General features: G+C 71.7%; 92 protein-coding genes and 5 pseudogenes (2 of these 97 running past the window's edge). 38 read left to right on the top strand and 59 right to left on the bottom strand.

All coding sequences use genetic code 11. The features are described from left to right. Window positions 1-400, top strand: the final stretch of a protein-coding gene (locus WBK31_RS24585; protein WP_406673219.1) for a glycoside hydrolase family 127 protein. 1,487 nt of this gene lie to the left of the window's left edge; 400 of the gene's 1,887 nt are visible here — the last part of the coding sequence; the start codon falls outside the window, past its left edge; its stop codon occupies window positions 398-400. A gap of 106 nt (window positions 401-506) precedes the next feature. On the opposite strand, the gene WBK31_RS24580 is transcribed toward WBK31_RS24585, so the two are convergent. The 11 genes from WBK31_RS24580 to WBK31_RS24530 all read right to left on the bottom strand — a co-directional run bounded on the left by WBK31_RS24580 (window position 507) and on the right by WBK31_RS24530 (window position 13,719). Beyond that, window positions 507-1,382, bottom strand: coding sequence for a glycoside hydrolase family 28 protein (locus WBK31_RS24580; protein WP_406673218.1), 876 nt, complete (start codon window positions 1,380-1,382; stop codon window positions 507-509). A 447-nt stretch (window positions 1,383-1,829) separates the two neighbouring features. Next, window positions 1,830-4,004 carry a hypothetical protein gene (locus WBK31_RS24575; protein ID WP_406673217.1) on the bottom strand — a complete coding sequence of 725 codons (2,175 nt, stop codon included), beginning with the start codon at window positions 4,002-4,004 and terminating at the stop codon, window positions 1,830-1,832. Next, on the bottom strand, window positions 4,001-5,002 hold the full coding sequence (locus WBK31_RS24570; protein WP_406673216.1) for a DUF5605 domain-containing protein: 1,002 nt from the start codon (window positions 5,000-5,002) through the stop codon (window positions 4,001-4,003). The genes WBK31_RS24575 and WBK31_RS24570 overlap by 4 nt, the downstream gene beginning before the upstream one ends. Further along, window positions 4,999-6,378 carry a DUF5060 domain-containing protein gene (locus WBK31_RS24565; protein WP_406673215.1) on the bottom strand — a complete coding sequence of 460 codons (1,380 nt, stop codon included), beginning with the start codon at window positions 6,376-6,378 and terminating at the stop codon, window positions 4,999-5,001. The genes WBK31_RS24570 and WBK31_RS24565 overlap by 4 nt, the downstream gene beginning before the upstream one ends. A gap of 14 nt (window positions 6,379-6,392) precedes the next feature. Continuing rightward, window positions 6,393-7,832, bottom strand: a complete 1,440-nt coding sequence (locus tag WBK31_RS24560) for an ABC transporter substrate-binding protein (protein ID WP_406673214.1) — start codon at window positions 7,830-7,832, stop codon at window positions 6,393-6,395. Between the two features lie 8 nt (window positions 7,833-7,840). Beyond that, a complete protein-coding gene (locus tag WBK31_RS24555; RefSeq protein WP_406673213.1) occupies window positions 7,841-9,037 on the bottom strand; it encodes an exo-alpha-sialidase in 1,197 nt (398 codons plus the stop codon). Next, on the bottom strand, window positions 9,037-10,077 hold the full coding sequence (locus WBK31_RS24550) for an exo-alpha-sialidase (protein ID WP_406673212.1): 1,041 nt from the start codon (window positions 10,075-10,077) through the stop codon (window positions 9,037-9,039). Before WBK31_RS24550 ends, WBK31_RS24555 begins: the two co-directional genes overlap by 1 nt. Further along, window positions 10,074-11,114, bottom strand: a complete 1,041-nt coding sequence (locus WBK31_RS24545; protein ID WP_364056223.1) for an oligopeptide/dipeptide ABC transporter ATP-binding protein — start codon at window positions 11,112-11,114, stop codon at window positions 10,074-10,076. Before WBK31_RS24545 ends, WBK31_RS24550 begins: the two co-directional genes overlap by 4 nt. Continuing rightward, the gene (locus tag WBK31_RS24540) at window positions 11,111-12,160 is read right to left on the bottom strand and encodes an ABC transporter ATP-binding protein (protein WP_364056220.1); all 1,050 of its coding nucleotides are present in this window, start codon (window positions 12,158-12,160) and stop codon (window positions 11,111-11,113) included. Before WBK31_RS24540 ends, WBK31_RS24545 begins: the two co-directional genes overlap by 4 nt. Window positions 12,161-12,198: 38 nt before the next feature. Continuing rightward, complete coding sequence (locus tag WBK31_RS24535; protein WP_364056217.1) at window positions 12,199-13,350, bottom strand: ABC transporter permease; 1,152 nt, start codon at window positions 13,348-13,350, stop codon at window positions 12,199-12,201. Window positions 13,351-13,356: 6 nt separating this feature from the next. Further along, window positions 13,357-13,719: an ABC transporter permease subunit gene (locus tag WBK31_RS24530; protein WP_406673211.1), complete on the bottom strand. Its 363-nt coding sequence runs from the start codon at window positions 13,717-13,719 to the stop codon at window positions 13,357-13,359. A 17-nt stretch (window positions 13,720-13,736) separates the two neighbouring features. Here WBK31_RS24530 and WBK31_RS24525 point away from each other — a divergent pair, with 17 nt between their 5' ends. Then, window positions 13,737-13,865: a hypothetical protein gene (locus WBK31_RS24525; RefSeq protein WP_406673210.1), complete on the top strand. Its 129-nt coding sequence runs from the start codon at window positions 13,737-13,739 to the stop codon at window positions 13,863-13,865. 245 nt (window positions 13,866-14,110) lie between these two features. On the opposite strand, the pseudogene WBK31_RS24520 reads toward WBK31_RS24525, so the two are convergent. From WBK31_RS24520 to WBK31_RS24440, 17 genes and pseudogenes are all read right to left on the bottom strand, one after another. Continuing rightward, window positions 14,111-14,317: pseudogene (locus tag WBK31_RS24520) on the bottom strand (ABC transporter permease); the annotation flags it as partial. Window positions 14,318-14,366: 49 nt separating this feature from the next. After that, entirely contained in the window at window positions 14,367-14,573 is a 207-nt protein-coding gene (locus WBK31_RS24515; RefSeq protein ID WP_378787347.1) for a hypothetical protein, read from the bottom strand. Beyond that, window positions 14,519-16,357, bottom strand: coding sequence for an ABC transporter substrate-binding protein (locus WBK31_RS24510; protein WP_406673209.1), 1,839 nt, complete (start codon window positions 16,355-16,357; stop codon window positions 14,519-14,521). The genes WBK31_RS24515 and WBK31_RS24510 overlap by 55 nt, the downstream gene beginning before the upstream one ends. Window positions 16,358-16,378: 21 nt before the next feature. Beyond that, complete coding sequence (locus tag WBK31_RS24505) at window positions 16,379-17,284, bottom strand: Ig-like domain-containing protein (RefSeq protein ID WP_406673208.1); 906 nt, start codon at window positions 17,282-17,284, stop codon at window positions 16,379-16,381. 2,135 nt (window positions 17,285-19,419) lie between these two features. Then, entirely contained in the window at window positions 19,420-20,436 is a 1,017-nt protein-coding gene (locus WBK31_RS24500) for a sugar-binding transcriptional regulator (RefSeq protein ID WP_364056205.1), read from the bottom strand. Continuing rightward, window positions 20,426-20,929, bottom strand: a complete 504-nt coding sequence (locus WBK31_RS24495) for an FGGY-family carbohydrate kinase (RefSeq protein ID WP_406675526.1) — start codon at window positions 20,927-20,929, stop codon at window positions 20,426-20,428. The genes WBK31_RS24500 and WBK31_RS24495 overlap by 11 nt, the downstream gene beginning before the upstream one ends. Window positions 20,930-21,016: 87 nt before the next feature. Further along, window positions 21,017-21,961, bottom strand: a complete 945-nt coding sequence (locus WBK31_RS24490; protein WP_364057536.1) for a transketolase C-terminal domain-containing protein — start codon at window positions 21,959-21,961, stop codon at window positions 21,017-21,019. Between the two features lie 2 nt (window positions 21,962-21,963). Beyond that, window positions 21,964-22,878: a transketolase gene (locus WBK31_RS24485; protein ID WP_364056199.1), complete on the bottom strand. Its 915-nt coding sequence runs from the start codon at window positions 22,876-22,878 to the stop codon at window positions 21,964-21,966. A 25-nt stretch (window positions 22,879-22,903) separates the two neighbouring features. Further along, window positions 22,904-23,890 carry a sugar phosphate isomerase/epimerase family protein gene (locus WBK31_RS24480; protein ID WP_406673207.1) on the bottom strand — a complete coding sequence of 329 codons (987 nt, stop codon included), beginning with the start codon at window positions 23,888-23,890 and terminating at the stop codon, window positions 22,904-22,906. Between the two features lie 31 nt (window positions 23,891-23,921). Beyond that, window positions 23,922-24,827: a nucleoside hydrolase gene (locus tag WBK31_RS24475; RefSeq protein ID WP_406673206.1), complete on the bottom strand. Its 906-nt coding sequence runs from the start codon at window positions 24,825-24,827 to the stop codon at window positions 23,922-23,924. Between the two features lie 58 nt (window positions 24,828-24,885). Further along, window positions 24,886-26,256 carry a hypothetical protein gene (locus WBK31_RS24470; protein ID WP_406673205.1) on the bottom strand — a complete coding sequence of 457 codons (1,371 nt, stop codon included), beginning with the start codon at window positions 26,254-26,256 and terminating at the stop codon, window positions 24,886-24,888. 17 nt (window positions 26,257-26,273) lie between these two features. Then, entirely contained in the window at window positions 26,274-27,716 is a 1,443-nt protein-coding gene (locus tag WBK31_RS24465; protein WP_406673204.1) for a pectinesterase family protein, read from the bottom strand. A 610-nt stretch (window positions 27,717-28,326) separates the two neighbouring features. Further along, the gene (locus tag WBK31_RS24460; protein ID WP_406673203.1) at window positions 28,327-31,293 is read right to left on the bottom strand and encodes a glycosyl hydrolase; all 2,967 of its coding nucleotides are present in this window, start codon (window positions 31,291-31,293) and stop codon (window positions 28,327-28,329) included. Window positions 31,294-31,469: 176 nt separating this feature from the next. Beyond that, window positions 31,470-33,290, bottom strand: coding sequence for a right-handed parallel beta-helix repeat-containing protein (locus WBK31_RS24455; protein WP_364056173.1), 1,821 nt, complete (start codon window positions 33,288-33,290; stop codon window positions 31,470-31,472). Continuing rightward, window positions 33,287-34,054: a hypothetical protein gene (locus tag WBK31_RS24450; protein ID WP_364056170.1), complete on the bottom strand. Its 768-nt coding sequence runs from the start codon at window positions 34,052-34,054 to the stop codon at window positions 33,287-33,289. Before WBK31_RS24450 ends, WBK31_RS24455 begins: the two co-directional genes overlap by 4 nt. A gap of 8 nt (window positions 34,055-34,062) precedes the next feature. Beyond that, window positions 34,063-35,976, bottom strand: coding sequence for a hypothetical protein (locus WBK31_RS24445; RefSeq protein WP_364056167.1), 1,914 nt, complete (start codon window positions 35,974-35,976; stop codon window positions 34,063-34,065). 2 nt (window positions 35,977-35,978) lie between these two features. Continuing rightward, window positions 35,979-36,221 carry a hypothetical protein gene (locus WBK31_RS24440; RefSeq protein ID WP_406675525.1) on the bottom strand — a complete coding sequence of 81 codons (243 nt, stop codon included), beginning with the start codon at window positions 36,219-36,221 and terminating at the stop codon, window positions 35,979-35,981. 107 nt (window positions 36,222-36,328) lie between these two features. On the opposite strand from WBK31_RS24440, the gene WBK31_RS24435 reads away from it, so the two are divergent. Next, entirely contained in the window at window positions 36,329-36,604 is a 276-nt protein-coding gene (locus WBK31_RS24435; RefSeq protein WP_406673202.1) for a hypothetical protein, read from the top strand. Window positions 36,605-36,779: 175 nt separating this feature from the next. Here WBK31_RS24435 and WBK31_RS24430 read toward each other — a convergent pair whose 3' ends face one another. Next, on the bottom strand, window positions 36,780-37,685 hold the full coding sequence (locus WBK31_RS24430; protein WP_378787372.1) for a carbohydrate ABC transporter permease: 906 nt from the start codon (window positions 37,683-37,685) through the stop codon (window positions 36,780-36,782). 26 nt (window positions 37,686-37,711) lie between these two features. Next, window positions 37,712-38,851: an ABC transporter substrate-binding protein gene (locus WBK31_RS24425; RefSeq protein WP_406673201.1), complete on the bottom strand. Its 1,140-nt coding sequence runs from the start codon at window positions 38,849-38,851 to the stop codon at window positions 37,712-37,714. A 290-nt stretch (window positions 38,852-39,141) separates the two neighbouring features. On the opposite strand from WBK31_RS24425, the gene WBK31_RS24420 reads away from it, so the two are divergent. Further along, window positions 39,142-40,449, top strand: a complete 1,308-nt coding sequence (locus tag WBK31_RS24420; protein ID WP_406673200.1) for an FCD domain-containing protein — start codon at window positions 39,142-39,144, stop codon at window positions 40,447-40,449. Here the strand turns inward: WBK31_RS24420 and WBK31_RS24415 are convergent. Beyond that, window positions 40,425-42,839, bottom strand: coding sequence for a glycosyl hydrolase family 95 catalytic domain-containing protein (locus WBK31_RS24415; protein WP_406673199.1), 2,415 nt, complete (start codon window positions 42,837-42,839; stop codon window positions 40,425-40,427). The two genes, WBK31_RS24420 and WBK31_RS24415, sit on opposite strands and share 25 nt — an antisense overlap. 202 nt (window positions 42,840-43,041) lie before the next feature. Here WBK31_RS24415 and WBK31_RS24410 point away from each other — a divergent pair, with 202 nt between their 5' ends. Then, window positions 43,042-43,878: an amidohydrolase family protein gene (locus tag WBK31_RS24410; protein ID WP_364056149.1), complete on the top strand. Its 837-nt coding sequence runs from the start codon at window positions 43,042-43,044 to the stop codon at window positions 43,876-43,878. Here WBK31_RS24410 and WBK31_RS24405 read toward each other — a convergent pair. Genes WBK31_RS24405 through WBK31_RS24380 form a run of 6 tightly spaced genes read right to left on the bottom strand, consistent with a single transcriptional unit; the run spans window position 43,875 to window position 49,339 of the window. Beyond that, window positions 43,875-44,933, bottom strand: coding sequence for an aldose 1-epimerase family protein (locus WBK31_RS24405; protein ID WP_364056146.1), 1,059 nt, complete (start codon window positions 44,931-44,933; stop codon window positions 43,875-43,877). The two genes, WBK31_RS24410 and WBK31_RS24405, sit on opposite strands and share 4 nt — an antisense overlap. Continuing rightward, on the bottom strand, window positions 44,930-45,634 hold the full coding sequence (locus WBK31_RS24400; RefSeq protein WP_378787378.1) for an SDR family NAD(P)-dependent oxidoreductase: 705 nt from the start codon (window positions 45,632-45,634) through the stop codon (window positions 44,930-44,932). The genes WBK31_RS24405 and WBK31_RS24400 overlap by 4 nt, the downstream gene beginning before the upstream one ends. After that, window positions 45,631-46,665, bottom strand: a complete 1,035-nt coding sequence (locus WBK31_RS24395; RefSeq protein ID WP_378787379.1) for a hypothetical protein — start codon at window positions 46,663-46,665, stop codon at window positions 45,631-45,633. The genes WBK31_RS24400 and WBK31_RS24395 overlap by 4 nt, the downstream gene beginning before the upstream one ends. Then, window positions 46,653-47,843, bottom strand: a complete 1,191-nt coding sequence (locus WBK31_RS24390; protein ID WP_364056137.1) for a CoA transferase — start codon at window positions 47,841-47,843, stop codon at window positions 46,653-46,655. Before WBK31_RS24390 ends, WBK31_RS24395 begins: the two co-directional genes overlap by 13 nt. Window position 47,844: 1 nt before the next feature. Next, window positions 47,845-48,609 carry an enoyl-CoA hydratase/isomerase family protein gene (locus tag WBK31_RS24385; protein WP_364056134.1) on the bottom strand — a complete coding sequence of 255 codons (765 nt, stop codon included), beginning with the start codon at window positions 48,607-48,609 and terminating at the stop codon, window positions 47,845-47,847. A gap of 13 nt (window positions 48,610-48,622) precedes the next feature. Next, the gene (locus tag WBK31_RS24380; RefSeq protein WP_364056131.1) at window positions 48,623-49,339 is read right to left on the bottom strand and encodes a FadR/GntR family transcriptional regulator; all 717 of its coding nucleotides are present in this window, start codon (window positions 49,337-49,339) and stop codon (window positions 48,623-48,625) included. A gap of 206 nt (window positions 49,340-49,545) precedes the next feature. Between WBK31_RS24380 and WBK31_RS24375 the strand changes: the two genes are divergently transcribed. The 8 genes and pseudogenes from WBK31_RS24375 to WBK31_RS24340 all read left to right on the top strand — a co-directional run bounded on the left by WBK31_RS24375 (window position 49,546) and on the right by WBK31_RS24340 (window position 60,337). Further along, complete coding sequence (locus WBK31_RS24375; RefSeq protein ID WP_364056128.1) at window positions 49,546-50,196, top strand: aspartate/glutamate racemase family protein; 651 nt, start codon at window positions 49,546-49,548, stop codon at window positions 50,194-50,196. Beyond that, entirely contained in the window at window positions 50,189-51,436 is a 1,248-nt protein-coding gene (locus tag WBK31_RS24370; RefSeq protein ID WP_364056125.1) for a RuBisCO large subunit C-terminal-like domain-containing protein, read from the top strand. The genes WBK31_RS24375 and WBK31_RS24370 overlap by 8 nt, the downstream gene beginning before the upstream one ends. A 132-nt stretch (window positions 51,437-51,568) precedes the next feature. After that, window positions 51,569-53,221 carry a four-carbon acid sugar kinase family protein gene (locus tag WBK31_RS24365; protein WP_406673198.1) on the top strand — a complete coding sequence of 551 codons (1,653 nt, stop codon included), beginning with the start codon at window positions 51,569-51,571 and terminating at the stop codon, window positions 53,219-53,221. A gap of 191 nt (window positions 53,222-53,412) precedes the next feature. Beyond that, window positions 53,413-54,393: a phosphotransferase family protein gene (locus WBK31_RS24360; protein ID WP_406673197.1), complete on the top strand. Its 981-nt coding sequence runs from the start codon at window positions 53,413-53,415 to the stop codon at window positions 54,391-54,393. Window positions 54,394-54,747: 354 nt separating this feature from the next. Beyond that, a complete protein-coding gene (locus WBK31_RS24355; protein ID WP_364056116.1) occupies window positions 54,748-55,725 on the top strand; it encodes an ABC transporter permease in 978 nt (325 codons plus the stop codon). A gap of 1 nt (window position 55,726) precedes the next feature. Continuing rightward, window positions 55,727-56,568, top strand: a pseudogene (locus WBK31_RS24350) (ABC transporter permease). Continuing rightward, on the top strand, window positions 56,565-58,634 hold the full coding sequence (locus WBK31_RS24345; RefSeq protein ID WP_364056110.1) for an ABC transporter ATP-binding protein: 2,070 nt from the start codon (window positions 56,565-56,567) through the stop codon (window positions 58,632-58,634). The pseudogene WBK31_RS24350 and the gene WBK31_RS24345 overlap by 4 nt, the downstream one beginning before the upstream one ends. Next, a complete protein-coding gene (locus WBK31_RS24340; protein WP_364056107.1) occupies window positions 58,631-60,337 on the top strand; it encodes an ABC transporter family substrate-binding protein in 1,707 nt (568 codons plus the stop codon). The genes WBK31_RS24345 and WBK31_RS24340 overlap by 4 nt, the downstream gene beginning before the upstream one ends. Window positions 60,338-60,410: 73 nt before the next feature. Here the strand turns inward: WBK31_RS24340 and WBK31_RS24335 are convergent, their stop codons facing one another. The 3 genes from WBK31_RS24335 to WBK31_RS24325 form a co-directional block, all read right to left on the bottom strand. Continuing rightward, window positions 60,411-60,809 carry a peptidase inhibitor family I36 protein gene (locus tag WBK31_RS24335; protein ID WP_364056104.1) on the bottom strand — a complete coding sequence of 133 codons (399 nt, stop codon included), beginning with the start codon at window positions 60,807-60,809 and terminating at the stop codon, window positions 60,411-60,413. An 85-nt stretch (window positions 60,810-60,894) separates the two neighbouring features. Beyond that, window positions 60,895-62,256, bottom strand: coding sequence for a glycosyltransferase family 2 protein (locus tag WBK31_RS24330; protein ID WP_364056101.1), 1,362 nt, complete (start codon window positions 62,254-62,256; stop codon window positions 60,895-60,897). Next, a complete protein-coding gene (locus WBK31_RS24325; protein ID WP_406673196.1) occupies window positions 62,253-62,414 on the bottom strand; it encodes a hypothetical protein in 162 nt (53 codons plus the stop codon). The genes WBK31_RS24330 and WBK31_RS24325 overlap by 4 nt, the downstream gene beginning before the upstream one ends. 251 nt (window positions 62,415-62,665) lie before the next feature. On the opposite strand from WBK31_RS24325, the pseudogene WBK31_RS24320 reads away from it, so the two are divergent. After that, a pseudogene (locus WBK31_RS24320) lies at window positions 62,666-65,152 on the top strand (glycoside hydrolase family 3 N-terminal domain-containing protein); the annotation flags it as partial. Between the two features lie 287 nt (window positions 65,153-65,439). On the opposite strand, the gene WBK31_RS24315 reads toward WBK31_RS24320, so the two are convergent. Next, the gene (locus tag WBK31_RS24315; RefSeq protein WP_406673195.1) at window positions 65,440-65,667 is read right to left on the bottom strand and encodes a snapalysin family zinc-dependent metalloprotease; all 228 of its coding nucleotides are present in this window, start codon (window positions 65,665-65,667) and stop codon (window positions 65,440-65,442) included. A gap of 23 nt (window positions 65,668-65,690) precedes the next feature. Here WBK31_RS24315 and WBK31_RS24310 point away from each other — a divergent pair, with 23 nt between their 5' ends. Continuing rightward, window positions 65,691-65,819, top strand: a complete 129-nt coding sequence (locus WBK31_RS24310) for a hypothetical protein (RefSeq protein WP_406673194.1) — start codon at window positions 65,691-65,693, stop codon at window positions 65,817-65,819. 243 nt (window positions 65,820-66,062) lie between these two features. Here the strand turns inward: WBK31_RS24310 and WBK31_RS24305 are convergent, their stop codons facing one another. Beyond that, window positions 66,063-67,223: a hypothetical protein gene (locus WBK31_RS24305; protein ID WP_364056089.1), complete on the bottom strand. Its 1,161-nt coding sequence runs from the start codon at window positions 67,221-67,223 to the stop codon at window positions 66,063-66,065. Window positions 67,224-67,456: 233 nt separating this feature from the next. On the opposite strand from WBK31_RS24305, the gene WBK31_RS24300 reads away from it, so the two are divergent. Beyond that, entirely contained in the window at window positions 67,457-69,319 is a 1,863-nt protein-coding gene (locus WBK31_RS24300; RefSeq protein ID WP_378787388.1) for an ABC transporter ATP-binding protein, read from the top strand. A 9-nt stretch (window positions 69,320-69,328) separates the two neighbouring features. On the opposite strand, the gene WBK31_RS24295 is transcribed toward WBK31_RS24300, so the two are convergent. From WBK31_RS24295 to WBK31_RS24280, 4 genes are all read right to left on the bottom strand, one after another. After that, on the bottom strand, window positions 69,329-69,976 hold the full coding sequence (locus WBK31_RS24295; protein WP_406673193.1) for an NBR1-Ig-like domain-containing protein: 648 nt from the start codon (window positions 69,974-69,976) through the stop codon (window positions 69,329-69,331). 1,935 nt (window positions 69,977-71,911) lie between these two features. Beyond that, window positions 71,912-73,408, bottom strand: a complete 1,497-nt coding sequence (locus WBK31_RS24290; protein ID WP_406673192.1) for an SLC13 family permease — start codon at window positions 73,406-73,408, stop codon at window positions 71,912-71,914. A 25-nt stretch (window positions 73,409-73,433) separates the two neighbouring features. After that, window positions 73,434-76,211, bottom strand: coding sequence for an FAD-binding and (Fe-S)-binding domain-containing protein (locus WBK31_RS24285; RefSeq protein ID WP_406673191.1), 2,778 nt, complete (start codon window positions 76,209-76,211; stop codon window positions 73,434-73,436). A 101-nt stretch (window positions 76,212-76,312) separates the two neighbouring features. After that, window positions 76,313-77,479: an aminotransferase class V-fold PLP-dependent enzyme gene (locus WBK31_RS24280; RefSeq protein ID WP_364056071.1), complete on the bottom strand. Its 1,167-nt coding sequence runs from the start codon at window positions 77,477-77,479 to the stop codon at window positions 76,313-76,315. A 99-nt stretch (window positions 77,480-77,578) separates the two neighbouring features. Here WBK31_RS24280 and WBK31_RS24275 point away from each other — a divergent pair, with 99 nt between their 5' ends. Beyond that, window positions 77,579-78,271, top strand: a complete 693-nt coding sequence (locus WBK31_RS24275) for an IclR family transcriptional regulator (RefSeq protein WP_364056068.1) — start codon at window positions 77,579-77,581, stop codon at window positions 78,269-78,271. A 63-nt stretch (window positions 78,272-78,334) separates the two neighbouring features. Here the strand turns inward: WBK31_RS24275 and WBK31_RS24270 are convergent, their stop codons facing one another. Then, window positions 78,335-78,892, bottom strand: coding sequence for a hypothetical protein (locus tag WBK31_RS24270; RefSeq protein WP_364056065.1), 558 nt, complete (start codon window positions 78,890-78,892; stop codon window positions 78,335-78,337). Window positions 78,893-79,077: 185 nt separating this feature from the next. Between WBK31_RS24270 and WBK31_RS24265 the strand changes: the two genes are divergently transcribed. After that, window positions 79,078-80,406 carry an MFS transporter gene (locus WBK31_RS24265; RefSeq protein WP_364056062.1) on the top strand — a complete coding sequence of 443 codons (1,329 nt, stop codon included), beginning with the start codon at window positions 79,078-79,080 and terminating at the stop codon, window positions 80,404-80,406. A 6-nt stretch (window positions 80,407-80,412) separates the two neighbouring features. Here the strand turns inward: WBK31_RS24265 and WBK31_RS24260 are convergent, their stop codons facing one another. Continuing rightward, entirely contained in the window at window positions 80,413-81,303 is an 891-nt protein-coding gene (locus tag WBK31_RS24260) for an alpha/beta hydrolase (RefSeq protein ID WP_364056059.1), read from the bottom strand. Window positions 81,304-81,631: 328 nt separating this feature from the next. Between WBK31_RS24260 and WBK31_RS24255 the strand changes: the two genes are divergently transcribed. The 7 genes from WBK31_RS24255 to WBK31_RS24225 all read left to right on the top strand — a co-directional run bounded on the left by WBK31_RS24255 (window position 81,632) and on the right by WBK31_RS24225 (window position 92,177). Beyond that, window positions 81,632-84,532, top strand: coding sequence for a BTAD domain-containing putative transcriptional regulator (locus WBK31_RS24255; protein ID WP_406673190.1), 2,901 nt, complete (start codon window positions 81,632-81,634; stop codon window positions 84,530-84,532). 53 nt (window positions 84,533-84,585) lie between these two features. Then, window positions 84,586-85,002 (top strand): hypothetical protein, encoded by a 417-nt coding sequence (locus WBK31_RS24250; protein WP_378787399.1) that lies wholly within the window; start codon window positions 84,586-84,588, stop codon window positions 85,000-85,002. Window positions 85,003-85,406: 404 nt separating this feature from the next. Continuing rightward, window positions 85,407-87,782 carry a glycoside hydrolase family 3 N-terminal domain-containing protein gene (locus tag WBK31_RS24245; RefSeq protein WP_406673189.1) on the top strand — a complete coding sequence of 792 codons (2,376 nt, stop codon included), beginning with the start codon at window positions 85,407-85,409 and terminating at the stop codon, window positions 87,780-87,782. Beyond that, complete coding sequence (locus WBK31_RS24240; protein ID WP_364056050.1) at window positions 87,769-88,755, top strand: ABC transporter permease subunit; 987 nt, start codon at window positions 87,769-87,771, stop codon at window positions 88,753-88,755. The genes WBK31_RS24245 and WBK31_RS24240 overlap by 14 nt, the downstream gene beginning before the upstream one ends. Further along, entirely contained in the window at window positions 88,752-89,630 is an 879-nt protein-coding gene (locus WBK31_RS24235; protein WP_364056047.1) for a carbohydrate ABC transporter permease, read from the top strand. Before WBK31_RS24240 ends, WBK31_RS24235 begins: the two co-directional genes overlap by 4 nt. Before the next feature lie 47 nt (window positions 89,631-89,677). Then, the gene (locus WBK31_RS24230) at window positions 89,678-91,327 is read left to right on the top strand and encodes an extracellular solute-binding protein (RefSeq protein WP_378787404.1); all 1,650 of its coding nucleotides are present in this window, start codon (window positions 89,678-89,680) and stop codon (window positions 91,325-91,327) included. A 151-nt stretch (window positions 91,328-91,478) separates the two neighbouring features. Further along, window positions 91,479-92,177, top strand: coding sequence for a DUF624 domain-containing protein (locus WBK31_RS24225; RefSeq protein ID WP_378787406.1), 699 nt, complete (start codon window positions 91,479-91,481; stop codon window positions 92,175-92,177). On the opposite strand, the gene WBK31_RS24220 is transcribed toward WBK31_RS24225, so the two are convergent. Together WBK31_RS24220 and WBK31_RS24215 are read right to left on the bottom strand one after the other, a co-directional pair. Beyond that, window positions 92,171-95,443, bottom strand: coding sequence for a beta-1,3-glucanase family protein (locus tag WBK31_RS24220; RefSeq protein WP_406673188.1), 3,273 nt, complete (start codon window positions 95,441-95,443; stop codon window positions 92,171-92,173). The genes WBK31_RS24225 and WBK31_RS24220 overlap by 7 nt on opposite strands. Before the next feature lie 96 nt (window positions 95,444-95,539). Beyond that, complete coding sequence (locus WBK31_RS24215; RefSeq protein ID WP_364056032.1) at window positions 95,540-96,142, bottom strand: hypothetical protein; 603 nt, start codon at window positions 96,140-96,142, stop codon at window positions 95,540-95,542. A 226-nt stretch (window positions 96,143-96,368) separates the two neighbouring features. On the opposite strand from WBK31_RS24215, the gene WBK31_RS24210 reads away from it, so the two are divergent. Next, on the top strand, window positions 96,369-97,385 hold the full coding sequence (locus tag WBK31_RS24210; protein ID WP_406673187.1) for a LacI family DNA-binding transcriptional regulator: 1,017 nt from the start codon (window positions 96,369-96,371) through the stop codon (window positions 97,383-97,385). Window positions 97,386-97,464: 79 nt separating this feature from the next. Here WBK31_RS24210 and WBK31_RS24205 read toward each other — a convergent pair whose 3' ends face one another. The 3 genes and pseudogenes from WBK31_RS24205 to WBK31_RS24195 form a co-directional block, all read right to left on the bottom strand. Next, the gene (locus WBK31_RS24205; RefSeq protein ID WP_406673186.1) at window positions 97,465-98,742 is read right to left on the bottom strand and encodes a cytochrome P450; all 1,278 of its coding nucleotides are present in this window, start codon (window positions 98,740-98,742) and stop codon (window positions 97,465-97,467) included. Window position 98,743: 1 nt separating this feature from the next. Next, the gene (locus tag WBK31_RS24200) at window positions 98,744-99,382 is read right to left on the bottom strand and encodes a ferredoxin (RefSeq protein ID WP_406675524.1); all 639 of its coding nucleotides are present in this window, start codon (window positions 99,380-99,382) and stop codon (window positions 98,744-98,746) included. Window positions 99,383-99,407: 25 nt separating this feature from the next. Continuing rightward, a pseudogene (locus WBK31_RS24195) lies at window positions 99,408-99,578 on the bottom strand (TetR family transcriptional regulator); the annotation flags it as partial. A gap of 218 nt (window positions 99,579-99,796) precedes the next feature. On the opposite strand from WBK31_RS24195, the gene WBK31_RS24190 reads away from it, so the two are divergent. After that, window positions 99,797-100,840 carry a TerC/Alx family metal homeostasis membrane protein gene (locus WBK31_RS24190; protein ID WP_364056017.1) on the top strand — a complete coding sequence of 348 codons (1,044 nt, stop codon included), beginning with the start codon at window positions 99,797-99,799 and terminating at the stop codon, window positions 100,838-100,840. A gap of 110 nt (window positions 100,841-100,950) precedes the next feature. Here WBK31_RS24190 and WBK31_RS24185 read toward each other — a convergent pair whose 3' ends face one another. Then, the gene (locus WBK31_RS24185) at window positions 100,951-101,517 is read right to left on the bottom strand and encodes an NUDIX domain-containing protein (RefSeq protein ID WP_406673185.1); all 567 of its coding nucleotides are present in this window, start codon (window positions 101,515-101,517) and stop codon (window positions 100,951-100,953) included. 188 nt (window positions 101,518-101,705) lie between these two features. Between WBK31_RS24185 and WBK31_RS24180 the strand changes: the two genes are divergently transcribed. Continuing rightward, complete coding sequence (locus WBK31_RS24180) at window positions 101,706-102,347, top strand: RNA polymerase sigma factor (RefSeq protein WP_406673184.1); 642 nt, start codon at window positions 101,706-101,708, stop codon at window positions 102,345-102,347. Window positions 102,348-102,428: 81 nt separating this feature from the next. Further along, complete coding sequence (locus tag WBK31_RS24175; RefSeq protein WP_364056008.1) at window positions 102,429-102,668, top strand: zf-HC2 domain-containing protein; 240 nt, start codon at window positions 102,429-102,431, stop codon at window positions 102,666-102,668. A gap of 130 nt (window positions 102,669-102,798) precedes the next feature. Here WBK31_RS24175 and WBK31_RS24170 read toward each other — a convergent pair whose 3' ends face one another. Continuing rightward, entirely contained in the window at window positions 102,799-103,191 is a 393-nt protein-coding gene (locus WBK31_RS24170) for an anti-sigma factor family protein (protein WP_406673183.1), read from the bottom strand. A 144-nt stretch (window positions 103,192-103,335) separates the two neighbouring features. Here WBK31_RS24170 and egtA point away from each other — a divergent pair, with 144 nt between their 5' ends. From egtA to egtE, 5 genes and pseudogenes are all read left to right on the top strand, one after another. Beyond that, window positions 103,336-104,523 carry an ergothioneine biosynthesis glutamate--cysteine ligase EgtA gene (egtA, locus tag WBK31_RS24165; protein WP_406673182.1) on the top strand — a complete coding sequence of 396 codons (1,188 nt, stop codon included), beginning with the start codon at window positions 103,336-103,338 and terminating at the stop codon, window positions 104,521-104,523. Further along, complete coding sequence (egtB, locus tag WBK31_RS24160; RefSeq protein WP_378787419.1) at window positions 104,520-105,809, top strand: ergothioneine biosynthesis protein EgtB; 1,290 nt, start codon at window positions 104,520-104,522, stop codon at window positions 105,807-105,809. Before egtA ends, egtB begins: the two co-directional genes overlap by 4 nt. Window position 105,810: 1 nt before the next feature. Continuing rightward, window positions 105,811-106,518: an ergothioneine biosynthesis protein EgtC gene (gene egtC / locus WBK31_RS24155; protein ID WP_378787421.1), complete on the top strand. Its 708-nt coding sequence runs from the start codon at window positions 105,811-105,813 to the stop codon at window positions 106,516-106,518. 46 nt (window positions 106,519-106,564) lie between these two features. Then, a pseudogene (egtD, locus tag WBK31_RS24150) lies at window positions 106,565-107,517 on the top strand (L-histidine N(alpha)-methyltransferase). A 52-nt stretch (window positions 107,518-107,569) separates the two neighbouring features. Beyond that, entirely contained in the window at window positions 107,570-108,769 is a 1,200-nt protein-coding gene (gene egtE, locus WBK31_RS24145; RefSeq protein WP_406673181.1) for an ergothioneine biosynthesis PLP-dependent enzyme EgtE, read from the top strand. A gap of 171 nt (window positions 108,770-108,940) precedes the next feature. Here the strand turns inward: egtE and WBK31_RS24140 are convergent, their stop codons facing one another. Then, complete coding sequence (locus WBK31_RS24140; RefSeq protein WP_378787425.1) at window positions 108,941-110,401, bottom strand: carboxylesterase/lipase family protein; 1,461 nt, start codon at window positions 110,399-110,401, stop codon at window positions 108,941-108,943. Window positions 110,402-110,604: 203 nt separating this feature from the next. On the opposite strand from WBK31_RS24140, the gene WBK31_RS24135 reads away from it, so the two are divergent. The 3 genes from WBK31_RS24135 to WBK31_RS24125 all read left to right on the top strand — a co-directional run bounded on the left by WBK31_RS24135 (window position 110,605) and on the right by WBK31_RS24125 (window position 113,251). Further along, window positions 110,605-111,909 (top strand): OFA family MFS transporter, encoded by a 1,305-nt coding sequence (locus WBK31_RS24135; protein WP_406673180.1) that lies wholly within the window; start codon window positions 110,605-110,607, stop codon window positions 111,907-111,909. Beyond that, complete coding sequence (locus WBK31_RS24130) at window positions 111,906-112,070, top strand: hypothetical protein (protein WP_406675568.1); 165 nt, start codon at window positions 111,906-111,908, stop codon at window positions 112,068-112,070. The genes WBK31_RS24135 and WBK31_RS24130 overlap by 4 nt, the downstream gene beginning before the upstream one ends. 311 nt (window positions 112,071-112,381) lie before the next feature. Beyond that, window positions 112,382-113,251 (top strand): FRG domain-containing protein, encoded by an 870-nt coding sequence (locus tag WBK31_RS24125; protein ID WP_406673179.1) that lies wholly within the window; start codon window positions 112,382-112,384, stop codon window positions 113,249-113,251. A 7-nt stretch (window positions 113,252-113,258) separates the two neighbouring features. Here the strand turns inward: WBK31_RS24125 and WBK31_RS24120 are convergent, their stop codons facing one another. Then, on the bottom strand, window positions 113,259-113,606 hold the full coding sequence (locus WBK31_RS24120) for an STAS domain-containing protein (protein ID WP_364055977.1): 348 nt from the start codon (window positions 113,604-113,606) through the stop codon (window positions 113,259-113,261). A 226-nt stretch (window positions 113,607-113,832) separates the two neighbouring features. Here WBK31_RS24120 and WBK31_RS24115 point away from each other — a divergent pair, with 226 nt between their 5' ends. After that, window positions 113,833-114,597, top strand: coding sequence for a phosphotransferase (locus WBK31_RS24115; RefSeq protein ID WP_364055974.1), 765 nt, complete (start codon window positions 113,833-113,835; stop codon window positions 114,595-114,597). Between the two features lie 7 nt (window positions 114,598-114,604). On the opposite strand, the gene WBK31_RS24110 is transcribed toward WBK31_RS24115, so the two are convergent. Together WBK31_RS24110 and WBK31_RS24105 are read right to left on the bottom strand one after the other, a co-directional pair. Beyond that, window positions 114,605-115,231 carry a hypothetical protein gene (locus WBK31_RS24110; RefSeq protein WP_364055971.1) on the bottom strand — a complete coding sequence of 209 codons (627 nt, stop codon included), beginning with the start codon at window positions 115,229-115,231 and terminating at the stop codon, window positions 114,605-114,607. A gap of 76 nt (window positions 115,232-115,307) precedes the next feature. Beyond that, on the bottom strand, window positions 115,308-115,343 hold the 3' end of the coding sequence (locus tag WBK31_RS24105; RefSeq protein ID WP_364055968.1) for a molybdopterin cofactor-binding domain-containing protein. Its footprint extends 657 nt past the window's final position; only the last 36 of its 693 coding nucleotides appear in the window; the start codon falls outside the window, past its right edge; it ends in the stop codon at window positions 115,308-115,310.

Below are 115,343 nucleotides of genomic sequence, written 5' to 3'. Positions count from 1 at the left end.
CGACCGCGTCGTGCTCGACCTCGCCGTACGCCCCCGGCTCACCGCCGCCGTGCCCCGGCTCGACGTGGCCCGCGGCCAGGTCGCCGTCGAGCGCGGCCCGCTCGTCTACTGCCTGGAACAGGCCGACCACCCGGACGCCGGCGTGGACGACCTGTGCCTCGCCGGTGCCGAGCTGACCGACGGCAGGCCCCTGACCGGCCTGCCCGCCGAGGTGGTGCCGGTCCACGCGCGCGGCCGGGTCCACGTGCACCGCGAGGAGGACGGCGGATACCCCTACCGCACCGCAGCCGCCCCGCTGGAGCCGGAGCACGAGGGCCCGGTCGATCTGACCTTCATCCCGTACTACGCCTGGGCCAACCGCGACCTGGGGCCCATGACGATCTGGACCCCGATGCACTGAGCACCGCGACACGGGCCGCACCCCCTCGGCTGCGGCCCCTCAGGTGGGCTGTGCGGCGGGCCGCACCCCCTCGGGCCCCCTTTCAGCGGCCATCTCTTTCAGAGCCTCAGCCGCCGCCGATCCGCACTCCGGTCACCGACAGCCCCTCGACGTCGCTCACCACGTCGGAGCGCAGCACGTGCGCGAACGTGCTGTCCCTGATCGCGATGTCCCGCAGCGGCTGCTCGGGGTAGCCGCGCAGCAGGTACGCGCTGCGCGTCCGGTCGCTGCGCAGTCCCGACACGTGCACGTTGCGGATCGGGGGAGGGTCGTCGCCGTTGTGGCCGTCGCCGTGGTAGAGGTCGATGGAGACGGCCTCCTTGGTCAGCTCGCTGATCGTCACGTCCTTGACGAAGACGTTCTCCACGAAGCCGCCGCGCACCGAGTTCGTCTTGACGTACAGGCCGAAGTACAGCCCGGGGCCGCCCCAGCGGCAGCGGCGCACGAACACGTTGCGGATGCCGCCCGTCGTGTCGGTGCCGATCGCGACGGACCCGTACCGGTAGCGCATGTCGCAGTCCTCGATCAGCACGTTCTCGCACGGCACGCCGACGCGGCGGCCGTCGGGGCCACGGCCCGCCTTGATCGCGATGCAGTCGTCGCCGACGTCGAACACGCAGCCCGAGATGACGACGTCGCGGCACGACTCGGGGTCGCAGCCGTCGTTGTTCGGGCCGCGCGAGTAGATCGACACGTTCCTGACCAGGACGTTCTCGCAGCGCACCGGGTGGATCTCCCACATCGGCGAGCGCACGATCCGCACGCCCTCGACCAGCACGTTGCGGCACAGGTACGGCTGGATCATGTTCGGCCGCAGGTAGTGCCCGGCACCGAACACGCGCTCCGCCACCGGCACGCCGTCGGCGGCCATGCGCTGCAGTGCCTCCCAGTCGGCGGCCTCGTGCGGCGTGCCCGGCCGCCAGCCGAACTCCGGCGTGCCCACCCACGGCCACCAGTGCTCGGGCCCCGCGGAGCCGTCGAGCGTGCCGCCGCCGGTGATCGCGATGTTCTCCTGCTCGTAGGCGTAGATGAAGGGCGAGTAGTTGTAGCACTCGATGGCCGAGAACCGGGTGTAGACGGCCTGGCAGATAGTCGGCGGGGTCGGTGGAGAACCGGATCACGGCCCCCTCCTCGACGTGCAGGTCCACGTTGCTCAGCAGGTGGATGGCGCCCGTGTCGTACGTCCCCGGCGGCACCCGCACGTGCCCGCCGCCCGCCTTGTGGCAGGCGGCGATCGCCGCGCGGAACGCCTCCGTCCACAGACCGTCGCCGCCGTACTCGGTCACGTCGAACCAGCGGTCGGGGAACTCCGGCGGGCGCACCCGCTCCCGCAGCTCGTCGGCGTACCGCCACGCCGCGGCCTCCGTCATGGGCTCGGTCGTGGGCTCGGTCAGCCTGTCCATCTCACCTTCCTCATGCGCAGCGCGTGATAGAGCGGCAGCGCGATCACCCAGGACGGGTTCCACGTGTTCGCCTCGCCCGTGCGCTGCCAGTTGGTCTGGAAGAACCCCTCGCCCTGCTCGCCCGGCGTCCGGAACCCCCAGTCGCCGGGCTCGCGGCAGATGCCCTGGCCCATGGCGTGCAGGATCCGCACGGCCCGCTCGGCGTAGCGCGGCCGGCCCGTGGACAGGCCGAACTCCAGCAGCTCCGACGTCGGGAAGAACACGTCGAGGTGGTGGTTCTGCACGCTGACCGCCGGCCAGCCGGCCGCCTTGAAGCCGCGCCGGGCGAACGTGCTGCCCGCGGCGAACTCGGGCGACCACACGTACACGAAGGTCAGCAGCCAGTCGGCGGCCGCCTCCGCCCAGCCGGCGTAGCGCTCGTCGCCGGTCAGCCGGTGCAGCTCGTACGCGGCCAGGAAGAAGTACATCCCGGCCTCCTTGTCCTCGCCCGAGGCGTCGAGCGTGGCGTGCGCGAACGGCCGCTCGTACGTGGCCGCGTGCTCCCGGTGGTAGGCGGCCAGCACCTCCTCGGCGCGCAGCAGCCACACCCGCTCCCCGCTCAGCCGGTACGCGCCCAGCATCGCGAGGACGCACGCCACCCCGGCCGCGCTGACCATGCCGGAGACCGGCGTGCCCCACGGGCTCCAGCCGACGGGCACGACGCCCTCGGGCAGCCTGGTGTGCCAGAAGACGGAGGCGGCGTCCGTCACCGCCTCCTCCCAGGCGTGCGGCACCTTCAGCCCGGCCTGTCTGAACAGCAGCGCGAGCGCGGCCAGGTCGGTGATGGTCTCGCCGTGTGCCCGGCTGGAGACGAAGTCGCCCCAGCCGTCCTTGCGGAACGACTCCCAGCGGTCCTCGTCCACCAGGTAGCGGGCGGCGTGCAGGCCGCGCACGGGCGTCCTGCCGCCGTGGACGTAGAAGTCGGCGGCGCGGCGGGCCCGCTCGATCCGCTCGTCCTGGCCGTCCTCGACGCCCAGGATGGCCTCGCACAGGGCCAGCTTCATGGCCTGGCCGGTCCAGCCGTACAGGTAGGAGCGCGGGCGGCCGTGGCGCACGCCCTCGTAGGCGAGGTGGCCGTCGCCGTTCCAGCGGGAGTCCATCGCGTCGGTCTTGAGCCGGACGATCTCGTCCACGCTCAGCGGGGCGGCCCCCTCGTCCCGGTAGAGGCGGGTGTGCACCAGCGTCCTGAAGCCGAAGCCGCGCGGCTCGACCTCGCCCCAGTCGAGGCTGTGCCGGGTGGTGATCTCCGCGCCCGGCGCGAGGTCGCGGTAGCCGAGCGGGCGGCCGGCCGTCTCCGCCTTGCTGACGTAGCAGACGTCAGGCCGGCCGTTGAACGCGATCACGCCGGTCATCGCCGTCACCGCCAGGCCGGGCGCGCGGACCGCGCCGAGCGAGCCGTAGGCGACCGAGCCGTCCTCCTCGTCGCGCACCGGGCCGGGATGCGCGAAGAGGCTGAGGTAGCGGCCGTCCCACGCGGCGTTGACGGCCGGGATGGGCAGGCGGTGCTCCTCGCAGACGAAGCCGATGTGCGGCACCTCGCGGGCCGGGTCGGATGACGGGTTGTCGTTGTAGAGCACGCCCGGCATGGTCAGGCAGGCGTCCTGGACCGGCAGCGGGAGCAGCAGCCCGGCCGCCACGTCTACGAGCCGCTCGCCGGTGTCGTTGCGCCAGGTGGTGCGCAGCTCCAGCATGCCCTCCCGGCCGAAGCCCAGCTCCAGCCGCACGCTCAGCTCCCCGGCCCGCGCCGTCGCCACGATCCCGTCGCCGCCGGAGCCGGGCGGCAGGACGCGCACGCTCGCCGGGTCGGCGGGCCGGAACCGCCAGGGACGGCCGGTCGAGGCGGTGAACAGGACGTGCAGCGGCACGCGGAGGTGCGGCTCGGCGGCGCCGTCACGCCCGAGCCGCACCTCCGCGCCGCCCACTGGAGCGCCGCCCACTGGAGCGCCGCCCACTGGAGCGCCGCCCACTAGAGCGCCGCCCACCGGGGGATCGCCCGCCACTCCGGCGCCGCTCACGATCTCGACCAGCTTCCCGCCCGGGCCGGCCAGCCGGGCGAGCGGCGGAACCGGCCGCTCGCCCGGAGCATCGGAGCGCCGGGGGCCGGTGCCGTGGCGGGCCGTCATGGGACGCGGCGCAGGCGGATGGCCTGGCCGACCGTGCCGGGCAGCGGCACCGTGACCGCCGGGCCCTTCATGATGCCGAGCGGCGTCACGGTCATCTCCCACGTGTCGATCACCTCGGCCTCGTACCGCCCGTCCGGCACCTCGAACGACCGCTCGGGGAACCGGTGCTCGCCGCAGAACTCCAGGTAGAACTCCCCGGTCAGCTCCAGCATCGGCGCGTCCCTGTCGCGGTATGCGGCCTCGTCGGGGATGGCCGCGAGCACCTGGCGCAGCAGCGCGAGCCTGGGCACGGCGGCCCCCTTCAGCGTCCCGCCGTCCTGCGACCAGGTCAGCCCGTCGTCGCCCGCGTACGACTCGCCGTGCGTCACGCAGCGCCGCCGCACGACGCCGTCCCACGCCTGGACCACCACCTCCTCGGGGGTCAGGCTGTGCCACGGGTCGTCGGCGTCGCCCTCGTACCCGCAGAAGTCCATCCGCACCGGCTTGTGGTGGTGGCGCGTCCGCACCCAGGCGTCGCGCGGGCTGCGCGCCCGTACGCTGCCGTGCGTCCACACCCGCCGCCACAGCAGCGGCGAGCCGGCATCGACGGTGATGGACAGCGGATGGTGCAGCGGGTCCTCCTCGGCGACCAGGTTCGCGAGGCTCACCCAGTCGTGCTCGGTGAAGGCGGGAAAGGCGCCGGGGTCGTCGGTGAGCGACCACCACACGTTCTGATGCGGCGCCAGCCTGGGCACGACCTCGCTCAGGTAGCGGGCGGCGCCGTCCACGTCCTCGATGCCCTCGCCCGGCCGCAGCAGCACCAGCTCGGCCGTCACGCCGATCCCGGCCAGCTCCTCCACCCGCTCCTCCAGCGCGTCGAGCGAGCAGCGGGAGGCCAGCGCCGCCATCCGCACCCGGTCGAACGGCGACGACTTCAGCGTGGCCAGCGTCCGCGCCCGCCGCCGCTCGTCGTGCAGGTGCCAGCCGAGCGCGGTCGTCGCCAACCCCTTGTCGATCATGAAGTCACCTTCGTCATCCGCAGCGCCAGATACGGCCGGCCCGGCAGCGCGATCCGCACCCGCCCCTTGTGCTCGCCGTCCACCGGGCTGATGGTCATGTTCCAGGTGTCGATCAGCTCCACCCGGTACGCGCCGTCGTCCGGCAGCTCCACCGTCACGTGGGCCTGCTGCCGCCGGCCCAGGTAGCGCAGGAACGACCCGGCGGGGCTCTCCTCCACCACGCGCCGCAGGAACGCGATCCTGGCGGGGCTCTCGCCGAACAGCTCGCCGCCGTTGCTGACCCAGGCGCGCGGCTGGTGGCCCATCAGCGACTCGCCGTGCCCGACGTAGCCGCCCCGCGTCACCCCCTCCCAGAAGCGGTCCACCAGCTCCTGGCCGGTCACGTTGCCCCAACGCTTGCCCAGGTCGCCCTCGTAGGAGATCTCGTCGATCACCACCGGCTTGGGGCAGGCGCGCAGCCAGGCGTCGGTGGGGGTGGCGTCCCAGTGCTGGATGCTCTGGTGCGTCACCCACGGCTTGGTGAAGTCGTAGAGCGAGGCGACCTCGTACATGCGGGTCCCGTTGTGGATCGAGCGCAGATGCTCGTACGGGTCCAGCCTGGCGATCGTGCGCAGGATGTCGTCCCAGTCCTCGACGGTCTTCGCCTTGTTGAAGTCGTACTCGTTGGCCGCCGACCACCACACGTTGCGGAAGGCCGCCAGGCGGGCGATGACGTAGCGCAGGTAGGCGTGGTCGGCCTCGCGGCCCATGTCCTCGATGCCGCGCAGGCCCCCGTCGTACGGGTGGAACAGGATGATGTCGGCCTCGACGCCGATGTCGCGCAGGTCGCGTACCCGCGACTCCAGGTGGCGGAAGAAGGCCGGGTCGTAGCGCGTGAAGTCGAGCCCGTCCGGGTCGGTGCCGGCGAACGGCACCAGCGGCGGCCGCATGGCCCCGGTGGGCAGCACGCACATGCGCAGCTTGTTGAACGGCGAGGCGGCCAGCGTGCGCAGCGTGCGCCGCTCCCGTTCCTCGTCCAGGTCGTGCGTCCAGTGGTAGGCGGTGGTGCCCCACGGCAGGTACGGCGTGCCGTCGGCGTACACGAAGCCGGTGCCCTCGGCGCGCACCGGGCCGTGGTTGCCCGGCGTGGCGGGGGTCACGGTGAACTCCCCGGTCACGCCGTCCAGCTCGGGCACGTTGCTCACGGTGGTGTAGGTCCACGAGCCGACCGCGTCCGGCATGAACCGGACGCGGTAGACGCCGTCACCGTCGTAGAAGCCGCCGGCCTCGACGATGCGGTGACGGAAGCGGAACCGGGCCGCCAGGCGAACCTCCGCGAAGGGGTTGCCGCCGGCTGGCCCGGCCAGCTCGATCTCGTGGACGCCCCAGCGTTCCACGGTGGAAGTCAGGGTTACCAGTCCTTCCCTGCGTCCGCCTGCGCCTTGATGTAGGCGGGGATGTCCTCCTGCTGGGACACGGTCAGCGACTGCTCGGGGGTCATGCCGTCACGCAGCACGTGCTGGCGGAAGACCGTCCACAGCGGCAGGTCCCAGAACTCGGTGTTCTCGTAGTCGCCGATGGTGGCGTTCTCGCCCCAGTAGACCGCGGAGGTGTCGATGCCGGCCAGCTCGGGGATGGCCTTGCCGAAGCTCTCCACGACCTCGTCGGTCTGCAGCACGGCCTTGATGCCGTGGCGGGAGATCTCGGTCTGCGCCTCCTCCGACACCAGCCACTTCACCACCTGCAGCGCCTGCTCGCGGTGCGGGGCGGCGGGCGGGACGAACGCGGCCCTGGTGTTCGGCTGGTAGATGGTCTTCGAGCCGCGCTCGAACACCGGGAGCGCGCTGACGCCGATGTCGACGCTCTCGCGGTACTGCGCGAACGAGTCCTCGTCGCCGTCCTCGATGAACAGCTCGCTGCCGGCGTACATGGTGAGCCGCGACAGCGTCTCCACCGCCATGGCCAGGTGGCCGGGCCGGCTCATGTCGCCCTTGAGGAAGTCGGTGACGGTGGTGAACCCGTTGCGCGGGATCATCAGGAAGCGGTACAGGTTCTCGGTGTACTCCCTCCACCCCTCACCCGTGATATCGACCTTGACCTCCTCGGGTTCCGGCTCCTCGCTCGTCGTCGGCTGGAACGGGTAGAGCCCGAGCTGGTTGAACTCCAGGTACTGGTCGGGATGCTGCATGTACCCCTTGTAGTGGTCCAGCCCGTCGTCCCTGGTGAGCTTCTTGGCCAGCTTGTACGCGTCGTCGTACGTCATGCCGGGCTTGGGGTACTTCACCCGGAACTTGTCGAAGATCTTCTTGTTGTAGAGCAGCACGTGCTCGTCGATGAAGATCGGCACCCCGTAGATCCCGCCGTCGGAGCGCGACTTCGTCAGCTCGACGGCGGCCTTGTTGAGCGTGCTCAGGTCGATGCCGGCCCGCTCGATGTCGGCGGTCATGTCGCCGACCCAGCCCAGCGGTTCGAGGTCGCGGTCGATGCGGGACTTCGGGTCCTCGATGACGATGTCCGGCGTGACGCCCGCGTTCTTCAGGTCCTCGTAGCGGATGGGCAGGTCCCATGTCGCGTACTTGATCTTCACGCCGGGGAACGCCGCCCGCAGCCTGTTACCGATGATCTCGTCGAAGACGCGGGTGCCCTGCCGCTGCTCGTCGACGGTCGACTCGAACGGCTTGTAGTTGGCGGCGAAGATGAACAGCTCGTCGTCGCAGATCTGGAACGGCTGGTTGTACTTGTTCGGCACGTCCTTGCAAGCAGCGGTCTCCGCCGCGACGGACGCCTGGGCCGGGACGGTGGTCAGGGACAGCGCGAGCGCGAGCAGCGCGATACCGCGCACCTTGTGCATCTCTCTCCTCAGCGGGGCTGTTTCGCGGGGGTGTAGTGGCACTGACGCACGACGTTGCGCCGGACGCCGTTCTTGAACTCGGTGATCGTGTGCTCGGGGTAGTTCGACAGCAGGCCCACGGCGTCACGCAGGTACTGCTCGTTGAAGACGACGTGCCGGATGTTGTTGCGGTTGTAGCTGTAGACCATGTGGATGAAGCCGTCGGCGCTCTGCGTCAGCATCGGGTACGTGAACTGCGGGCCCGACTGCGCCTCGACGTCCACCGAGTGCTCCCAGGTGCGGCCCTTGTCGGGCGAGAGCGACAGCCGCATGGGGGAGCGGTGCTCCACCCACGGGTTGTAGGCCAGCACGAGCTTGCCGGTGTCGAGCTTGAGCGCGGCGACCCGCGAGTTCGGGTTGCCGATCGGCTCGGCCACCGGCTCGCTCCAGGTGCGGCCGAAGTCGGTGGACTGGCTGGTGTAGATCGCGGCGTCACCGGTGCGCATGTACGCGACCAGCCGCCCCGGCTCCACCTCGACCACGCTCGCCTGGATCGAGCCGCGCGGCGTCCTGATCCAGTCCTCGGTGTTCTCCGGGTACGCCTGCCACGAGCTCATGTCCTCGCTGAAGACGTAGAACCCGGAGCGGGAGCCGCCCTCGTCGTAGATGGGCAGCAGCACCTCGCCGTTCGACATGCGGATCGGGTTGGTGCCGACCATCCACCCCCATTCCTTGCGGATGGTGACGGGCTCGCTCCAGGTGTGGCCGCCGTCGTCGGAGGTGATCAGCCGGATCGGCGCCTGCTCCCAGCCGTGCCCCTCGATCGTGACGAAGAACAGGTAGAGGCGCTTGCCGTCCGACCACAGCACCGGGTTGCCGTCGGCCTTGCCCGGCTCGTCGAACACCACCTCGGGCTCCGACCAGGTGTGCTCGCCGGCCGCCAGCCGCGACATGTAGAGCGCCTGGTCCGGCGCCCCCTCGGTGGCGCCGCCGTAGTAGACGGTGAGCAGGTCGCCCTGCGGGGCCTGCGCGATCGTCGCCGCGTGCACCTTGGGCACGTCGGGGTCGGGCGGTGCCACGTCCTGGCGGCAGGCGTACGCGCCGGTGGGCTGCACCCGTACCGTGCCGCTGTCGCCGCCGGCGGCGTCGCGGTCGCCCGCGACGTACGACGGCACCGCGACCGCCACCGCCAGAGCGCCGTATAACAGGCTCTGCCGTACTTTCATCACACGCCAATCTCTAGATACTTGATGGTCTTGCGCAGGTAGGAGTAGGCGACGTGGACCCGGCCTCCGCCGCCGTCGATCACGCTCGGATACGAGTAGCCGAGCTGGTTCTGCCAATACTCGGAGTCGGCTTCCTGCAGGACGCGCCGGTGCGGCCAGGTCGCACCGCCGTCCTCGGACAGGGCGAGTGACAGCGGGGTGCGCAGCGCCTTCTTACGCGGCTTCCCGTTCTTGGTCACCCACCGGAACCGGTCGCGCTCCAGGCTCGCGTCGTTGTAGACGAGCGCGAGCCGTCCGTCGCCGAGCCTCGTGAGCTGGACGGAGGAGTCGTTGCTGGGCAGCTCGGTCCGCTCCGGCGCGGACCAGCTACGGCCGTCGGCCGAGAACGAGGCGTGGATGCGCCCCGCCCGCCGGTCGCGGAAGAAGGCCAGCAGCCCGCCGCCGGGCCGTGGCACGACCGTCATCTGCACCAGGCCCGCGCTGTCCGGCACGTCGTGCGCGGTCCAGGTGTCGCCGCCGTCCGCGCTGAGGTGGACCACGCTGTGGTCGCCCGTCGGCGCGCAGTGGTAGGCGGGCAGCAGCCAGGTGCCGTCGTCCAGGACCAGCGGCGGGTGCCGGACGAAGCTGCCCGGCTTGGCGAGCATCACGCGCGGCGCGCTCCACGTACGGCCGCCGTCTCCGGAGGTGCGGGCCACCACGTGCGCGCTGGTCTGGTCGTGCGGCTCGCCGGAGGTGTGCAGCAGCCACACCCGCCCGTCCACCTCGAACAGCACCGGGTTCTGCTCGGTGCGCTCGGGGTCGGCGGCCACCAGCGCGGGCTTCTCCCAGCGCCCGCCCGCGAGCCGCGACACCACCACGTTCGTGCCGGGGTCGCCCTCCTGCGGGCCGCTGAACCAGGTGCACAGCAGCTCACCCGACGAGGTGCGCAGCAGGTTGGCGGCGTGGTTGTCGACGCCGTGCGGGGCCGGCAGCAGCGCCTCCTCGGCGTCCTCCAGCGTGGCGGACGGGCGTACGACGCCGTCGAAACGCGGGTCGCTCACGCGGTCACCTCCCGGATCTCGGGGCCGGGCACGCCGCGCAGGTCGAGATCCTCGGCGAAGTGGCAGGCCACCCGCCGCCCGCCGACCTCGCGCAGCGGCGGCCGGTCGGCGCGGCACTCGTCCTTGGCGTACACGCAGCGGGGGTGGAACGGGCAGCCCGGCGGCACGTTCGCCGGGTCGGCGATGTCGCCGAGCAGCTTGATCCGCTCCCGGTGCCGCTTGGCCGCCGGGTCGGGGTCGGGCACCGCCGACAGCAGCGCCTCGGTGTAGGGGTGCAGCGGCCGCCGGTACAGCTCCTCCGTGGGGGCCTGCTCGACCACCCGGCCGAGGTACATCACCGCCACCACGTCCGCGACGTGCTCGATGATGCCGAGGTCGTGGCTGACGAACAGGAAGCCAAGCCCCGACTCCTCCTGCAGGTCCATGAGCAGGTTGAGGATCTGCGCGCGGACCGACACGTCCAGCGCGCTGACCGCCTCGTCGGCCACCACCAGCCGGGGCGACAGCGCCAGCGCCCGCGCGATGCCGACCCGCTGCCGCTGGCCGCCGCTGAAGGCGTGCGGGTAGCGGCTCGCGTACTCGCGGCGCAGGCCCACCCGTTCGAGCAGGTCGCCCACGCGCTCGGCGATCTCGTCCGGCGTGCCGTAGCCGTGCACCCGCATCGGCTCGCCGATGATCTCGCGCAGCGTCTTGCGCGGGTTGAGCGACGAGTGCGGGTCCTGGAAGATCATCCGCACCTCGGCCCGGTACGGCTTGAGCTCCTTCTCCTTCAGCGTCGCCACGTCGATCACCGAACCGTCGGGCCGCCGGTAGAGCATGCGGCCGCTGGTCGGGTCGTGCGCGCGCACGATGCACCGGCCGAGCGTCGTCTTGCCGCAGCCCGACTCGCCGACCAGCCCGAGCGTGCTGCCCGGGGCGATGTCCAGATCGACCTCGTCCACCGCGCGCACCGCGCCCACCTGCCGGCCCAGCAGGCCGCTGCGGACGGGGAAGTGCTTGGTCAGCCCTTCGATCCGGAGCAGAGGCTCCGTGCTCACGATTCCTCCCTGTCATCCGGGGTGTCGTCCGGGGCGCCGCCCCGCTGCGGTTCCGGCTCGTCCTGGTAGAGCAGGCACGCCACCTCGCGGCCGCCCACTTCGGTCAGGCGCGGCGTCACCACGTCGCACCGCCCCTCGACGGCGTGGTCGCAGCGCGGGTGGAAGGAGCAGCCTTCGGGCCGCGCGTACGGGGGCGGCACCGAGCCCCTGATCGCCGCCAGCCGCCGCTGCCTGGCCTGGCCGAGCCGGGGCATCGAGCGCAGCAGCGCCTGCGCGTACGGGTGGCGCGGCTGCGACAGCACCTGCTCGGCGGAGCCGTACTCGACGACCCGGCCCAGGTACATCACCGCCATCGTGTCGGCCACCTGCGCGGCCACGCCGAGGTCGTGGGTGATCAGCATGATCGCCATGCCCAGCTCGTCCTGCAGATCGCGCAGCAGCTCCAGGATCTGCGCCTGCGTGGTCACGTCGAGCGCGGTGGTCGGCTCGTCGGCGATGAGCAGGCTCGGCCGGCACGACAGCGCCATCGCGATCATCGCCCGCTGCCGCATGCCGCCGCTCAGCTCGAACGGGTAGGCGTCCACCCGCCGCTGCGGCATCGGGATGCCGACCCGGTCCAGCATCTCGATGGCGCGCTTGCGGGCCTCGGCCTTGCCGACGTTCTCGTGCAGCCGCACCGCCTCGATGATCTGGCTGCCGATCGTGTGCACCAGGCTCAGCGAGGCCATCGGCTCCTGGAAGACCATCGCGATGTCCTTCCACCTGACCTGGCGCAGCAGCCGCTTGTGCGCGCCGACCAGCTCCACCGGGCCGTCGGGGCGGTGCAGGGTGACCTTGCCGCCCTCGATCCGGCCCGGCGGGTCCACCAGGTGCAGGATCGAGCGGGCCATGACGCTCTTGCCGCAGCCGGACTCGCCGACGATGGCCAGCGTCTCGCCCTTGCGCATCCGCAGGTCCACGCCGTCCACGGCGTGCACGACGCCGTCGTCCATGTGGAAGTGCGTGTGCAGGTCCTCGATCTCAAGCAGCACGTCGCCTGCGGCCACGCCTGCCCACCCCCTTATTGCGGTGTTGATGGTCGCGCTCACTGTCGGCCTACGCGGTTACGCCTGAACGGCTTCCTTCTCCGGCCTCCGCTCGCCGCTCCGTACGGGTCGGCGGCGTCGCGCAGCCCGTCCCCGAAGAAGTTCATGGCGACCACCACGACCACCACCGCGACGCCGGGCGCGAGCAGCCACGGGGCGTTGGCGACGACGCGCACGTTCTGGGCGCCCTCCAGCAGCACGCCCCAGCTCACGGCGGGTGCCTGCAGGCCGAGCCCGAGGAAGCTCAGGCTGGTCTCGCCGAGGATCATCCCGGGGATGGCCAGCGACAACGAGGCGATGATGTGGCTGGCGAACGAGGGGATCATGTGCCGGAAGATGATCGACAGCCGGCCCACGCCGTCCAGCCTGGCCGCGGTGACGAAGTCCTCCTCGCGCAGCGCCAGGAACCGGCCGCGGACGTCCCTGGCCAGACCCGTCCACCCGATCAGCGACAGCAGCACCGTGATGGCGAAATATCGGGTGAGCGGCCCCCAGTCGGTGGGCAGCGCCGCCGACAGCGCCATCCACAGCGGCAGCGTCGGTATCGCCATCAGGAACTCGATGACGCGCTGCACCACGTTGTCGACACCGCCGCCGAAATAGCCGGAGACGCCGCCGATCAGCATGCCGAGCAGGAAGCTCGCCGCCACGCCCACCAGCCCGATGGACAGCGACACGCGTGCGCCGTGGATGAGCCGCGACAGCAGGTCACGGCCGTTCTGGTCGGTGCCCAGCAGGTAGAAGGGATCGCCGTGCCGCACCGGGCCGATGAGGTGGATGTCGGACGGGATCAGCCCCAGCAGCTTGTACGGATCGCCGTGCACGAACAGCCCGACCTCGATCACCTGCGACGGATCCTCGGTGTAGGTCTGCGCGTACGTGCGCGGGTCGCGCTCGCTGGTGTACCCGTACACGTGCAGGCCGTGCTCGGCGGAGATGCGCAGCACCTGCGGCGGCGCGTACGTCATCTGCGTGTTCGCCGTCGAGCTGGACATCGGCGCGAAGAACTCCGCGAAGATCGCCACGAAGTAGACCGGGATCAGGATCGCCGCGCCGACCATCGCGAGCCGGTGCCGGCGGAACTGCCGCCACATCAGCCGCCACTGCGGCAGCGTCCCTGCTTCCCTCGCCGTCGGTCGCCTGAGGAACATCTGGCGCTACTCTCTCTTGTACCGTTTGCGAATTCGCGGGTCCCACCAGGCCAGCGCCAGGTCGCTGATCACGGTGCCGATCACGGTCAGCGTGCTGAGGATCAGCACGAAGCTGCCGACGAGATACATGTCCTGGTTCAGCACGCCGCTGAGCAGCAGCGGGCCGCCGGTGGGCAGGCTCATGACGACCGAGACGATCGTCTCGCCGCCGATCAGGCCGGGCAGCAGCCAGCCGACGGTGCTGAAGAACGGGCTGAGCGACATCCGCACCGGGTACTTCAGCAGCAGCTTCCACTCCGGCAGGCCCTTGGCCCTGGCGGTCACCACGTACGGGCGGTAGAGCTCGTCCAGCAGGTTGGCCCTGGTCACCCGGATCATGCCAGGCCGTGCCGGAGACCCCGATGACCACGATCGGCACCCACAGGTGGCTCAGCAGGTCGAGCACCTTGCCGAGGTTCCAGGCCGCGTCCTGGAACTCCGGCGAGAACAGCCCGCCCACGCTCTGCCCGAAGTAGCGGAACCCGATGTACATGAGGACCAGCGCCAGCATGAACTCCGGGACCGCCATCCCGATGAAGCCGAGGAACGAAAAGCCGTAGTCGCCCCAGGAGTACTGCTTGACCGCGCTGTAGATGCCGATGGGGAACGCGATCGCCCAGACCATCAGCAGCGAGCTGAGCGACAGCACCGCCGACAGCGCGATGCGCTCGCCGATCAGCGTGGAGACCGCCTGGTTCCAGGCAAACGATTGACCGAAGTCGCCGTGGAACAGGATGGCGGAGAACCAGCGCCAGTACTGCACGAGCAGCGGATCGTCGAGCCCATAGCGCTGCCGCAGGTTCGCGATCTCGGCGGGGGTGATGCCCTCGCCGCCCGCCTGCGCGTTCGCGACCAGTGTCGAGACGTAGTCGCCCGGCGGCAGGTTGATGATGACGAACGCGACGATCGAGATCGCCCACAGCGTCACCACCACGTAGATCAGGCGGCGCCCGAAGTAAGCCAGCACGCCGTGCCCCTCAGAGCGAGTACTGCTCGGGCTGGGTCGGCCCGGGGTTCACCGGCGCGGACGCCATCGAGTCCGGCACGTTCTTGAACGCGGTGGAGACGATGCCGTACTCGTCCGGGTACGAGCTGATGCCGATCGCGTAGAACTGCTCCTTGGCCGCCTTCACCACCTCCTTGGCGTGCTCCAGCGCCTTGGTGAAGTCCGGCTCCGTGCGCATCTTGGTGAACGCCTCGAGCTGCGCGCGCACCGGGCCGGCGGCTCGTCGCCGCTCTTGCCCTTGCTGCCGTACCACTGCGCCCAGCGGATGGCGTAGCGGGCGCTGCCGGAGTTGCTCGGCACGTAGTAGTGGTCGCCGCCGGTGCCGGTGATCACGTCGAAGTCGCTGCACGTGTACGTCGAGCACTGCGGCTGGTTGCCCATCGTGCGCTCGGTGAACAGCGTGCCCGCGACCGGGTCCACGCGCAGCCCGACGCCGACCGCCTCCCAGCCCTTCTTGACGAACTCCAGCGCCTCGACGTGGTGCGGGAACTCCGTGCTCGCCATGACCGTGATGATCAGCGGCTTGCCGTCGGGGCCGAGCCGCCGCCCGTCGGAGTCCTTCTCCGTCAGGCCCGCCTTGTCGAGGAACTCGTTGGCCTTGGCGACGTCGTACTCGGTGTACTGCTTGGCGAACTCCGGGTCGTAGAGCGCGTTGTTCTTCGACGGCGCGGCCTGCCACGGCTCGCCCTGGCCGGCGTACACGCCGTCGATGATCTCCTGCCGGTTGATCGCGTACGACAGGCCGATCCTGAAGTCCTTCTTCTGGAACAGCTCCCGCAGTCCGTCGTCCTTGATCGTCTGGTTGAACTGCAGGATCATCGTGTTGCTCAGCCGGCTCGGCACGTCGAACAGCCGGTACTTGCCCTTCTCGGCGTTCTGCGCGATCAGCGGCTTGTTCTCCGGCGTGTTGAAGTTGCGCAGCTGCAGGCCGATCTCGCCGTTCATGATCTTCAGCAGCTCGACCTCGACGTCGCCGAGCACCTCGGCCCTGAACCGGTCGATGTACGGAAGCTGCCGCCCCTTGTCATCGACCTTCCAGTAGTACGGGTTGCGCTCGGCCACCACCGCCGTGCCCTTGCCGACCGGGTTCGTGATCTTCCACGGGTGCAGCGTCGGCATGTCGGCGTTGTGCGCGACGTCGTTCTTGTTCATGAACAGCTGGGTCCAGTCCTCCAGCTGCCGCTCCTTGGCCAGCTTGTCGGCGTCCGGGTTGTACTTCTTGTGGAACTGCTTGAGGTAGTGCTTGGGCAGCAGGAACCCGGCCGCGCCGCCGCGCTCGAACGTCGAGACCGCGATCTGGAACAGCAGGCCCGCCTTCGGCTGCTTGTAGACGTAGCGGACCGTCCGCTCGTCCACCTTCTCCACCTTGACCAGCTCGTCCGTGGTGCCGTTCTCCAGGTAGAGGTCGTAGACGCCGGTCGTGTGCAGGTCGTGGTAGGTGGCCACGTCCTCGAAGGCGAACAGCATGTCGTCGGCCGTGCACGGCTGGCCGTCGGACCACTTCAGGCCCTCGCGCAGCCGGAACACGTACACCCGGCCGTCGTCCTGGACCTCGAACTCGGCCACGTTCGGGACGATGTCGTCGGGGCCCTTCTGCCCGTTGGTGCCGGGCTTGAGCCGGACCAGCGGCTCGTAGCCGAGCGAGTAGTACAGCCAGTCGAAGTCGTCCTCGCCCACGATCGCCGAGGCCCACGTGCCGCCGTAGCGGCCGGGCTCCTTCAGCGGCGTGACGACCATGGGGTTCTTCGGCAGACGCTGCTCGAGCGGCGGCAGTTTGCCGGCCTTGACCAGCTCGGCCAGCTGGGGCGCCTCCTTGGCCGACAGGTCGGCGGCCGCCGCCGGGCCGCCCGCGTCCTTGGCGGGGCTGGTGTCGAAGAAGCCGCAGCCACCGGCCGTGGCCAGCAGCAGAAGCCCTCCGCCGCCGCGGAGCAGGCTCCTCCTCGTGAAGGCGTGCTCTGTCATCGGTGCTCCGTTTCCGGGGGTCTAACGATTGACCTTGACCTGGCTGAAGGTCGCGGTGATGTAGTTGTGGACGCCGTTGGCCTCCTGGTTGCCGTCCACGACGAGACCGACGTAGAAGCGGCTGGTGCGCATCGCGATGCGCTCGTAGCCGATGCGGTCCCAGTTGAGGGAGTTGTCCGACAGGAACGCCTCGAACTCGGTGTCGTTGCCGGTCGGCAGGCTCCTCGCGACCAGGCGCAGCCAGTACGGCTTCTCGCCCAGGCCGTCGGGCCACTCGCCGACGCTCGGCCGGGTGCCGTGCGAGGCGACCCTGATCGCCATCGCCCGCCGGCCGGAGCCGTCCTCACTGCTGGCTGAGTAGCCGATGCCGGCCAGCATGAACGGCGAGTCCGGCTCCAGGTCCTGCCGCACCATGACGCCGGCCACCGCGCCGATGTGGTTCCTGCTGATGCCGTCGAGCCGGGCGGTGATCTCCAGGACCTCGCCGCGCCTGCTGAAGCCGACCGCCTTGTACGCGAAGTGGAAGGAGTCGTTCCAGCCGGCGATCTTGCCGGAGCCCTTCATCGTGAAGACGCCGTCCTTGAGCGCCGTGTTGCCGGGGATCGGCACCTCGCCGATGTCCCTGACCTGCCAGCCGCTGTGCGTCCTGGTGCGGTTGACGTGGATCGGCACCAGCGAGGACGTGGTCGCCGAGCCGGTGCTGTCGGTGGCCCTGGCCGTCAGGCAGTAGCTGCCGTCCTTGACCCCCTCCCACGTCACCGTGTACGGCGCCGCCGTCGCCTCGCCGATCTTCGTGTCGCCGTGGAAGAACTCGACCTTCGCGATCGTCGCGCCGTCGAGCGCCTTGGCGTCGGCCGTGATCGTGATGGACTGCTTGTTCTTGGCCGCCGCGAACACCTGGTCGATCGCGGGGGAGGTGATCGCCACCTCCGGGTTGCGGCGCCGGCCCGCTGGATGGAGTTGAGGTAGCGCTCCAGGTTCGTGTACCCGTCGGGGCCGGCCGTCTGCGCGTCCTCGGGGTCGGCGGGGTCGAGGCCGTTCGCGGTCTCCCACTCGTCGGGGATGCCGTCGTGGTCGCCGTCTGCCGGGGGCTCCACCTCGGTGGGCAGGGGCACGAAGCCGCCCACGTCCTTCTGCGAGTTGATGTGCCGTCCCGTGCCGGTGCGGGCCTCGTTCACCAGCCGCGCGTCGATGGCGTCCCGGCGCGGCAGCGTGGCCCCCGCCTGCTCCAGGACGGTCGCGAACGCCTCGCGCGCCGTCTGCTCGGTGATGCCGTTGTCGAACTCCACCGGCCTGGGCAGCAGCGTGATGCCGCCGACCGGGAACGTGATGCCCTTGCTGTTGTCGGCCGTGACGTCGGCGTGCCCCTCGATCTCGTTGCCGCTGACGTGCCACTGGCCGAAGCGTCCGGGGGCGACGATCTCCCTGGCGATGCCGGGCAGCGTGTTGGGGCCCGGCTTGTAGTAGTTGCCCACCAGGTTGATGCCGTTGGACCACTCGCCGCCGTAGCAGGACGTGATGCCCGGGTTGTAGATCACGTTGTTGCGGTGGTCCACCACCAGCGCCATGCCCTCTTCGAAGCTGAAGCGCGGGTTACGGCCGTTCTGGTGGATGAGCAGGTTGTGGTGGTACGTGACCGTGTCGCCGCCCCACAGGCCGCCCATGCCGTGCCGGCCCTTGTCGTGCACCGAGTTGACCAGGCCCTCGGAGATGATGCACCACTGAACGGTCACGTTGGTGTTGCCGTAGACGGAGAAGCACTCGTCCACGCCCCAGCTGAACGAGCAGTGGTCGATGATGACGTCGCGCACGCCCCTGGCGGCGAAGGTGTCGATGGGGGTGCCGAGCTCGTCACCGCCGCGGAAGCGCAGGTGGCGCAGGATGATGTTGTTGCCCTTGATCGCCGTCTCGTTGCCGATGACGGTGATGCCGTGGCCGGGCGCGGTCTGGCCGGCGATCGTCAGGTTGGAGCCGGTGATGTCGAGCCCGCTCTTGAGCCTGATGGTGCCGGCCACCCGGAAGACGATCGTGCCGTTCGACTTGGCGGCCGCCGCGCGCAGCGAGCCGGGGCCGTCGTCGTCGAGGGTCGTCACCTCGTACACCTTGCCGCCGCGGCCGCCGGTGACGTACATGCCCGCGCCCTCGGCGCCGGGGAAGGCGGGCACCTTCTTCGCGGCGGCCTGCGCCGTCTGAGCCGGTGCCGGCGACGGCGTGGGCACCGCCGCAGCGGCGGCATGACCCGCAGCCGGCCTCAGGCCACGGCGGGTGTGACCAATGCCGCCGAGCGCAGTAAAGCGCGGCGGCCGAATCCTGATCTTTGGGGATCGAAGCCAAGGGCCTCGGTCATCGAAACGCTCTCTTTCCGCCCCGGAAATAGGCAGGGCCGTGCCGTCTGATCGGCACACTCCGGACCACGCTGCTGTCGGTGAGAATTTTTATTCAGGCATGAATGGAGTGGATTCATCACATCGTGAACGACACGGATGTGACTGTCAAGAGCGGTTTCTCCGGCGGTCATCTTTCGAGTTCCGGCGAACGCACGAAGACCGCCACGGGACGGCACGAAGACCGCCGCGCGAAGGCACGACGGCCGCCCGCGCGAAGGCACGACGGCCGCCCGCGCGAAGGCACGACGGCCGCCACGCCGAACGCGCGGCGGCGGTGGGAGAGCACATGGAAGCCGGCGGCGGGCGGGGAGCGTGGGGGAGCTGGGTGGGGTGCGGGGGCCTGGAGGAGCGGGCGGGGCCCGCGAGGTTCGCGTGTGCCGGCGCAGAACCTCGCCGGCCGGGTGGGTGCGGCATCCGCCGCACGTCGGCGCGGCATCCGGGCGCCGGGGCACGGGCGTGGTGGCGGGGAGGCTCGGGGCAACCCTGAGCGGCTCCTTGACGAGGAGAACCGAGGGTGGCCCTGGAAAGAAGCTCCTCGGCCGGTCGGTCCTCCGGGAGAGTTCCCCGGCTCTCGGCGAGGAGAGGTCCCCGGCTCCTCGGCGAGGAAAGTTCCTCAGCTCCTCGGCGAGGAGGCCGGTCGTCCTGCGGGAGGCTTTCTCTGCCAGGAGGGCCGGGTCAGTCCTTCAGGAGCTCCTCGGCGACGCCGACGTCCGTGATGAGGGTGTTGACCCAGCCGCCCTTGAGCGCGGCCCTGATGGCGGCGGTCTTACGGCGTCCGCCGGCGATGGCGATGCGGCGCGGCACCCGCCGCAGGTCGGCGGCGGGGATGCCGAGGATGCGCTCCTCCAGCGGCGAGTCGATCAGCCGGCCTTCGGCATCGAAGAAGCGCAGGCACACATCGCCCACCGCGCCGAGCCCGCGCAGCGTCTCCAGCTCGTCCTCGGAGATCGCGTTGCCGCTCTCCTGCAGCAGCGGCGACGGGTTGAGGCTGCCGATGCCGACCAGCACGGTGGTCAGCCGCGACCAGGCATCGATCACCTGCCGCACCACGTGGTCCTCTTCCAGCGCCTGCCGCGCCACCGCCGAGCCCACGAGCCCGGGAGCGGGCAGGAAGACCGGCTCGGCGCCGGTCAGGTCGGCCAGATGAGCGGCCAGCCGGGTCGCCTGCACCTGCGCGGAGCCCTTGCCGACCCCGCCGATGAGCTGCACGACCTCCTCGGCCACCCGCACCGGACGGCGCTGCATCGCCTCGACCGTGGCCAGCAGGCTCGCGCTCCACGAGGAGATGCCGAGGTGCTCGCCGCCGATCAGCGTGGCGTCGAGGTACGTCGCCCCGGCCGAGCCCAGCGCGGCCACCACGTCGTGGTTCTCGCCCGCGGCGTCCACGACGATGATCTGCTCCGCGCCGTACTTGCGCTCGAGGTCCTCCTCCAGCAGCGCGTGCACGCCGGACGGCACCACGACCACCGTGCGCACGATGCCGATCTCCGCGGCCTCCTTGAGCAGCCGCGACACCCTGGGCTGCGAGATGCGCAGCTGGGCGGCGATCTGCGGCTGGCGCACGCCGTGCTCGTGGTAGAGCCGGGCGACGCGGACGAGCAGCCGCATGCGCTCGGACTCCTGGCCGAGCCGGCGACCGCCGAGCCTCACCTCGCCCGCGCGGCCCTTGTCGAACCCACTGTCAGCTCCCACGATCGCTGGCCTCCGCTTCGGCTTCGCCGCTCCTGCTGGTCCGGTGGCGAGCCCGGGCCACTGCCGAGTGCCATTGTGCTAGCGCGCGGCGCCGCTCGCACACCGGCAGCACGGGCGGGTGTCGCCGGCCGTGGCGCGGCAGCCCCGACAGCTCCCCGCGGGACCATACACCGGTTTCGAGCCCGGCCAGGTGCGCGGCACCCAGCGCGGACAGCTCGGGACGCGCCGCCACCCGCACCGGCAGCCCGGTGATGTCGGCCTGCCACCGCATGAGGTCGGTGTTGGCCGCCGGCCCGCCGTCGGCCAGCAGCTCGGTGACGGGCCCCGCGGCCCGCCGCATGGCCGCCACGACGTCGGCGACCTGCAGGCCGATCGAGTCGACCGCGGCCCGCGCGAGGTCCTCCCTGCGCGTGCCCAGGCCGAAACCCGTCATGATCGCTTCTGCTCCGTCGTCCCACCACGGCGCGCCCAGACCACCGAACGCCGGCACGATGTGCAGCCTACCCCGCTAGCGTCCCGCCGTACGGGCGCGCCGCGAGCGTCCCCGGCGTTCAGACCGGGCGGCGGTCCCGCCCGCACGTCACGCGCCGGCACGGCCCAGCACCTCCAGCGTCGCGCGGGCGATGCCGTCCGCGGTGAGCCCGAAGTGTTCGAGGAGGAACTCCGGCTCGCCGGTGGGCGCGAACGTACGCGGGCCGAGCAGCCGCATCGGCACCGGGCGCGTCTCCAGCACCACCTCCGCCACCGCCGCCCCGAGCCCGCCGGTGGGCACCGCCTCCTCCGCCGTGACGACCGCCCCTGTCTGCGTGGCCGCCGCCGCGATCTCCTCGCGGTCCAGCGGGGAGACGGTCGAGACGTTCACCACCCTGGCCTGCACGCCGCGCCCGGCCAGCAGCTCCGCGGCCTCGAGCGCGCGGCTGACCAGCGTGCCGGTCGCCACGATCGTCGCGTCCGAGCCCTCGCGCAGCCGGGCCGCCCGCCCGTAGGTGAACGCGGGCCCGTCCGGCGGCGAGACGTCCGGCACCGGGAACCTGCCGATGCGCAGGAACGCCGGGCCGGCCGTCCGCGCCGCCCACCGCACCGCCGCGCGCGTCTGCGCCGGGTCGGCGGGCACCACGACGGGCAGGTCGGCGATGGCGCGCAGCCACGACAGGTCCTCGGTCGAGTGGTGGGTGGGCCCCAGCGCGCCGTACGACAGCCCGGGGCTCATCCCGCACAGCTTGACGTTCGCCGCGCTGTAGGCCACGTCCGCCTTGATCTGCTCCAACGCCCGGGCCGTGAGGAACGTCGCCGCCCCGCACACGAACGGCACCAGTCCCGCGTTGGCGAGGCCCGCCCCGATGCCCACCATGTCCTGCTCCGCGATGCCCACGTTCACCAGCCGGTCGGGGAACTCGGCGGCGAAGGCGGCCAGCTTGCTCGACCCGACCGAGTCGTTGCACACGGCCACGATCCGGTCGTCGGCGCGGGCCAGGCCGACCAGCTCGTCGGCGAAGGCGTCGCGGCAGTCGTGCGCCGCTTTCACGATCAACGCGCGTCCCCTGACTCGGCCAGCTCGGCGAGCGCGGCGCGGGTCTGCTCGGCGTCCGGCACCCGGTGATGCCACTCCACCCGGTCCTCCATGAACGAAACGCCCCGTCCCTTCACTGTCCTGGCGATCACGCAGCGCGGCCGGCCCTCGTCGCGCGGTGCCGTGACGGCGTCGAGCAGCGCCAGGTGGTCGTGCCCGTCCACCTCGACCGCCTCCCACCCGAAGGCCCGCCACTTGTCGGCCAGCGGCTCCAGGTCGTTGGTGTCGCTGGTGCGCGCGCCCTGCTGCAGCCCGTTGCGGTCCACGATCGCCGTCAGCGACGACAGCCGCCGGTGGCCCGCCGTCATCGCGGCCTCCCAGTTGCTGCCCTCCTGCAGCTCGCCGTCGCCCAGCACCACCACCGTCCGCGCCGCCGACCCGCGCAGCCGCAGCCCGATCGCGACGCCGACGCCGACCGGCAGGCCGTGGCCGAGCGGACCCGTGCTGGTCTCCACGCCCGGCACCGAGCGGCGGCTGGGATGGCCGTTGAGCGGCGACAGCGGGGCGGCGAACGTGCTCAGGTGCTCGGCGGGGAAGAAGCCGCAGGTCGTGAGCGTGGTGTAGAGGGCGACCGAGCAGTGGCCCTTGCTCAGGATGAGCCGGTCGCGCTCCGGCCAGGAGGGGTCGGCGGGGTCGAGGCGCAGCACGGCGGCGTACAGGGTGGTGAGGATGTCGGTCACCGACAGGTCGCCGCCGGTGTGGCCGAGACCGGCGTCCGCGATGGTGCCGATGACCGTGCGCCTGATGCCGCCGGCCAGCGCGGCGAGCGCGGCGGCGCGGCCCGCGCGGTCGGCGCGGGCCAGCCGCTCGCGCAGCCGCCGCCACTCGGCGATGGCCTGATGGTCGGGGCGCAGCTCGGCGCCGGTGCTCACCGGCGGGTGGGGGAGTGTGGTGTCGCTAGGTCGCACGTGCCGTCCCGATCGCCGACCAGAGCACCGCCTGCGCGGCCAGCGCGTCCTGCCGTTCCTGCGCGTCCCTGAGCGCGTCCAGATCGACCCGGTCGCACACCTCCTCCAGCATCCTGATCGTCCGGATGCTCTGCGACAGCGCGCGCACCGGATCCTCCCGGTACGGGAACTGGTCGAGCAGGATCGGCTTGTCCCAGCCGATGCGCCGCACGGCCAGCACATACTCGATGGTCTCGAACAGGTGCACCGAGGCCACCGGCAGGTCGTCGTCCCAGCCGCGCCAGTTGTCGTTCAGCTCGACCGAGACCAGCCGCCCGCGCCGGTGCACGAGCTGCACGGCCTCGGCGGGCGTCTCGCCGGCCAGCAGCGAGTGGCCGAAGTCCATGACGATGCCGACGTTCGGCTGCCCGGCCTCCTCGATGGCCAGCAGGGTGCGGGCCGCGTCGGCGAGCGTGATGCGCACCCGCGGCTCCTTGGCCTTGTACTCGATCGCGAACTGCACGTCGGGGTGGGCGGACGCGAGCTCCCTGATCGCGGTCACGGTCAGGTCCCACAGCCGCGCGTAGTCGGCCTGCCCCGGCAGGTCGAAGCCGTCCTGGCCGGGCCAGAACTTCACGTAGTCGGCGCCCAGCTCGCGCGCGACCGCGACGGCCTCGTGCACGCGCTCGGCGGCCTTCCGGCGTACGGCGGGGTCGGGGTTGGTGAAGGCGCCCCTGGCGAACTCCCTGGTGTAGATGTGCGGGGTGATCGCCCTGGCCCGCAGCCCGCGCTCGGCCAGCAGCCCGGCCACCTCCGACGCCTTGGTGACGCCCTCGGCGAACGGCACGTTGACGTCCAGGCACTCCAGCCCGTCAACGGCGGCCGCGAGATCGAGCATCTCGGTCATCGTCCTCGCCGGACCGTAGCCGTCCGTGGCGTACCGGTCCACGATCTGCCCGAACGCCCATATCCCGGCGCCGAACGTCAGCGCACTCATGGCGCATCGCCTCCTGCTCTGATGGGTGTGCTCAGCGGCCCGCGCCGTCTGCGAAGGCGCGCAGCTTGGCGAAGAAGTCCTCGTGGATGAAGCGCGCGTCGATGGAGTCGTACGTGCGGATGGGCCGGTTGGCGTTGGAGAAGTCGAGGGTGCCGTCGTAGCGGAAGTTCGGCGCCGGCCGCTCGACCCAGGTGCCGCAGTCGGGGTGCAGCATCAGGCCGATCGCGGGCGAGTCGCCGAGCACGCGGAACTCGATGGAGCCGCGGTGCCGCCGCTCGTTCCACTCGACGAGCTGGCGTACGAGGTATTCGCCGATCTCGCCGCACGGCGCGACCTTGGCGTCAAGCTCGGCGTAGCCGACGGCCATCATCCGGTACGTCGGCGCGGGCACCTGCCACACCTTCAGCGCCGACGAGAAGACGAGATTGGCCGCCACGATGTCGTTGGACAGGTTGAACTCGGGACGGCCGTCCTGGGGGCCGCGCCCGTCGTAACCGCCGCCGCCGATCCAGATGACGGTGACGTCCCGCTCGGCGATGCGCGGCTCCAGCAGCAGGGCCGAGGCCATGTCGGTGAGCGGGCCGAGGAAGGCGACGTAGAGGGGCTCGGCGCCCTCGCGCATGGCCTCCTCGATGATGAGCTCGGCGCCCGGCGAGGGGACCGGGGTGCAGGCGTCGGGCAGCGCGTACGGCGCGCCGTCCGCCACCGGCACCTGGCCCTCCAGCTTCATCAGCCGCAGCAGCAGCTCGATCTCCGCGCGGCTCTCCTCAAGGCTGTGCCGGGTACGGCGGTTGCCGAAATGCGCGGGAATCAGGCCCCTGATGTCGAGGCTCGGAGAGAGCAGGGCGTGCACGATCGCGAATTGGTCGTCCGCTTCGTTCTTCGCATCGCTGTTGATGATGACGCGGCGCCGGTGAGAGAAAATCCTGCCCGCCATGCGGCCCTCCACAAATGGCCGGTGAATATTTATTCGCTAATGTATCTATATTCTGATATTAGGTTGTGACATTTGTGCTGTCAAGATCCCAGAGGATGACGGAAAGCGCGTACGGCGAGATCGTGTGATCGCCGTGGGTGGCGTCCTCCAGCAGGTCCCAGCGGCCGTGCTCCGGCCGCCCGCCCGCGAGCAGCCGCACCCGGTCGCGCAGCGGCGCCGCGTACACCCGATGGCTCACGCCGTTGAAGCAGCAGTCGTCGAACCTGTTGAGGATCTGGAGCTGGCCACGGTTCTCGCCGATCGAGGCCATCACGTACATCTGCAGGTAGTCGTCCGCCGTGCCGGCGGTGATCGAGGAGTAGAAGCCGGGGAACGACTCCTTGGTCTGCTCCCAGTCGCCCACCGTGGGGCTCGGCTTCGGCGATGCGGGGCGCAGGAAGAACGGCAGCGACCCGGCCACCGGATAGCTGTGGTTGATGCGCGGGTCGAGCGCCGCGTACACGGTGGTCGTCCAGCCGCCGCCCGACAGGCCCAGCATCTCGACCGAGGCCGGGCGGTAGGTCGCCTCTGCGTAGTTGAGGGTGACGACCAGCGGCTCCAGGAAGAACGCCAGCGTCGAGAACGACTCGCTCTCCCACGGCACCAGCTCCCGGTGCGACGGGCTCGGCAGCATCGTGCCCGGGTTCGCGGGGTCCTCGATCTGCTGGCCGCCGTTCCAGTGGTGGAACGGCATCGCGTACGCCATCACCCGGTAGCCCCGATCCAGCAGCGCCTGCACGGTGCGGAGCATCGTCTCCGGTGGCTCGCCGTGGCCGTTGTGGTAGAGGGCCAGGCGGCGGTTCCACGGCTTGCGGGGCAGCAGGTCGTACACCTTGGCGGAGATCCGGTAGCGCAGCGGCACCGTCAGCAGGTCGATCCTGCGCACGCCGGTGAGCGAGGCGAACTCGGCGGCGTCCACGCCCTTTTCGACGGTCGGCAGGCCCTGCGGCAGGCCGGCGCCCTTCCAGATGAAGTCGATCATCCGCTGCCGCCGGGCCGCGATGTCCTCGGTGCTGGTGATGCCGATGAGCGGCTCGATGTCCACGCCTGCCACGGCGGCGGGCAGCGTCTTGTACTCGGGGCCGAACCTCGCCGCGACCTCCGCGTTCACCGGCGACACCGGCCTGGCCTTCGCCCGCGCCCCCGCTACGCCGCCTGAAGAACCAGCCGGGGTGCCGCCTGCGGAGCCGGCCGGATCGCCGCCCGGGGTGGGCGCCGCCGCGGCCGGGCCCGTCGCCGCGAGGGCGACGCCGATGCCGCCCAGCACGCCGCCGAGCACCGCACGCCTGCTCTGCCCCGCTCTTCCTGCGCTGGTGCCGGAGTCGTGCCTGGCGTCTGCTCGGGCGCCGGGGTCGTGTGAAGGCTCCATGCCCGCGTCCCGTACCGTCATCTCGCCTCTCCGTTCCTTCATGACGTCCCGGCCGGGCGGTCGCGCAGCGGGTTCCAGCCGCCCAGCACGAACGCCGGGTCGCGCCACCGCTCCGCCTCCTCGGGGGTGAGCTGACGGGAGCAGGCCAGCCGCTGCGAGGTGTCGATGGGGTTGCCCGCCAGGTCCGTGCTGCCGTACTCCCAGAACTCGGCCGTCTGGGCCTGCGCGCAGTCGTCCGGGTCGATCTGCCAGCCGACCGGTGCCACATGGGCGTCCATCTTCGTGTCGATGAACACGGTCTGGCTGTGCGTGAAGCGCCACACGGCGGTGCGGCCGAGCACCACCGACGCGTCCGGCACGCCGGGGGCCCTGGTCAGCTTCGTCCGCACGAACACGTAGCCGGGCCGCGTCTCGTCGCTGCGGCTCTGCGAGATGTAGCCGCGGTCGGTGGACTGCAGCTCCGAGTCCTGGATGAACACCGTGCCCGTGCCCCACACGAAGTCGGTGTCGCCGCTGATCTTGCTGTGGGTGACGAAGCCCTTGCCCTGCAGCCGCAGCGTGTCCTGGAAGCTGACGAGGTGCACCCGGTCCAGCACGATCCGGTCGTTGTTGCCGCGGAACGCCTCGGCCTGCGAGCCGCCGTCCGGGGTGGTGTTGTGCACGGTGAGGTTGGTCAGCCGGAAGTCGGCCGCGTCCACGCCGAACGTCTGCCGCCAGCAGTTGTGCAGGTCTGAGGTCTCCAGCACGCGGCGCGGGCACACGTCCTCGGGGCCGCCGTCGCTCAGCGCCTTGTCGCCGTTGCGCACGTCGTTGTTCGGGTACTGGATCACCGTGCGGCCGGGGCCCGCGCCCTTGACGGTGATGTGCGGGCGGTCCTCGCGGACGTAGACGATCTCGGTGTAGACGCCTGGCTTGACGTCGATGGTCACCGGCCGGTCGTTGCCGAGCGGCACGGCGTCGATGGCTCCTTGCACCGTGCAGAAGTCGCCGGTCCCCTTGGCGGAGACGGCCAGCCTGCGCTGGTCGTGCGGGCGGCGCTTGGTGGTGGTGAAGCGCCAGCTCGCGGGGCCGTGACCGGGGAAGACCCCGGCCTCCACGGTCACCGTGTACGTGCGGCCGTAGTCGAGGCGGTGGTGCGGGTAGACGGTGGCGGTGTTCCCCTCCACCATGATCGACTCGTACGAGAAGTCGTGCGGCAGGCCCGTGTCCGAGACCGCCTGTCCGATGTTCTTCCTGTCGTCCTTGGCGGTGGCCGCCTCGATGCGGTCGGCGAGCGTGCCGTCGGCCGTGCGGATCTCGATCGCCCCGGACGTGCCCAGTGACACCGGCTCGGGGAACGTGATCGTCAGCGGCGCGTCCACGCAGGTCGCGCCGGTACGGCCGGGGACGGAGAACCGGGGGCCCGCCTCCGTTGCGGCGGCTGGGACGGTGCCTAAGACGAGTGCGGTGACGGCGGCGAGAACCGGGATCGATGCCTTCACATTCGGCCCTTCTCTGCGCGAATGGATAGTTGGCTGTGAATATATATGTAGACCTCGGGTAACCCTCGGTCAAGTGTGATGACCGTCGTCCCCCACCGCTCCGTCCGCGGCGGGTGACGCCCAGGGCAAGGGCGTAGGGGGCGGGCAGGCGCGCCCGGTCGGCAGCGGCGGCGGTGGTCGCCGTCGGGCAGGGCGGGCTGACACGCCCGCCCGAGCACGAGTTCACAAGCGACCCCGAGGCCGCCGCGCTCGTCCTCGGCTCCGGCGCGCCGATCACCGTCACCGGCTTGGAGATCACCAGCGCGAGCTGTTCGCGTTCAGCCCGTCGGGGCGTCACGATCGGCGAGGACGGCGCCGCCGCGTTCACGCCGGGCGCCGGCCGCACGAGAATCACCACGTCGGCCGCACACGGCCGCGTGGCCGGCGAGATCGTCCGCCGCATCCGGCCGCCGCACGGCCCTCGGGTGAGACGGGCCGGGACGTCCGGGGGCGCGGGCCCCGCTCCAGAGCCGGCCTGCCGCAGCGGCGGAGCGTCGCCTGCCGGCGGCCCGGCCGTGAACGCGCGTGCCGAACCGCGCAGGATGAGCGGGATCGGCGCGCGTGTGCGAGGTCAGAGCTGGGTTTCGCCGTACGGGACCAGGCGGACCGGGCCCAGGAGGCCGTACGGCTGGCGGGGGAGCGAGCCGTAGACGGACGGGTCGGACTGGCGGAGGCGGTTGCCGAGCGGGGTGGCGACCTCCACCTCGATGGTGTTCCTGCCGCGCTTGACGTGCGGGCCGAGGTCCACGACGGGATGCAGCAGGTCGACGGGGTCGAGCGCGCGGCCGTTGACGCGGACCCTGCAGGTGTCGGTGACCTCGCCGAGCTCCAGGTACGCGGGCCCGTCCAGCTCCACCGTGGCCGCGTACGTCCCCACACCGGAGACGTCCTCAAGCCCGGGAAGGTCGTGCCACGGCGCGAGCCCGTCGAGGTCGAGCGTGTGAGTCCGCTCGCCGTCCGGGCGGCGGTCGCGCACGGTGAGCCGCCAGGCCCGCAGCTCGGCGGGCTCGGGGAGCGGGCCGATGCGGCTGGTGACGGTGCGGCCGGTGGACAGGGTGGTGGTGTACGTGCCGGGCGCGGTGGCGCGGACGACGAGCCGGCCGTCCTCGTAGCGCACCAGGTCGGCGGTGGTGGCGGTGGCGTGCGGGCGCTTTCCCGTACGGTCGCCGAACAGCCCGGGACGCCCGACGGCGACGATGCGGGCCTGCCCGGGCCGCAGCGTGACGCGCAGCCGGATGGCGTCGCCGTCCTCGATGTAGCGGGCGATGCGCTCGGCCCGCCCGGTCCACGGGTCGAGCAGGTACGGCACTCCGCCCCGGTCGGTGCGCGCCAGCGTCACCTCGTGGTCGATGGCGGTGACCGGCGGCTTGACGTTCTCCTGGTGCTTGCCGTTGCACAGGTAGTAGTAGTCCACCCGGCCGGCCACGCGGCGCATGGTGAGCAGGGTGGACGGGGCCGCGTACCGGACGTCGGGGCGGACGCCGAGCGCTTCGAGCGCGCCGGGCACCTCGTCGGCGCTGTCGATCCTGCGTACGGTGGGCTCGGCCAGCAGGTCGGCGACGAGCGCGCGCAGGCGGTCGTTCTCGCCGTCGCGCGGCACGCCCGGCACCGAGGCCGACTCCCAGGCGCCGAGCAGCACGATCGGCAGCCCCGCGCGGGCGAACCCGAGCAGCCGTTCGGCGACGTGGAGCGTCATCGTGCACTCGTTGCCGCCGAAGCGGTCGCCTTCGACGAACAGCGCCTTGTACGCCGGCCGCCCCAGCCGCCCGTCCGTGACCCGGGCGCCGGGCAGGCCGAGCAGCGGCCCGCTGACGAACTGGTGGGTCCAGCCGGAGGGCACGCCGGTCCCGGTGAACCACGTGGCGCCGATGCCGGTCTTGGTGTAGCCGGTCTGCCGGAACACCGCCACGTCCACCCGCGGCACCCCTTGCCGCATGATCAGATGAATTCGCGCGAAATATCGGGAGATGTCGGTGACATGCTCCCAGGTGGGCTGGCGCGGCCCCCACGACTCCGAGTACCCCACCGACCCGCCGTACGGCGTGAACGCCGCGAACCCCGGCCACGCCGCGCCCGGCGCGCTCGCGTACGAGAAGCCGTGCAGCACCGTCTGGTTGAGCCCCGCCGCGTACGCGCCGCCCATCGTCAGCAGCAGCCTGCGCCACGTGGTCGTGTAGGCGCCGCCCGCGTACGCGCCCGCCTCGCAGGACAGCACCTCGCGCCCCGCCATGTCCCGCCCCCCGGCCAGGCAGCGGTAGTCGTCGAGGTTCTTGAAGCCGAGCGACTCGCCTTCCGGTACGTCGAGGATGGCCGCCGCCTCGATGGCGTCGGTCTGCAGCCCGTACGGCTGCGCCCGCAGCCGCAGTCCCAGCGAGTGGGCCCAGTCGCGCAGCGCCGTGAAGTGGTGCTCGTTGAACAGCTCGGACACCGTGTCCCAGTAGTCCTTGCGGGCGTGCCTGGTCAGCACGGGGTCGAAGGCGAACACCGGGTCCTCGTCGGCCAGCACGACCACCGGCAGCACGTCGGTGAGGGGATATCCGCGCCGTCGCTCGAACTCGGCGGGCAGCTCGGGCGTCCACGGCAGCGCGTCGCTCTCGATCTCGATCGAGTCCTCGAACAGCGCGCCGCCCGCCCGCTTGAGCAGTCCGCGGATGGCGGGGGTGAGCAGCCGTGACTCCCAGAAGCCGATGACCGCCTGGGTGCCGGCGCGGCTGAAGTGGTCAACGACGTACGACTCGGGAGCGGTGTGCGGGCCGGACTCGGGCCGCTGGCCGGAGCCGCGCTGCCAGTAGGAGATCAGCAGCCATTCGCCGTCGCCGGGCGCCGTCCAGGTGACGGTCTCGCCGTCCACGGGGACGGTCCGCAGGGAGGCGGGGTCGAGGCCGGTCTCGTCGCGGGTCGAGTGCGCGGGCTCGACCCTGGCCGCCTGGACGAGCAGCAGCGTGCGCGCCGCACGTCCGGGCACGGCGGGCGGCGGCACAGGCCCCCGGTACGTCGTGCCGCCCGCCACCGCCACCGAGCCGTAGGCCAGCTCCTTGCAGGCGGCCTCGCTCTCGGGCGTGATCGTCGGTACGGCGGCCGGCCAGGCGGGGCCGATGGTCAGGTCGATGGTGAGGCCGCGCCTCGCCGCCTGGTCGAGCGCCGCTGCGACGGCCGCGTTCCATGCGGGCGTGCCCCAGCCGTGCCCTTCGGGGTCGAGCACGGACTTGTCGGCGATGCTGTGGTGCACGGCCGCGATCTCCGCGCCGCCGAACCCGGCGTCGGCGAGCTGGTCCACCTCGCGCCGGATCTCGACCGGGTCCACCAGCGCGTCCGGCCACCACCAGCGCACCATCGGCCGCGCGGCCGCGCCGGGCTCGGCGAACCAGCCGGCCGACGGTACGGGGGCGGCGACGGCGGGGGAGATGAGCGGGCGTCCGGCGAGCGCGGCCGAGGCGGTGGCGGCCCCGGAGAGCACGAGAAACCCGCGCCGCGTCACGGAGGCGGCCGGGCGGGAGCGGGGGAGAGGAGGGTTGCCGTGGGGGGTGGATGCGGGCACGGGCGCTCCAGGAGACGAGGTCCTGCGGGGGTGGTGCGGAGGGGGACGGCGAGCCGCCCGTCCAGGGCGAGGTCCTGCGGACAGGCGCGGGACTGGAAGGGGCGCCGGGCCGGCGGGACCGGCGCCCCGGTCTGCGGGGCCGGCCCACGCGGGGACCGGCCGGGATCCCTGATCGGTCAGGCGGGGACGGGGTACGGGAACGCGCTGGTCACGCCGATCTTGTCGTACTCCATCTTCGAGCGGTCGAACCCGTCCTGCCAGTTGGCGTTGGTCACCTCGTTGCACTGGTACGCCTGGTACTTGTCGTCGCTGACCTCGCCCACCTCCACATTGGAGATGGCGAACCCGCAGCCGCCGGCGTCCATGTGCACGCCGCGCGTCCCCGAGTCGGGCATCTGGCCCGCGGGGTCGTTGAGCACGTCGCCGATGACCATCTGGTCCACGTAGTTGTCGATGGCGTGGGGCTCGGTGTTGTGCACGCCGTAGGTGTAGAACGCGCCCATGTCGCCGCTGTCGAGGCCGGTCTCCTCCAGGCGGATGTAGGAGAAGCGGTTGTTCCTCGCGTAGTTGTCGGCGTTGGCGATCTCGGGGCGGACCTCCAGGCTGATGCCGTAGCGGGCGCTGTGCTTGACCACGACGTTGCTGACCTGGTTGTTGCCGGTGCTCATCAGCTCGATGCCGGAGGCGTCGCCGGGCACGATCTCGCCGACGTGGTCGATGTAGACGTTGGAGATCGTGTGGTGGCCGGAGATGTCGCCCTCGCCGGGGTAGCCGCCCTCGACCTTGATGCCGTCGCCGCCGAGGTTGGCGAGCAGGCTGTCGGCCACCTTGACGCGCTCGTTGGCGAACAGCATGAAGATGCCGGTGAAGCCGGTGTCGGAGATGTGCAGCCTGGTCAGGTCGATGTCGCGGGTGTTCTCCAGGGTGATCATGCCGAACCGGTTGCGCGGCATCTCGATCTGCCGGTCGTAGATGGGGTACTTGTGCTCGTACCCGGAGTCGCCGGAGGAGTTCCAGCCGTAGCGGTACCACTCGACGAAATCGGAGTACTGCAGCGCGAGCCCGTCGAAGGCGAGGCGCTCGACCCGCTTGTCAGGCGACGACCCGTGCAGCGAGATGATCGTCTTGACCGTGGGGGCCATGACCTTGTCGATGGAGGTCTTCGGCCAGTAGTAGACCTCGCTGTTTTCGAAGTCGAAGTAGTACTCACCGGGCTGGTCGAGGAAGCGCAGCGTGTTCTGCAGGAAGTAGCGCGAGCCGCTGCGGCTGTTCACCAGGGCGAAGCGGGCGTCGTGGTTGAGCGTGAAGAAGTGCTTGCGGAAGTCGGCGCCGCCGAGCGGCACGTGGTCGGTGAACCAGCTCCACGACCCGCCCGACCAGACGACCATCTGGGCGTTCTTGTCGAAGTCGGGGTCCCACTCCTGCGGGATGTCCTCGGGGTCGAAGAACAGCCAGTTGTGCACGGCCTGGTATTCGGCCTCTGGGGTCACCGAGAACAGGTACGGCGACCACAGGTCGTCGGCGGTCCTGTTGGGGTAGCGGGCGGTGGTGGCGCGTACGCCGTCCTCGAAGAGCGTGTAGAAGGTGCGGTCGACCTTTGTCTTGTAGATGTCGTCCTTGTACTTCTCCCAGCCGGTGAGCGGCCGGGCGCCGACCAGGCGGGCCTTGCCTGGGCCGTCGGCGCTGCGATAGGTGATGGTGTGGCCGTCCGGGCCGGAGTCGGCGTCGGTGAACTCGATCGTCTTGTCCACCACGTAGTCGCCGGCCTTGATGTTGACCACGATGTCGCAGTTCTTGCGGTAGTTCGGCTTCCTGAGCTGGTCGCGGGCCTGCTCGATGGACTTCCACGGGTTCCTGGCGCTGCCGTCGCCGCGGTCGCTGCCGTCGGTGGCCACGTAGTAGTCGCACGTCTTGGCGCCGGCGGTGGCGGACGTGGTCGCGGGGGCGGTCAAGCCGCCCAGGAGTAACGCGACGGCGCCGATGGACCTGAGGATCACTGGCTCTCCTTAACCTCCCGCCACCGTTCGTACTCGGCGCGGGTCTCGGGGGTGAGGGGGTAGTAGTCGGACAGCGCGCCGCCCTCCTCGATGCGGGCCCTGCTGTAGCGCTCCCACTGCTCGTGGTCGGCCGCCGCCTCCAGCACCTTCGCGGCCCGGCGCAGCGGCACGATGACCGCGCCGTCGTCGTCGGCCACGCACAGGTCGCCGGGCAGCGCGAGCGCTCCGCCCACGGCCACCGGCACGTCGTACGCCCAGGGGAACAGCTCGGCCTGCGAGGCGTAGTGCGGGGTGGCACCGGTGCACCAGATCGGCAGGCCGATGCCGCTCACGCGCGGCAGGTCCCTGATCCGGCCATCCACGACGATGCCCGCGCCGCCCCTGCGCTTGAAATAGCGGACCAGCATGTCGCCGAAGCAGCCGGTGTAGGCGCTGCCGTACGCCTGCACCACGAGCACGTCGCCGGGCCGGATGTCCTCGAGCACGTGCCACAGGGCCGTGTGCCGCTCGACGTACTCCTGCCCGAGTCCGGAGGCGATGTCCTCGCGCTGCGGCATGAACTGCAGCGTGCGGACCCGTCCGGCGATCTTCTGCCCGGCGGCGATGGGGCGCGGCCCCTCGATGAAGGTCCGCCGGATTCCCTGGGCGTGCAGCTTGGCGCAGGCGGTGGCCGAGCTGATCCGGGACAGCCCCGCCACGAGCGCGGGATCGGGGTCGGCGGGCAGCGACCCGCGAACGGGGAGATCCCAGATGGCCTCGTCCATGTGACTCCTCAGTAGTGCTGGTGGGACGGCGTGCGAACGCGCGCGGTCGTGTGCAGGTCGAGCCGGATGCGGCGGCCGGGCGGCAGCTCCACGAGCAGCCGCGGGCCGTGCACAGCCACCTCCTGCTCGCTTTCGTGGATGGGAGGTGCGGTGTAGTCGCGGGGATCGCCCGGGTATCCGTCGCCGGATGCCGGGGCGGCGGTGACGGTGGCGTGGTCGAAGTCGTGCTCGGCGAACTGGCCCGCCTGCACCACGACCCGCCTGGTCCTGCTCAGGCTGAGGTTGACCAGCTCGAGCTCGGTGCCGTCGGCGCGGACCGCGCCGACCAGGGCGGCCACGTCGGGCGGCAGGCCGGGGCGGTGCTTGTCGGCGTCGAAGTAGGCCAGGCGGGTGGGCAGCAGGCCGCCGTTGTAGAGCACCTGCGGGGTGCCGGTGACGAGCTGCAGCAGCGCCTCGGTGAGCACCGGGTTGAGCCGCTGCCAGTGGTGCACGTGGATGGTGGCGAGGTCGGCGTCGTCGGCCTCGATCAGCGCCATGCGCCGCTGCACCTGCCCGAGCGCGGTGGTGAGCATCCGCTCGGGGTAGGCGGGGTTGGCGCCGCGCAGGTACTCGAGCCAGGGCGCCTCGTGCCCGGCCTCCTCCTTGTTGCGGAACGGCCGCACGACCGTCCAGTCGTAGCCGGACGCGCGGCGCAGCCGCTCCAGCCGGTCGGCGTCGGGCCGGCCGAGCGACCGGTGCCAGAGCCAGACGGGGAAGCCGAGCTGCGGCGGCTGGAAGTCGAACCAGCCGGAGTCGTCGTGCCGGTTGGGCACCAGCATGGTGGGCTTGCCCGCCTCGTCGCCCAGCTCGGCGAGCCAGCGGTCGCTGATGCTCATCTCCGTCTCGGTGACGGCGGCCTGCCTGGCGTGCTCGTACACGGCCTCGAGCGGGTCGCGGCCGATGGCGAGCGCGGCGTCGTCGCCGGTCAGCAGGTGGGCGTTGACGGCGGCGATCGCGGCGGCGGCGCCCACGCTGTAGAGGCCGTGCGGCCACTGCCAGCCGTAGTTGCCGCCGTACCAGCGGCCGCCGTGCAGCTCGCCGACGATGCCGGACGGGCCGACGTTGTCGGGGATGACGCCGTTGTTGGCCTCGGCCCTGCGCTGCCAGGCGCCGATGTAGCGCAGCGCCCAGTCGCGGTAGCGGTCCTCGCCGTCGTACAGCCAGGCGTTGACCGCGAGGCTGGTCGCGGCCAGGTTGACGGCCACGTCGCCCCGTCCGATGCGCTCGCGCATGGCGGCGCCCATGCGGGCGGCGTTGCACGGGTCGGCGAGGTCCTCCCAGCGGGTGATGCCGGGCAGGTCGCGCAGCGGCAGGCCGAACGGCCGCATGCTGACCAGGTCGGTGTGGTACGACGCCCACTCCCACTGCAGGCCGTAGCGGGGGCCGACGGCGCCGTTGTGCGGGGCGCGGATGATGTCGTGCTCGGAGTCGTAGTTGGCCGAGCCCGGCAGGTACAGCTCGGCGAAGCGGCGGGCGCGCGCGGCGAACCGCTCGTCGCGCGGGTCGGCGGCGCAGATGCCGTAGAACAGCAGCATCGACTCGCCCTGGTGGAACCAGTCGTAGCCGCGCTCGTACTCGTCCACCAGGTAGCCCAGCTCGGTGAGCTGGGCGGTGACGCCCTCCCAGTGGTGCTTGGCGGCCTCCAGCAGGTCGTCGGCGCCGCCGAGCTGGTAGAGGGTCGGCCAGTTGAAGAACGCCTCGTAGAAGTCGTCGGCTCCGTCGCGGTCCGCGGCCGGGCCGTGGTAGATCAGCCGCCCGTCCGGGGCGCAGTAGCGGGCGGCGAAGGCCCGCCAGGCCTCGTCGAGGGCGTCGAACAGCCGGCGTTCCAGCACCGCCCAGGCCGGGGGCGCGCCGAGCGGTACGGTCGCTCTGATCTCGCGCATGGTCACCCTTTCGTAGCTCCTGCCGTGAGGCCGCTGATGATGTGCCGTTGCATGAAGACGAAGAAGACGAGCAGGGGAGCGATGGCCAGCAGCAGCGTCGGGAAGACCACGGAGTAGTCGGTGGAGTACTGGCTGACCGCCGCGTAGACGCCGGTGGTGACGGTGTAGAGGCCGCTGCCCGGGCCGAGGATGATCTGCGGGTTCACGAAGTCGTTCCACACCGAGAAGGTGTTGAGAATGACCATCGTGGCGACCGCCGGCCGCATGAGCGGGAAGACGATGCGCCAGAACGTCCGCAGGCCAGGCTCCGTCCACCGCCGCCGCCTGGTCGAGCACGGCGGGGATGGTGGCGATGTCGCCGGCGTACAGGAAGATCGAGAACGGCAGCGTGAGCGTGGTCTCGAACAGCACGAACCCGCGGATGGTGCCCATCAGGCCGAGGGTCTTGAGCACGTACACGACGGGGATGACCAGCACCTGGCCGGGGATGAAGGTGCCGGCGAGGAAGAACAGCATGAGGACGCGGAAGCGGCGCTTGGGGCTGCGCGCGATCACGTACGCGGCGGGCGCGGCCAGCCCCACCGACAGCACGTTGACCGCCACCACGAACAGCAGCGTGATCGCATAGCCCTTGGCCACGTTGAAGTTCGGGTTGGTGAGCGCCCTGCCGAGCGGTTCGAGGGTCAGCCCGCTCAGGCCGAACGGGCTGGACAGGATGTCCTGCTGGCCCTTGAACGCGTTGACGGTCAGCACGTACAGGGGGATGAGCATGAAGGCGGTGGCCGCCCACAGGAACGTCTTTCTCACTGGTGCACCGCCAGCTCTCCGCGCCTGCGCAGCTTCGTCACCACGAACGCCAGCGCGCCTGTGACCAGCATGAGGATCACCGACTGCGCCGAGCCGAAGCCGAGCCTGGCGTCGTGGAAGGAGTTCCAGAGGATGAGGTAGGCGACGGTCTGCGTCTGACCGGCCGGGCCGCCCGCCGTCAGCGAGACGACCAGGTCGTACGTCTTCAGCAGCGTCACCAGCGACAGCACGATGTTCACCGTCACCGACGGCCCGAGCGCGGGCAGCGTGACGTTCCTGAACACCTGCCACCGGGTGGCCCCGTCGATGCGGGCCGCCTCGATCAGCGAGTGCGGCACCGCCTGCAGCCCGGCCAGGTAGAGCACGACGTTGACGCCGAAGCCCGCCCACACCAGCACCGCGATCATGGTGACGGTGGCCCAGGCCGGGTCGGACAGGAACGGCAGCACCTCACCGCCCCACGTGGTGACGAGGTTGTTGACCGCGCCGGTGGTGCCCAGGATGGCCGACCAGAGGAAGCCGACCACGAGGGCGCTCAGCACGTGCGGGTAGAACAGCACGATCCGGAAAAACGTGTTGAGCCGGGAGGAGCCGTTCACCAGGAGGGCGAAGCCGAGCCCGCAGAGGTTGAGCCCGGCGGTGCCGGCCGCGGCGATGAGCAGGGTCACCAGCGCGGCGCGGCGCAGCTCGGGATCGTCGAGCAGGTCGAGGTAGTTGGCGGCGCCGACGAAGGCGGGGTCGGCGCTGAAGCCGTCCCAGTCGGTCAGGCTCAGCCAGAAGGCCAGGCAGACCGGGACGATCAGCATCACGACGTACAGGACGGTGGCCGGGGCCACCATCAGCGTGGTGGCCAGGCCCTCGTGGCGGCGCCTCACGCGCTCGCGTACGAGGGGGCGTCGCACCGCGGGGGGTGCCTCCCGGGTGAGCGTCATGACTTGCCGGCCAGCCAGCGGTCGACGCCCTCGGCGACCTCCTTGGGCGACTTGCCCACGTACAGGCCCTGGACCTCGGTGTTCCACGCGGCGTTGAAGCCCTTGGGCAGGGTGGCGTCGCCGTAGCCCTCACCCTGCGGGACGCCCTGCGGCGCCTCGTCGAGGATCTTCTGCACCTCCTTCTCCAGCGGGGTGAAGTCGCGCTCGACGCCGGAGCGGAAGTTGCCGTCCTGGGCGAGCTGGCTCTTGACCGCCTCGGGGTCGGTGACCAGCCACTGGACGAGCTTGAGCGCCGCGTCCTTGTGGGGGGTGGACTTGAGGATCATGTACGGGGCCGCCAGCGTCTCGCCCTGCGGCCCGGGGTAGGTCTGGCCCTTGTTGACGGGGGCGGGGAAGACGCCGACCTCGAAGTCCTTCTTCGCCTTGGCCTCGGAGGCGGTGAACCAGCTTCCCGTGATGTACATGCCGGACTTGCCGGACAGGAAGGCGGTCTCGGCGTCGGCGTACTTCATGCCGAGCGCGTTCTTGTCGACGTAGCCCTTGTCGATCCAGGTGCGGTAGCGCTCCAGGTAGGGCAGCAGCGACTCGCCCGCCTTGAGCTTGCCCGCCTTCACGTCCTGCTGCCAGTTCGGGTAGAGCTGCGCCCTGCTCGGATTGGACAGCTGGAGCACCTGCAGCCCGGTGAGGAAGTCGCCGCCGGTCTGCAGCGGCAGGTAGCCCGCGTCCTTGAGCCTGGCCATGGCGGCGTCGAAGTCGTCGAACGTCTTCGGCGGCTCCTTGATCCCGGCCTTGTCGAAGGCGGTCTTGTTGTAGAAGACCAGCGACTGGGCCTGCACCCCCACGCCGACCGTGTAGATCTTCCCGCCCAGCTTCGCCTGCTCGGCCAGCGGCGTGTCCTTCGCCCACGGCTGGTCGGTCAGGTCGAGAAGCTGCTCGGCCAGTGTCTCGTCGGCCATCAGCGTCTCGACCACGTCGGGCGCGTTGCCGGCGGCGAGCTGCTGCGGGAGCGTGTCGGCCACGCCCTTGCCGGTGGGCGCCTCGATCTTGACGTCGATGCCGGGGTTGGCCTGCTCGAACGGCTTGACCAGGCCCTCCCAGTACGTCTGGGTGAGGTTCGGGCTGATGTTGACCAGCATGCGGACGGTGACCTTGCCGCCCTCGGATTGGCGTGCCTGGGAGTCGCCGGCGAAGCCGCCCGCCGCAGCCGGTCAGGACGAGCAGGCAGCCGAGGGCCGATAGGGCGAGGGACGGTCGGGGGAACGCATCGCACCTCCAAGGGGGCGAGATTTGCGACGCCTTTTAATGGGTCGGTACTCGATTAGCGATTATTTAATACGTTGGTCACATGGGGTCGTCAAGGGGATATGTGGTGCTACAAATACGTTTCCAGCGGCTTACTGAGTCATAAGTACGTTAAAGTAAGCCCGTGAACGCACCCGATGACGACAAGCGGCTGGTCGTGGGCGACGAGGAGCTCGCCACGCTGCGCGAGTGGGCCGCGCGCGAGCCGGCGAAGGGGCCGGGCAGAGGTATGGCGCTGCGCAGCCGCATCATCCTGGCCTGTGCCGAGGGGCTGCCGCGCAAGGAGGTCGCGGCCCGGCTCGGCGTCAGCCCCGCCACGGTGGCCAAGTGGCGGGCCCGCTTCGTCGAGCGCGGGCTCGACGGGCTCGCCGACGCGCCCAGGCCGGGCCGCCCCCGCAGTCCCGAGCGCATCGAGGCCGAGCGGGTGATCGCCGCCGCGGCCGGCGGCGCCGCCGTGCCGTCCACCAGGACGATGGCCGCCCAGCTCGGGCTGTCGCAGTCCACGGTCGCGCGCATCTGGCAGGAGCACCAGATCGCGCCGCCCGCCGCCCGCGTGCTGCCCAGGGAGCTGCTCTCCGACCGCGTCTACGCGCTGCTGCGCGGCTGGATCGTCTCCGGCGAGCTGAAGGCCGGGCAGCGCCTGGTGGAGGCCGAGATCGCCCGCCGGGTCGGCACCAGTCAGGCGCCGGCACGCGAGGCGATCAAACGATTGGCGCACGAGGGCCTGGTCATCTCCTATCCGAACCGGGGCAGCTATGTCGCCGAGATCTCGGACGAGCAGGCCCGGGAGGTTCGCGACATCAGGGTATTGCTGGAGGAGTATGCCGCACGCCGGGCGGCCGTCCGCATCCAGCCTGAGACGTTGCGCCAGCTCTCGGCCGATGTCCTGGCCATGCGCAAGGCGGCGAAGGACGGCGACATCGGCGCCTTCCGCGACGCCGACCTCGCCTTCCACCGCCGGGTCTGCGCGGCCTGCGGAAACTCCTTCCTGCTGCGGTTGTGGCGGACGATCGAGTCGAACCTGTGGAGCCTGCACGTCGTGGGCAACCCCCTCTACGACGGCGACTGGAGCGCGATGGCCGGCCACCACGACGACCTGGTGGCGGCGCTGGCCGCGGGCGACCCCGACGAGGCGGCCCGGCTCTTCGCCGCGCACGCCCGCGGCGAGGCCTCCCGTACCCGCCCGAAGAACGCGGCGAGCACGGGAGGCGCGGCGGCGGCCGGAGCCCCGGAAGGCGCGGAATGCGCCACGGCGGACGCCAGAGGCGCCCTGACGGACACCGAAGGCGCCCTGACGGACACCGAAGGCGCCCTGACGGACACCGGAGACGCCCTGACGGACGCCGGAGACGCCGTGCCGGTTCATCCGGACGGCGTGACGGTCCGGGCGGCGGACGGTGTGACGGCTCAGGCCGACGGCGCGATCTCGTAGGTGGCGCCGCGCCGGGTCTCCAGCACCACCACGCCGGCCTCCGGCCGTTCGACCTCGACGGGACGGCCGCGCTCGGTGACCGTCACCGGGCCCGCCGTCCGCAGCGTCAGCGGGCGTCCGAGGTCGGAGCGGATCCGGCCGCGCCGCAGCGCGCCGCCCGCCCACTCCACGTCCACCTCGAACCCGCCCCTGGCCCGCAGCCCGCGGACCGACCCGGCGGGCCAGGCCGCGGGCAGGGCGGGCAGCAGGTGCACCTGATCGGCGTGGCTCTGCAGCAGCATCTCGACGATGCCCGAGGTGCCGCCGAAGTTGCCGTCGATTTGGAACGGCGGGTGCAGGTCGAACATGTTGGGCGCGGTGCGCGCCGGGACCAGCAGGTTCGACAGCCGCTTGTACGCCTCGGCGGCGTCGAGCAGCCGCGCCGAGAAGTTGATCTTCCAGGCCAGCGACCACCCGGCACCGGCCTCGCCGCGCAGCTCCAGCGAGCGGCGCGCGGCGGCGGCCAGCTCGGGCGAGAGCCGCGGGTCGATCTGGTGCCCGGGGAACAGCCCCCACAGGTGGGAGGTGTGCCGGCTGCGCGACAGCGCCGCGTCGCCCCGGTAGTCCTCCTGCCACTCCTGGATCTGCCCGAGGTGCCCGATCTGGTTGGGCACCAGCCGCCCGCGCGCCTCGGTGGCCTTGGCCGCCAGCTCCTCGTCCTGCCCCAGCACCTTCGACGCCTCGGCGAACGCGCCGAACAGGTCGCGCAGGATCTGCATGTCCATGGTCGGGCCGGCGCAGATGCTGACGTTCTCGTCGTCGTCCTCGTGGTGGCCGACCTCGGGCGAGTGCGACGGGTTCGTCACCAGGTAGCCGGTCCTGGGGTCGGTCTGCAGCGTGTCGAGGAAGAACTCCACCGAGCCCTTGATCAGCGGGAAGTGCTCGCGCAGCCGCCGTTCGTCGCCGGTGTAGAGGTAGTGCTCCCACAGGATGAGGCAGAGCCAGGCGCCGCCGGTCGGCCAGACGCCGTAGAAGGCGAAGTCCACCGGCGCGGTGCCGCGCCAGCCGTCGGTGTTGTGGTGCGCCACCCAGCCCTTCGCGCCGTACTGGGTCTTCGCGGTCTTCGCACCGGTCTCCGACAGGTCCTTGATGAGGCCGAAGAGCGGGTCCATGCACTCGATGAGGTTGCCTGGCGCGGCCGGCCAGTAGTTCATCTCCAGGTTGATGTTGATCGTGTACTTCGACTCCCACGCGGGGGTCATCGAGTCGTTCCAGATGCCCTGGAGGTTCGCCGCGTGGCCGGGTGCGCGGGAGCAGGAGATGAGCAGGTAGCGGCCGTACTGGAAGTAGAGCGCGGCGAGCGCCGGGTCGGTGTCGAGCTGCTGGCGGGCGATGCGCTCGTCGGTGGGCAGCGCGGCCGCCTCGGAGGTGCCGAGGTCGATCTCCACCCGGCCGAACAGCTTGCGGTAGTCGGTGACGTGCTTGCGGCGCAGCACCTCGTACGGCTGCCCGCTCGCCCGCTTCAGGTACTTCCCCGCCACCTCATCGGGGTCGCCGCTGACGTCGCGATAGTTGCGGTAGCTGGAGCCCATGGAGATGAGCAGCGTGACCTCGTCGGCGGCCTCGACCGACAGCGTGCCGCCGTCGGTGCGCACGGCGCCGCCCTTGGCCTGCGCCTTGACCAGGGCGCGGAAGCGCACCTCGCCCGGCATGCCCTGGGTCTCGCCGCTGACGCCGTCGAGCGCGATCGTGTCGCGCCCGGCCGCCGACGCGGTGGTCTGCTGCGGGCTGGAGAAGGCGGCCTGGAACGTCACCGAGCCCGGCTTGTCGGCGGTGAGCCGGACCACGATGACCTGGTCGGGGTTGCTGGCGAAGACCTCGCGGGTGTGCCGCACGCCGTCGCGGACGAAGCTCACCGAGGTGACGGCCGTGTTCAGGTCCAGCTCGCGGCGGTAGCCGGTGAACTCATCCGAGCCGGGGAAGGTCAGCGTCAGGTCGCCGAGCACCTGGTACGGCGCCTGCTCGCTGGGCCGGCCGAGGAACTTCTCGTCGGCGAGGTTCTGGGCGAGCTTCCACTTGTCCTCCCACACCCACTGCCGGATCTGGGGGAGCGCCTCCAGCGCCTCGGGGCTGTCGTAGGTGTGCGGGCCGCCGGCCCAGATGCTGTCCTCGTTGAGCTGGAGGCGTTCGGAGGTCACGCCGCCGAAGACCATCGCGCCCAGCCGGCCGCAGCCGACGGGCAGCGCCTCCAGCCACTCGGCGGCCGGGCGGGTGTACCAGAGGGTCAGGGCGTCGTCGCGGGCCTCGGCCCGCGCGGGGCCGGCCGAGACGCCGTTCACGAGCAGGGTTCCGGCCGCGGCGGTCAGACCGGTCGCGAGCACGCCTCGGCGCGTGTAGCCGTCGTTGGTCACGGTTGCTCCTGTTCGAAGGGGGGTGGGGGATGGCGCTCGCCCGGGGGCGACGAGCGGGCTGCCCCGGGCCGATGCCGGGTGCGCACTGCCGTGAGCACGAACCAAGGGCCGAAACGCCCTATACATGGGATGTATCTTTACGTCACACTGCCGATATCTGTCCAGACCTCACGTAATTTCGCTGAAACATCGGAGGTAAGTCGTGCGTCGTATCGATGCTCACCATCACGTCTGGGATCTGGCGGCCCGCCCGCACGCCTGGCTCGACCCCGAGCCGATGGCGCCGGTGCGGCGCACGTACACGCTGGACGACCTCGCGGGCGAGGCCGCGGCGGCCGGCGTCGAGCGCACGGTGCTCGTGCAGGTACTCGCCGACCTGGACGAGACGCGCGAGTTCCTCGCCATCGCCGCCGCGTCCGAGCTGGTCGCGGGCGTGGTCGGGTGGGTGGACCTCACCGCGCCCGGCGTCGCGGACACGCTGGCCGAGCTGCCGCCCGGGCTCGTGGGCGTGCGCCACGGCGTGCAGTCGGAGCCCGACCCCGACTGGCTCGACCGCCCCGACGTGCGGCGCGGCCTGGCCGACGTGGCCGCGGCCGGGCTCGCCTACGACCTGCTCACGCTGCCGCACCAGCTTCCGTCCGCGATCAGGACGGTGGCCGCGCTGCCCGAGCTGACGTTCGTGCTCGACCACCTGTCCAAGCCGCCGATCGCGAGCGGCGAGCTGGAGCCGTGGCGCGGCCGGATCAAGGAGCTGGCCGCGCACCCGAACGTCTTCTGCAAGCTGTCCGGCATGGTCACCGAGGCCGACTGGGCGGCCTGGCAGGTCGCCGACCTGCGGCCGTACGCCGAGGTCGTGCTGGAGGAGTTCGGGCCCGAGCGGGTGATGTTCGGCTCCGACTGGCCGGTCTGCCTGCTCGCCGCCCGCTATGACCAGGTCGTGGCGGCGGCCGACGAGCTGTGCGCCGGCCTGTCGGAGAGCGAGCGCGCCGCCGTCTTCGGCGGCACCGCCCGCCGCGCCTACAAGCTCGGGGAGCTCTAGGGACTCTGGGGCACGGCCTCCACCCGGAACGTCGTGTGGTAGCTGCGCGACTCCTGCGGGCCCAGCCAGATCATGCTGCCGTCCGCCCTGGCCGCCGCGTCGCCCGACACGTGGTGGGTGGACGGCTCCAGCCCGACCGCGTAGTTGCCCGAGCGCAGGTTCAGCCACTCGAAGAAGTACGGGAACTCCGCCGCCCGCCACTCGACGGTCACCCGCATGCCGAGCCGGTCGTTGACCACGGCCACCCGATGCAGCCCGTCGGACACCGGGGCCAGCACGTGCTCGTACACCTGCTCCACGAACCCCGGCGCCGGGCCGGGGAACACGATGTGATCGGCCTTCTGCTCGGCGACGCTGTCGCTCTGCCACACCGTCTCGCGGATGTCGGCCTCCAGCCGCGCGCCCTCGTCGAGCAGCGGCCAGCCCAGGTTGATGTGGTACAGGTACATGTGCGGCGTCGGCTCGAACCCGGCGTTCGTCACCGTGTCGACGAGCCGGATCTCGTCGCCGCCCAGGTCGGCCTCGATACGGCGGACCAGGCGCAGGTTCTCGGCGAAGACCGCCGCCTGCCGCATCTCGCCCTCCGCCCACAGCACGCAGCGCTCGCCGTCCCACCGCTCGCCGTAGCCGGTCAGCCGGGCGGGCAGGTTGCCCGCCCTGCCGTGCAGCCCGTGCCGTACGGACGTGCGCGGCGGATACCGGTAGGTGCCGGCCGGCACGTCGCCGCCGAACAGCGTGTGGTCCAGCCCGGCCGTCACGATCAGCCCGGAGAACGAGCGCAGCCACGACAGCCCGTCCTCGTCGTTGTTCTCGTGCAGGCCCGGGTGGCGAAAGCCGGTGGGGGAGCGCCAGCCGAACGCGCGCCCCGCGTGCTCGGCGTGTCCGATGTCCATGCACCGGTCGACCAGCACGTCGAACGCGAGCCCCGAGCCGGTGCGGAACTCCAGCGTCCTGATGCCGCGCTCGACGCCGTCGCCCAGGGTCACCAGCCGGACCCCGCCGGCCGCGCTCAGATCGCCCGTCAGCTCGGCCAGCCGGCCGCGGTTCGGCATCATGCCATCACCCACCCTCCGTTGACTTCGATGGTCTGGCCCGTGACGAAGGAGGCGTCGGGGCCGGTCAGGAACGACACCACGGCGGCCAGCTCGTCCGGCGTGCCGCGCCTCTTCAGCGCCTGCCGCTCCAGCACCATGCGGTTGTAGGACTCCAGGTCCTCGTGGATCTCCTCGGCCTTCGTGGCGAACGCGCCCGGCGAGACGCAGTTGACCCTGATCTCGTGCGGGCCCAGCTCGCGGGCCAGCGCCCGGGTGAGCGCCGCCGCGGCACCCTTGGTGGAGACGTACGCGGCCAGGTCGGACCAGCCGCCGTGCATGGTGATCGAGGCGATGTTGACGATCGCGCCGCCGCCGAGCCCGAGCATCTGCCTGGCCGCGTGCTGCGCGCACAGCCAGTAGCCGCGCTGGTTGACCGCCACCACCTCGTCGTACTCGGCCTGCGGCACCTCGAGGAACGGCCGTGCCGGGTAGACGGCGGCGTTGTTGACGAGGATGCCGACCGGGCCGAGCCGCTCGGCCGTCTCGGCGAACGCGGCCTCGATCGCGGCCGGGTCGCGCAGGTCGGTCTTCAGGTTGAGCGCGCCTTCCAGGCCGTCGGTCGCGACGTCGAGCGCGGCGACCTGGTGGCCGTCGGCGGTCAGCCGGCCGACGATCGCGCGGCCGAGCGCCCCGGCGGCTCCCGTGACGAGCGCCGTGGTCATGTCGTCCTCCATTCCTCGTGCAGGTCGTTCAGCAGGCGCCGGGGCGGCGTGCCGGCCAGCAGCCCGTCGCGGACGAGCGCGGACGAGCGCCGCTGCAGCGCGATGTAGCCGGGGAAGCGCGGCCTGATCCAGGCGGCCTCCAGAGTGGTGCGGGTGTCGCGGTAGAAGCCGTCGCCGGCCTCCCAGACCGAGCGGGCGGCGGGCTGACCGCCGGTGGCCGGGAACAGCCGGGTCTGCACCGGCTCGGACGTCAGCCGCAGCAGGTGGGCGCGCACCGCTTCGCGCTTGTCCATGGCGCGTCTGGACACCGCGAGCCCGGTCCCGCCGAGCACGCTGCCCGGCGGGCGGCCCGGCCATGCGGGCGCGTCGGAGAAGGCCAGCGGGTAGGTGACGTAGCCGTACAGCAGGGGGCACCAGTCCACCCGGCCCGCCGCGATGGCGTCCAGCACGCCGATGGGGTTGAGCAGCGACACTTCGCGATCGGCGTGCGCGAGCAGCTCGGCCATCAGCTCGAGCGCCCGCTCACCGGCCGTCTCGTCGAGGAAGTCGCCGCAGGTCAGCGCGCAGAACATGAGGAACGCGTGCGGCCCGCCCAGGCACAGCGCCATCCGCGAGTCCCGCGCCCGCTCGGCGACCTCCGGCCAGGTTCCCGGTGCCCGCAGGCCGGGGCGGGCGGCGGCGACCTGCGTGGCGGCGTCGAGCGGCAGCGCCCACTGGCGGCCGTCCAGCCGGTAGCTCTCCCAGGAGCGGCCCGCGAACCGCAGCCCGGCCGGCTCGTCCGGCGCGAACAGCTCCTCCATCGGCACCAGCGCGTCCACCGCCGCGCCCAGCCCCGGATGGTCGATCACCAGCACGTCGTAGGTCTCGGCCAGCTTCGCGATCGGCTCAGACTCGAACCCCTCCAGGGGCTGCCGGTCCCACTCGATCGGCTCGGGCACCGGCCCGTACGGATGCTCGCCCGCCTTGTCGAGCCGGGTCAGCTCGTCCAGCGGCGCGTACCCGCGGGGGTGGTCCCAGGTCAGTCCTCGCATGCCAGCACGCCCTCCGCCAGCAGCTCGGCGGTGCGCTCCTCCGGATAGCCCAGCTCCGCCAGCAGCTCCCTGGTGTGCTCGCCCACCAGCGGCGCGCCCCTGCGCACCCGCGGCGGCGAGGCGCTCAGCCCGTACGGGAAGCCGGGCGTGGTCACCGTGCCCTCCGTGCGGTGCTCGTAGGTGACGAACGAGCCGTTGTGCCGCACCTGCGGATCGGCCACCAGGTCGGCGTAGCCGTACACCGGGCCCGCCCACAGGTCGTGACGGGCGAAGATCTCCAGCCACTCGGCCGTCGTGCGCTCGGGCAGCCTGGCCGCCACCATCGCGGTGATCTCGTCGCGCCTGGTGTGGCCGTCGGCGTCGCCGTCCATCTCGGCCAGGGCGGGCAGGTCCATCGCCGCCGCCAGGCCGTCCAGCCGGGGCATGCCGAGCGCGATGTAGCCGTCCTTGGTGGTGAAGACGCCGTACGGGGCCCTGATATAGGTGTGGCCGTGCGGCTCGCGGCCGCGCCGCTGCGGCACCCCGCCGACCGTGAAGATCGACAGCTCCTGCATCTGCACGGCGACCGCCGCATCGAGCATGTTCACGCTCACCCGCTGGCCCTCACCGGTCCGCTCACGGTGCAGCAGCGCGGCGAGCGCGCCTTCGAAGGCGCTGTAGGCGGTGATGGCGTCGATCGCGTACGAGCCGGCGGGCACCGGCGGGTCGCCCTCCCTGCCCGTGCTCAGCATGGCCCCGCTCATCGCCTGCAGCAGCAGGTCCTGGCCGGGGCGCGAGGCGTAGGGGCCGGTCTCGCCGTAGCCGGACATGGAGACGTACACGATGGACGGGTTGAGCCCGCGGATCGTCTCGTAGTCCATGCCCAGCCGCTCGGCCACGCCCGGCCGGTAGTTCTGCAGGAACACATCCGCCGTCGCGGCCAGCCGGTGCACGATCTCCCGGCCCGCGTCCGACTTCAGGTTCACCGCGAGGCTGCGCTTGTTGCGGTTGAGCGACAGGAACGAGGCGTTGATCCGGTTGCCGGTGGCGCCGCCCGCGGGTGCGTGCCGCTGCCACTCGCCGGTCACCGGCTCCACCTTGACGACGTCCGCGCCCAGGTCGCCGAGGCGCATCGCGGCCAGCGGGCCCGCCATCGCGATGGACAGGTCCACCACCCGGTAGCCGTCGAGCACGCCCATGTCAGCGCCCCTCGAAGACCGGCTCGCGGCGGGCGGCGAACGCGGCCCTGCCCTCGGCGGCGTCGGCCGTGGCGAAGCAGACGGTCTGCAGGTCGCGCTCGTACCTGATGGCCTGATCGAGCGGCATCGAGTAGGCCGCCCTGAGGTTCGACTTGGCGGTCTGCGCGGCGATCGGCGCCCGCTTGGCGATGGTCGCGGCCAGCTCCTTGGCCGCCGCCGCCAGCTCCCCGGGCGGGTGGACCGCGGTGACCAGGCCCCACTGCAGGGCGCGGACCGCGTCGATCGGGTCGCCGGTCAGCAGCATCGTGGCCGCGTTGCTCGGGCCGACCGCGTGCGCGAGCAGCGCCGACTGGCCGCTGCCGCCGATCCAGCCCAGCTTGATCTCCGGCGCGGCGAACGTGGCGGTCTCGGCCGCGAGCCGGATGTCGCAGGCCAGCGCCAGCTCCAGGCCGCCGCCGTAGGCGTAGCCGTTGACCGCCGCGATGATCGGCTTGCGCAGCGCGCGGACCGCGTCGCCGTAGTCGTCGCGGTTGCGGAACTCCCACGGCGTGTCGTACGCGTCCAGCTCGCGGATGTCGCTGCCGACGCAGAACGCGCGCTCGCCCGCGCCGGTCAGGACGGCCGCCCTGATCTCCGGGTCGGCGTCCACCCGGGCCAGGCAGGCGCGCAGCGCGGCGGCCATGTCGGGGGTGACGGCGTTGAGCTTGGCGGGTCTGTTGAGTGTGACGACGGCGACCGGGCCGTCGACGTCGAGGAGGACGTCCAAGGGAGGCTCATTTCTAGCAGCAGAGACGTATGTGCTGTTCGGCGTCGGCGCGGGCCACCTCGACCACCGTGCGCATGGCCTCCTCGGCCTTGCGGTGGTGGCGGCGTCTGATCGCCTGGGCCACGCGCTCGTGGTTGGGCAGCGTTTCCTTGTTGTGCGCCACCGAGCGGGTGTGCACCTGGCGCACCGACCGCAGGGCGATGCTGATCATGTCGTAGAGGTAGAGCAGCAGGTCGTTGTCGGCGGCGGCGAAGACCGCCTGATGGAAGGCCAGGTCGGCCTCGATGAACGGCTCGGGGTCGTCGGCCGTGGCGTACAGCGCGGCCAGGGCCTCGTCGATGCGGCGCACGGCCGCCGCGTCGGCCCGCTCTGCCGCCACCCTCGCGGCGCCGGGCTCAAGCGCGACCCGCAGGTCGGCCAGCACCCTGATGTCCTCGGGACGCGGCTCGGGCTCGAAGCGCCAGCTCAGCACGTCGGCGTCGAGCAGGCTCCACGACTCGCGCGGGCGCACGATGGTGCCCGCACTCCTCCTGGTCTCCAGCAGGCCCTTGCCGGCCAGCACCTTCACGCCCTCGCGGACCGCCGAGCGGCCCACGCCCAGCTCGCCGACCAACTCCTCCTCGATGGGGATGGACGTGCCGGGGGCGAGCTCGCCGTTGACGATGCGGGCGCCGAGTGCGCGTACGACCTGGACGTGACGGGCCGCGTCACTGCGGGGATCTGTAGCCACGGCTCCGCACGGTATCCCGAGCGCGCCGGAAATCCTAGACCCTTCATCGGATGAAGTTCGGATTTCATCAGATGAAGTCTTCACAGGGCGGCGGCACGGTAGTAGCTTTCCCAGGGACGCCGCCGGCGACGATCACCGAGAGACCCGCCCACCTCCTGCCGACCTCGACCCACGTCCACCCCCTGCTCGCCCGCGAGGGAGCGGCCATGACGACCCTGGGACTCATCCACACCTCGGCGACGCTCGTGCCGGTTTTCGCCGACCTGTGCACGCGGCACCTGCCGGGCGTCGAGACGTTCAACATCGTCGACGACAGCCTGATCAAGAACACCGTCGCCGCCGGGCGGCTCACCCCCGATACCGCCCGCCGCGTCGCCGGGCACATCGCCAGCGCGGAGGCCGCAGGGGCCGACCGCATCCTCGTCACCTGCTCGTCGATCGGCGCCGCCGTCGAGGCCGCCGAGCCGCTGACCGGCGTGCCCGTCACCCGCGTCGACCGGCCCATGGCCGACCGCGCCGTCGCCATCGGAGCCAGGATCGGCGTCATCGCCACCCTCGCCACCACCCTCGAACCCACCGCCGACCTCGTACGCCGCCGCGCAGAAGCGGCGGGCGCCGAGATCGCGCTGACCGCCCGGCTGTGCGAGGGCGCGTTCGAGGCGCTGATGAGCGGCGACGCCGCCACCCACGACGCCCGCGTCTCCGCCGCGCTCACCGAGCTGGCCGGGGAGGTGGACGTCATCGTGCTCGCCCAGGCGTCCATGGCCAGGGTCGCCGGCGCCGTCCCCTCGCCCGTCCCCATCCTCGCCAGCCCGCCGCTGGCCATGGAGTACCTGGCGAAGGAGCTGCATGGCTGAGCTGACCGTCGCCACGTACCGGGTCGTCACCCGGCTGCCGCTTGAGCGGGCCGTCAGCGCGATCGCCGGCGAGCAGAGCACCGGGACGTTCGTCAGCGTCGCCGGCGAGACCGACGAGCTACGCGCCCGCCACGCCGCCGTCGTGCTCGGCATCACCGAGATCCCGCCGCCGATCACCGAGCCGCTGCCCGGCGCGCGCGGCGACGGGCCGCTGCGCGCCGCGCTCGTCCGCATCGGGTTCCCGCTGGACAACACCGGGCCGTCGCTGACGAACCTGCTGCCCGTCGTCGCGGGCAACCTCTACGAGCTGCGCGAGGCGGCCGGGCTCAAGCTCGTCGACCTGGAGCCGGCCGCCGCGTTCGGTGAGGCGTACCTGCCGCCCGCGTACGCCGTCGAAGGCACCAGGCGGCTCGTCGGCCGGCCGGAAGGCGTGCTGATCGGCACCATCGTCAAGCCCAACGTCGGGCTGCGCCCCGCCGACTACGTCCCGCTCGTGCGGGAGCTGGGGCTTGCCGGGGCCGACTTCATCAAGGACGACGAGGTCAACGCCGACTGCCCGCCCGCGCCGCTCGCCCAGCGCGTCGAAGCCGTCACCGCCGCGCTCGACGAGGTCGAACGCCGCACCGGGCGGCGGCCCATGTACGCCTTCAACATCAGCGACGAGCCCGACCGCATGCTGCGCAACCACGACCTGGTGGTGGCGGCGGGCGGGACCTGCGTGATGGTCAACCTCAACGCCGTCGGCCTGCCCGCCGTCGCCATGCTGCGGCGGCACGCCGAGGTGCCCATCCACGGCCACCTCGCCGGGGTCGGCGCGCTCGCCCGGCATCCCGGGATCGGCATCGGGCTGGTGGCGTACCAGAAGCTGGCCCGCCTCGCCGGGGCCGACCACCTGCACTGCGGCGGCTTCCACAGCAAGTTCTACGTCACCGACGACGAGGTGGCCGACACGGTCGCGGCCGTCCGCGCGCCCCTGCTGGGCGGTTTCGCCTGCCTGCCCGTGCTGTCGTCGGCGCAGTGGGCGGGGACCGCGCCCGTCACCCTCGACCGTACGGGGACCGACGACCTGCTCGTCCTGGCCGGCGGCGGCGTGCTCGGCCACCCCGACGGGCCCGCCGCCGGCATCACCAGCATCCGGCAGGCGTGGCAGGCCGCGGCTGCGGGCGTGCCGCTTTCCGAGGTGGACGCGCCCGAGCTGGCCCGCGCCTTGGAGCACTTCGGTACGGCGGTGGCCCGATGACCCTTGACGGAGGTGGAGGCGCCCTGGAGTGCTCCCGGTTGGGCGGTGGCCCGATGACCCTTGACGCAGCCGGCTCGGCCCGGGAGCGCTGCGGTTCGGTGATGACCCGATGAGCGATTGCGAGGCCGGGCGGTGACGCTCTTCGCCTTCGTGGCCGACGACTTCACCGGGGCGACGGACGCGCTGTGGCAGTTCCGGCGTTACGGGCTGACCGGGTCGCTGGTCACCGACGCGCGCCGCCTGCACGATCGCGCCGACGTCATCGGCCTGGCCACCACCGCCAGGGCCGCGGACGACCCGGTGCCGATCGCGCTCCCCGCGCTCCGGGCCGTGGCGGCGCTGTGCCCCCTCGCCGTCCAGTACAAGATCTGCTCGACCTTCGACTCCGCACCCGAGCGGGGCAGCATCGGCGCGGTCATCGCCGCCCTGCACCGCGCCGGTCTCGCCGACGGGCCGGTGCCGGTGCTGGCCGCCCAGCCCGAGTTCGGCCGCTACACCTGGTACGCCAACCACTTCGTCCGCTCCGGCGACGACGTGCTCCGCCTCGACCGCTACCCGCCCGCCCGCGACCACCCCGTCACGCCCGCCAGGGAGGCCGACCTGCGAATCCGGCTCGCCGAACAGGGCGCGGGCCCGGTCGGCCGGCTCCCCGCGGGGGCGACCCGCGACCGCTACCTCGCGCTGCGCGGCCACGCCGCCTTCGTCGCCGACGCCACCACGGACGACCACGTGCACGCCCTCGGCCGCCTCCTCCTCGCCGATGCCCTGACGACGTTGCCCGAGGGTGCTCCTTCCGCGTCAGGGGCTAGAGGCACCGGTCGTTCGGCCTTCGCGGCGTCTTCCGCGGGCTCGTCTCCGGTCGCGAGCGCTGGGTCCTCCACGCTGTCGGAGGCGCTTCCCGGCGGCTCTGCTCCCGGCGGCTCTGCCTTCGCCGCGAGCGCTCACCCGGCCGGGGCCTCCACCGGCTCCGAGGCGCTTTCGGGCGGGGCACCCTCCGGGGCCGGCCGACGCGTGCTCTGGTGCGTGGGGTCCGGCGGGATGAGCCAGGCGCTGGCCTCGGCAGCGGCGTGGTGGCGGTCGGGTACGGCAGCGCCGGCTGAGCCTGCCTGGTCGGAACCCGGTCCGGAACGCGGACCCGCCGATCCGGAACCCCAGCCCGCCGGTCCGGAACGCGGACCCGCCGGGCCGGGACCAGCGCTCACCGGTCCGGGGCTTGCGCCCACCGGGCCGGGGCTTGCGCCCACCGGGCCGGGACTCGCGCCCGCCGATGCGGGGCTCGTGCCAGCGGGACCGGAACTCGGGCCCGCGGGACCCGTACTGGTGGTGTCGGGGAGCCGGTCTCCGGTGACCGCGCGGCAGATCGCCACGGCGGCGGAGGCGGGTTGGGCGGTCGTGGACGCGTCCGAGGGGATGGCGGCGATCGCGGCGGCCGAGGTGAGCCTGCGCGCCGGTCGCCACACCATCGTGCAGACCACGCTGGGCCCGGAGCGCGACCCGGACGGCATCGGCGACCTGCTCGGCCGGGTGGCCGCCGCGTCGGTGGCTGCCGGGCTGACACGGCGGCTGGTGGTGGCGGGCGGCGACACCTCAGGGCAGGTGGTGACCGCGCTCGGGGCGCACGCGCTGGACGTGGTCGCCTCCCTGGCGGTGGGCGGGCCTGTGTGCGTGCTCGCCGCCGACGATCCCGCGTTCGACGGACTGGAGGTGGCGTTCAAGGGCGGTCAGGTGGGCGGCGACGACTTCTTCCTCCGCGCCGCCGCCGGCTCCGCGCGCCGCCTGCACTAGCCCGCCCCGAGGCATCGGCCTGCCCTGCGGCGCCGGCCTGCCCTGCGGCGCCGGCCCGCTCTGCTGGGCCTGCCCGCTCTGCGGCATCGGGCTGCTCCGAGGCGTCGGCCCGGCCGAAGCGCCGGTGGCGGGAAGGGGCGGGGAGGAAGGTCGTGGATGGGGGATCGTGGGGAAGCGGGATGATGGTCGGCATGCGCTTCGAGCCGATCGACCGTCCAGCCCAGGCATTCCAGCAGTCCGTGACCCCCGACCACATCCAGCGGATCGCGCGCCGGGTCTTCGGCCGTGACGCCGTCTCGGCGGCCGAGCTGGGGCTCGGCATGTACAACACCACGTACAAGGTGACGATCGAGGGGCGGGACCGGCCGGTGGTGATGCGGTTCGCGCCGGAGCCCGCCCGTCAGGCCCGCTCGGAGCGTGAGCTGATGCGCAACGAGTACGCCACCGCCCCCTACCTCGCGCCGATCGCCCCGCTGATGCCGCGCATCATCGCCGCCGACTGGTCGCACGAGCTGATCGGCCGCGACTACATGGTGCAGACGTTCCTGGACGGCGTGCCCGCGCCCGACCGCCTGCCGAGCTACCCGCGCCCCACCTGGACAGGCTTCTTCCGCAGGCTCGGCGAGATCACCAGGACGGTCCACGACATCCGCGGCCCGGGGTTCGGCCCGGTGGCGGCGCCCACGTACCGCACGTGGAGCGAGGCCGTGGCGGGCGCGCTGCACGAGCTGGCCGCCGACGCCGAGGACGCCGGCCTGCACGGCGCAGACCTGCGCAAGGCCGCCGCGCTGGCGGAGAGCCGCAGTGACGTACTCGACGAGATCACCGAGCCGCGCCTGCTCACCGGCGACCTGTGGACGGTGAACACGATGGTCGCGGCGGACGCGCCGGAGCCGACGCTCACGGGGGTGCTCGACCTGGACCGTACGTGGTGGGGCGACCCGGCCGCCGACTGGACGATCAGGATGGCGAACGCCAAAAAAGACGAGCGGCTGGCGTTCTGGGAGGCGTATGGAGAGCCGGACCGCACCCCCGCGGCGGTCTGGCGCTCCGTGATCTACGAGATCCGCCATCTTGGCGCCATCCGGCTGGAGCGGCACCGGCACGGGCAGACCGACGGCGTGAGCCGCTCCTATGACGACGTGGCGGCCGCGCTCGCGGAGATCGATTGACGCTCACACAGAGGCGTCACCGAATATGATGTGGATCACCGGCCTGAGTCGTCAATTAATGTCCGGATTCTGTGACACAAGCGCATCCTGCGGGCGCCGCGACGGCCATCTGATCATCCGCGTTTCCGCAGGTGGGCCCGGGAAATCCGCGACCGGGCGCCGCGTCCGGCGATCTATTGTGAGTGACCTTAACGTTATATGCCGCGATTCTGACTGTTATCCCTTTCCTTATATATTGCGCGTTGATCAGTCATCTTGACGTCACGTGAATTTCGCGATGTGAGATGGGTTTTCCGTTGAGGGGGCGCCGCTCCGCGTGGAGTTCGCGCCCTCGGTCAGCGCGAACGGAGAGTGATGGGCAAGTACCTGCTCCGCAGGTTGGCGATAAATGTGATCTTGGTCGCTATCGCGGCTAGCTTGGCGTACATGCTCGCGGCGACCACGCTGAACCCGCGGGCGTCGTACCAGGGGCGGCAGCCCCCGGTCCCCGAGGCGACCATCGACGCCACATTGGACGCCTACAACCTGAACGACAAGACTCCCGTGCTGCAGCGCTACGTGACCTGGGCTTCCGGGGTCATCACCGGAGACTTCGGCAAGACCTGGAACGGCGGTTCGGTCAACGACGAGATGGGCCGCCGCATCATGGTCAGTCTCCGGCTCCTGTTCATCGGCACCCTGCTGGGGTTCGCGGTGGGCGTGGCACTTGGCGCGATATCCGCGGTGAAGCAGTACAAGATCACTGACCGGTTAATAGGTGTCAGCTCCTTCGTGATCATGGCCATCCCGGTGTTCGTGCTGGCCACGCTGCTGGCGATCGCGACCTACAACCTCAACAGAGGGCTCGGGTTCACGCTGATCGAGTACACCGGCGAGTACAACCCGCGCCTGTCGGGCTGGGACCAGTTCCTCAACCGGCTGAACCATCTCATCCTGCCGACGATCTCGCTGAGCCTCGGCTCGATCGCCTTCTACAGCCGGATCCAGCGCAACATGATGCTCGACGTGCTGAACCAGGACTTCGTCCGCACCGCGATGGCCAAGGGCCTGCGGCGCAGGACGGCGCTCATCAAGCACGCGCTGCGCACCGCGCTGATCCCGTCGGCGACGTACTTCGCGTTCGCGTTCGGGACCATGTTCACCGGAGCCACGTTCACCGAGAAGATCTTCGCCTGGCACGGCATGGGCGCGTGGCTGGTCGACTCGATCAACCAGAACGACGTCAACTCCGTGGCCGCGGTGACCTTCTTCGCCGCGGTGTGCGTCCTCGTCGCGTCGTTCCTGTCGGACGTGCTGGTGGCGGCCCTCGATCCACGGGTGCGGGTGAGCTGAGATGCGATCGAAAGTCGTCCTGCGGCGCCTCTACCGCAACAAGCAGGCCCGCTACGGGATCATCGCGCTGATCCTGCTGGTGGCGCTGGCCTACATCGGGCCGTACTTCGGCCCGTACGACTGGACCGAGAAGGACTTCCTCGCCTTCCTGCAGCCGCCGAGCGCCGACCACTGGTGGGGCACCACCTCGATCGGCCAGGACGTGTACGCCGTCACGCTGCGCGGCATGCAGAAGTCGATCGTCATCGGCCTGCTGGTGGCGCTGATCTCCACGGCCCTGGCCGCCCTGGTCGGCGCGTTCGCCGGCTACTTCGGCGGCTGGGTGGACAAGGTGCTCATGTGGGGCGTGGACCTGCTCCTCGTCCTGCCCAGCTTCCTGATCATCGCGATCGTCTCGCCCCGGCTCAAGGAGGGCGCCTCCTGGCTGTGGTTCGTGGTGCTGCTGGCCGCGTTCTCCTGGATGATCACCTCGCGGGTGGTGCGGAGCATGACGCTCTCGCTGCGCGAGCGCGAGTACGTCCTGGCCGCCGTCTACATGGGCATCCCGCGCTGGAAGATCATCTTCCGGCACATCGTCCCCAACCTGTCGTCCCTGCTGATCATCGACGCCACGCTGAACGTCAGTGGCGCGATCATCGGTGAGGCGGCGCTGTCCTTCTTCGGCTTCGGCATCCAGCCGCCCGACGTCTCGCTCGGCACGCTGATCGCGCTCGGCTCCGGCAACGCCACCGGCTACCCGTGGCTGTTCGCCTTCCCGCCGGCCTGCTGGTCGCGTTGGTGCTCAGCGTGAACCTGATCGGCGACGGGCTGCGTGACGCACTCGACCCGGGGAGCAACTCGTGAGCATCTTGGAGGTCAAGGACCTCACCGTCACCTTCCCCGGCGGCATCGAGGCCGTGCGCGGCGTCAGCTACGAGGTCGAGCGCGGCGAGGTGCTCGGCATCGTGGGCGAGTCCGGCTCGGGCAAGTCCGTGACATCGCTGGCCGTGATGGGCCTGCTGCCGCGCGACGCGGTGGTGGACGGCTCGGTCAAGCTGCACGGCCAAGAGCTGCTCGGCATGCCGGAAGACGAGCTGGTCAAGGTACGCGGCAAGGCGATCAGCATGATCTTCCAGGATCCGCTGTCCGCCTTCACCCCCGTCTACACGATCGGCGACCAGATCGCCGAGGCCGTCCGCATCCACCAGAAGATGCCCAAGGACAAGGCGGCCAAGCGCGCGGTGGACCTGCTCGACCTGGTCGGCATCCCCAACCCGCAGCTGCGGGCCAAGGCGTTCCCGCACGAGTTCTCCGGCGGCATGCGCCAGCGCGCGATGATCGCCATGGCCATCGCCAACGACCCCGACCTGCTGATCTGCGACGAGCCGACCACCGCGCTCGACGTCACCATCCAGGCGCAGGTCCTGGAGGTGCTCAAGACCGCGCAGCAGGAGACCGGCGCCGGCATCGTGATGATCACCCACGACCTCGGCGTCGTCGCCGGCATGGCCGACCGGGTGCTCGTCATGTACGCGGGCCGCCCGGTCGAGCAGGGCTCGGTGGACGACATCTACTACCGGCCGCGCATGCCGTACACGATGGGCCTGCTCGCCTCGATCCCCAGGGTGGACGGCGAGGAGGGGCCGCTGGTGCCCATCGAGGGCAACCCGCCCTCGCCCGCCTCGCTGCCGCCGGGCTGCCCGTTCGCACCGCGCTGCCCGATGAAGGTGGACATGTGCGAGGAGGAGGAGCCGCCGCTGACCCCGATCGACGGGGGACGCCACGTGGCCTGCATCCGCGCGCACGAGATCGAGCACAAGGGCCTGACCGGCGCGGACGTGTTCCCGGTCCCGGTCATCCCGCCGAGCGACGTCGTCCGCGTGCCGCGCGAGCAGCGCCCCACGGTGCTGGAGCTGGACGGGCTCAAGCGGCACTACCCGCTGATGAAGGGCGCCATCTTCAAGCGCCGCGTCGGCACGGTCTACGCCGTGGACGGCATCAGCTTCGACATCGCCGAAGGCGAGACGCTGGCCCTGGTCGGCGAGTCCGGCTGCGGCAAGACCACCACGCTGCAGCAGATCATGCAGCTCGCGCCGCCGCAGGACGGCCGCATCGTGGTGCTCGGCAAGGACAGCGCCAAGCTGGACAAGGCCGCGCGCCAGGCGCTCCGCCGCGACCTGCAGATCGTCTTCCAGGACCCGATGGCGGCGCTCGACCCGCGCATGCCGATCGGTGACATCATCGCCGAGCCGCTGCGCGCGCACGGCAAGAAGGACGTCTCCGCCAAGGTCGCCGAGCTGCTGCAGCTCGTCGGCCTCGCACCGGAGCACGCCGAGCGCTACCCGCAGCAGTTCTCCGGCGGTCAGCGCCAGCGCATCGGCATCGCCCGCGCACTGGCCCTGGAGCCGAAGCTGCTCGTCCTCGACGAGCCCGTCTCGGCACTCGACGTCTCCATCCAGGCAGGTGTGATCAACCTGCTGGAGGAGCTGAAGAACAGGTTGGGCCTGTCCTACCTGTTCGTGGCACACGACTTGGCGGTGGTACGGCACCTGGCCGACCGGGTGGCCGTCATGTACCTCGGAAGGATCGCCGAGATCGGCGCGGTCGAGAACGTCTACGACCGGCCCGCGCATCCGTACACGCAGGCACTGCTGTCGGCGATCCCGCTCCCCGACCCCGAGAAGGAACGCACCCGCAAGCGGATCCTGCTCGAAGGCGACCTGCCCAGTCCGGCCGACCCGCCGTCTGGCTGCAGGTTCCGCACCCGCTGCCCCAAGTTCGCCCGGCTCAGCGAGGCCGAGCGACGGCGGTGTGTGGAGGAGGAGCCTTCGGTCGCCCGGCTGACGAGCGCCGTCGACCACGGTGCCGCCTGCCACTACGCGGAGGAAGTCGAGGTCATCACGGCCTCGGACAATCAGGAGGAAGAGTGAAGGTTCATCACCGTGCGGCCGCTGGGCTCGCGGTCCTGGCCATGGCAGTGGCGGCCTGCGGCGGCGGCGGCTCGGAGAGCAAGCAGCCGAGCGCCGAGCAGTCGCAGCAGGCCCAGCAGCAGATGGCGGAGACCCCGTCCATCAGCATCAACCCCGTCCCGTACGAGCAGGTGAAGGACGGCGGCACGCTCACCCTGCCGATTGGTCAGTGGCCGAGCCAGTGGAACCCCTACCACGTCGACGGCAACCAGGCCGACACCTCGGAGATGCGTGACACCTTCCTGCCGTCGGTGATGGTGTCGGACGCGGAGGCCAACTTCACGCCGAACAAGGACTACGTGACCGACGTCAAGCTCGACCAGTCGTCGGGCAAGCAGGTCATCACCTACACGATCAACGACAAGGCCCAGTGGTCGGACGGCACGCCGATCACGTGGAAGGACTTCGAGGCGATCTGGAAGTCCAGCAACGGCGAGAACAAGAAGTACAAGCCGACCTCCACCGACGGCTACGACCGCATCGAGTCGGTCGAGAAGGGCGACTCCGACAAGGTCGTCGTCGTCACCTTCGCCAAGACGTACCCGGAGTGGCAGGGCCTGTTCACGCCGCTCATGCCGGCCAAGCACATGGACTCGCCCGAGGCGTTCGAGAAGGACTACCTGCAGAAGGTCCCGGTCACCGCGGGTCCCTTCAAGATCGAGAAGATCGACGAGGGCACCAAGACGCTGACCGTCGTGCGCGACGACAAGTGGTGGGGAAGGAAGGCCAAGCTCGACAAGGTCATCTTCCGTACCATCGAGACGCCCGCCGCGCAGGTCAACGCCTTCGCCAACGGCGAGCTCGACATGGTGGAGATCCCGCCGGGCAGCCCCGCCGACCTCAAGCGCGCCAAGGAGGTCCCGAACGCGGACATCCGCAAGGCGCTCAGCCCCAACTGGCGGCACATCACCGTCAACAACCAGAGCGAGTTCCTGAAGGACAAGTCGGTCCGCCAGGCCGTGCAGTACGCCATCAACCGTGACGTGATCACGCAGTCCGACCTGAAGGACATGGACTGGCCGCTGCAGACGCTCGGCAACCACGTCTTCATGAACAACCACAAGGGGTACGTCGACAACTCCGGCGACCTCGGCAAGTACAACCCTGAGAAGGCCAAGCAGCTGCTCGACGCGGCCGGCTGGAAGCAGGAGAGCGAGGGCGCGACCCGCAAGAAGGACGGCAAGGAGTTCGAGCTGACCTTCGTGGTGCCCGCCGGCGTGCCGTACGCCAAGACCGAGGGCGAGCTGACCCAGGCGATGCTCCAGGAGGTCGGCATCAAGCTCAACATCCGCGCGGTGCCGGACGACAAGTTCTTCACCGACTACATCATCAAGGGCGACTTCGACCTGGTGCCGTTCTCGTGGATCGGCACGCCGCTGCCGCTCGGCGCGCTGCCGCAGATCTACAAGACCGGCTCCGAGAGCAACTTCCCGAAGTCGGAGAACCCTGAGCTCGACGCCGCGATCGACGATGCCGTCGGCGAGATGGACCCGCAGAAGGCCATCGAGAAGGCGAACATCGCCGACAAGATGATCTGGGACATGGTGCACACGATCCCGCTGTACCAGCGTCCCGACATCCAGGCGGCCAAGAAGACGCTGGCCAACCTGGGCGCTGAGGGTTACAAGACCTACGACTGGACCGAGGTCGGCTTCACCGAGTGAGCCCCTCTCACGTGAACGGGCGACCCCCGGCCGGAACTCCTCAGGCCGGGGGTCGCCCCGTTTCTGGAGGTCTTCAGCCGCCGTGCGAGTCGGCCGCGCCGCCCTTGAGCGTGATGCCGCAGGACGGGCCGCCGGGGCCGTCGAAGCGTACGGAGTCGAAGAAGTCGCGGAAGGTGGGGAAGAAGTTGCCCTTGTCCCTGGGCTGGGTGACGGCGGTGCAGCCGTCGTAGTCCGCCTCGGAGAAGAGGTAGATGAACGAGTCGGTACGGTTCCAGTCGGACTTGGCGCGGTCGGCCATGCCCAGCGCGGCCAGGTCGGGGGTGTCGGCGTTGATCTGGATGATGTCCCCGGTGCCGTCGAGGCCGGAGAACATGCAGTAGTAGCCCTCCTGGCACCGGTCGTAGCCCTCGGCGGCCTGAGCCGGCGTTCCGAGCGCGGCCACGACGGCGGCGGCGAGCGGTAACGCCAGCATCTGAAGCTTCTTGCCCACACTTCCTCCAAGGGTGAAACTTTCTTTCACCCCGAACATACACGGCGCGATCTTGTAGGGAAAGGGATCAATTTCGCGCCGCCAGACCGACCTCCACGCCCGCCCTGGTGCCCCAGCGGCCCACCCGGTGGCACGTCAGCACCGCGTACGCCAGGAGCGGGCGCAGCACCAGCAGCCGCCAGAGCGCGGCCAGCGGGGCGAGCGCGAACAGCACCAGCCGCGCCCGTGTGCTCTCGTCGCTGCGCCGCACCGTGAACAGCCGCAGCGCCATCGCGTAGTTCATGGCCAGCGCGGCCTGCCCCGTCGCGACCGCCGCCGCGCCCAGGTGAGCCCGGTGGTCCGGGCCGGCCACCAGCGCCACCGGGACGGCCACGACCAGCAGCAGGTGCAGGAGCTCGGCCACCGCGGTCCAGAAGGCGGCGCCGGTCAGGGGCAGGTAGCGCAGCCACCACAGATGACGTACGGCCGTGCCGCGCATCCACCGCACCTGCTGCCGCACGTGATGGCCGAGCCGGGCCGGGGCGAGCGTGAACACCATCGCCGACGGCTGGTGCACGGTCCGCCCCGCCAGCAGGGCGTGCAAGGTGAGCAGCGAGTCGTCGTTCATCTGCATCGGACGGCCGCGGAAGCGCTCGCTTCCGTACGCGCCCGCGCACCTTCGCACCACGCCCGCCCGGTAGAACGCCAGCGCGCCCGAGTTCAGCCGCACCTGCCTCAATGCCGAGGTGGCGCTGCGCAGGCCGAGCGTGAACGGCAGGTACAGCAGGGGGCTCAGGCGGGCGAGCACGCCATCGGCCCGGTTCAGCACCAGCACCTGCCCGGCCACCGACTGCACGCGCGGGTCCGCGAACGGGGCCAGCCCCTCCCTGACGGCGTGCCGGTCGAGCACCGAGTCGCTGTCGAGGGTGACGAAGACGTCCCCGTCGTCGCCGGCGAGTGCGTGCATCTGGGCGTGGCGCTTGCCCCGGTTCGGGGTGCGGTCCCAGGTCGTCTCGATGCCGCGCGCCGCCGCCTCCTGCTCGAATTCCGTGCGTACGTCGTCGTACGGCAGGTCCGAGCCGTCGTCCACCACCCGCACCCGCGTGACCGGGCGGCTCTGCGCCAGCACCGAGCGCAGGCAGGCGCGCAACGCCTCCGGATCCTCGTTGTAGACCGGGATCTGTACGGTCACCCGCAACGCGTCCAGCCTCGCCTGATCGTCGCGCCGTGCTCTGATCGGACGCTCGCACCACGACAGCGGCAGCCACCACAGCAGGATCGCGGCGAGCGGCCAGGCCGCCTCGCCGCCGCCGTTCGGCAGGGCGGCCATCACATGGGTCACGCCCCAGGCGGCGACGGCGGTGGTGAGGAGTGCGGCGCATGCTTGGAGCTTGGGACCGGCGGCGTAGTCGGCGGATGGGAGCCGCCGGGGGCGCCCGTCTCGCGTCATGGGCAGAGGGGGTCGCGGCCGGGGCGGAAGCGGGCGCGTACCAGGAAGGCCGTGCCGAGCGCGATCGACGCGCAGAGCGCGACCAGCCACGGGTGCCCGCCGGCCAGCGCGGCCACCGCCACGCCGCCGCCGTAGCCGGCGAGGGATCCGTACGCCATGAAGGGCCTCCTGAAGGCGAGGGGTGACGAAGGCGAGGGGTGACGGCGGGAATGTCGCCGGATCCGGGGCGCGCCAACCTCCCCGCCGGTCAAGAGGAGCTGAAAGTTTCACCGGAGTACGGCCCGTTTCCGCTGGTGCCCGCCCTCGCCGGGGCGGCGCCTCGCGCGCGGCGGCGAAACTCGGGGATCGTGACCTACAGTGCCTCTGGGAGCGCTCCCACATCCCTTCGAGCCAGCCGGAGCAGCGTGCGATGAGCAGCAACCCGAGCAGGAAGCGGACGGTTCCGACGTGGGCGGGCCGATGGCGGACCGGCCTGCGGCGGGCCCTCATGCGGACGGACCCGCCACCGGGCGACGCGCCGCCGGGCGGATGGCGGGCGAGCCGCAGACGGACGGGCGGCCGGCGCGCGGGCCGGAGACGGACGGGATTCGCCGCCGTTCTCGCCCTGGTCGCCGCGACCCTGACCGTGCCCGCCACGGCGATCGCGGCTACGGTCCCCGCGACCGGGGCGGCGGCCCTGCCGTACCAGGACCCGAGCCTCCCTGTCGGCGCCCGGGTCGACGACCTCATGTCCAGGATGTCGCTGGAGGAGAAGCTGGGCCAGATGACCCAGGCCGAGCGCGGCTCGGTCAGCGCGTCCGACATCACCACGTACCGGCTGGGCTCGGTGCTGTCGGGCGGCGGCTCGGCCCCCACACCGAACACGCCCGCCTCCTGGGCCGACATGTACGACGGCTTCCAGAACGCCGCCCTGGCCACCCCGCTCGGCATCCCGCTCATCTACGGCGTGGACGCCGTACACGGCCACAACAACGTCGTCGGCGCCACGATCTTCCCGCACAACATCGGCCTCGGCGCCACCCGCGACCCCGACCTTGTCCAGCGCATCGGCCGCGCCGTCGCCGAGGAGGTGTCGGGCACCGGCATCGACTGGAACTTCGCCCCCTGCCTGTGCGTGGCCCGCAACGACCGGTGGGGCCGCACGTACGAGTCCTTCGGCGAGACCCCCGACCTGCCCTCGTCGATGACCTCCATCATCACCGGGTTCCAGGGCGACGCGCTGAACGGCCCCGCCTCCGTGCTCGCCACCGCCAAGCACTACGTCGGCGACGGCGGCACCGAGGGCGGCGTCGACCAGGGCGACACCCGGCTGTCGGAGGCCGAGCTGCGGGCGATCCACCTGCCGCCGTTCGAGGAGGCCGTGGAGCGCGGCGTCGGCTCGGTGATGATCTCGTTCAGCAGCTGGAACGGCACCAAGGTGCACGGCCACCGCTACCTCATCACCGACGTGCTCAAGGGCGAGCTGGGCTTCGACGGGTTCGTGGTCTCCGACTGGAACGGCATCGACCAGATCGACGGCGCGCCCGGCACCTCCGCGCTCGACGTGCGCACCGCCATCAACGCCGGCATCGACATGGCGATGGTGCCCACCGAGTGGCGGAGCTTCATCGAGCTGCTGCGCGCCGAGGTGCAGGCAGGGCGCATCAGCATGGAACGGATCGACGACGCGGTACGCCGCATCCTGACCAAGAAGTTCGAGCTCGGGCTGTTCGAGAAGCCGCTGACCGACCGGTCGTACACCTCCACCGTGGGCAGCGCCGAGCACCGGGCACTGGCCCGCGAGGCCGTCGCCAAGTCGCAGGTCGTGCTGAAGAACGAAGGCGGGCTGCTGCCGCTCGCCAGGACCGGCGGGAAGATCTTCGTGGCCGGTAAGAGCGCCGACGACATCGGCAACCAGAGCGGCGGCTGGACGATCTCCTGGCAGGGCTCCTCCGGCGACATCACGCCCGGCACCACCATCCTGGAGGGCATCAGGAACACCGTCGGCTCCGGCGCCACCGTCACCTACAGCCGCGACGGCAGCGGCATCGACGGCTCGTACCGGGTCGCCATCGCGGTCGTCGGCGAGACCCCGTACGCCGAGACGCAGGGCGACCGGCCGGGCGACCTCGGCCTCGACAGCACCGACCTGAACACCCTGGCCAACCTGCGGGCCTCCGGCGTCCCCGTCGTCGTGGTCCTCGTCTCGGGACGGCCCCTCGACATCGCCGCGCAACTCCCCGGCTGGGACGCCCTGGTCGCCGCCTGGCTGCCGGGCACCGAGGGGCAGGGCGTGGCCGACGTGCTGTTCGGCGTCGTCCAGCCGACCGGGAAGCTGCCCATGACCTGGATGAACAGCGCCTCCCAGCAGCCCATCAACGCGGGTGACGGCAAGACGCCGCTGTTCCCGCAGGGGTTCGGGCTGACGTACGAGCCGGGCGGAGAGGACGACACCACCCCGCCCACCGCGCCCGGCACCCCCACCGCCTCCGGCGTCACCTCCACCTCGGCCACCCTCACCTGGTCCGCCGCCACCGACGACGTCGGCGTGACCGGGTACGACGTGGTCCGCTTACAGGGCTCCGCCGAGACACCGGCGGCCTCCGTCACCTCCACCTCCGTCACCATCACCGGCCTGTCGCCGGACACCTCCTACACCTTCGCCGTCTACGCCAGGGACGCCGCCGGCAACCGCTCACCCCGCTCCGGCACCGTGACGGTCACCACGTCCGGCGACGGCACCGGATCCGGCTGCACGGTCACACCGTCCACGCAGAGCCAGTGGGGCACCGGGTACGTCATCCAGGCCACGGTCGCCAACACCGGCACATCTTCCAGAACGTCCTGGACGGTCACCTTCACCCTTCCCGCCGGGCACACCATCACCGGTTCGTGGAACGCGGAGGTGAGCGTCAGCGGCCGTACCGTCACCGCCCGCAACGCCCCGCACAACGGCACGCTGGGGGCGGGGAGAGCACGTCGTTCGGCTTCCAGGCCACCCGCTCCGACGGCGACACCTCCCTGCCCACGTCGTACACCTGCAGCTGACCCGGGCCGCCCCGGGCCCGGGTCCCGCCCGCGGAGCCGGTGCTGTGCCGCTGGGCCCGAAACCGGGCGCGCTGGCGTTGCCGAACCCAGAGGGCCGCCGGCGGCGCGCCGCCTCCGGCGGAGCGGTTCGCCGAGGGCGGCGCGCCACCCGCAAGGTCAGCGGTCCACGTGGAGGGTGCCGAACGTCACCTGGGGTGTCGCACCCGCGAAGTTACGGTCGACCTCGGCGCGTTCGGCCGCGCTCGGGGCGGCGTTCTGGCAGCTCACCGGCGCGCTCGAGCCCGACATCAGGTCGCTGCACAGGCCCGTACGCCGGTCGGGCAGGCCGAGGATGTGCCCGATCTCGTGGGTGGCGATGCGCAGGGGGTAGTAGCCCTGGTCCACGGCCTGCCAGGCCCATCCACACGGTGCCGCGCCCCAGGCTGGTGGGCAGGGCGCGGGGCCAGCCGTTGTCGGCGATCACCACGAAGTGGGCGGGCGTGCCGCGGACCAGCCGTACGTTCGACACGTTGGCGTTCCAGACCTGCGCCGCCTGATCGATGGTGGCGCTGAACTCGGCGGCGCGGCTCGCGTCGTACCGGATGACCGTGACGAGGGCGGCGGCCTGCGCGGGGGCGGTGATGAGCAGGAACGCCAGGCTGAGTACGGCGGACAGGACGATGCGAAGGCGTTTGGTCACGGAGCCTCCTCCGGAAAGTTGGGGGTGTTGTGACGGTATGCGCACCACCAACCCCCGGAAGAGGTACCAAGTTGCTCCTATCACCGTGATATGGCCCCGCTCAGCAGATCGACTGGCGGCTGTTGACCAGCGTGTTGTTCCTGAACGTGATGTTGACGCCGCACGGGTTCTCCACGAGGGCGGAGTTCGTGACGGTCAGGTTCTGGATGGTGATGTCGGCGGTGTTGGGGAACTCCGAGCGGGCGGCGATCCGGATGTCGCCCGGGCCCTGGACGCTGCCGCCCTGGGCGGCGATGTTCACGTTGTAGCAGTTCTCGATGAGGATCGCGTTGTTGCCGGTCTGGGCGATGTCGACCCGGTTGATGACGGCGCCGCCGCTCTCCGAGACGCAGAACACGCCCCTGCCGCCGCCCCGCGCGATGACCTGGTTGACGCGGATGTTGGTGGGATAGCCGGAGCCGATCCTGCCGTTCCTGTTGGCCATGCGGAAGGCGGCGTACCCGGTGCCGGTGCCGGCGTTCTGCGCGTCCACCGTGTCGACCGTGGCGTTGATGGTGTCGTTCAGCAGCAGGCCGGAGTGGCCGGTGTCGCGGGCGACGACGGTGCCGACGGTGAGGCCGTCCACGCCGTACGTCTCCACGCCGTGCGTGCTGGTGCCCGAGACGTAGACGTTGTCGATGCGTACGTTCCTGGTCCGTACGCTGCGGTCGCCGTGGTTGTCGATGCGGATGCCGAGCCCGCTGGACAGGCGCAGATCGATCTGGCCGAGGGTGATGTCGGTGCCGTTGCGGACGAAGATGCCGTACAGCGGGGTGCCGGTGACGTTCAGGTGCTGGACCTCGACGTCGGTGACGCCTCGTGCGTACACGACGGCCTGGTCGCCGGAGCCGGAGCCGGTCACGTTCACGGTGCCGCAGACGTCCAGCACCGTGTAGCTCGGCAGCGACAGCCGCGAGCCGGCGCTGATCGAGCCGGAGCCGCGTACGACGACGCGCTGCTTGGAGGTGCGGCCGGCGGTGAGGCTGTTCACGGCGGCCTGCATGGCCGACAGCATGCTGCTTCCCGTGTAGACGGTCCTGCTGCCGTTGCGCGCGGTCCAGGTGCCGCCGCTCAGCACGGCCTCGGCGTTGTACGAGCCGTCGCCGCAGGCCAGCGCCTTACTGGGGGGCGTTTGCGCGGCGGCGGGGCCGGACAGCGCGGTCGCCGCGAGCGCGAGTGCGGCGAGGCCCGTGATGAGTTTCCTCGTGCTGCTGCGTAACATGCTCCGCTCCCATGAATCGATTCATTCGCGACAAAGCTCCTGACCTGCACATTTGCTCGGCAGCAAGCGGGTGGAACGGGGGTTGAATCGCACGGAGTATCACAACGTTCAAATCGGCCGTCAACCGAGCGTGAAACTTACATGACAAGCCCTCTGACTCCTGGCGATCTCCTCACAAAAGCCGCGCTCTGCGGTCATCGAAAACTGTCAGTGGCCGCGTGCACACTCGGAGCATGCAGAACGAGTCGCTCGACATCGGCGAACTAGCCCTCCCCAGTTGGAGCGTCCACACCGACAAGATGGCGGAGGTCGGTTTCCTGACCATCGCCAGACGGCTGCCGTCGCTCGTCGGTCAGGCCCTGCGCATGGCCTGGCAGGCGAGCCCCCGCGACACCCTGGCCACCGTCGTGCTCAACCTGCTCGGCGGCCTGTTCACCGCGTTCGGCCTGCTGGCCACCACCGGCGTGCTGACCGCGCTGTTCAGCGAGGGCCCCACCCCCGACCGCGTCATGGCGGCGCTGCCCAGCCTCGCCCTCGTCGGCGCCGCCGCGGTGCTGCGCAGCTCCGTCCAGGCGGGGGCGGGCTGGGCGCAGTCCCGGCTCACCCCCCAGATCGCCCGCCACACCGAGGAGCGCCTCTACGGGCTGACCAGCCGGGTGGAGCTCGTCTCCTACGACGACCCCGACTTCCACGACTCTTTGGAACGCGCCACATCGCGCGGCGTGGCCGTGCCCGGCTCCGTGGTCAGCTCGGCCATCGACGTCGTGACCGCCGTCATCGGCATCGGCGCCGCCGCCGGTGTGCTCGGCGTGCTCCACCCCGTTCTGCTCCCGCTGCTGCTGCTCGCCGTCCTGCCCGACGCCTGGGCGGCGGTGCGCAGCGCCCGCATGCGTTACACCGCCATGTACTCCCTGATCCCGGTGGCCCGCCGCAAGTGGATCATCGGCGATCTCATGGCCAGCCGGTCCTGCGCCGCCGAGGTGCGCTCGTTCTCCATGCGCGGCTTCCTGCTGCGCATGTACGACGTCGTGGCCCGCGCCCAGCAGGACGTCCTGCTGCGCCTGGCCCGCCGCCAGACGGTGGCCAGGCTGGTCGGCGACGCGCTCGGCGGCATCGGCACCGCGCTCGTCTACGTCGCGCTGGGCGTCCTGCTGGCGATCGGCGCCATCCCGCTCGCCGTCGCCGGCACCGCCGTCCTCGCCATCCGTTCCGGCCAGACCTCGCTGGCCAACCTCATGTACGCCACCAACCACCTCTACGAGCAGGGCCTCTACTTCACCGACTTCCTCGACTTCTGCGCCGAGGCCGAACGCCGGGTCACCCGCCCCCGCTCCCGGCCCGCCCCCGACCGCTTCTCGGCCATCACGGCCGACAACGTCACCTTCACCTACCCCGGCGCCGACGGCCCGGCCCTGCGCGGGGTGTCGGTCGAGATCAAGCAGGGGGAGGTGATCGCGTTCGTCGGCGAGAACGGCTCCGGCAAGACCACCCTGGCCAAGATCCTCGCCGGGCTCTACGAGCCCGACAGCGGCACCGTGCGGTGGGACGACACCGACCTGCGCGAGGTGGGCCCCGACGAGCTGCGCCTGCGCACCGCCGTCATCGCGCAGGACCACACCCGCTGGCCGCTCGCCGCCCGCTACAACATCACGATGGGCACCGACAAGGGCGAGCCCGCCCTCCACGCCGCCGCCTCGGTCGCCGGGGCCGACGAGGTCATCGCCGAGCTGCCCCACGGCTACCGCACCCTGCTCGACCGCCGATTCAAGGACGGTCACGAGCTGTCCGGCGGCCAGTGGCAGCGCATCGCCGTGGCCCGGGGGTTCCATCGCGACGCTCTCCTGCTCATCTGCGACGAGCCCACCGCCGCCCTCGACGCCCGCGCCGAACACGCCCTCTTCGAGCGGGTACGCGCTCACTCCGACGGCCGTACGGTGCTGCTCATCACCCACCGGCTGGCCAGCGTGCGCTACGCCGACCGCATCTACGTGCTCGACCACGGCGAGGTCACCGAGCAAGGCGACCACGACACGCTCATGGCGCTGAACGGCCTCTACGCCGACCTCTACACCCTCCAGGCGGCCGCCTATCGATGACCGCCGCGTTCAGGCGACGGTGACGTCAAGGAAGATGGGCCGCTTGTCGGCCAGCAGCGGCGCGCCGTCCTCGTCGGTCATCTTCCAATAGATCTTGCAGCGGCCGGGCGAGTCGGAGGCGCGCACCCGTACGGTGATGTCCACCGATTCGCCCGGACGTACCGGGCCGATCGCCACCCGCTTGGGGGCCTTGCAGGGGGTGTCGTTCATGCGGGTGAGGTAGCGGTCGTGCCAGTGCACGTTGCCCGCGTTCCGGATGCGCCAGGTCTTGTCGAACCGCTCGCCCGCCCGTACGACGCTGCCGTCGGGGTAGGTGACGTCCCGCTCGAACACGGAGTCATCGTGCGGGGAGGCGGGCACGGTCGGTGTGGCCGGGTGCGGCGAGATGGGCTCGGTGGGTGTGCTCGTGTGTGGTGAGGTGGGCTCGGTCGGTGTGCTCGCGTGTGGCGAAGCGGTCTCGGTCGGTGTGGCCGGGTGCGGCGAGGTGAGCGCGGTGGGCGTGGCCGGGTGTGGCGAGGCGGGCGCGGTCGGCGGGATCGGGGTGTCCGGCGTGGTGCTGGTCGGGGCCGCGTGCTCCTGCCGGTCGCCGGCCACCGTCGGCACCAGCCACCCCAGGACGACGGCCGCCACCCCTGCCACCGCAACGACGGCGGTCACCAGCGCCGTCCTGCGGCGCGGCACCGGCTGCGGGTGGGGGTCGGGCTGCGGATGGGGGTCGGCTGGCGAAGCGGCCTCCGCGGTCGCGGCCTCGGGCGCGGTGACCGGGGCCGCCGAGGATGCGGTCGCCGCAGTCGTGTCCGCGGTGGACGCGGACGCGTGTCCGGAGGGCGTGGTCGTGTGTCCGGGAGGTGCGGTCGCGTTTCCTGGGGCGGTGGTGGTGTCGCCGGAGGGTGTGGTCGCGGTGCCTGGGCAGGCGGTCGTGTCGTCGGAAGGGGCGGTCGTTTTCTCTTGGGCGGTGGTGGTGTCGCCGGAGGGGGCGGTCGTTTTCTCTTGGGCGGTGGTGGTGTCGCCGGAGGGGGCGGTCGTTTTCCCTTGGGCGGTGGTGGCGTCGCCCGAGGGTGCGGCCGTGTTGCCTGGTGCAGTGGTCGCCTCTCCGCATGCGCCGACTGCGTGCGCGGAGGGTGTGGTTGGCGCAGTCGTGCCGCCCGCAGGCGTGGTTGTGGCGTCTGGGGCGGTGGCTGGGTTGTTGGGGGCAGGGGTTGGGTGCGCGGACGGCGCGGTGGGCGCGGGCGTGCCGCTCGAGGACGCGGGCCTGTCGTCTGCCTGGGTGGCCACGTCGACGGGGGAGGCGGCTGCTTCCGCAGCGTTCTCAGACGGAGCGGCGTGGTCTCCGGGAGCAGCAGTTCCGGCGGGTGCGTCCCCGGACGGAGTGGTCGCGGGCACCGGGTTGCCTGCGTTGTCGGGGCGCACGGTGGGCGTGCTCCTGCTGTCGTCCGGACGCTCGGCGAACGCGTCCTCGTCGGGAGCGTTCTTGTCATGAGCCGGTGCAGGGAGAGCGGCGGCGTTGTCCGCGGCCGTGGCGTCGGCGGCCGACGGTTTCTGAGGGCTCGAAGGCCGGCCTCTTCCCAGCGGGCGCGCCACTCGCGGCGTACCTCGTCAGGGTCGCGGCCGAGGCGATCGACGGCGAGTACGCGGACGAACTCCCACGTCGTCTCCCAGCTTGGCAGCGCTTTCCCTCGGGCGGCCGCTGCCAGGGACGACTTGGAGGCCGCCGCGCCGAGCTTGGAGGCCATGTCCGCGAAGGACGGGTCGCCCGCCTCCTTCTTGAGCTCCCAGAGAAGGTGTGCGAAGAGCGCGACGGGCCCCGATGCCGGATCCGGACGGATCGGCCTGCGCCCCCGTCGCGTGCTGGCCGTGCCTTCGCCTTGATGTCCAGGTGACTGCGCCATCCCACCCCTATTTCGGTCAGTCGCATGTACGGCGATCGCCGCATCACATCAAGACCAAGGGAGGTTACCAAAAGGCCCTTCGGCGGACGAAATGCCCCAATCGGGGAACGGCAGAAAGGGATGAATTGCTCTTATAGTGATGAACTGGGGCATGCGGTGTCGCCTCTGAGGGCGGCTCCGGAACATTTTCGGCTCGGACCGTTCCATCCATGGCCAGACCGTAAAACCTTCCGGATTGCGAATCGGCTGGTCGAAAAGCGGCCTTCCGGTAAACGGCGCGAGTCGGCGGTCCTGCAATTGTGCGGGCATTTCCAGTAGCGCAGCGGGTGCAGGAAAGTGCAGGTCAGCGGACTGGGCCTGGCACGACGGCAGGCCCCACCTGAGCAGCCGCCCGGAGGACCTGAGCAGCCGCCCGGAGGCTCGCGCTATCAGCCGCACAGCCGACATGGCCGGCGCTGGATCGGCCGCATGGTCGGTGGCCAGTGTGGGGTAGCCGTACCGGTCGGTCGTGTGGTCGGTACGGTCGGTGTGCGATCGGTCGGTCGTGTGGTCGGTACGGTCGGCCCGCGACCGGTCGGCCGCACGGTCGTGCCTGCCCGGGTCGGGGGCGGTGATGGTCGTGTGGTCGGGACGGGTGGGGCGGGGGCGGTGACGGTTGCCCGGTCAGCGGCTGGCGTGGGGGCGGTGGTGCGGCCGGTGCCGGTCAGCCGAGCCAGCCGGGCGCGACCAGGACTGCCCATGCCGCGAGAGGGCCGGCCAGGACGATCGCGGCCCCGTACGCCAGCAGCTTGCGGTAGAAATCGTCCCTCGGCATGCCGCGTACGTTGGCGACCAGCAGCGCGCCCGTGGTCGAGAACGGGCTCACGTCCACGATCGCCGACGATACCGACAGGGCGGCGATCATCGCGATCGGGCCGAGCGTGCCCTGCGACAGCAGCGGTACGGCCAGCGGCACCAGCGCGCCGAGGATGCCGACCGTCGAGGCGAACGCCGACACCACGCCGCCGACGTAGCAGATGAGCAATGCCACCAGCAGCGGGACGCCGATCGCGGCCACCGCCGAGCCGACGTAGTCGACGGTGCCGATCTCCTGCAGCACGCCGACGTACGTGACGACACCGCAGATCAGCAGCACGGTCGGCCAGGCCACCCGCTCCACCGCGCCCTTGTTCGACTTCGGCGAGGTGAGGGAGAGCACGACGGCCACGGTGATGGCGGTCAGCCCGACGTCCAGCTTGAACGCCAGTACGGCCACGCACAGCGCGACGATGCCGGTGAGTGTGAGCGCCTGGTGCGCGGTCAGCCGCAGCCCACCATCGTCGGCGGTCGAGGGCTGTCCGGTAGCGGGTGCGGCGGTTGTCGCGGGTCGTTCCGTCGTGGGTGTGGCGGTGGTCTGGGGTCGTTCCGTCGTGGGTGTGGCGGTGGTCTGGGGTCGTTCCGTCGTGGGTGTGGCGGTGGTCTGGGGTCGTTCCGCTGTGGGTGTGGCGGTTGTCGCGGGTCGTTCTGCTGCGGATGTGGTGGTGGTCGTCGAGTGTTCCGTCGCCTGAGCGGTCGCCGTCGCGGGTTGTTCTGTCGCGGGTACGTGGGTGCCGCGGCGGATCAGATCACGCCCGCCGAACACGAAGAACACGATCACAGCGGCGGCGGTGTTGTACGCGAAGCTGGACAGGAACAGCACCAGGTAGTCCATGGGCAGGCCGGCCTCGCTTGCGACGCCGTTCACGATGCCGCCGAGCACGCTGATGGGGGAGAACGCGCCGGCCTGCGTGCCGTGGGCCACCATCAGCCCGATGAGCAGGGCGTGGATGCGGTATTCGGCGGCGAAGCCGAACGCGATCGGCGCCAGGATGGCCGCCACCGCGGGGGCGGGCGCGCCGACCGCCGTCAGCAGCGCGGAGATGACGAAGACGACCGGCGGGATGGCGGCGAGCCGCCCGCGTACGAGGTGCACGGCCGCCCGGACCAGCCAGTCCACGGTCCCGTTGTTGGTGGCGATGGCGAACAGCAGCGTCACCCCGACGAGGATCACGAACAGGCTGCCGGGGAACGCGCCGAGGATGTCGTCGGTGCTCATGCCCGCGGCCAGCGTCCCGACCAGGAAGGCGCCGACGAGGGCCAGCGCGCCGAGGTTCACGGGAAAGATCGTGGCCACGACGAACATGAGGATGAGGGCGAGGATGGACAGGAGCTCTGCGGACACTGCTAACTCCGATCTCCCCCGAGAGTCAGGTCAGGCCGGCCGCCTGGTGGACGAGCTCGACCGGGTGGCGCGCCATGCGTCCCGCGCCGTGTGCGATCTGCTGGCGGCACGAGACCCCCGTGGCCGCGAGCAGGGTGTCAGGTGGGGATGCGGCGATCGCCGGGAAGAGCCGGAGACCGCCGATCTTCATGGACAGGTCATAGTGTTCGGCCTCGAAGCCGAACGATCCGGCCATGCCGCAGCAGCCGGCGTCGATCTCGGTCACCTCCGCTCCTGGGATCCTGGACAGCAGCGCGCGGGTGGCCGCCGTGCCGGTGACGGCCTTCTCGTGGCAGTGGCCGTGCAGGAGGATCTCGCGCCCGCGCAGCGCGTCGCCGAGCACCAGCCGGCCGTCGTCGATGGCTTGCGTCAGCAGGTCGGGTACGAGCCTGGCCCGCGCCGCGACCTGCGCCACCCGGGGGTCTCCTGGCAGCAGAGCGGCGTACTCGTCCTTGAGCGTCAGCAGGCACGACGGCTCCAGGCCGACGATCGGCGCGTCGGAGCCGGAGAGGCGGCCGACCATGTCGGAGGCCATCGAACGTGCCTGATCGAGCAGCCCCTTGGAGATGCTGGAACGGCCGCAGCAGCCCTGGGACTCCAGCCGCACCCGGTAGCCGGCCCGTTCGAGCAGCTCCACGGCGGCGCGGCCGGCGGAGGGCTCGCTGAAGGTGGTGAAGGAGTCGGCGAGCAGGATCACCTCCTCGCCGCCGTCCGGTGGCGCGGGGCGGCGGGCGAACCAGCGCAGCAGGTTGTCGCGGTGGAAGCGGGGCAGCGGGCGGCGTCTGGCCAGCCCGAGCGGGCCGCGTACGGCGCCGGCCAGCCAATTGGACACCGGCGCCGTGGCCGAGCCGAGCCGGTTGAGCGTCCTGATCGCACCGAACGCGCGGGAGCGCAGCGGCACGCCGTGCTGACTCTGGTACTGGTGCAGGAACTCGCTCTTCAAGGCCGCCATGTCCACGCCGAGCGGGCACTCCGACTGGCACGCCTTGCACTCCAGGCACAGGTCGAGGATGCCGTGCAGCCGCTCATCGCCCAGCGCCCGCCGCGGGTCGGGCGACGACAGCGCCTTGACCAGCGCGTTGGCCCGTCCCCTGGTGGAGTGCTCCTCCTCGCGGGTCGCCATGTACGACGGGCACATGACGCCGGTGTCGTCCTTGCGGCACACGCCGACGTTCATGCACCGGTCGGCGGCTGCGTGCATGCCGCCGCCGAAGGCCAGCGTGGTGGCCAGCGGGCGCGGCTCGGGCATGGCCGGATCGCGCAGATGCTCGGTCATCGGCGGCGCGTCCACGATCTTGCCGGGGTTGAGCCGCCCGTCGGGGTCGAAGATCCGCTTGACCTGCCGCATCGCCTCGTAGATGCGCTCGCCGAACAGCCGCCGGTTGAACTCCGAGCGGGCCAGCCCGTCGCCGTGCTCGCTGGAGTTGACGCCGCCGTAGCGGGCGGCCAGGTCGGCGACCTCCTCGGCGACCGCCCGCATCGTGGCGATCTCGCCGGGCTCTCGCAGGTCGACGAACGGCCGGATGTGCAGGCAGCCGACCGAGCAGTGGCCGTAGAAGCCGGCGCGCAGGCCGTGCCGGTCGAGCACGCGGGCGAACTCCTCCACGTACGGCAGCAGCCGCTCCGGCGGCACCGCGGTGTCCTCGACGAACGCGAGCGGCCTGCGGCTGCCGACGCTAGAGGCCATGAGCAGGCCGAGCCCGGCTTTGCGGACCTTCAGCACGGCCTCCTGCTCGCCCTTCGTGTACGCCTTGAGCGTGTGGTAGCCGTGCCCGCCCGCCCGCCACGCGGCGGCCAGCTCGTCCACGCGTTCGGCCACCTCGGCGGGGCTGTCGCCGAAGAACTCCACGAACAGCAGCGCCTCGGGATCGCCCTCCACGATGGAGGCGAGCGCCGCGTAGTCGACCCGCCGCCTGGACAGGTCGAGTATGGCCTTGTCCAGCAGCTCCACCGAGGCCGCGCCGAGCGACAGCGCGTCGGCGGTGGCCGCGACGGCCGCCGGGGTCGAGGTGAAGTGGCCCACCGCGATGGCCTTGGCGCGCGGCAGCGGCACCAGACCGACCGTGGCCTCGGTGACCACGGCCAGCGTGCCCTCCGAGCCGACGATCAGCTTGGTCAGGTCCACGTCGCCGCCCGCCGCGGCCGCGTCCAGCCGGTAGCCGCCGGAGTGCCGCCAGAAACGCGGGAAGCCTGACAGATCGAGCCCATCGAGCACCTCGCCGACCGCGGCCTTGAGCCGGGCGTCGGTGGCGAGGTCGGGCGTGCTCGCGTCGGCCAGCACCACCTTCAGCGCCTGGACGTGGTCGATGGTGGAGCCGTACAGGACGGAGTGGCTGCCGGCCGAGTTGTTGCCGATCATGCCGCCGATCGTGGCCCTGTTGCTGGTGGAGGTGTCGGGGCCGAACATCAGGCCGTGCTTGCGCGCGGCCCGGTTGAGCTGGTCCTGTACGACGCCGGGCTGCACCCGCGCGGTGTCGCCGTCGATCTCCAGGATGCGGTTCATGTGCCGGGAGAAGTCGACGATCACGGCGGCGCCCACCGTCTGCCCGGCCAGGCTGGTGCCCGCGCCGCGCGGCAGCACCGGCACGCCCAGCTCGCCGCAGGCCGCCACCAGCGCCTGCACGTCGTCGGCGTGCCTGGGGAAGGCGACGGCCAGCGGCTCGATGGCGTACATGCTGGCGTCGGAGGAGTAGAGGTGCCTGGTGTACGGGTCGTCCCTGACGTCGCCGGCCAGCAGCGGGGCCAGCGTGCGTGCCAGGCTCACGCGGCGCCTCCCGGAATCGTCCGTGCCAGGCTCATGCGGCGCCTCCCCGAATCGTCCGTGCCAGGCTCATGCGGCGCCCCCCGGAATCGTCCGTGCCAGGCTCACTCGGCGACCTCCAAGCCCGCTGAGCCCTCCGAGCCCTCCAGGTAGGCGAGCGCCGCCCGCGCCCCGCCCTCCTTGATCGGCACCCCGGCCGCCGCCAGCCCCATCTCGACCCCGCTCAGCGTGCCCGCGAGCATCAGGTCGTTGAAATGGCCGAGATGCCCGATCCGGAACACGCGGCCCGCCAGCCGGCCGAGCCCGGTGCCGAGCGACATGTCGTACCGCTCAAGGATCAGGCGTCTGACCGCGTCGGCGTCGTGGCCGTCCGGCAGCACCACGGCGGTGAGCGAGCTGGAGTACGCGCGCTCGTCGGCGCACAGGACCTCAAGTCCCCACCCGCGCACGGCCCGCCTGGTCGCCTCCGCGTGCCGGTCGTGCCGGGCGAAGACCGCCTCCAGGCCCTCCTCCTCCAGCATGATCAGCGCCTCGCGCAGGCCGTACATGAGGTTGGTGGGCGGCGTGTACGGGAAGAAGCCGCGCCGGTTGGCCTCGATGATCGGATCCCAGTCCCAGTACGAGCGCGGCAGCCGCCCCCGGTGGGCCAGCGCCTTCTCGCTGACGGCGTTGAATCCCATGCCGGGCGGCAGCATCAGCCCCTTCTGGGAGCAGCCGACGGTGACGTCCACGCCCCAGTCGTCGTGGCGGTACTCCATCGAGCCGAGTGACGAGATCGTGTCCACCAGCAGCAGCGCCGGATGCCCGGCCCGGTCGAGGGCCTCGCGGATGTCGGGTACGGGACTGCGCACGCCGGTCGAGGTCTCGTTGTGCACCACCATCACGGCGGCCACGTCGGGGGTGAGCCGATCGGCGAGCGCGGCCGGGTCGGCGGCGTGCCGCCAGTCGCCGGGCACGACGTCCACCACGAGGCCGAGCCTGGCGGCCAGCTCGCACCACAGCGTGGAGAAGTGCCCGGTCTCGAACGCCACCACCTTGTCACCCGGCGACAGCGTGTTGACCAGCGCCGCCTCCCACGCGCCGGTGCCCGACGAGGGGTAGCAGACGACCGGCCCCGAGGTCATGAACACGCCCTTCAGCCGTTCCAGCACCTCGCCCGTGAGCCGGGCGAACTCGGGTCCGCGATGGTCGATGGTCGGCTGCGCGATCGCGCGCAGCACCCGGTCGGGAACGTTGGTCGGCCCTGGGATCTGCAGGAAGTGCCGGCCCACTGATGGATCACCTCCGTGCCGTGTGACGGCACGGCGTGCCGCATGACGGCGCATTCACCGTAAAATCACACCGCAGAGGAGTCAATGATGAGAAGCGTGGTGAACGCCCTCCGAGCGCTCGAAGCGGTCGCCGCCCGCCAGCCGATCGGCGTGGGCGAGCTGGCCCGCGAGCTGGGGCTGCCCAAGAGCACCGTGCAGCGGTCGCTGAAGACGCTGCACGAGGCCGGGTGGATCAGGCCCGCCGGGGGCGAGGTCACGCGCTGGCAGGTGACGAGCAAGGTCTTACGCCTCGCCCGCACCACCGAGCTGAGCCTGCGCGATGCGGCCATGCCCGTCATGGAGGAGCTGCGCCAGCGCACCGGTGAGACGATCCACCTGATGGTGCCTGAGGGCGACGCGGTCGTGCTCATCGAACGCCTGGAGACCGACAAGCCGGTGCGCATCGTGCTGCCGCTCGGCATCAGGCTGCCGCTGCACGCCTCCGCCAACGGCAAGGCCGTGCTCGCCCACCTCGACCGCCCGCTCGGCGAGCTGCCCGCGTACACCGAGAACACCATCACCGACCCAGCCGCGCTGCGGGCCGAGCTGGAGCAGGTGCGCGCCCGCGGCTACGCCGACAACCGGGGCGAGTGGCGCTCCGACATCGCGGCCGTCGCCGCCGCCGTGCTCGGCCTCTCCGGGCCCGTCGCCAGCCTCAGCGTCTCCACCCCGGCCGGCCGCATGACGGAGAGGCTGCGCGCCGAGTACGGCGCACTCGTCACGGAAGCGGCCGCCGCGCTGTCCAGGCGCTGAGCCGTCACCCGGCACGGGCGGGACGGAGAGGCGCTGAACCGCCGCTTCACCGGCGCTGGTGCGTCACCCCGTCGGTGACGGGCTGCCGGAGATCGAGTCGTCGGTCGTCGGAGCCGTCGGCGGCGCGGTGGCGGGCGGCGATGCCGTCGGCGGCGCGTTGGGGGAGGGCGGCAGGTTCGCGTACTGGCCGGTCCGCGCCATGACCGGCACTATCACGCGTACGGACGTGCGGTCCTGGAACGTGAACGTCATCGGCACCGAGGTGCCGCGCGCGCCCGACACCATCCCGATCGGCTGGTTGCCGGTGCCGATCGCATAGTCGGGCGGGATCGCGACGGGCCCGGCGAGCCGCACCGTGCCGCCGCCTTCGACCGTGACGTTCTCCAGCGTGGCAGGCCGGTCGGAGCTGTTGACCAGCACCACGTACAGTGCCTGCTCGGGCGCCGGCGAGGCCGGGTCGGCGCTGCCCAGCAGGAAGGCGTTGCGCAGCTTAAGGTCCTGCCCGATGTTGGCGTTGGCACCGTCGTTCTGCGGAGCCTGGTTCGCCCAGTCCTTCTCCACCTTCGCGCAGCCCGTGACCGCCAGGCCCACGGCCACGGCGGCGATGACCAAACGACGCATCTGCGCTGCCCTCCTTCCGGCGTGGCCCTCCCGCTACCCGCCGCGAACCCGCACTCACCTCGCCCGTACGCGAACCCCGGCCCGTACGGCGAAACCCGGAACCCCCGCCGATTTCGGCTCGTGACCGCAGATCAACGTTCATGTACCGTCGCGGGTATCGCGAGACCTCCCCCAGGAGCGGCAAGATGGTTGAGCAGCAAGAACTCGACGCATCAGGGCAGCAGAGAAGACGGCAACTGGTCCGGGCGGTGATCGCCTCAGCCGTCGGGACCTCGATCGAGTGGTACGACTTCTTCCTCTACGGCTTCGCCGCCAGCACCCTGTTCGCGGAGCTGTTCTTCCCCACCAGCGACCCCACCACAGGGCTTCTCCTCGCACTCGGCACCTACTTCGGCGGGTTCGCCGCACGGCCGATCGGCGCCGCCATCTTCGGCCATTACGGCGACCGCATCGGCCGCAAGGCCGCCCTCATCACCACCCTCGTCACCATGGGCCTGGCCACCGCGCTCGTCGGCCTGGTGCCCACCTACCAGCAGATCGGCATCTGGGGCGGCGTCCTGCTCACCGCGCTGCGCCTGCTCCAGGGCATCAGCGTCGGCGGCGAGTGGGGCGGCTCTGTCCTGCTGGCCACCGAGTGGGGCAAGACGCGCGGCGGCAAGCGCGGCTTCCTCGGCAGCTGGCCGCAGTTCGGCGTGCCGGTCGGGCTCGTGCTCGGCTACGTGGCGCTGCAGATCTTCCAGCCGCTGCACCCGTACTGGGGGTGGCGCATCCCGTTCCTGCTCAGCCTCGTGCTGGCCGGCGTCGGCCTGTACATCAGGCTCGGCATCCTGGAGACGCCCGTCTTCGCCAAGGTCGTCAAGGAGAACCGGGTCGAGCGGGTGCCCGTCAAGGAGGCGCTGGTCAAGAACTGGCGGGAGATCGTGCTCAGCGCGCTGCTGCGCACCGGCCAGCAGGCGCCGTTCTACATCTTCACCGTCTTCATCCTCACCTACGCCACCAAGACGCTGGGCTTCGCGGCGAACGACGTCTACACGTACGTGATCGTCGCCGGCCTCGTCTCCCTGGTCACGGTGCCGTTCTGGGGCTACATCTCCGACCTGGTCGGACGCCGCCGCCTCTACATCGTCGGCGCCGCGCTCATGGTCGTGTGGTCGTTCATCTACTGGCCGCTGCTCGACACCCGGGTGCCCGCGCTGGTCTTCCTCGCCATCGTGCTGGCCGCGCCCATCCACGACATCCAGTACGGCCCGCAGGCCACGTTCATCGCGGAGAGCTTCACCGGGCGGCTGCGCTACAGCGGCGCGTCGCTCGGCTACCAGCTCGCCTCGGTGACCGCGGGCGGGCCCGCGCCGCTGATCGCGGTCTGGTTGTACGCGACGTACGAGAGCTCCTTCGCGATCGCCGTCTACATGGCGATCTGCGCCGCGATCAGCGTGGTGGCGGCGTGGCTGCTCAAGGACCGCTCGCAGCACGACTACGCGATCGAGTACGACGAGCAGCAGGCCACGGCCTAGCCCCGGTCAGGCCGCGGGGCGCCGGGCGAGCAGGTCACGGATCGCCTTGACCACCTCCTCCGGCGCCTCCTCGGCCATGAAGTGGCCGCAGGAGACCGTACGGTGATCCAGGTCGTCCGCCCACGCCCGCCACCGCGCCGCCGCGTCGAACCCCAGCGCCGCGCCCCAGTCCTGCTGCAGCACCGTGACCGGCATCCGCAGCCGGCGGCCCGCCCGCAGGTCGGCCTCGTCGTCCTCGACGTCCACCGTGGCGGTGGCGCGGTAGTCGGCCACGATCGACGGCACCGCCTCACGCGACGCCTTCAGATAGGCGGCGCGCACGTCGTGCGGGATCGCCTCGGCATCGGACGCCCACAGGTCGAGGAAGTGGCCGAAGAACGCGTCCGCAGCCGCCCCGATCATCGTCTCGGGCAGGCCCTCCGGCTGGGCCATCAGGAACAGGTGGAAGCCGACGGCGGCCGCGCGGCCCCGCATCACCTCCCAGGAGTCCAGCGTCGGCAGCACGTCGAGCGCCGCCAGGTGGGTGACGCGGTCCGGGTGGTCGAGGCCCGCCCTGAACGCGACCAGCGCGCCCCGGTCGTGACCTGCGAGCGCGAACCGCTCGAAGCCGAGCGCCCCGGCCAGCGCGACGATGTCGGCGGCCATCGTGCGCTTGGCGTAGGTGCGGCCGTCCACGTCGCCCGGCTTGTCGCTGCCGCCGTAGCCGCGCAGGTCGGGGCAGATGACGGTGTGGTCGGCGGCGAGATCTGCGGCCACGTGCCGCCACATCAGGTGCGTCTGCGGGAAGCCGTGCAGCAGCACGACCGGACTGCCGTCGCCGCCCACGGCCACGTTCAGGCTCACGCGCTCGGCCACGGCGACGCGGCGCGTGTCGAACCCGGGAATCTGGGGCGTCATGCGGAATCGCCTCCTTCTGAAACGATGTATCGGAACGTCCGCACCCTGCCGCCCCTCGATCAGCGCCCGATCAGCAGCCGATCAGTGCTCCTGGGCAGCGGCTCGCGATCTACAAGGACGAACCGGGCCACCAGGACGAACCGGGCAGCGTCCGCGCCGAAGCCCCCCGTCTGCTCGGCTCCGTCCACACCGCCCTGCGGCAGGACGCACCCGGCCGGCGCCGACCGGGACTCGCCGAAGGCGGGCGGCACGAGAACCGGTCTGCCGGGGTGCTCGCCGGGAGGACGGGCGGGGGCAGGTGGCGGTGGCGCGTAGGTTGGGTGGCGCCATGGTGACTTTCGGTGTGCTCGGCCCGTTGACGGCCACCTGCGAGCGCGGCCCGATCCCGCTCAAGGGGCCGCGCCACCGGGCCGTCCTGGCCAGGCTGCTGGTCGCCAGAGGGCGGGTCGTGCCGGTGTCGTGGCTGGTGAACGACCTGTGGGAGGAGCCGGGGGAGGGCGCGGTCGGGGCCGTGCAGACGTTCGTCGGGGCGCTCAGGAAGGCGCTCGAACCCGACCGCCCGCCGCGTACCCCTTCCCGCCTCCTCGTCACCTCGCCGCCGGGCTACGCGCTGCGCGCCGAGCCGGACGCGGTGGACGCCTGGCGCTTCGAGTCCGCGCTGGCCGAGGCCGCCCGTGTCCCGGCCGCCGAGGCGTACGCGCTGCTCGGCGCGGCTTTGGGGCTGTGGCGCGGGCCCGCGTACGCGGAGTTCGCCGACCAGGACTGGGCACGTGGCGAGGCCGCCCGCCTGGACGAGCTCCGCCTGCTCGCCGTGGAACGCCGCGCCGAAGCCGGTCTGATCGCGGGGCCGGCCGCCGAGTGCGTCGCCGACCTGGAGGCGCACGTCGCCGCCCATCCGCTGCGCGAGGACGGCTGGCGGCTCCTGGCGCACGCCCTGTACGCGACGGGACGCCAGGGCGACGCGCTCGCGACCCTGCGCCGTGCCAGGGAAACGCTGCTGGCCGAGCTGGGCGTGGACCCGGGCGCGGCCCTCCGCACGCTCGAAGCGGACATCCTCTCCCAAGCCCCCCACCTGACCGTCCCCCGGCACCCGGCCTCACCGGTCGAGCTCAGCGGGCCCGATCGGCTGCAGGCAGGGGCGGCGGTGGGGGAGCACCCGTTCGTGGGGCGGGAGGCGGAGCTGGGCGAGCTGGAGCGCGCGGCGGCGGATGTCGTGGCGTCCGGCCGGGCACGGCTCGCGCTCGTGTCGGGCGCGGCAGGTGCGGGCAAGACCGCTCTCGTACGTACGCTGGCCCGCCGGCTCGAAGCCACAGGCTGGCACACGGCGTGGGCGGCCGGTCAGGAAGCGCACGCCACCACCTGGCCCTGGCCCTGGCGTCCCGCCGACGCCGAGGCACAAGAGAGCACAAGGCGTCACACCCCGAGGGTCCGGGAGGCGAGCGCCGAGGTGGCGGCCGCCGCCCGCAGGGCACCGCTGCTGCTGGCCTTCGACGACCTGCACGAAGCCGACGAGGAGACGCTCGCCCTGCTCACCACGCTCGCCACCGGGCTCGGGTGCGCGCCGGTGCTGGTCGTCGGCACGTACCGCTCCACCGACCTCACCGTCCCCCTCACCGAGGCCCTGGGCCGGGCGGCGCGGGCGGAACCGGTGCGCGTCTACTTGGGCGGGCTGTCCGAACCGGAGACCGGAGCGCTGGTCCGCGCCCTCGCCACCCGCGAGCCACCCGGCGCCCACGTCCGTACGATCCACGCGCGCAGCGGCGGCAACCCGTTCTTCGTACGCGAGCTGACCCGCCTGTGGGAGAGCTGCGGGGACGCCGCCTTGCACACCGTCCCCGCCGGGGTGCGCGACGTGATCAGGCAGCGGCTGGCCGGGCTGCCCGAAGCGGCGCGCACCCACCTGCGCCAGGCCGCCGTCATCGGCCAGGAGATCGATCTCGACGTGCTCATCGCACTGGCCGGCGACGAGGAGGCCGTCCTGGACTCGGTCGAGTCCGCCCTGCTCGCGGGGTTCCTCGTCGAGCAGGACGCCCACCGGCTGCGCTTCGCGCACGCGCTGGTCCACGAGACCCTGTACGCCGACGTGGCCCGTGCCCGCCGCGCCCGCCGGCACGCCGCCGTCGCCGACATCGTCGAACGCCTGCGTCCCGGCGACGTGGAGGCGATCGCCCACCACTGCCTGCGATCCGAGGGGCGGGCCGGCGACCTCCGTACCGCCCGCTACGCCCGTGCGGCGGCCGAACGTGCCGAGCGGCGCTTCGCCCCGCACGAGGCCGCCCGCCTCTGGCGCGCCGCCCTGGAAGCCCTCGGCCGCGCCGCCGAGCGCGGTGAGCAGGGCCCGTCGCAGGAGGAGCGGCTGGCGGCGGTCATGGGGCTGGGGCGGGCGCTGGCGGTGATCGGGCGGCTGGGGGAGTCGCGCCGCCTGCGGGCCGAGGCGGTGGACGCGGCAGAAGCGCTCGGCGACCCGCTGCTGACCGCCGCCGTCATCGGCTCCTTCGACGTGCCCGCCAACTGGACGGCCAACGACGACCCCGCCCTGTCGGCCCGCCTCGTCGCCGCCGCGGAACGCACGCTCGCCGCCCTCCCCGGCGACGAGACGTACGCGGAGGAGCGGGCCCGGCTGCTCATCACCATCGCCATGGAACGCCGCGCCGACCCCGGGCGGCGCGGCGACCAGGCGGCACGGGAGGCGGAGCGCATCGCCAGGCGGCTGGGGGACCGCACGCTGCTGGCGTACGCGCTCAACGGCCGCGCCCTCCAGACCTTCCACCGCGCCAGCCTGGCCGGCGAACGCGCCGCCATCGGCGAGGAACTGCTGAGGCTGGCCGAACGCGCCCCGACCGCAGCGGCGGCCAGGGAGCGAAGCGGGACGCCAGAGCCAGCGGGCGCGGGCGAGGGGATGGTGACGTTCACGGTGCTGGCGCACCTCATCCTGCTCCAGGCCAGGGCGGGGCTCGGTGACCTCGCCGCCGCAGACCGGCACGCCGCCGCCGCAGACCGGCTGGCCGAGCAGCACGACCTGCCGCTCGTCGGCGTCTTCACCGGCTGGTACGCAGCGCTCCGCCTGGCCATCACGTCCGGCGACTCCGACGAGGTCCGTGCCGCCTACCGCGCGGCGGCCGCCCGGCTCGAAGGTTCGAGCATGCCCGGCGTCGAGCAGGGCCTGCTGCCCCTGGCTCTGCTCTGTCTGGACATCGCCGATGCCGGCCCCTCGCCGCCCGGCCTGTAAAGGCCAGTCAAGTCCCGGCCACCCCCGCCGGGGAAGCCGCGCCAGGGGGCGCCGTGCACGCGGAGCCAGGTCCGTACGAGGCGTGGGTGCGGCCGTTCACCCTGCTCGCCGCAGGCCGCTTCGACGAGGCGCGGGAGGCCGTGCGGGCCGTCCCCGAGTCGCCGCGCGACCTGCTGTACGAGCTGCGGACCTGCCTCCACGCCACGGCCGCGCTCGCGACCGGCGTGCACGACCACCTGCCCGGCCTGTACGACCGCCTGCTGCCCGCCCACGACGAGCTGGCCGGAGCGGGAAGCGGCCTGGTCACCCTGGGCCCGGTGGCTTTTCACCTCGGCCACCTGGCCTCCGCCCTGGGCATGCCGGAGCGCGCCCGCGAGCACTTCCGCCAGGCGGCGGCCGTCGCCGGCCGCGCCGGCGCCCCGCACTGGGCCACCGCAGCGACCAGCGCCGAACAGCGAATCGGGCGTTGACGGCCGCGAGCCCGTGAATGGAAACGGGCGGTGACAGGAAAGCAACGGGGCGCTGACGAGAGGAGGGCATAGCTGTAACCTTCATGTCAAAACGGACTGTCAGAACGACGGCCGCACCGCCGCCTCCCAACGGTGTCAGGCAGCCTTCCAATCCACTCCGTATTTCCGAAAGTTTCGGGCAACTTAACATCGGCGGAACCCGTCATGGGCCCCAGAGCACGCAGGAGGCCACAACCGGCAGGACCTGCAACACAGCAGGTTGGCGGCGGTCTTGACACGATTCAATGAGCCCCTTATGTTGCCGCAATATTAAACGGAACTGCTTGAAACTTTCGGCGTCATCCCCGCGTTACACCCCCCGCTCTCGCCGCGGGCCGGCGCTGGCATAAGGGCGAAGGGATGGCATGAGGGGCCACGAACCAAATGACACGCGCTCGGCGGCGTCCGGCGAGAGCGAGCAGTGGCGGGACGCGGGATCGACCCCCGCCCAGCGGGCGGAGGCCCTCATCCCCCTGATGACGCTGGAGGAGAAGGTCGCCCAGCTCGTCGGGGTCTGGGTCGGCGCCGACGCGTCGGGTGGCGGCGTCGCCCCGCACCAGACCGACATGGGCGAAGGGCCCGACTGGCAGGACGCGATCCGGCAGGGCCTCGGGCAGCTCACGCGGCCGTTCGGCACGGCTCCCGTGGACCCGGTGGCGGGCGCGCGCTCGCTGGCGGCCTCGCAGGAGGAGATCGTGCGTGCCAGCAGGTTCGGCATCCCCGCGCAGGTGCACGAGGAGTGCCTGACGGGGTTCGCGGCCTGGAAGGCGACCGTCTACCCGGCACCGCTGAGCTGGGGCGCCTCGTTCGACCCCGAGCTGGTCGAGGAGATGGCGGGACGGATCGGCCGTTCGATGCGCGCGGCGGGCGTCCACCAGGGCCTCGCCCCGGTGCTCGACGTGACCAGGGACTACCGCTGGGGCCGCACCGAGGAGACCATCGGCGAGGACCCGTACCTGGTGGGCACGGTCGGCGCCGCGTACGTGCGCGGCCTCGAAGGCTCCGGTCTGGTGGCCACGCTCAAGCACTTCGCCGGCTACTCCGCCTCGCGCGGCGGCAGGAACCTCGCGCCGGTGCACATGGGCCGCAGGGAGCTGGCGGACGTGATCCTGCCGCCGTTCGAGATGGCGCTGCGGCTCGGCGGGGCCCGCTCGGTGATGAACTCCTACGCCGAGATCGACGGCGTCCCGGTGGCCGCCGACGAGAGCCTGCTCACCGGCCTGCTGCGCGACGAGTGGGGATTCGAGGGCACGGTCGTCGCCGACTACTTCTCCGTACGGTTCCTCGAGCGGCTGCACGGCGTGGCCGCCGACGGCGGGCAGGCGGCGGGCCTCGCGCTGCGCGCCGGCATCGACGTGGAGCTGCCGACCGTGGACGCGTACGGCGCCCCGCTGGTCGAGGCGGTCAAGGCGGGCGCGGTGGACGAGGCGCTGATCGACAGGGCGCTGCGCCGCGTGCTGATCCAGAAGGCGGAGCTCGGCCTGCTGGATGCCGGCTGGCGGCCGCTGCCCGGCCCCGCAGAAGAGGTGCGGCTGGACGACGAGGAGAGCCAGGAGCTGGCGCTGCGGCTGGCGCGCGAGGCGATCGTGCTGCTGCGCAACGACGACGGCGTGCTGCCGCTCGCGGCGGGCGGCCGGGTGGCGCTGGTCGGCCCGGTGGCCGACGACCCGATGGCGATGCTCGGCTGCTACGCCTTCCCCGCCCACGTCGGCCCGCACCCCGAGCACGGGCTCGGCGTGGAGATCCCGTCGCTGCGCGAGGCGCTCGCCGAGCGGGTGCCCGGCCTGGAGTACGTCCAGGGCTGCGACATCAGCGGCACCGACACCTCCGGCATCGCCGAGGCGGTGGAGCTGGCGAAGAGCAGCGACGTGTGCGTGCTCGCGGTCGGCGACCGGGCCGGGCTGTTCGGGCGCGGCACGTCCGGCGAGGGCTGCGACGCCACCGACCTGCGGCTGCCCGGCGTGCAGGCGGAACTGGTCGAGGCGGTCCTGGCGACCGGCACGCCGGTGGTGCTGGTGCTGCTCGCCGGCCGCCCGTACGCGCTGGGCCCCGAGACCGACGCCGCCAAGGCCGTGCTGTTCGGCTTCTTCCCGGGCCAGCGTGGCGGCCAGGCGCTCGCCGAGGTGCTGACCGGCGCGGTGAATCCGACCGGCCGCCTGCCGGTGAGCGTGCCGCGCGACGCGGGCGGGCTGCCCTCCACCTACCTCTCGCCGCCGCTCGGCCGCCGCTCCCAGGTGTCGTCGGTGGACCCGACGCCCGCCTACCCGTTCGGCCACGGCCTGGGCTACACCGCCTACGAGTGGAGCGGCGCGCGGGTGCGCGGCGACGTCACCGGCTGGCCGGTGGACGGCGAGGTCGAGGTCGAGGTCACCGTGCGCAACACCGGCGAGCGGGCCGGCGCCGAGGTGGTGCAGCTCTACCTGCACGACCCGGTGGCGCAGACGACCAGGCCCGTCGTCCGCCTCATCGGATTCGCCCGCGTCCCGCTGGAGGCGGGGGAGAGCGCGCGGGTCACCTTCACCGTGCCGGCCGACCTCACGTCCTTCACCGGGACCGACGGCCGCCGCATCGTCGAGCCGGGCGAGGTCGAGCTGCGGCTCGGCCGCTCGTGCGCCGAGGCCGTGGCGACCCTGCCGCTGCGGCTGACCGGCGACGTACGTGAAGTCGGCCACCGCCGCCGGCTCCAGGCGCCGGCGCAGATCGATCGCAACCCCCGGAGGGCCGAGCATGAGCACATCTGACACGCTGAGCCCGGCGAAGACTCAGCGTCCCCCCGCGAAGCCGGCACCTGGACGCCGGCGGCGGGAGAAGAGCGGCTCGTGGCGGCGGGCGTTCCGCCGCGACTGGCAGCTCTACACGCTGGCGATCCTGCCGCTGCTGTTCTTCCTGATCTTCCGGTACGCGCCGATGATCGGCAACGTCATCGCGTTCCGCAAGTTCGAGCCGGGCGGCAGCATCTTCGGCGAAGAGTGGGTGGGCCTGCGCTACGTGAAGCTGTTCCTGAACGACCCCACGTTCTGGAACGTCTTCACCAACACCCTCGTCCTGGGCGCGCTGACGCTGATCTTCTGCTTCCCGCTGCCGATCGTGCTGGCGCTGCTGCTCAACGAGGTCAGGCGGCGCACCCTGAAGCGGTTCCTGCAGTCGGTGACGTACCTGCCGCACTTCCTGTCGATGGTGATCGTGGCCGGCATGGTCATGCAGATCACCTCGCTGGACGGGCCGATCAACTCGTTCCTCGACTTCATCGGCAGCCAGAAGATCTCGTTCATGCAGGACCCGGACTGGTTCCGGACGATCTACGTCAGCTCCGAGGTCTGGCAGACGGTCGGCTGGGGCACGATCCTCTACCTCGCCGCGCTGACCACCATCGACGACCAGCTCTACGAGGCCGCGAGGATCGACGGCGCGGGCCGGTGGCGGCAGATCTGGCACGTGACGCTGCCCGGCATCCGGCCGACGGCGGTCACGCTGCTGATCCTCAACACCGGCACGTTCATGGCAGTGGGCTTCGAGAAGGTCTTCCTGCTCTACAACCCGCTGACCTATCCGACGGCCGACGTCATCTCGACGTACCTGTACCGGATGGGCCTTGAGGCCAGCAACTTCAGCTACGCGGCGGCGATCGGCCTGTTCGAGGCGATCATCGGCCTGGTGCTGATCCTCTCGGCCAACCTGATCTCCCGCCGCACAGTTGGGACGAGCCTGTGGTGAATACGCACGACATGACCCGGGGCTACCGCGTCTTCCAGTGGTTCAACGCGCTGATCCTCACCGTCGTCGTGATCGTGACGCTCTATCCGTTCGTCAACATCCTGGCGCGCTCGTTCAGCAGCCAGAGCGCGATCAGCGCGGGCGAGGTGAACCTCCTGCCGAAGGGGTTCAACCTGACCACGTACAAGATCGTGGCAGCGGACCCGATGTTCTGGACGAACTACCGCAACACGGTGGTCTACACGGTCGTCGCGACGTTCATCGCGATCGTGCTGACCACGAGCTACGCGTACGTGCTGTCCAAGAAACACCTCAAGGGCCGTACGTTCCTCATCGGCATCGCGGTCTTCACGATGTTCTTCTCCGGCGGCCTGATCCCCAACTACGTGCTGATCAGCAGCCTCGGCATGAAGAACACGATCTGGGCCATCGTGCTGCCGAACGCGATCAGCGTGTTCAACCTCCTCGTCATGAAGGCGTTCTTCGAGAACCTGCCGCGTGACCTGGAGGAGGCCGCCGCCATCGACGGCCTGAACACGTACGGCATCCTGTGGAAGATCGTGCTGCCGCTGTCGAAGGCGGTGCTCGCCACGATGATCCTGTTCTACGCGGTCTCGTTCTGGAACTCCTGGTTCCCCGCGTTCCTCTACATGAACGAGGCCGACCTGTTCCCGGTGACCGTCTACCTGCGCAACCTCATCGCCGGCGCGACCGGAGCGGACTCCTTCGGGGCCGCGGCGGCCGAGGTGACCCAGGCGGCGGCCAACATCCAGGCGGTGACGATCGTGCTCACCGTCCTGCCCATCCTCCTGGTGTACCCGTTCGTCCAGCGCTACTTCGTCTCCGGCGTCATGCTCGGCGCGGTCAAGGGCTGACGTCCACGCCTTTCAACCCAGCAGAATCACGGGAAAGGATTCCCCCCATGCGCGACATCTCGCGACGTCAGGCGATCATCGGTCTCGGTGCCTTCGCCTCCCTCGCCCTGACGGCCTGCGGCAGTGACAGCGAGACCCCGGCGAAGGGCGCGGCGACGTCGTCGGCCAACAAGGCGGGCTCGATGGCGAACTTCGCCGTCGGCCAGCAGTTCAAGGCCACCGAGCCGCTGACGTTCGACATGCTCTACAACAACCACCCGTTCTACCCGTACAAGGCCGACTGGTTGTTCTGGGACGAGCTGACGAAGCGCACGAACGTCACCATCAAGCCGGTGACGGTGCCGCTCAGCGACTACGAGAAGAAGCGCAGCCTGATCATCGGCGCGGGTGACGCCCCGCTGATCATCCCGAAGACGTACCACCCGCAGGAGGAGCCGTTCGTCGCCTCCGGTGCCATCCTGCCGGTCAGCGACTACTTCGACCTGATGCCGAACTTCAAGGACAAGGTCGCCAAGTGGCAGCTCCAGCCCGAGCTGAACTCGATCATGCAGTCCGACGGCCGCATCTACCTGCTGCCCGGCCTGCACGAGGCGGCCTGGGCCGACTACTCCTTCGCGGTGCGCACCGACATCCTCGACAAGCTCGGTCTCGAGGTGCCGAAGACGCTCGACGACTTCTACAACATGCTCAAGAAGATGAAGGAGGAGTACCCCGACAAGTACCCGATGACGGACCGCTGGGGTGTTCCGACGCCGGGCGGCAACATCATCAAGCTGATCGCGCAGGCGCACGGCAGCAAGGGCGGCTGGGAGTACCAGCACGCGACGTTCGACTCCGCGCAGGGCAAGTTCGTCTACACCGGCACCATGCCGGGCTACAAGCAGACGATCGAGTACCTGAACAAGCTGGTCAAGGAGAAGCTGCTCGACCCCGAGGGCTTCACCCAGCAGGACGACGCCGCCAAGGAGAAGTTCGTCTCGGGCAAGTCGTTCGTCATCAGCACCAACGCGCAGACGCTGATCAACGACTACCGCGGCCCGCTGACCGAGAACATCCCCGACGCGAAGATCGTCAAGATCCCGGTGCCCATCGGCCCGATCGGCGAGTACAAGTTCGCCAGCCGGCTGGAGAACGGCATCATGATCTCCAAGAAGGCCCTGGAGCACAAGAACTTCGTCGCGATGATGCAGTTCATCGACTGGCTCTGGTACTCCGACGAGGGCCAGCTCTTCGCCAAGTGGGGCGTCGAGGGCACCACCTACACCAAGGACTCCGACGGCAAGATCAAGCTCGCCAAGGACGTCGACTACGTCGGTCTCAACCCCAAGGGCTCCAAGCACCTGCAGAAGGACTTCGGCTTCGGCAACGGCGTGTTCGCCTACGGCGGCCCCACCTCGCTGCTGCAGTCCACGTTCTCGGATGAGGAGATCGAGTTCCAGAACGTGATGAACGCCAGGAAGTCCTGGCCGGTCGAGCCGCCCGCGCCGCTCACCGAGGAGGAGCGCGAGCAGGTCGCCCTGTGGGAGACGCCGCTGAAGGACCACGTCACCCAGAACACCCTCAAGTTCATCCTCGGCCAGCGCGACCTGTCCGAGTGGGACGCCTACGTCAAGGAGGTCGAGGGCAAGGGCGCCACGCAGTACATCAATGTGGTCAACGGCGCCTACGAGCGTTTCAAGAAGGAGCACGGCAGCTGACCTTCTCCCGGCCGGGCCGTCCTCTCTCCACCGGGACGGCCCGGCCTCCTGCCTGTCCACACCGCACGACCGCCCGCCGGCTTATGTCCCCGGACGGCCCGGTATCCTCCGGGACGGCGGCGGACCCGCCCATCCTGGAGGAGCACACGCGATGAGCGACCTGACGACCTCGCAGAAGTTCGGCTCCGGCCCGCTGTCGCGCGGCTCGGCGCTGATCTACACGCTGCTGATCGTCGAGCTGCTCGTCCTGCTCACCGCGATCCCCGGACTGGTGGCGATGGTGCTGCTCGACCGCGACGCCACCAACCTGCCGCTGATGGCCGCCTGCCTGCTGCCGGCCGGCCCCGCGCTGTCGGCCGCGCTCTACGCCCTGCGCCACCGCAGCCGCGACCTGGCCGAGCTCAGCCCGGCCGCCGCGTTCTGGCGTGGCTACAAGCTCAACTTCGGCGCCGCGCTGAAGGTCTGGGCGCCCTACCTGCTGATGCTGGCCCTGGTCGGCATCAATCTGACCAACTTCGCCGCCGCGGGCGTGCCCGGCTGGTGGGGCGCTTTGCTGATCGTGCTCGCCGCGGGCGGCACGCTGTGGGTGCTCAACGCGCTCGTCATCGCCTCGTTGTTCGCGTTCAGGGCGGCCGACGTCGCCAAGCTCGCGGCGTACGGGCTCGGCCGCTTCCCCGCCGCCACCCTGGCCAACGCGTGCCTGCTGATCGTGTCCGGCGGCGTCGTGTTCGTGGCGACCGAGGCGGCGCTTGCGCTGCTGGCCTCGGTGTTCGCCGGGACGCTGCTGTGGAACAGCCGCGCCATGATCACCGAGGTCCGGCAGCGCTTCACCCGCCCTGACGCTCAGTAGATCGTTCTGCCCCGCGCGTCGGGCACGCCCGACTTGCGGTAAAAGTAGCTGTTGATCTGGTCGCGCCACTCCTCCGCCGAGCGCACCTGCTCGTCCAGCAGCTCGCGTACGCGGGCATGCAGCGCCGGGTCCACCAGGCCGTCGCCCTCCAGCTTCGCCCACAGCGCCCTGATCTCGGCGGCCTCCTCCGCACCGGCGAAGTGGGTGTCGTAGATGTGCTGGATGACCGTGACGCCGCTGTGCAGCACGTGGCCGTACGGCACGTGGTGGAAGAACAGCAGCAGCTTGTCAGGGCACTCGGCGAGCGACTCGTACACCTCCGACCACGGCTTCGGGTACTGGCCGGTGTAGCCGGTGCCGGTGGCCCTGGTGCGGTCGACGCCGACGCCGTCGCGGTCGGCGAAGTGGTAGGTGCCCCACGGCGTGTACTCGTAGCCGTCCACGTCGGGGCCGTAGTGGTGGCCCGGCCTGACCATGAAGCCGACGCCGAGCGGCGCGGTGTAGCGCTCGTAGGTGCGCCACGAGCCGTCCATCATGCCGTGCAGCGTGGCCCGCAGCCGCTCGCCGCCCTCGTCGTCGCCGGGGACGAAGGTCAGGCCGATCCACTCGTCGAGGATCGCGACCGGATCGAGCCCGGGGTCCCAGGCCAGGCGGCCGAAGGCGTACAGGTTGGCCTGGGCCAGCGGGTGGCCCGTCCAGTAGCGGTCGTCGCCGACGTTCGACACCGCGACGAGGCCGCCGCTCTTGATCACCTCGGCCACCGCCGGCTCGCCCTCGCCCCAGAAGCGGAACCCGAGCACCTCGCTCCACATCGGCGCCAGGTAGCACACGTGCCGCTGCTGGCCGGTGTACTCCTGCGTCACCTGCAGCTCGACCGCGAGCCGCGTATCCGGCATGGCGGCGATCACCGGTGAGACCGGCTCGCGCGTCTGGAAGTCGATCGGGCCGTACTTGACCTGGACGATCGCGTTGTCCCTGAACCGGCCGTCGAGCGGGGCGAAGTGGTCGTAGGCGGCCCGCGCCCGGTCGGTCGAGCGGTCGCGCCAGTCCTGGCGGTGGTTGTAGACGAACGCCCGCCAGTGCACCACCCCGCCGTGCGGGGCCAGGGCGTCGGCCAGCATGTTCGCGCCGTCGGCGTGGTCGCGCCCGTACGCGAACGGCCCCGGCTGGCCCTCGGAGTCGGCCTTGACCACGTAGCCGCCGAAGTCGGGGATCGCCGCGTACACCCGCTCGGTCGTGCGCGCCCACCACGCGCGCACCCGTTCGTCCGCCGGGTCGGCCGTCTCCAGGCCGCCGAGCGCGATGGGGGAGGCGAAGTTCACCGACAGGTGCACGCGGATGCCGTACGGGCGGAACTCGGCGGCCAGCGCCGCCACCTCGTCCAGCCGGTCGGTCAGCAGGCGGGCCTCGGTGGCGTGCACGTTGACGTTGTTCACCGCGACCGCGTTGACGCCGGTGGCCGCGAGCAGCCGCGCGTAGGCGCGCACCCTGGTCAGGTCCTCGTGCAGGACGCCGTCCCGCCAGAAGATCGACCCGCCCGAGTAGCCGCGCTCCACCTGGCCCATCACGGGATGCACGTCGATGTTGTCCCAATGATCGAGCATGCGCCGCTCCAGCGCGGGCCGGTGCGTCTCGGCGGGCCGCTCGCCCTCGAACGCGGCCTCGCCGAGCCTGACCACCGCGAAGAACCCGTACAGCAGACCGGCCGGCGCGTCCGCGAGCACCGCGGTCACCCCGCCGGTGCGGGCCAGCAGGAAGCCCTCAGGACCGAGCTCAGGCCCCTTCAGCGCGGCGGCCTCCGGCGGCAGCGAGCCGCCGGAGGCCAGCGCGAGCACGAGGTCGTACGGCTCGCCGGGCGCGGCCACGGCACCGCCGTGGCGCGCGCAGGCGTCCGCCACCTCGGCCCGCACGGTGCCGGACAGCGGCGAACCGTCGGCGAGCACGAGCACGCGGCGCGCGCCGATCGCGCGGAACGCCTCGGGTGGCAGCCAGGCCGGATGGACGTCATCGACATGGGGAACGGTCACGGGGGGCTCCTTAGCTCGGACTCCAAGGAGCGAATCTATCGTCGCCCCGCCGGCCTGCCAGGGGGCGGCGTCGAACGGCGTCAGCCGCAACCTGATCGCGGTGGGCGCGTGGTCCTCGATGTAGGTGGAGCCGTCGGCCACGTCGTCGTAGGGGTAGCCGTACGCCTTGCCGTCGCGGGTGTTGGCGTGCAGCACGCGGGCGTAGTGGTTGGTCAGCGAGGTCCGGTAGTTCAGCGAGTGGTCGGTGACCGGCTGGTCGGGGTGACTGAGCAGCGTCGTGCGGTTGAACGCGGCCCCGAGAATCGCCGCGACCGGTCCCGAGACGCCGTCGGAGTGCAGCGCGCCGTTGCAGTAGAACACGTCGCGGGTGCTCGGCCTGGCGAACGCGCGGATGCCCTTGTCGAAGACGAGCTGACCGCCCGACACCCGCCCGGTGTAGGTGACGCCGTTGGCGGTCACCCGCAGGTCGCGGCCGGTGTAGGAGTTCCACACGTCGTTGATGTACGGGTCGAGGTACGTGGGTGAGAACAGCCCGGCGTCGATGCCGTGGCCCGGCGCGATGACGCGCAGGTCGCCGATGACGAGGTCGCGGAACGCCGGCTCCGCCCTGACGCCCGCGAAGATCTGGTCGCGGCCGTTCGGCACCAGCGTGCCGGAGATCTGGCTGCGGCTGCCGTCGAGCTTGAGCTCCATCGGGATGGAGAACATGTCGACCATGGTCGTGTTGCAGAACATGCCACCTTCGTTGAAGGTGAACTCCATGAAGTCGTGCAGCACGTTGTAGCTGGGGTCCGAGCTGACCCAGCCCGCCGGGTGCTGCAGCGCGGGGCGGCCGTTGCCGTCGATCACGACCCTGAACCTGATCTTCTGGCCGATGGAGACGTACACCCGGCCGGACATCCACGGCAGCGTGATGCGGGTGTCGCCGTCGGCGGCCAGCGGGATCGACAGGTCGGCGAAGCCGTCGGGGCCGTTGTGCGAGAGCGACACCGGCACCTTGGTGCCGTCGGCGCGGGCGAAGACCTGCTGGCCGGTCTGCTGGTCGGTGCCGACGACGTACAGCCAGATCTGGTTGTTGGCGTAGCGGTTGGTGTGGTTGACGACGGTCATGGGCAGCGTCGTGGCCGCCTGAACGGGTGCGGCGGGCTTGGCGAGCGCGAGGACGGGTGCGGCGGGCTTGGCGAGCGTGAGGACGGGGGCGGCCGCCATGCCGGCCAGCAGCGCCCTTCTGGTGATCATCGTTCGACTCCTCGGGGGTGCGCCTGGAGAGAGCGACAGTCGAGAGAGCGCTCTCTCGCGATTTCGGTTAAGTTTCTTTTTTGTTAGGACGCACTGTCAAGACCGCGGGCCGAACCCGTACCCGATCTCCGCTGGACGCCCCTCGACCAGCCCCGACGGCTTGCGCGTCCGCCACGGTGCCGGCGTCCGCGTCGCGTGGCGGCCGGCGACCAGCGGCGGCGTGCCGGGGTCGTGCACCGACACCTCGCGCGGCGAACGGCGGGCCGCGCGCGGCGGCACGGACTCGCCGTCGCGCGTGGCCTCCGGCTCGGGCCGTCCGGAGCCGCCGGGTGTGGGGGAGACGGCCGCTTCCGGGTTCGCCGGGGCAGTGGTCCGTTCCCGGGAGGCGGTCGCTTCCGGCGGGGTGGGAGCCGGCGTGGCCGGGCCACTGGCCGGTCCGCCGGTGGGCTCGCTCGCCGGGCTGCGGGTGGCGGCGGTGTACGGGGTGGCGTTCGGGCGCGGGCTGAGCGCGGCCACGGGACCGCGCGTGCGCCCGTCCTTCTCCTGCGGGAACGTCAGCGGGTCGAGCGTCGGCGAGCTGCCGGGGAGCGTGATCAGGAAGCCGGCCACCGCCAGATGGACCACGCCCAGCAGCACCGTCGAGACTCCCAGCACCCGGCGCCGCCGCTCACCGGCAGGACCGGGCCGCTCGCTCAGCACGGCTCACGCCTTCGTGCCATGGAGGTGTCCTCCGGGGGTGCGGGACGGACGGGTTTTCCGATCTAGACACGGATGTGGATCGTGGTCAAGCGCGGACGGCCGTCCAGGGGCCGCTTGGGAGCGCTGCGCTATGATCGCACCGACAACGGGCCTCGCGACCTGGAACGATCCGCACCGGCCCGAGACATGCCGTTCAGGTCGCGCCGCTCACGGGACACGAGGGACGATGTCGAGCATCAAAGAGGTCGCCCGGCTCGCCGGGGTCTCCGTAGGCACCGTGAGCAACGTGCTCAACCGCCCCGAGCTGGTCGCGCCCGACACCCGGCGGCGGGTGCAGGACGCCATCGAGCGGCTCGGCTACGTCCGCAACGGCTCGGCCCGCCAGCTCCGCGCCGGCCGCAGCCGCACCATCGGCGTGGTGGCGCTCGACCTGGGCAACCCGTTCTTCATCGACGTGCTGCGCGGCGTCGAGAGCGCCGCCCAGCAGGCCGACCTCACGGTCATGGTGTTCAACAGCAACAAGGACGCCGACCGCGAGGCGAGCCTGCTCGACACGTTCGAGGAGCAGCGGCCCCTGGGCGTACTGATCACGCCGGTCAACGACAGCGGCGAGGAGGAGCGGTTCAGCCGGCTCGTCGCGCGCGGCATCCCCGTGGTCCGCTTCGACAGCTCGGCCCGGCACAGCAACGGCTGCTCCGTCGCCGTTGACGACGTGCTCGGCGGGCGGCTGGCCGGCATGCACTTACGCGAGGCCGGCCACCGCCACATCGCCTTCGCCGGCGGCCCCTCCACCGTGCGGCAGGTGCGTGAGCGGCGCGACGGGCTGGCCGCCGCGCTCGGCCCCGGCGACACGCTCACCGAGATCGCGCTGCCCGACCTCACGGTGGCCACCGGGCGCATGGTCGGCGAGGAGATCGCCGCGCTGCCGCCCGCCGACCGGCCCACCGCGGTGTTCTGCGCCAACGACCTGGTCGCGATCGGCGTGCTGCAGGAGATGACGCTGCGCGGGCTGAAGGTCCCCGACGACCTGGCGATCATCGGCTACGACGACATCGACTTCGCCGCGGCGGCGGCCGTGCCGCTGTCGTCCGTACGCCAGCCGCGCGAGCAGATCGGCCGCACCGCCGCCATGCTGCTGCTGGAGGAGGCCAACCGGCCGGGCGAGCACGAGCACCGTCAGGTCATCTTCCAGCCCGACCTGATGGCCCGCACCTCGACCACCGCGGCCCGGCGGGCGCCCTAGCTCAGGCCGCGGCGGTCAGGCCGGTCGGGCCGGTCAGACTGCGGCGGTCGGGCCGGTCAGGTTGCGGCGGTCGGGCCGGTCAGGTCGCGGCGGGCAGGCGGACCGGGAGCGTGCGCGGGCCGCGTACCTGACCGGTCGCCCACGTCACCGCCGCCGGGTCGGCCAGCTCGAACACGGGGATCCGCTCCAGCCAGACCTCCAGCGCGACCCGCAGCTCCATGCGCGCGAGATGCGAGCCGACGCACCGGTGGATGCCCAGCCCGAACGCGACGTGCCGGTTCACCTCGCGGTCGATCACCACCTCACCGGCCCGCTCGAACTGCCGCGGATCCCGGTTGGCGGAGGGGAACGACAGCAGCACCCAGTCGTCGGCCTTCATCTCCACGCCGCGCCAGGTCATGTCCTCCTTGACCAGGCGGGCCATGGTGACCGGCGCGTACGCTCGCAGGAACTCCTCCATCGCCGTCGGCAGCAGCTCCGGCTCGGCCACCAGCCGCTCCCGGTCGGCCGGCGTCTTGGCCAGATGCCACAGCGAGGCCCCGATCGCGCTCCACGTCGTGTCGATCCCGGCGATGAGCAGCAGCGCCATCGTGCCCGCGACGTGCAACGCCTCCAGCTTCTGCCCGAAGAGCTCGGCGTCGATGAGATAGCTGGTCAGGTCGTCGCGCGGGTGGTCGACGTGGTCGCGGATCTGGTCGAGCAGGTAGTCGAACAGCTCGTCCATCGCCGCCGTACGCTCCTCCGGCGGCTTGTTGACGCCTTCCAGCACGTTCTCGATGAACTCCCGGAACCGGGGGCCGTCCTCGGGCGGGAAGCCCAGCATGTCGGCGATCACCCGGACCGGGATGTGCTGGGCGTAGTCGCGGGCGGCGTCCACGACCGCTCTGCCCTCCAGGGCGTCCACCAGCGTGTGACAGTACGCCCTGGTCGCCGCTTCCCGCTTGGCCACCGCCGACCTGGTGAACGCGGGCAGCAGCAGCTTGCGCGCGTGGTGGTGGAACGGCGGGTCGGAGGAGATCGGCGGCGAGCTGCCCACCGGCGCGGTCTCGCGCGGCGGGCGGAAGTTGCCCATGATGATCGAGCGCGAGGAGAACCGCTCGGTGTCGTAGGCGACGGCGGCCACGTCCTCGTAGCGGGTCGGCAGCCAGCCGCCGCCGAACCGCTCGGTGTGCGCGATCGGGCAGCGCTCGCGCAGGTCGTCCAGGATCGGATACGGGTCGGCGGCCCACTCCGGCTCTAAGTGGGAGAAATCGGTCGCCCAGTCCGTGACGGGCCCGGTGACGATCTCGCTGCGCGTGCCGGGCGGCGCGTCTGGCGCCTCCTGGAAACCCGTGGTGAACCGCTCATCCACGCTCATGTCAGGACCCTTCGCTGAGGCCGATGGCATGCTCGGGACAGTTGGCGACCGCCAGGCGGGCCGCCTTCTCCTGCCCGGCCGGCACCAGGCCGTCGCCCAGCACCGTGCCGTAGCCCTCGTCGTCCTCGCCGAACAGCTCGGGAGCCAGCGTGTAGCAGCGGCCGTGGCCTTGGCAGCGCGTGGGGTCGATATGCAGTTTCACGGCGTCGCCTCCGTCTGTGCGGTCGGATCGGCGGGGGCTTCGTCCCGCCGGCTGGAGCAAGGGCGGCGATGATGCGGACGAGCAGCGCCGTCCACTCCTCGTCGTCCACGGGATGCAGGTCGGATGTGACGAGGGCGCTGCCCATCGCGAGCAGGAGACAGAAGTGGGCCAGCGCGTCCGCGGACACGCCGGGGTCGATCTCACCGTCGGCCTGCGCCACGCGTACCAGGCCGGCGATCCAATCCGCCCGCTCGCCCAGGTAGTCGCGCATCGAGCCGGCCACCTCGCCGTCCCTGCGTGCGGCGACCAGCGCCTCGACGACGAGGTTGCCCTGCGCGTCGCGAGGGCGCGGCAGGTTGCGGCCCAGGGTGAGCAGCAGGTCGGTCGCCGACCTGTCGGGGTCGGCGGCGAACAGGTCGGCCAGCATGCGCCGCCCATGGGCGCGCAGCGCGGCCACCATCAGGTCGGCCTTCGAGCCGAAGTGGGCGTACAGGGCGCCGTTGCTCACGCCGGCCGCCGCTGAGATGTCGGCCACACGGGTGCCGTCGTAGCCGCGCTCTGCGAAGGCGTCGGCGGCGGCGCGCAGCAGGCGCTCGCGGGTCTCGGCCGCGGTCACTCCGGGGATGCGTCCCATGGACGAATTTAAAAAGTCGTTCATTTGTCTCGTCAAGACCGCCGCCTCGGAGCCGGGTGGCCGGGGGCCGGGAGTTCATCTACGCTGAGGGCGGCGAGGGGAGTACTTCGCAAGAGCCTGCCCGGTCAGTACGGACGCCCCTGAGCGTCCCCGGACGGCCACCCGCAGGGTGAAGGAGACCTCGAACGGATCACTGACGTTCGAGGGAGGTTCCCCCATTGTCCGCGGAGATGTTCGCGCATGCCGTCGAGCTGCGCACCATCGCTACACCGGCCCTGTGGTCGGTCACCTTGGCGGCCCTGATGCTGCTGCTCGCGCTCGACCTGCTGCTGACCCGCCGCCGGGAGGCGGAGAGCGTGCGCGCGGCGGCCGGCTGGTCGGTGTTCTACCTGCTGCTGCCCGTGCTCTTCTGCTGCTACCTGTGGGCCGGCCACGGGGGCGGCGTGGCGGTCGAGTTCTTCACCGGGTTCGTGGTGGAGAAGTCGCTGTCGGTGGACAACCTGTTCGTGTTCATGCTGCTGCTGTCGGCGTTCGCGGTGCCGCACGCGCTGGCCAGGCAGGTGCTGCTGTACGGCATCGTCGGCGCCCTGGTCCTGCGCGCGGTGTTCATCGCGCTGGGCGCGGCCGTGCTGCAGAGCGGCACGTGGGCGTTCCTGCTCTTCGGCGGCATCCTCATCCTGACCGCCGGCAAGATCGTCAAGGACGTGGTGGCGGGGGAGCGGCAGGAGGTGGACGTCTCCTCCATGCGCACCGTGCGGCTCGTGCGCAGGTTCGTGCCCGTCACCGAGGACTACCGGGGCTCGCGCCTGGTCGTCCGCGAGAACGGACGCAGGGCGCTCACCCCGCTGGCGCTCGCCGCGGTCGCCATCCTGGCCACCGACATCGTCTTCGCCGTGGACTCCGTGCCCGCCGTGTACGGCGTCACCGAGGACCCGTACCTGGTGTTCGCCACCAACGCGTTCGCGCTGCTCGGCCTGCGCGCGCTGTACTTCGTGCTGCAGGGCGTGCTGGCCAGGCTGCGGCACCTCAACCACGGCCTCGCCGTCATCCTGGCCTTCATCGGGGCCAAGCTGATCCTGCACTGGGCGCACGGCGTCTGGCCCGCCGTACCGGAGATCCCGACCCCGCTCTCGCTCGGCGTCATCGTCGTCGTGCTGGCCGCCGTCACCGGCACCAGCCTGCTCGCCGGCCGGCGAGCGCGGCTCAGGGAACGACCACCGGCTCAGCGGCCCGACCCGCTAGAAGAGACCGAGCGTCGCTGAGCGGCCGGTCGCAGGTGCCGGTCTGGAGGCGGTCGAGTGGTCAGTGGGCGGTGGGCCTGAAGGAGCCGGCGCGGTCGGTGGGCGGTGCGGCCCTGCGAGAGGTAGAGCGGTCAGTGGGCGGTGCGAGCCTGCAGGAGGTCGGCGAGGAAGTGCAGCAGGGCCGCCGACGTGGTGGCGGAGGTGATGGCCTGCTCCTCGATGAGTCCCTGGACGCGCAGCATCGGCACCCACTCGGCCCGCCCGCGCACCTCGTCGCCACCGTCGCCGTCGCCGCCGTCGCCGCCGTCGGCACGGCCCGGCAGCTCGGTGGCCTGATGGGCGGCGAACACGACGTGCTCGCAGTCGGCGACGTCACCGGCCGGTCTGGTGCGGATCAGCGGCAGCATCGGGCCGGGCCGCCAGCCCGTCAGCTCCTCGACGTGGCGGGCCGCCGCCTCCTGCGGCTCCTCGCCGGGCCCGACGTCGCCGAGCGGGATCTCCCAGCCGGGCGTGTCGGTGATGGGGCTGCGCCGCCACAGCAGCAGAACCCGGCCGTCGTGGAAGACGACCGCCCCGGCCGCGAGCGGCGTACGGATGAACGGCCGCTCGACGCGCTCGCCACCGGTCAGCTCGACGTCGGCGACCCCCAGATCGACTCCGTTGGCCGCATAGAGCAGCCTCTCCGACCGCCGTCGCATGACACGCTCCTCACCGCTCCACCCGCTCCCTTACCCCCAGTCTTACCGACGATACGCACCGGTAGGGCTAGGAACGCGGACCCGGGGGAAACGTCAGTGGGGAAGGCTACCCTGGGGCAGCGCCGGCCCGCCGCGGTCGGAGCGGGGGCCTAGGGGTGTCCCGGCGTTCGACCGGAGGGGAAGCGATCGTGGGGTCATGCGCAGGCGGAGGGCTGCCACCTGACGAGGTCGTCGTCACGGCCCTGCGCGCGGGCGACGAGGAGATGTTCGCGGCGCTGCTCGACACCTGGTCACGGGGCATGCTGCGGGTCGCCAGGTCTTACGTGTCCACCGACCAGTCGGCGGAGGAGGTCGTCCAGGACACCTGGCTCGCCGTCATCGACGGCATCGACGGCTTCGAGCAGCGGTCCTCGATCAAGACGTGGGTCTACCGCATCCTGGTCAACACCGCGAAGAAGCGCGGGATGCGCGAGAGCCGTACGCTGCCGTGGAGCACGTTCGGAGCGGACGGGGAGCCGTACGAGCCGGGGCCGCGCGAGCTGGGGCCGCTGTCCCGCGGCTGGAGCGACCCCGGCGGGGTGTGGCCGACGCCCGAGGGCGAGGCGCTGGCGGCCGAGGTCCGCGCGCTGATCGCGGAGGCCCTGGCGCGGCTGCCGCCACGGCAGCGGGTCGTGATCACGCTCCGCGACGTCGAAGGATGCACATCCGACGAGGTCTGCGAGATCCTGGAGATCTCCGCGGCCAACCAGCGGGTGCTGCTCCACCGCGCCCGCACCGCAGTGCGCGGCTGGCTAGCCGACTACTACGAGTCCGTCAAGCAACCCGAATGATTTCGACGGTCCCATCACGGTCGTAAAGCGGCGACAATGAAGTGAAGCGGTTCATCTCCAACGGCAAGGGCGGTCCACGTCGTGAAGCGGTTCACCTGCGACGAGCTGGCGGAACTCCTCACCGCCTACCTTGACGGCGCCCTCGATCGGCTCGCCCGCGACGGCATCAGGGCCCATCTGGCCGGGTGCGAGTGGTGCGAGCGCTACTTCGAGCAGTTCCGCGCCACCATCAGGGCGCTCGGCGACCAGCCGCCGGAGAAGCTGTCGGCCGGTGTGCGCGACCGTCTCATGACCGCCTTCCGCGAACGCCGCCGCGCCTAGCGCCGCCGCCTCGGGCCGTTTCGCGTGGCTGGTCCTCGTGCGCTGCGAGGTCGCTCGCCGTGTCTGTGTTCGTGTGGTGGGGGTGGTGGGGAGGCAGGTGCGCAGGGGTGGCCGGGTGGGCGGGTCGTGTCTAGCGTCGCCGTCTCGGGCCGTTTCCGGGGCCGTTTCTTGTCGCTGGTCGTCGTGTTCTGCGGAAGTCGCGGGGGCGCTCGTCGCGGGCGGGGTCTGCGCGGTGGGAGGCGTGGGCGAAGCAGGCGCGCAGGGCGGCCAGCGTGGCGGGGGTGAGGGAGCCGGAGCGTAGGCAGCCGAGAGCGGCGATCGTGGCGCGGAGCTGCGCCAGCCGGCGCGCGCAGCCGGGGCAGGCGCGCAGGTGCCGCGTCACGGCCCTGCGCCGGGCCGGTGCGAGCGCCCCGTCCAGGTAGTCGGTCAGCAGGGCGAGTATGGCCGCGCAGTCCCGCGGGATCCGCTCGTCCCCTCGTGCCCGTGGGATCCGGTTGTCCCCTCGTGCGAGCCGGCGCTTCATGCGTTCTTGTCCCCGTCCGAGCCGGTGCCGTCGTCCATGGGATCTAGTTCTCGTTCTGCTTTATCCGTTACGCCCACATTTGCGGTGTAACGTTCGGGCGCCTCGCGGGTCTGTAGCTCCGTACTGACCGGCGAGGGGAGGACGATGATCGGTGTCACGGCCGAGAGCGCACCGTTGCGGGACGCCTCTGAGGTGGCCGACTTCGCGCGCAACAGCTTCCGTCCGGCCGGCGGCGACCGGGTGGGCGTGGAGCTGGAGTTCCTGGTCTTCGACCGTACGGACGTCACGGGGCAGGTGCCGGTGGCCAGGGTCGAGCAGGCCCTGCCGCCCCTGCTGCCGGGCGGAAGCAAGGTGACGTTCGAACCCGGCGGCCAGCTGGAGCTGTCCGGGCCCGCGGGGTCGCTCCCGCTCATGCTGACCGCGCTGGAGGCCGACGTGGCGGCGGCCCGCGACGCCCTGCACGCCGAAGGGCTCGCGCTCGCCGGGGTGGGGCTCGACCCGGTACGCCCGGCCCGCCGCCAGCTCACGCTCCCCAGATACGACGCCATGGCGGAGTTCCTGGGCCGCCCGTACGGGGCGCTGATGATGTGCTCGACCGCCTCCATCCAGGTCAACCTCGACCTGGGAGACCGCCCCGCCGCCCGCTGGGAGCGCGCCCACGCGCTCGGCCCGATGCTGCTGGCCGCGTTCGCCAACTCGCCGCTCAGCGACGGCCGCCCCTGCGGCTGGATGTCGGGCCGCCAGGCGGTCTGGGACAACCTCGACCCCACCAGGACGTCCCCCGTCCCCCGCAGCGGCGACCCCGCCGCCGACTGGGCGGAGTACCTGCTGAACGCCCGCCTCATGCTCGTACGCGAGGCCGACGACCACTACCGCACGATCCGCGACGGCTCGACGTTCCGCGACTGGCTGGAAAGCGGCGGCCCGCGCCTGCCCACGGCCGAGGACCTCGCCTACCACGCCACCACCGTCTTCCCTCCGGTCCGCCCCCGAGGCTGGCTGGAGATCCGCTACCTCGACGCCCAGCACCCGTCGGCCTGGCCGGTCTGCGTGGCGGTGACGTACGCGCTCATCACCGACGACCGGGCCGCCGACACGGCGATGGCCGCCGTGGAGCCCCACCGGCACGCGTGGGCGGCGGCGGCGCGCTGCGGGCTGGCCGACCCGCGGCTCGGCCGGGCCGCAGAGACCTGTTTCCGCGCCGCGCTCGACGCCCTGCCCCGGCTCGGTGCGGACGCCGCTCTGGTCGGCGCGGTGGCCGCGTTCGCCGACCGGCACGTGACGCCCGGCCGCTCGCCGGCGGCCGACCTGACCCTCGAAGGACTGCTATGACCGACGTCAAGGAACGCATCGCCGCCCAGCTCATCGCGGTGCGCGACCGCTCGCTCACCTACACCGAGGCCGACGACGACCTGCTGGTCCGCCAGCACTCCCCGCTGATGTCGCCGCTGGTGTGGGACCTCGCCCACGTCGGCAACTACGAGGAGCTGTGGGTGCTGCGGGCCGCCGCCGGCATCACCCCGCTGCGCCCCGAGATCGACGACATCTACGACGCGTTCAAGACCCCGCGCAAGGACCGCCCCAGCCTGCCCTTCCTGCGGCCCGCCGAGGCCCGCCGCTACATCGAGGGCGTGCGCGGGCGCGTGCTCGATGTGCTCGACGCGATCGACCTGGACGACCCGCGGCCGCTCAACCGCGACGGCTTCGTGTTCGGCCTGGTCATCCAGCACGAGCACCAGCACGACGAGACCATGCTCGCCACCCTGCAACTGTCCGGGCAACCGGGCCTGGTCCGCGACGGCGAGCTGCCGCGCGGCCGCTCGGGCGGGCCTGAGGAGGTGCACGTCCCGGCGGGGCCGTTCCTCATGGGCACCGACACGCTGCCCTGGGCCTACGACAACGAGCGCCCCGCCACCTGGGTGGACCTGCCCGGTTACTGGATCGACCGGCTGCCCGTCGGCAACCGCGCGTACGCCGACTTCGTCGAGGACGGCGGCTACGACGACCCGCGCTGGTGGACCCCCGAGGGCTGGCACTGGCGGCAGACCAGCGGCGCCACCGCCCCGCTCTTCTGGACCAGGGACGGCGGCACCTGGTACCGCAACCGCTTCGGCCGTGTCGAGCCCGTCCCCATGGACGAGCCGGTCCAGCACGTCTGCTGGTACGAGGCCGACGCCTACGCCCGCTGGGCGGGCAAGCGGCTGCCCACCGAGGCCGAGTGGGAGAAGGCCTGCGGCTGGGACGCCGAGCAGCGGCGCTCCCGGCGCTACCCCTGGGGCGACGGCGACCCCACGCCCGCCCTGGCGAACCTCGGGCACCGCGCCTCGCACCCCGCGCCGCTCGGCGCGTACCCGGCGGGGGCGTCGCCGTACGGGGCGGAGCAGATGGTGGGCGACGTGTGGGAGTGGACCGACACGTGGTTCAACGGCTACCCGGGGTTCCGCAGCTTCCCGTACAGGGAGTACAGCGAGGTGTTCTTCGGCGAGAAGTACCGCGTGCTGCGCGGCGGCTCGTGGGCGGCCGACCCGGCTGCGGTGCGGACCACGTTCAGGAACTGGGACTACCCGATCAGGCGGCAGATCTTCACCGGCTTCCGCTGCGCCAGGTCGGAGAGCTGAGGTGTGCCGCCACGCCGCCTGGCTGGGCGCCGCACGGACGCTCGCCTCGCTCATCCACGAGCCGCCGTACGGGCTGCTCGTCCAGTCGTACGCGCCGCGCCGCCAGCGGCACGGCCTGATCAACGCCGACGGCTACGGGATGGGCTGGTACGACCCGGCCCGTCCCGAGCCCGTCCGCTACCGGCGGTCCGTGCCCATGTGGACCGACGCCAACCTGCCGGCGCTCGCCGAGATCGCCCGCTCGACCTGCCTGCTCGCGGCCGTCCGCTCGGCCACCGTGGGCATGCCGGTCGAGGAGAGCGCCACCGCGCCGTTCGCCGACGGCGCCTGGCTGCTCAGCCACAACGGCAGGGTCGACCGCGACGCGGTCAAGGACCTCGCCGACGGTGCCGAGAGCACCTGCGACTCCGCCTGGCTCGCCGCCGCCGTGTTCCAGCGCGGCCGGGCCGGTGCGGAGCTCGGCGAGGCTTTGGCCGACGTCGTCGTACGGGCCGGGGAGAAGGACCCCGCCGCCCGGCTCAACCTGCTCGCCTGCGACGGCGCGTCGATCGCCGCGACCGTCTGGGGCGACACCCTGTTCCATCACCGACACCACGACGGCGTGCTGGTGGCCAGCGAGCCGCTCGACGACTCGCCCGGCTGGCGGGCCGTGCCCGACCGCGCTCTGCTGACCGTCTCCGGCGAGGACGTCACGATCCAGCCGTTGTGATCCCACTTCAGGAGGCCTCGTGCCCGCCATCCAGTCAACCGTCCGCCTGATCAACCATCTCGACCGCGACTACCTGCGCCAGGCGCTGGAAACCGACGTCAGGACCGGGCTGACGGCCACGCCCAAGTGGTTGCCGCCCAAGTGGTTCTACGACGCCGCGGGCAGCGAGCTGTTCTCGCAGATCACCCGGCTGCCCGAGTACTACCCGACCCGGCGCGAGCTTTCGATCCTGCGGGCGCGGGCCAAGGACCTCGCCGCCGCCGGCCGCGCCGACACGCTGGTCGAGCTGGGCTCGGGCACCAGCGAGAAGACCGTGCTGCTGCTCGACGCGCTGGCCGCCGCCGGCACGCTGCACGGCTACACGCCGGTGGACGTGGACGCGGTGACGCTGGAGAGCGCCGCGCACCGGCTGGCCGCCCGCTATCCCGGGCTGGCCGTCCAGGCGGTGTGCGCCGACTTCGAGCGGCATCTGGCGCTGCTGCCCCGCGACGGGCGGCGCATGGTCGCCTTCCTCGGCGGCACGATCGGCAATCTCGAACCGGCGGCGCGGGCCGCGTTCCTCGCCGGGCTGCGCGAGACGCTGCGGCCGGGGGAGACGTTTCTGCTGGGCGCCGACCTGGTGAAGGACACCGCGCGGCTGGTGGCGGCGTACGACGACGCGGCCGGGGTGACGGCCGAGTTCAACAGGAACGTGCTGCACGTCATCAACCGGGAGCTGGACGCCGACTTCGAGCCCGAGGCGTTCGCGCACGTCGCCCGGTACGACGAGGAGCGGGACTGGATCGAGATGCGGCTGCGCGCCTCGCGCCCGATGCGGGTGCGGGTCGGCGGGCTCGGCCTGGCCGTGGACTTCGCAGAAGGGGAGGAGATGCGTACGGAGATCAGCGCCAAGTTCCGGCTGGACGGGCTGCGGGGGAGCTGGAGTCGGCCGGGTTCACCCCGCTGCGCGTCCACACCGACCCGTCCGGCGACTTCGCCCTGCTGCTGGCCGGGGTATGACGGCCGGGCCGGTCGTGAAGTCGCGTCCTGCCCCTGTCAGGAAGGCGCGGGGATGGTGACGGCACGGCCCGTGGGGGAGACGCGCCCCGAGCCCGTCGGGGCGGTCGGGGAGGCTTGGCGGGCGGCGCGGAGCGTGCTGCCCGCCGGGCACCTGGACGCGGCCGGCTGCAACGTGCCCAGCGACCGGGTGCTCGACGCGATGGCCGCCCACCTGGCGCTGGAGCGCGAGCGCGGCGCCTACGGCGCCGTACCCGACCTCACCGAGGCCCGGCGGGCCCTGGCCGCGCTGGCCGGGGCGGAACCGCAGGACGTGGCGTTCCTGGAGAGCGGAACGGCGGCGATGGCGGCCCTGCTGGGCGGCTGGCGGCTCGGCCCCGGCACGCGGGTGGGGCGGGCCCGCACCGAGTACGGCAGCACGGTCATGCTGCTGCACCGCCTGGCCGAGCGGAACGGCTGGCGGCTCGTGGACCTGCCGGTCGGCGGTGACACCAGGATCGACCCCGACGGCCTGCGCCGGGCGCTGGAGGCCGGGCTGGACCTGGTGGTGCTCTCCCACATCGCCTCGCACCGGGGCGTCGTGCAGCCGGTGGCCGAGCTGGGCGCGCTCTGCCGGGACTTCGGGGTGCCGCTGGTGCTGGACGTCTGCCAGTCGCTCGGGCACGTGGACGTGCGCGGGGCCGGGGCCACCGCGTACGTGGGGACGTCCAGGAAGTGGCTCGCGGGCCCGCGCGGCGTCGGCGTCCTCATCGTCCCCGGCCTGACCCCCGCTGTGAACGCCGCCATGGACGCCCCCGCGCCCACGCTCAGCGGCCACACCTGGGAGGACCCGGCACAGGATCCGCGGCCCGTGCCGGGGGCCGCCCGCTACGAGAGCTCGGAGGGCGTCATCGCGGCCCGCGCCGGGCTCGGCGTCGCCGTGCTCGAACACCACGCGCTCGGCCCCGCCGCCGTCCACGCGCACCTGGCCGGGCTGGGGCGGCTGGCCCGCGAGCTGCTCGACGGGGCCGGCGGCTGGCGGGTGTGCGAACCTCTGGACGAGCCGTCCGCCCTGGTGACGCTTCTGCCGCCGCCGCACGACACCGTGGAACGCGCCGCCGCCCGCGCTCACGCGGCGAACCTGCTGGTGGGCGTCGTGCCCACCGCCCGCGCCCCGCTCGACCTGCGTGAGCCGGTCCTGCGCATCTCCCCGGCCCCTGGCACCCCTCCGGAGACCCTGGAAACCCTCGCCAAGCTCCTCTCCGCCCCCTCCTGACCCGCGCCTCCTCGCCTTCCTGGCTTGTACGGGACGCCGCCGGCGCGCCGCAGGCGAAGCTCCCGCCGTTGAGGACGCGCGCGGACGGCGCAAGGGGAGCCATCGCCCCCCTGAGGACGCGCGCGGACGGCGCAAGGGAGCCACCGGCCCTGAGGACGCGCGCGAAGGCCCTCAGGCGGTGAGCAGGGGCAGCGTTCCGAAGACGTGGCCGGACCACAGGCGGCGCGAGGTCTCCTCCGGGTAAGGCACGACCGCGGGCTCGACGTCGAAGAGCCGCGTCAGACGGCGCTCGGGGTCGTAGGGGGCCCACCCGGGCCCCTCGCCGCGCGCGAACGCCGTCCACGCCCGCCGGAAGTCCCGTGAGACGGCCTCAGCCTCCTCAGGGGCGGGATCGCCGAGGAAGAACCGGCCCACCCCGCTGTCCAGGGTTCCGAGCACCAGCGGCACGTCCAGCGCGTGGCAGGCGCCGAGCGCGCCGCCGTGCGCGGGGGCCGCCCAGGTCAGCTCGTACGCGTACGTCCTGCCGCCCCCCGCGGCGTGCGCCTCGGCCAGGCGCAGGCTCGGCATGCGGAACAGCCAGTCGGAGCGCACCAGCTCGGCCAGCTCCGCCGCGGACGCCCCGGGGAAGGCGGCGCGGTACGGCACTCCCGGCGCGAACGCCTCCAGCAGCGCATCGGCCGGCTCGCCCGGCGCGTCGTGGGTGTAGAGGCGGTACTCGTCGCGGTTGTGGCCGGCGATCAGCTCGACGTCGCGGGCGGCCCCGGCGGACAGCGCGGACCAGGGGTCGCCGGGCAGCACCTCGCCGTCCACGACGGGAGCGAACGGGGTGGGAAGGTGCGCGACGGGCCCCCAGCGGGCCTCGTACGCGGTCATCCCGGCCGCCAGCGCGTCCGCCGCGCCCACCAGGCGCTCGGGGCCGACGGGCGCGAGCGCCTCGGCGGCGGGCGGCAGGCCGAGCTCGCCGGAGAGCGCGGCGGCGATGTCGGTGGCGAGCGGCACCGAGAAGTACGTGCCGGGCACGCTCTGCGCGATCGCCCGCCTGAACAGCCCGGCCGCGCGCGGCATCGCCATGAGCGCGGCGATCGACCCGGCGCCCGCCGACTCGCCGAACACCGTCACCCGGTCGGGATCGCCGCCGAACGCGGCCACGTTGTCCCGCACCCACTCCAGGGCGGCCACCTGGTCGAGCAGTCCCCGGTTGGCCGGCGCGCCCTCAAGGTGAGCGAACCCCTCGATCCCCACCCGGTAGTTGAACGTGACCACCACGACGCCTTCGGCGGCCAGCACCGCCCCGTCGTGGTGCGACTCGGCCGAGCTCCCGCCCCGGTACGCGCCGCCGTAGACGTAGACCATCACCGGCAGCCGGGCCGCCGGTGCGGGCGACCACACGTTCACCGTCAGGCAGCTCTCGGTGAGGGGCGCGGTGGCGCCCTGCTGTGACGGGTGCGGCCCGAACTCCGCGCAGTCGCGCACGCCGTCCCATGGCTCCACCGGCACGGGAGCGGCGAAGCGCAGGCCGCCGAGCGGCGCCCGTGCGTACGGGATGCCGCGAAAGACGGCCGCACCGCCCTCGAAGCGGCCCCGCACCCGTCCGCTCGTGATCGTGACCTGAGGCTCGCCCGTTTCCGCCATCCGCCATCCGTCCCTGTGCCCGTGCCCATCGGCCGTTCGCCGACAGGATCTGACCGTTCATCGTAAAGGTCGTACAACTTTTAAATACTGCATACCGTATGTGGTAACCCAGGTGGGTGGCAGACAGTACGAGGTCCGCGAGTCCGCAAGCTTTCCTCAGTCGTTCCCGTATTGTGGCGGCCCCCGCCTGGAGCCGGTGGCTCGTGCCGCCCGCGGCGCTCTCCGTCCACCTCGCCATCGGGCAGGCGTACGCGTGGAGCGTCTTCAAACCCCCACTGGAGTCGGCGCTCGGCCTCACCGGCACCCAGAGCGCGCTGCCCTTCCAGCTCGGCATCGTCATGCTCGGCCTGTCGGCCGCGTTCGGCGGCACGCTCGTCGAGCGCAACGGCCCCCGCTGGGCCATGTTCGTCTCGATGACCTGCTTCTCCTCCGGGTTCCTGCTGTCGGCGCTGGGCGTGATCACCCGGCAGTACTGGCTGGTCGTGCTCGGCTACGGCTTCGTCGGCGGCATCGGGCTCGGCATCGGCTACATCTCCCCGGTCTCCACGCTCATCAAATGGTTCCCCGACCGGCCCGGCATGGCCACCGGCATCGCGATCATGGGATTCGGCGGCGGCGCGCTCATCGCCTCCCCATGGTCGGCGCAGATGCTCTCCGCCTTCGGCACCGAGACGACCGGCATCGCCACGACGTTCCTGATCCACGGCATCGTGTACGCGGTCTTCATGTCGATGGGCGTGCTGCTCGTCCGCGTCCCGCCGGAGGGCTGGAAGCCCAGCAACCGGCAGCCGTCCGCCGCGAAGGCGAGCCCGCTCATCACCACCGCCGACGTCTCCGCGCGCAACGCCATCCGCACCCCGCAGTTCTACCTGCTGTGGATCGTGCTGTGCTGCAACGTCACCGCCGGCATCGGCATCCTGGAGAAGGCCGCCCCCATGATCACGGACTTCTTCGCCGGCACCACGGCGGCCGTCGCGGCGGGCGCGGCGGCCGGGTTCGTCGCGCTGCTGTCGCTGGCCAACATGGCCGGCCGGTTCGTCTGGTCGTCCACCTCCGACCTGATCGGGCGCAAGAACATGTACCGGGTCTACCTGGGCGTCGGCGCGCTGCTCTACCTCGTCATCGCGCTGGCGGGCGACGTCTCCAAGCCGCTGTTCATCGTCTGCGCGCTCGGCATCCTGTCCTTCTACGGCGGCGGTTTCTCCACCGTGCCCGCCTATCTGAAGGACCTGTTCGGCACGTTGGAGGTGGGCGCCATCCACGGCCGCCTGCTCACCGCCTGGTCCACCGCGGGCGTGCTCGGCCCGCTCATCGTCAACGCCATCGCCGACGCCCAGGAGAACGCCGGGCGCTCCGGCCCCGCCCTCTACACCACGTCCCTGTTCATCATGATCGGCCTGCTCGCGATCGGCTTCATCGCCAACGAGCTGATCAGGCCGGTCCACGAGAGATTCCACGAACGGCCCGCGCAGCGGCAGGAGCCCGCGGAGAAAGGACAGGCCGTATGACCACCGAATCCACCGCCGAGTCCGCTGATGGGCCCGCCGCCGAGCCCGCCGCCGAGCGGCGGACCTGGCTGATGATCCTGGCCTGGGTGTGGGTCGGGGTCCCCTTCGCCCACGGGGTGTACGAGCTGTTCCTCAAGCTCACCCAGCTCTTCTCCGGCTGACCCCGCGCGTGCGCCGCGTCCATGCTCACAGGGCGCGGCGCACCGCCGAGGCCACCATGGTCAGCGCGGCGTCGCCGGCGGGCAGCACCACGGCGGGCGGCAGACCCGACAGGTCGGCGGCGCGCGCCCGCGCTGTCGCCCGCCACCACGATCGGCAGGCCGGGCATCCGGCCGGCGGTCCACAGCAGCGCGGCGTACGCGTCGCGCGCCGCCACCGGATGGCGGTGCTCGGGAGCGCGCCCCGCTGTCCAGAAGGATCGTCTGGGCGCAGGGCAGGTGTGGAGGGCCTGAGCTGGGGCAACGCGATTGTGGTGAAAGTCGTCACGGTGTCGTCGTGGCGGGAGCTGGACGACGCGGTCGGGGAGGCCGGCCGGAGCGAGGGGTGCGGGCCTTCGCACTCGTCGCTGGTCTTCAGAGGGCTGGCGCGCAGCACGTACTCGCACATGTCGGGGCTCGCGCGGCTGCGCGGCAAGTACGCGGCGGTCGAATCCCACCTCGTACGAAATTTCCGTAAATATGCGCATCGGCAGGCGCCGGGTCCGACCGTCTGGGACTGGCTCGCGCTCGGCCAGCACCACGGACTGCCCACCCGCCTGCTCGACTGGACGTTCTCCCCGCTCGTCGCCCTGCACTTCGCCACCGCCACCTGGCCGGAGGACGACGGCGTGCTGCTGTCGGTGGACTGCGCAGCCGCGCACCGGCTGCTGCCCGAGCCGCTGCGCGCCCCGCTCACCGCCGAGGGCGCGCTCGTGTTCACCACCGAACTGCTCGCCAGGGTCGCCCCCGCGCTCGACCGCTTCGACCGGCTCACCGAGGACGACCGGCCGTTCCTCGCCTTCTTCGAGCCGCCGTCGCTGGACGAACGGGTCGTCAACCAATCGTCGGTGCTGTCCGCGCTGTCGGACGTGACGTACCAGCTTGAGGACTGGCTGGCCGACCATCCCGACATGGGATGGCAGTGGGTGATCCCGGCCCCGGTCAAGGCCGAGATCCGGCAGCGGCTCGACCAGGCGAACATCACAGAACGCGTGCTGCTGCCCGGTCTCGACGGGCTGGCCGACTGGCTGCGGCGCTACTACTCGCCCGGCTCCATCGAGGACGGGCGCGGCGTGCAGGACAACGGGGCCTCGATGGCCGGCCTGGAGAACCGCCACGGCCAGAACGGCCGCATGGGCGGCTGACCTGCCTTCAGCGCCCGGCGGCGGCGTCCTGAAAGGCGAAGCGGCGGTCGAGGCCGGTCATCCGCATCAGCTTGCTCACCCGCGGCTGGAGCCCGCTCAGCCGCAGCCGCCCGCCGGCGGCCTCCACCGTGTTCGCGGCCCAGATCAGCGCGTTGAGCCCGGAGGAATCGCAGAAGTCCACCTCGTGCAGGTCGACGACGACGAGCGGCGGGCACAGGCACGACATCGCCTCCGACAGCCCGCTGCGGAACTCCTCCATCGAGGACAGGTCCAGGTCCCCGCAGGGACACAGGACGGCGGCGTCGTCACGTTGCGTGACCACCCAGGAGAAGCCGGTACGGCCGATGCTGCCCATTCCACGCCCTCCGCATCCCTACGGTTCGCCCCTCTTATCTTTGCATGGTGCAATCGCCCGCTACCGGTTTCGCGGCGAACGCGACACGAACATGTACAGCAGTGGCCATGGGTGCGGACGACGAGCCCGCACGCCGAGGACGATCCCGCCGTGGTGGTCGCCGCCGAACTGGCCGGGCCGAGGCCGCTTGTTGACGTGGCCCGCGCGGGCTGGCAATGTCCTCGACGTGGTACGACAGCGGCTCGACGGCGGCAACGACGGCGGCGCCGTGCGGATCGGCCACACCGTACGCCGCCAGGTGCGTCCCTGGACCCCGTACGTCCACGAGCTGCTGCGCCACCTCGAGCGCAAGGGCTTCGAGGGCGCGCCCCGCGTGCTCGGCATCGACGACGAGGGCCGCGAGATCCTCACCTACATCGAGGGCGAGACCATGGGCTCCGAGGTCGTGTGGCCCTGGTGGACCCGTACGGACGAGTCGCTCGTCCAGGTCGCCGAGTGGACGCGCGCCTACCACGAGGCGGTCGCCGACTTCGTGCCGTCGCCCGGCGCGCGCTGGCGGATGGGCGGCCGGTGGGCGCCCGGCCTGATCATCGCCCACAACGACGCCAGCCCCTTCAACGCCGCCTGGCACGACGGCCGCATCACCGGCTTCTTCGACTGGGACTTCGCCGGCCCCGTCACCCCCGGCTCCGACGTCGCCTGGATGGCGCACGGCTGGGTGCCCCTGCACGCGCGCCGCACCGCCGAGCTGGAGGGCTTCACGAACTTCGAGGAGCGGCCCCGCCGGCTGCGGCTGTTCCTCGACACCTACGGCTGGACCGGCAGCACCGACACCGTCATCAGGGAGCTCCAGGCGCGCATGAGCGCCCGCGCGGCCCGCATCCGCCGCTACGGCGCCGGCGGCGAGGGCCTGTACGGGCGGCTGCTGCGCAGCGGCGTCGCCGACGACCTCGACCAGGCCGTACGCGAGCTGGAGGACTTCCCGCGCTGAGCGCCGGTCAGTCCGGCTCCGGCTGGTAGTCGCGCATGTAGCGGGCGACCTTGGTGGTGTAGGGGCGCCACTTGTCCGGGATGCCGTTCGCGCGTTTGAGCACCTGGACGCCGCTGCGATAGAGCGCGGCCAGCTTGAGCGCCGGATCGCCGGGCAGGTCCGACACCCGGGGGCCGAGCGTGCACAGGAAGCGGCCCATCGACGAGATCGACAGCTCGGGGCTGAGCGGCGGGCTGGGCTTGGGGCTCTGCAGGCCGCCGGGCTGCCAGTGCCACAGCACCTCGGGGGTCCAGCGGGCGATGCCGTACTCGTTGTTGCGCGGGTCGTCGAGGTTGGGGTCGAAGCCGGACTCGGCCTTCAGCATGGCGGCGATCAGGGCGGGGCTCAGGCCGGGCAGCTCGCAATGGCGTCCCGCCGCCACGATCATCTTGCGGTATTCGCGGGGGATGTCGGAGTCGGTACGCAGCCAGGCGGCGGTGCTGTCGTACTCGTCCTGCCGCCCCTCGGGCGTGCCGGCCGCCGAGCTCTGCGGGGCCGGCGTGGCCGGCGTGCGCTGCGGTGTGTCCGGGAGCGCGACGGCCAGCGTGACGATCGCCGCCGTCGCCACCACGGCACCGGCCGCGACCCCGGCCACCACCTTGCGCCGCCGCCCGCCGGGAATGTGCTCGGCGTCCTCGTCCTGGACGCGCTCGGGGCCCTCCGCAGCGCGCTCAGAGCACGTCCTCGATGCGGATGGGCAGGCGGCG

The sequence above is a fragment of the Nonomuraea sp. N2-4H genome, from assembly GCF_045291505.1.
GTDB classification, from domain to species: domain Bacteria; phylum Actinomycetota; class Actinomycetes; order Streptosporangiales; family Streptosporangiaceae; genus Nonomuraea; species Nonomuraea fastidiosa.
This window is presented reverse-complemented; position numbering and strand designations above follow the sequence as displayed.

Coding starts and splice junctions, on each gene's coding strand:
- WBK31_RS24575 (WP_406673217.1), bottom strand. CDS start 4,004: ATGACGGCCCGCCACGGCACCGGCCCCCGGCGCTCCGATGCTCCGGGC.
- WBK31_RS24570 (WP_406673216.1), bottom strand. CDS start 5,002: ATGATCGACAAGGGGTTGGCGACGACCGCGCTCGGCTGGCACCTGCAC.
- WBK31_RS24560 (WP_406673214.1), bottom strand. CDS start 7,832: ATGCACAAGGTGCGCGGTATCGCGCTGCTCGCGCTCGCGCTGTCCCTG.
- WBK31_RS24555 (WP_406673213.1), bottom strand. CDS start 9,037: ATGAAAGTACGGCAGAGCCTGTTATACGGCGCTCTGGCGGTGGCGGTC.
- WBK31_RS24535 (WP_364056217.1), bottom strand. CDS start 13,350: ATGTTCCTCAGGCGACCGACGGCGAGGGAAGCAGGGACGCTGCCGCAG.
- WBK31_RS24515 (WP_378787347.1), bottom strand. CDS start 14,573: ATGCGCACGGAGCCGGACTTCACCAAGGCGCTGGAGCACGCCAAGGAG.
- WBK31_RS24510 (WP_406673209.1), bottom strand. CDS start 16,357: ATGACAGAGCACGCCTTCACGAGGAGGAGCCTGCTCCGCGGCGGCGGA.
- WBK31_RS24480 (WP_406673207.1), bottom strand. CDS start 23,890: ATGAGTGCGCTGACGTTCGGCGCCGGGATATGGGCGTTCGGGCAGATC.
- WBK31_RS24475 (WP_406673206.1), bottom strand. CDS start 24,827: ATGGCGGGCAGGATTTTCTCTCACCGGCGCCGCGTCATCATCAACAGC.
- WBK31_RS24470 (WP_406673205.1), bottom strand. CDS start 26,256: ATGACGGTACGGGACGCGGGCATGGAGCCTTCACACGACCCCGGCGCC.
- WBK31_RS24450 (WP_364056170.1), bottom strand. CDS start 34,054: ATGGACGAGGCCATCTGGGATCTCCCCGTTCGCGGGTCGCTGCCCGCC.
- WBK31_RS24445 (WP_364056167.1), bottom strand. CDS start 35,976: ATGCGCGAGATCAGAGCGACCGTACCGCTCGGCGCGCCCCCGGCCTGG.
- WBK31_RS24440 (WP_406675525.1), bottom strand. CDS start 36,221: ATGGTCATTCTCAACACCTTCTCGGTGTGGAACGACTTCGTGAACCCG.
- WBK31_RS24435 (WP_406673202.1), top strand. CDS start 36,329: ATGTCGCCGGCGTACAGGAAGATCGAGAACGGCAGCGTGAGCGTGGTC.
- WBK31_RS24425 (WP_406673201.1), bottom strand. CDS start 38,851: ATGCTGGTCAACATCAGCCCGAACCTCACCCAGACGTACTGGGAGGGC.
- WBK31_RS24405 (WP_364056146.1), bottom strand. CDS start 44,933: ATGATGCCGAACCGCGGCCGGCTGGCCGAGCTGACGGGCGATCTGAGC.
- WBK31_RS24400 (WP_378787378.1), bottom strand. CDS start 45,634: ATGACCACGGCGCTCGTCACGGGAGCCGCCGGGGCGCTCGGCCGCGCG.
- WBK31_RS24395 (WP_378787379.1), bottom strand. CDS start 46,665: ATGCGAGGACTGACCTGGGACCACCCCCGCGGGTACGCGCCGCTGGAC.
- WBK31_RS24390 (WP_364056137.1), bottom strand. CDS start 47,843: ATGGGCGTGCTCGACGGCTACCGGGTGGTGGACCTGTCCATCGCGATG.
- WBK31_RS24375 (WP_364056128.1), top strand. CDS start 49,546: ATGACGACCCTGGGACTCATCCACACCTCGGCGACGCTCGTGCCGGTT.
- WBK31_RS24370 (WP_364056125.1), top strand. CDS start 50,189: ATGGCTGAGCTGACCGTCGCCACGTACCGGGTCGTCACCCGGCTGCCG.
- WBK31_RS24360 (WP_406673197.1), top strand. CDS start 53,413: ATGCGCTTCGAGCCGATCGACCGTCCAGCCCAGGCATTCCAGCAGTCC.
- WBK31_RS24355 (WP_364056116.1), top strand. CDS start 54,748: ATGGGCAAGTACCTGCTCCGCAGGTTGGCGATAAATGTGATCTTGGTC.
- WBK31_RS24335 (WP_364056104.1), bottom strand. CDS start 60,809: ATGCTGGCGTTACCGCTCGCCGCCGCCGTCGTGGCCGCGCTCGGAACG.
- WBK31_RS24330 (WP_364056101.1), bottom strand. CDS start 62,256: ATGACGCGAGACGGGCGCCCCCGGCGGCTCCCATCCGCCGACTACGCC.
- WBK31_RS24325 (WP_406673196.1), bottom strand. CDS start 62,414: ATGGCGTACGGATCCCTCGCCGGCTACGGCGGCGGCGTGGCGGTGGCC.
- WBK31_RS24305 (WP_364056089.1), bottom strand. CDS start 67,223: ATGTTACGCAGCAGCACGAGGAAACTCATCACGGGCCTCGCCGCACTC.
- WBK31_RS24300 (WP_378787388.1), top strand. CDS start 67,457: ATGCAGAACGAGTCGCTCGACATCGGCGAACTAGCCCTCCCCAGTTGG.
- WBK31_RS24270 (WP_364056065.1), bottom strand. CDS start 78,892: ATGCGTCGTTTGGTCATCGCCGCCGTGGCCGTGGGCCTGGCGGTCACG.
- WBK31_RS24265 (WP_364056062.1), top strand. CDS start 79,078: ATGGTTGAGCAGCAAGAACTCGACGCATCAGGGCAGCAGAGAAGACGG.
- WBK31_RS24260 (WP_364056059.1), bottom strand. CDS start 81,303: ATGACGCCCCAGATTCCCGGGTTCGACACGCGCCGCGTCGCCGTGGCC.
- WBK31_RS24255 (WP_406673190.1), top strand. CDS start 81,632: ATGGTGACTTTCGGTGTGCTCGGCCCGTTGACGGCCACCTGCGAGCGC.
- WBK31_RS24245 (WP_406673189.1), top strand. CDS start 85,407: ATGAGGGGCCACGAACCAAATGACACGCGCTCGGCGGCGTCCGGCGAG.
- WBK31_RS24240 (WP_364056050.1), top strand. CDS start 87,769: ATGAGCACATCTGACACGCTGAGCCCGGCGAAGACTCAGCGTCCCCCC.
- WBK31_RS24230 (WP_378787404.1), top strand. CDS start 89,678: ATGCGCGACATCTCGCGACGTCAGGCGATCATCGGTCTCGGTGCCTTC.
- WBK31_RS24225 (WP_378787406.1), top strand. CDS start 91,479: ATGAGCGACCTGACGACCTCGCAGAAGTTCGGCTCCGGCCCGCTGTCG.
- WBK31_RS24220 (WP_406673188.1), bottom strand. CDS start 95,443: ATGATCACCAGAAGGGCGCTGCTGGCCGGCATGGCGGCCGCCCCCGTC.
- WBK31_RS24210 (WP_406673187.1), top strand. CDS start 96,369: ATGTCGAGCATCAAAGAGGTCGCCCGGCTCGCCGGGGTCTCCGTAGGC.
- WBK31_RS24205 (WP_406673186.1), bottom strand. CDS start 98,742: ATGAGCGTGGATGAGCGGTTCACCACGGGTTTCCAGGAGGCGCCAGAC.
- WBK31_RS24200 (WP_406675524.1), bottom strand. CDS start 99,382: ATGGGCGGCGCATGCTGGCCGACCTGTTCGCCGCCGACCCCGACAGGT.
- WBK31_RS24185 (WP_406673185.1), bottom strand. CDS start 101,517: ATGCGACGGCGGTCGGAGAGGCTGCTCTATGCGGCCAACGGAGTCGAT.
- WBK31_RS24170 (WP_406673183.1), bottom strand. CDS start 103,191: ATGAAGCGCCGGCTCGCACGAGGGGACAACCGGATCCCACGGGCACGA.
- egtA (WP_406673182.1), top strand. CDS start 103,336: ATGATCGGTGTCACGGCCGAGAGCGCACCGTTGCGGGACGCCTCTGAG.
- egtB (WP_378787419.1), top strand. CDS start 104,520: ATGACCGACGTCAAGGAACGCATCGCCGCCCAGCTCATCGCGGTGCGC.
- egtE (WP_406673181.1), top strand. CDS start 107,570: ATGGTGACGGCACGGCCCGTGGGGGAGACGCGCCCCGAGCCCGTCGGG.
- WBK31_RS24140 (WP_378787425.1), bottom strand. CDS start 110,401: ATGGCGGAAACGGGCGAGCCTCAGGTCACGATCACGAGCGGACGGGTG.
- WBK31_RS24130 (WP_406675568.1), top strand. CDS start 111,906: ATGACCACCGAATCCACCGCCGAGTCCGCTGATGGGCCCGCCGCCGAG.
- WBK31_RS24120 (WP_364055977.1), bottom strand. CDS start 113,606: ATGGGCAGCATCGGCCGTACCGGCTTCTCCTGGGTGGTCACGCAACGT.